The organism is Aequorivita iocasae (assembly GCF_016757735.1).
GTDB classification, from domain to species: Bacteria; Bacteroidota; Bacteroidia; order Flavobacteriales; family Flavobacteriaceae; genus Aequorivita; species Aequorivita iocasae.
Genome location: NZ_CP068439.1, coordinates 1,037,429 through 1,152,771 on the forward strand (window position 1 = coordinate 1,037,429; position 115,343 = coordinate 1,152,771).

General features: G+C 38.8%; 109 protein-coding genes and 2 tRNA genes (2 of these 111 running past the window's edge). 44 read left to right on the top strand and 67 right to left on the bottom strand.

From position 1 onward, the window contains the following. The 8 genes in view from JK629_RS04885 to JK629_RS04920 are tightly spaced (at most 17 nt apart) and all read right to left on the bottom strand, a layout consistent with a single transcriptional unit that may run on beyond the window. Positions 1 to 896, bottom strand: the 5' portion of a protein-coding gene (locus tag JK629_RS04885; RefSeq protein WP_202337496.1) for a hypothetical protein. It extends 70 nt beyond the left edge of the window; only the first 896 of its 966 coding nucleotides appear in the window; its start codon is at positions 894 to 896; the stop codon falls past the left edge of the window. Positions 897 to 906: 10 nt separating this feature from the next. Beyond that, positions 907 to 1,770: a dTDP-4-dehydrorhamnose reductase gene (gene rfbD, locus JK629_RS04890; RefSeq protein ID WP_202337497.1), complete on the bottom strand. Its 864-nt coding sequence runs from the start codon at positions 1,768 to 1,770 to the stop codon at positions 907 to 909. Continuing rightward, the gene (gene rfbC / locus JK629_RS04895; protein WP_202337498.1) at positions 1,767 to 2,312 is read right to left on the bottom strand and encodes a dTDP-4-dehydrorhamnose 3,5-epimerase; all 546 of its coding nucleotides are present in this window, start codon (positions 2,310 to 2,312) and stop codon (positions 1,767 to 1,769) included. The genes rfbD and rfbC overlap by 4 nt, the downstream gene beginning before the upstream one ends. Before the next feature lie 2 nt (positions 2,313 to 2,314). Then, entirely contained in the window at positions 2,315 to 3,172 is an 858-nt protein-coding gene (rfbA, locus tag JK629_RS04900) for a glucose-1-phosphate thymidylyltransferase RfbA (RefSeq protein WP_202337499.1), read from the bottom strand. Further along, positions 3,169 to 4,179 (bottom strand): dTDP-glucose 4,6-dehydratase, encoded by a 1,011-nt coding sequence (rfbB, locus tag JK629_RS04905; RefSeq protein ID WP_202337500.1) that lies wholly within the window; start codon positions 4,177 to 4,179, stop codon positions 3,169 to 3,171. Before rfbB ends, rfbA begins: the two co-directional genes overlap by 4 nt. Positions 4,180 to 4,181: 2 nt before the next feature. After that, on the bottom strand, positions 4,182 to 5,882 hold the full coding sequence (locus tag JK629_RS04910; RefSeq protein ID WP_202337501.1) for a DUF6909 family protein: 1,701 nt from the start codon (positions 5,880 to 5,882) through the stop codon (positions 4,182 to 4,184). A 17-nt stretch (positions 5,883 to 5,899) separates the two neighbouring features. Next, on the bottom strand, positions 5,900 to 7,402 hold the full coding sequence (locus JK629_RS04915) for a GH3 auxin-responsive promoter family protein (RefSeq protein ID WP_202337502.1): 1,503 nt from the start codon (positions 7,400 to 7,402) through the stop codon (positions 5,900 to 5,902). Positions 7,403 to 7,408: 6 nt separating this feature from the next. Beyond that, complete coding sequence (locus tag JK629_RS04920) at positions 7,409 to 8,272, bottom strand: M23 family metallopeptidase (RefSeq protein ID WP_202337503.1); 864 nt, start codon at positions 8,270 to 8,272, stop codon at positions 7,409 to 7,411. 119 nt (positions 8,273 to 8,391) lie between these two features. Between JK629_RS04920 and tatA the strand changes: the two genes are divergently transcribed. Continuing rightward, positions 8,392 to 8,583 carry a twin-arginine translocase TatA/TatE family subunit gene (tatA, locus tag JK629_RS04925; RefSeq protein WP_202337504.1) on the top strand — a complete coding sequence of 64 codons (192 nt, stop codon included), beginning with the start codon at positions 8,392 to 8,394 and terminating at the stop codon, positions 8,581 to 8,583. Positions 8,584 to 8,656: 73 nt separating this feature from the next. Here the strand turns inward: tatA and JK629_RS04930 are convergent, their stop codons facing one another. The 3 genes from JK629_RS04930 to JK629_RS04940 all read right to left on the bottom strand — a co-directional run bounded on the left by JK629_RS04930 (position 8,657) and on the right by JK629_RS04940 (position 12,588). Then, positions 8,657 to 9,637, bottom strand: coding sequence for a DUF4837 family protein (locus JK629_RS04930; protein WP_202337505.1), 981 nt, complete (start codon positions 9,635 to 9,637; stop codon positions 8,657 to 8,659). A gap of 21 nt (positions 9,638 to 9,658) precedes the next feature. Continuing rightward, positions 9,659 to 11,221: a LysM peptidoglycan-binding domain-containing protein gene (locus JK629_RS04935; RefSeq protein ID WP_202337506.1), complete on the bottom strand. Its 1,563-nt coding sequence runs from the start codon at positions 11,219 to 11,221 to the stop codon at positions 9,659 to 9,661. A gap of 173 nt (positions 11,222 to 11,394) precedes the next feature. Continuing rightward, a complete protein-coding gene (locus JK629_RS04940; RefSeq protein WP_202337507.1) occupies positions 11,395 to 12,588 on the bottom strand; it encodes a phosphoglycerate kinase in 1,194 nt (397 codons plus the stop codon). Between the two features lie 96 nt (positions 12,589 to 12,684). Between JK629_RS04940 and JK629_RS04945 the strand changes: the two genes are divergently transcribed. Further along, positions 12,685 to 13,839: a DNA polymerase III subunit gene (locus JK629_RS04945; RefSeq protein WP_202337508.1), complete on the top strand. Its 1,155-nt coding sequence runs from the start codon at positions 12,685 to 12,687 to the stop codon at positions 13,837 to 13,839. A gap of 146 nt (positions 13,840 to 13,985) precedes the next feature. Here the strand turns inward: JK629_RS04945 and JK629_RS04950 are convergent, their stop codons facing one another. The 4 genes from JK629_RS04950 to JK629_RS04965 form a co-directional block, all read right to left on the bottom strand. Beyond that, the gene (locus JK629_RS04950; RefSeq protein ID WP_202337509.1) at positions 13,986 to 14,828 is read right to left on the bottom strand and encodes a class I SAM-dependent methyltransferase; all 843 of its coding nucleotides are present in this window, start codon (positions 14,826 to 14,828) and stop codon (positions 13,986 to 13,988) included. Between the two features lie 29 nt (positions 14,829 to 14,857). Beyond that, positions 14,858 to 16,729: a tRNA uridine-5-carboxymethylaminomethyl(34) synthesis enzyme MnmG gene (mnmG, locus tag JK629_RS04955; RefSeq protein ID WP_202337510.1), complete on the bottom strand. Its 1,872-nt coding sequence runs from the start codon at positions 16,727 to 16,729 to the stop codon at positions 14,858 to 14,860. Positions 16,730 to 16,828: 99 nt separating this feature from the next. Further along, positions 16,829 to 17,254, bottom strand: a complete 426-nt coding sequence (gene ybeY, locus JK629_RS04960; protein WP_202337511.1) for an rRNA maturation RNase YbeY — start codon at positions 17,252 to 17,254, stop codon at positions 16,829 to 16,831. Then, the gene (locus tag JK629_RS04965) at positions 17,247 to 20,636 is read right to left on the bottom strand and encodes a DUF4175 family protein (protein WP_202337512.1); all 3,390 of its coding nucleotides are present in this window, start codon (positions 20,634 to 20,636) and stop codon (positions 17,247 to 17,249) included. The genes ybeY and JK629_RS04965 overlap by 8 nt, the downstream gene beginning before the upstream one ends. Positions 20,637 to 20,798: 162 nt before the next feature. Here JK629_RS04965 and gltX point away from each other — a divergent pair, with 162 nt between their 5' ends. Further along, positions 20,799 to 22,310 (top strand): glutamate--tRNA ligase, encoded by a 1,512-nt coding sequence (gene gltX, locus JK629_RS04970; RefSeq protein WP_202337513.1) that lies wholly within the window; start codon positions 20,799 to 20,801, stop codon positions 22,308 to 22,310. On the opposite strand, the gene JK629_RS04975 is transcribed toward gltX, so the two are convergent. Beyond that, complete coding sequence (locus JK629_RS04975; RefSeq protein ID WP_202337514.1) at positions 22,307 to 22,963, bottom strand: hypothetical protein; 657 nt, start codon at positions 22,961 to 22,963, stop codon at positions 22,307 to 22,309. The two genes, gltX and JK629_RS04975, sit on opposite strands and share 4 nt — an antisense overlap. Before the next feature lie 84 nt (positions 22,964 to 23,047). Between JK629_RS04975 and JK629_RS04980 the strand changes: the two genes are divergently transcribed. Beyond that, a complete protein-coding gene (locus JK629_RS04980) occupies positions 23,048 to 24,040 on the top strand; it encodes an SPFH domain-containing protein (protein ID WP_202337515.1) in 993 nt (330 codons plus the stop codon). Positions 24,041 to 24,109: 69 nt separating this feature from the next. Here JK629_RS04980 and JK629_RS04985 read toward each other — a convergent pair whose 3' ends face one another. The 4 genes from JK629_RS04985 to JK629_RS05000 all read right to left on the bottom strand — a co-directional run bounded on the left by JK629_RS04985 (position 24,110) and on the right by JK629_RS05000 (position 27,048). After that, a complete protein-coding gene (locus JK629_RS04985; RefSeq protein ID WP_202337516.1) occupies positions 24,110 to 24,370 on the bottom strand; it encodes a DUF6327 family protein in 261 nt (86 codons plus the stop codon). Positions 24,371 to 24,375: 5 nt separating this feature from the next. Beyond that, positions 24,376 to 24,822, bottom strand: coding sequence for a phage holin family protein (locus JK629_RS04990; RefSeq protein ID WP_202337517.1), 447 nt, complete (start codon positions 24,820 to 24,822; stop codon positions 24,376 to 24,378). 1 nt (position 24,823) lies between these two features. Further along, positions 24,824 to 25,201 (bottom strand): YtxH domain-containing protein, encoded by a 378-nt coding sequence (locus JK629_RS04995; protein WP_202337518.1) that lies wholly within the window; start codon positions 25,199 to 25,201, stop codon positions 24,824 to 24,826. Positions 25,202 to 25,368: 167 nt separating this feature from the next. After that, the gene (locus tag JK629_RS05000; RefSeq protein WP_202337519.1) at positions 25,369 to 27,048 is read right to left on the bottom strand and encodes a glutamine--tRNA ligase/YqeY domain fusion protein; all 1,680 of its coding nucleotides are present in this window, start codon (positions 27,046 to 27,048) and stop codon (positions 25,369 to 25,371) included. A gap of 118 nt (positions 27,049 to 27,166) precedes the next feature. Here JK629_RS05000 and folB point away from each other — a divergent pair, with 118 nt between their 5' ends. From folB to JK629_RS05015, 3 genes are all read left to right on the top strand, one after another. Next, a complete protein-coding gene (gene folB, locus JK629_RS05005; protein ID WP_202337520.1) occupies positions 27,167 to 27,523 on the top strand; it encodes a dihydroneopterin aldolase in 357 nt (118 codons plus the stop codon). 56 nt (positions 27,524 to 27,579) lie between these two features. Continuing rightward, positions 27,580 to 27,650: transfer RNA gene (locus JK629_RS05010), tRNA-Cys, on the top strand. A gap of 54 nt (positions 27,651 to 27,704) precedes the next feature. Further along, positions 27,705 to 28,133 carry a hypothetical protein gene (locus tag JK629_RS05015; protein WP_202337521.1) on the top strand — a complete coding sequence of 143 codons (429 nt, stop codon included), beginning with the start codon at positions 27,705 to 27,707 and terminating at the stop codon, positions 28,131 to 28,133. A gap of 2 nt (positions 28,134 to 28,135) precedes the next feature. Here JK629_RS05015 and JK629_RS05020 read toward each other — a convergent pair whose 3' ends face one another. From JK629_RS05020 to rnr, 3 genes are read right to left on the bottom strand one after another with little or no spacing between them, the layout of a single operon-like run. After that, positions 28,136 to 28,849, bottom strand: a complete 714-nt coding sequence (locus tag JK629_RS05020; protein ID WP_202337522.1) for a LysE family translocator — start codon at positions 28,847 to 28,849, stop codon at positions 28,136 to 28,138. Between the two features lie 45 nt (positions 28,850 to 28,894). After that, positions 28,895 to 29,572 (bottom strand): head GIN domain-containing protein, encoded by a 678-nt coding sequence (locus JK629_RS05025; protein ID WP_202337523.1) that lies wholly within the window; start codon positions 29,570 to 29,572, stop codon positions 28,895 to 28,897. 12 nt (positions 29,573 to 29,584) lie between these two features. After that, on the bottom strand, positions 29,585 to 31,792 hold the full coding sequence (rnr, locus tag JK629_RS05030; protein WP_202337524.1) for a ribonuclease R: 2,208 nt from the start codon (positions 31,790 to 31,792) through the stop codon (positions 29,585 to 29,587). A 111-nt stretch (positions 31,793 to 31,903) separates the two neighbouring features. On the opposite strand from rnr, the gene JK629_RS05035 reads away from it, so the two are divergent. The 4 genes from JK629_RS05035 to JK629_RS05050 all read left to right on the top strand — a co-directional run bounded on the left by JK629_RS05035 (position 31,904) and on the right by JK629_RS05050 (position 34,557). Then, on the top strand, positions 31,904 to 32,098 hold the full coding sequence (locus JK629_RS05035; protein ID WP_202337525.1) for a DUF2007 domain-containing protein: 195 nt from the start codon (positions 31,904 to 31,906) through the stop codon (positions 32,096 to 32,098). Positions 32,099 to 32,730: 632 nt separating this feature from the next. Beyond that, on the top strand, positions 32,731 to 33,162 hold the full coding sequence (gene rpiB, locus JK629_RS05040) for a ribose 5-phosphate isomerase B (protein ID WP_202337526.1): 432 nt from the start codon (positions 32,731 to 32,733) through the stop codon (positions 33,160 to 33,162). Between the two features lie 9 nt (positions 33,163 to 33,171). Beyond that, positions 33,172 to 34,101 carry a cation diffusion facilitator family transporter gene (locus tag JK629_RS05045; RefSeq protein ID WP_202337527.1) on the top strand — a complete coding sequence of 310 codons (930 nt, stop codon included), beginning with the start codon at positions 33,172 to 33,174 and terminating at the stop codon, positions 34,099 to 34,101. Between the two features lie 15 nt (positions 34,102 to 34,116). After that, positions 34,117 to 34,557: a GNAT family N-acetyltransferase gene (locus JK629_RS05050; protein ID WP_202337528.1), complete on the top strand. Its 441-nt coding sequence runs from the start codon at positions 34,117 to 34,119 to the stop codon at positions 34,555 to 34,557. Here JK629_RS05050 and JK629_RS05055 read toward each other — a convergent pair. From JK629_RS05055 to JK629_RS05095, 9 genes are all read right to left on the bottom strand, one after another. Next, positions 34,547 to 34,918, bottom strand: coding sequence for a hypothetical protein (locus JK629_RS05055; RefSeq protein ID WP_202337529.1), 372 nt, complete (start codon positions 34,916 to 34,918; stop codon positions 34,547 to 34,549). The two genes, JK629_RS05050 and JK629_RS05055, sit on opposite strands and share 11 nt — an antisense overlap. 72 nt (positions 34,919 to 34,990) lie before the next feature. After that, positions 34,991 to 35,809, bottom strand: a complete 819-nt coding sequence (locus JK629_RS05060; RefSeq protein WP_202337530.1) for a sterol desaturase family protein — start codon at positions 35,807 to 35,809, stop codon at positions 34,991 to 34,993. Beyond that, positions 35,806 to 36,222 carry an FEKKY domain-containing protein gene (locus tag JK629_RS05065; RefSeq protein ID WP_202337531.1) on the bottom strand — a complete coding sequence of 139 codons (417 nt, stop codon included), beginning with the start codon at positions 36,220 to 36,222 and terminating at the stop codon, positions 35,806 to 35,808. Before JK629_RS05065 ends, JK629_RS05060 begins: the two co-directional genes overlap by 4 nt. A 47-nt stretch (positions 36,223 to 36,269) precedes the next feature. Continuing rightward, the gene (locus JK629_RS05070) at positions 36,270 to 37,892 is read right to left on the bottom strand and encodes a S41 family peptidase (RefSeq protein ID WP_202337532.1); all 1,623 of its coding nucleotides are present in this window, start codon (positions 37,890 to 37,892) and stop codon (positions 36,270 to 36,272) included. 11 nt (positions 37,893 to 37,903) lie between these two features. Further along, positions 37,904 to 38,722: a DUF4349 domain-containing protein gene (locus JK629_RS05075; RefSeq protein WP_202337533.1), complete on the bottom strand. Its 819-nt coding sequence runs from the start codon at positions 38,720 to 38,722 to the stop codon at positions 37,904 to 37,906. Further along, positions 38,709 to 39,074: a ribonuclease P protein component gene (rnpA, locus tag JK629_RS05080; RefSeq protein ID WP_225626141.1), complete on the bottom strand. Its 366-nt coding sequence runs from the start codon at positions 39,072 to 39,074 to the stop codon at positions 38,709 to 38,711. Before rnpA ends, JK629_RS05075 begins: the two co-directional genes overlap by 14 nt. A 72-nt stretch (positions 39,075 to 39,146) precedes the next feature. Further along, complete coding sequence (locus JK629_RS05085) at positions 39,147 to 40,982, bottom strand: M1 family metallopeptidase (protein WP_202337534.1); 1,836 nt, start codon at positions 40,980 to 40,982, stop codon at positions 39,147 to 39,149. Beyond that, the gene (locus tag JK629_RS05090; RefSeq protein ID WP_202337535.1) at positions 40,982 to 42,649 is read right to left on the bottom strand and encodes a S8 family peptidase; all 1,668 of its coding nucleotides are present in this window, start codon (positions 42,647 to 42,649) and stop codon (positions 40,982 to 40,984) included. The genes JK629_RS05085 and JK629_RS05090 overlap by 1 nt, the downstream gene beginning before the upstream one ends. Positions 42,650 to 42,664: 15 nt before the next feature. Further along, positions 42,665 to 43,525: an MBL fold metallo-hydrolase gene (locus JK629_RS05095; RefSeq protein ID WP_202337536.1), complete on the bottom strand. Its 861-nt coding sequence runs from the start codon at positions 43,523 to 43,525 to the stop codon at positions 42,665 to 42,667. Positions 43,526 to 43,664: 139 nt separating this feature from the next. Here JK629_RS05095 and JK629_RS05100 point away from each other — a divergent pair, with 139 nt between their 5' ends. After that, positions 43,665 to 45,533 carry a cation:proton antiporter gene (locus tag JK629_RS05100; protein WP_202337537.1) on the top strand — a complete coding sequence of 623 codons (1,869 nt, stop codon included), beginning with the start codon at positions 43,665 to 43,667 and terminating at the stop codon, positions 45,531 to 45,533. A gap of 36 nt (positions 45,534 to 45,569) precedes the next feature. Continuing rightward, a complete protein-coding gene (locus tag JK629_RS05105; protein WP_202337538.1) occupies positions 45,570 to 45,797 on the top strand; it encodes a hypothetical protein in 228 nt (75 codons plus the stop codon). A gap of 5 nt (positions 45,798 to 45,802) precedes the next feature. Here the strand turns inward: JK629_RS05105 and lepA are convergent, their stop codons facing one another. Further along, the gene (lepA, locus tag JK629_RS05110) at positions 45,803 to 47,599 is read right to left on the bottom strand and encodes a translation elongation factor 4 (protein WP_202337539.1); all 1,797 of its coding nucleotides are present in this window, start codon (positions 47,597 to 47,599) and stop codon (positions 45,803 to 45,805) included. Between the two features lie 231 nt (positions 47,600 to 47,830). Here lepA and JK629_RS05115 point away from each other — a divergent pair, with 231 nt between their 5' ends. Then, positions 47,831 to 50,233 (top strand): TonB-dependent receptor domain-containing protein, encoded by a 2,403-nt coding sequence (locus tag JK629_RS05115; RefSeq protein WP_202337540.1) that lies wholly within the window; start codon positions 47,831 to 47,833, stop codon positions 50,231 to 50,233. Positions 50,234 to 50,311: 78 nt separating this feature from the next. Further along, positions 50,312 to 51,304, top strand: coding sequence for a tRNA dihydrouridine synthase DusB (dusB, locus tag JK629_RS05120; RefSeq protein WP_202337541.1), 993 nt, complete (start codon positions 50,312 to 50,314; stop codon positions 51,302 to 51,304). Here dusB and JK629_RS05125 read toward each other — a convergent pair. Next, positions 51,301 to 52,506, bottom strand: coding sequence for an ABC transporter permease (locus tag JK629_RS05125; RefSeq protein ID WP_202337542.1), 1,206 nt, complete (start codon positions 52,504 to 52,506; stop codon positions 51,301 to 51,303). The genes dusB and JK629_RS05125 overlap by 4 nt on opposite strands. Before the next feature lies 1 nt (position 52,507). Continuing rightward, positions 52,508 to 52,903 (bottom strand): 30S ribosome-binding factor RbfA, encoded by a 396-nt coding sequence (gene rbfA, locus JK629_RS05130; RefSeq protein ID WP_202337543.1) that lies wholly within the window; start codon positions 52,901 to 52,903, stop codon positions 52,508 to 52,510. A 105-nt stretch (positions 52,904 to 53,008) separates the two neighbouring features. On the opposite strand from rbfA, the gene mce reads away from it, so the two are divergent. From mce to JK629_RS05145, 3 genes are all read left to right on the top strand, one after another. Next, positions 53,009 to 53,416, top strand: coding sequence for a methylmalonyl-CoA epimerase (gene mce, locus JK629_RS05135; protein ID WP_202337544.1), 408 nt, complete (start codon positions 53,009 to 53,011; stop codon positions 53,414 to 53,416). A 51-nt stretch (positions 53,417 to 53,467) separates the two neighbouring features. Continuing rightward, positions 53,468 to 53,541: transfer RNA gene (locus JK629_RS05140), tRNA-Ile, on the top strand. A gap of 169 nt (positions 53,542 to 53,710) precedes the next feature. Further along, positions 53,711 to 53,908 (top strand): hypothetical protein, encoded by a 198-nt coding sequence (locus JK629_RS05145; RefSeq protein ID WP_202337545.1) that lies wholly within the window; start codon positions 53,711 to 53,713, stop codon positions 53,906 to 53,908. On the opposite strand, the gene JK629_RS05150 is transcribed toward JK629_RS05145, so the two are convergent. Next, on the bottom strand, positions 53,889 to 54,476 hold the full coding sequence (locus JK629_RS05150; RefSeq protein WP_202337546.1) for a riboflavin synthase: 588 nt from the start codon (positions 54,474 to 54,476) through the stop codon (positions 53,889 to 53,891). The two genes, JK629_RS05145 and JK629_RS05150, sit on opposite strands and share 20 nt — an antisense overlap. Positions 54,477 to 54,532: 56 nt before the next feature. Here JK629_RS05150 and pdxA point away from each other — a divergent pair, with 56 nt between their 5' ends. The 9 genes from pdxA to JK629_RS05195 all read left to right on the top strand — a co-directional run bounded on the left by pdxA (position 54,533) and on the right by JK629_RS05195 (position 61,941). Beyond that, complete coding sequence (pdxA, locus tag JK629_RS05155; protein ID WP_202337547.1) at positions 54,533 to 55,594, top strand: 4-hydroxythreonine-4-phosphate dehydrogenase PdxA; 1,062 nt, start codon at positions 54,533 to 54,535, stop codon at positions 55,592 to 55,594. Between the two features lie 81 nt (positions 55,595 to 55,675). Beyond that, positions 55,676 to 56,221 carry a YceD family protein gene (locus JK629_RS05160; protein ID WP_202337548.1) on the top strand — a complete coding sequence of 182 codons (546 nt, stop codon included), beginning with the start codon at positions 55,676 to 55,678 and terminating at the stop codon, positions 56,219 to 56,221. 9 nt (positions 56,222 to 56,230) lie between these two features. After that, on the top strand, positions 56,231 to 56,428 hold the full coding sequence (rpmF, locus tag JK629_RS05165; protein WP_062620449.1) for a 50S ribosomal protein L32: 198 nt from the start codon (positions 56,231 to 56,233) through the stop codon (positions 56,426 to 56,428). Positions 56,429 to 56,599: 171 nt separating this feature from the next. Continuing rightward, positions 56,600 to 57,598, top strand: a complete 999-nt coding sequence (locus tag JK629_RS05170) for a beta-ketoacyl-ACP synthase III (RefSeq protein ID WP_202337549.1) — start codon at positions 56,600 to 56,602, stop codon at positions 57,596 to 57,598. Between the two features lie 33 nt (positions 57,599 to 57,631). Continuing rightward, complete coding sequence (gene accB, locus JK629_RS05175; RefSeq protein ID WP_202337550.1) at positions 57,632 to 58,120, top strand: acetyl-CoA carboxylase biotin carboxyl carrier protein; 489 nt, start codon at positions 57,632 to 57,634, stop codon at positions 58,118 to 58,120. A 75-nt stretch (positions 58,121 to 58,195) separates the two neighbouring features. Continuing rightward, entirely contained in the window at positions 58,196 to 59,548 is a 1,353-nt protein-coding gene (gene accC / locus JK629_RS05180; protein WP_202337551.1) for an acetyl-CoA carboxylase biotin carboxylase subunit, read from the top strand. 108 nt (positions 59,549 to 59,656) lie between these two features. Further along, positions 59,657 to 60,775, top strand: a complete 1,119-nt coding sequence (locus tag JK629_RS05185; protein WP_202337552.1) for an NAD(P)/FAD-dependent oxidoreductase — start codon at positions 59,657 to 59,659, stop codon at positions 60,773 to 60,775. Continuing rightward, positions 60,768 to 61,502, top strand: coding sequence for a monofunctional biosynthetic peptidoglycan transglycosylase (gene mtgA / locus JK629_RS05190; protein ID WP_202337553.1), 735 nt, complete (start codon positions 60,768 to 60,770; stop codon positions 61,500 to 61,502). Before JK629_RS05185 ends, mtgA begins: the two co-directional genes overlap by 8 nt. After that, positions 61,483 to 61,941: a 3-oxoacyl-ACP synthase gene (locus JK629_RS05195; RefSeq protein WP_202337554.1), complete on the top strand. Its 459-nt coding sequence runs from the start codon at positions 61,483 to 61,485 to the stop codon at positions 61,939 to 61,941. The genes mtgA and JK629_RS05195 overlap by 20 nt, the downstream gene beginning before the upstream one ends. Here JK629_RS05195 and JK629_RS05200 read toward each other — a convergent pair. Both JK629_RS05200 and JK629_RS05205 read right to left on the bottom strand, forming a co-directional pair. Then, positions 61,925 to 62,422 carry a hypothetical protein gene (locus JK629_RS05200; protein WP_202337555.1) on the bottom strand — a complete coding sequence of 166 codons (498 nt, stop codon included), beginning with the start codon at positions 62,420 to 62,422 and terminating at the stop codon, positions 61,925 to 61,927. The two genes, JK629_RS05195 and JK629_RS05200, sit on opposite strands and share 17 nt — an antisense overlap. A gap of 32 nt (positions 62,423 to 62,454) precedes the next feature. Continuing rightward, the gene (locus tag JK629_RS05205) at positions 62,455 to 64,689 is read right to left on the bottom strand and encodes an FUSC family protein (RefSeq protein ID WP_202337556.1); all 2,235 of its coding nucleotides are present in this window, start codon (positions 64,687 to 64,689) and stop codon (positions 62,455 to 62,457) included. Between the two features lie 165 nt (positions 64,690 to 64,854). Between JK629_RS05205 and JK629_RS05210 the strand changes: the two genes are divergently transcribed. Continuing rightward, the gene (locus tag JK629_RS05210; protein WP_202337557.1) at positions 64,855 to 65,850 is read left to right on the top strand and encodes an NADP-dependent oxidoreductase; all 996 of its coding nucleotides are present in this window, start codon (positions 64,855 to 64,857) and stop codon (positions 65,848 to 65,850) included. On the opposite strand, the gene JK629_RS05215 is transcribed toward JK629_RS05210, so the two are convergent. The 5 genes from JK629_RS05215 to JK629_RS05235 are packed head-to-tail and all read right to left on the bottom strand — an operon-like array spanning position 65,847 to position 68,826. Next, positions 65,847 to 66,800, bottom strand: coding sequence for an ABC transporter ATP-binding protein (locus tag JK629_RS05215; RefSeq protein ID WP_202337558.1), 954 nt, complete (start codon positions 66,798 to 66,800; stop codon positions 65,847 to 65,849). The two genes, JK629_RS05210 and JK629_RS05215, sit on opposite strands and share 4 nt — an antisense overlap. 9 nt (positions 66,801 to 66,809) lie before the next feature. Beyond that, positions 66,810 to 67,205, bottom strand: coding sequence for a hypothetical protein (locus tag JK629_RS05220; protein ID WP_202337559.1), 396 nt, complete (start codon positions 67,203 to 67,205; stop codon positions 66,810 to 66,812). A 2-nt stretch (positions 67,206 to 67,207) separates the two neighbouring features. Then, positions 67,208 to 67,372, bottom strand: a complete 165-nt coding sequence (locus tag JK629_RS05225) for a hypothetical protein (RefSeq protein ID WP_202337560.1) — start codon at positions 67,370 to 67,372, stop codon at positions 67,208 to 67,210. A gap of 52 nt (positions 67,373 to 67,424) precedes the next feature. Beyond that, positions 67,425 to 68,444, bottom strand: a complete 1,020-nt coding sequence (gene pheS, locus JK629_RS05230; RefSeq protein ID WP_202337561.1) for a phenylalanine--tRNA ligase subunit alpha — start codon at positions 68,442 to 68,444, stop codon at positions 67,425 to 67,427. Positions 68,445 to 68,469: 25 nt separating this feature from the next. After that, a complete protein-coding gene (locus tag JK629_RS05235) occupies positions 68,470 to 68,826 on the bottom strand; it encodes a hypothetical protein (RefSeq protein WP_202337998.1) in 357 nt (118 codons plus the stop codon). A 104-nt stretch (positions 68,827 to 68,930) separates the two neighbouring features. On the opposite strand from JK629_RS05235, the gene JK629_RS05240 reads away from it, so the two are divergent. After that, a complete protein-coding gene (locus JK629_RS05240; protein ID WP_202337562.1) occupies positions 68,931 to 69,485 on the top strand; it encodes a CvpA family protein in 555 nt (184 codons plus the stop codon). Between the two features lie 12 nt (positions 69,486 to 69,497). On the opposite strand, the gene JK629_RS05245 is transcribed toward JK629_RS05240, so the two are convergent. From JK629_RS05245 to JK629_RS05305, 13 genes are all read right to left on the bottom strand, one after another. Further along, entirely contained in the window at positions 69,498 to 71,348 is a 1,851-nt protein-coding gene (locus JK629_RS05245) for a SulP family inorganic anion transporter (RefSeq protein WP_202337563.1), read from the bottom strand. A gap of 109 nt (positions 71,349 to 71,457) precedes the next feature. Further along, positions 71,458 to 72,087 (bottom strand): carbonic anhydrase family protein, encoded by a 630-nt coding sequence (locus JK629_RS05250; protein WP_202337564.1) that lies wholly within the window; start codon positions 72,085 to 72,087, stop codon positions 71,458 to 71,460. A 33-nt stretch (positions 72,088 to 72,120) separates the two neighbouring features. Beyond that, the gene (locus JK629_RS05255) at positions 72,121 to 73,701 is read right to left on the bottom strand and encodes a SulP family inorganic anion transporter (RefSeq protein ID WP_202337565.1); all 1,581 of its coding nucleotides are present in this window, start codon (positions 73,699 to 73,701) and stop codon (positions 72,121 to 72,123) included. Positions 73,702 to 73,844: 143 nt separating this feature from the next. Next, the gene (locus JK629_RS05260) at positions 73,845 to 74,162 is read right to left on the bottom strand and encodes a hypothetical protein (protein ID WP_202337566.1); all 318 of its coding nucleotides are present in this window, start codon (positions 74,160 to 74,162) and stop codon (positions 73,845 to 73,847) included. Between the two features lie 44 nt (positions 74,163 to 74,206). Further along, positions 74,207 to 74,956: a tetratricopeptide repeat protein gene (locus tag JK629_RS05265; protein ID WP_202337567.1), complete on the bottom strand. Its 750-nt coding sequence runs from the start codon at positions 74,954 to 74,956 to the stop codon at positions 74,207 to 74,209. A gap of 12 nt (positions 74,957 to 74,968) precedes the next feature. Next, positions 74,969 to 76,741, bottom strand: a complete 1,773-nt coding sequence (locus tag JK629_RS05270; RefSeq protein WP_202337568.1) for a BatD family protein — start codon at positions 76,739 to 76,741, stop codon at positions 74,969 to 74,971. A gap of 3 nt (positions 76,742 to 76,744) precedes the next feature. Next, a complete protein-coding gene (locus JK629_RS05275) occupies positions 76,745 to 77,626 on the bottom strand; it encodes a tetratricopeptide repeat protein (protein WP_225626143.1) in 882 nt (293 codons plus the stop codon). Position 77,627: 1 nt separating this feature from the next. After that, complete coding sequence (locus JK629_RS05280) at positions 77,628 to 78,671, bottom strand: VWA domain-containing protein (protein ID WP_202337569.1); 1,044 nt, start codon at positions 78,669 to 78,671, stop codon at positions 77,628 to 77,630. Between the two features lie 3 nt (positions 78,672 to 78,674). Next, complete coding sequence (locus tag JK629_RS05285) at positions 78,675 to 79,679, bottom strand: vWA domain-containing protein (protein WP_202337570.1); 1,005 nt, start codon at positions 79,677 to 79,679, stop codon at positions 78,675 to 78,677. After that, positions 79,669 to 81,336, bottom strand: a complete 1,668-nt coding sequence (locus tag JK629_RS05290) for a cytochrome c-type biogenesis protein (protein WP_202337571.1) — start codon at positions 81,334 to 81,336, stop codon at positions 79,669 to 79,671. Before JK629_RS05290 ends, JK629_RS05285 begins: the two co-directional genes overlap by 11 nt. Positions 81,337 to 81,357: 21 nt before the next feature. Then, positions 81,358 to 82,221, bottom strand: a complete 864-nt coding sequence (locus JK629_RS05295; RefSeq protein WP_202337572.1) for a DUF58 domain-containing protein — start codon at positions 82,219 to 82,221, stop codon at positions 81,358 to 81,360. Between the two features lie 80 nt (positions 82,222 to 82,301). Next, positions 82,302 to 83,306, bottom strand: coding sequence for an AAA family ATPase (locus JK629_RS05300; protein ID WP_202337573.1), 1,005 nt, complete (start codon positions 83,304 to 83,306; stop codon positions 82,302 to 82,304). Between the two features lie 150 nt (positions 83,307 to 83,456). Beyond that, positions 83,457 to 84,242, bottom strand: a complete 786-nt coding sequence (locus tag JK629_RS05305; RefSeq protein ID WP_202337574.1) for a DUF4382 domain-containing protein — start codon at positions 84,240 to 84,242, stop codon at positions 83,457 to 83,459. Positions 84,243 to 84,381: 139 nt separating this feature from the next. Here JK629_RS05305 and JK629_RS05310 point away from each other — a divergent pair, with 139 nt between their 5' ends. The 4 genes from JK629_RS05310 to JK629_RS05325 all read left to right on the top strand — a co-directional run bounded on the left by JK629_RS05310 (position 84,382) and on the right by JK629_RS05325 (position 88,053). After that, positions 84,382 to 85,137, top strand: coding sequence for an SDR family NAD(P)-dependent oxidoreductase (locus JK629_RS05310; RefSeq protein WP_202337575.1), 756 nt, complete (start codon positions 84,382 to 84,384; stop codon positions 85,135 to 85,137). Next, entirely contained in the window at positions 85,134 to 86,270 is a 1,137-nt protein-coding gene (locus JK629_RS05315) for an ATP-binding protein (protein ID WP_202337576.1), read from the top strand. The genes JK629_RS05310 and JK629_RS05315 overlap by 4 nt, the downstream gene beginning before the upstream one ends. Beyond that, positions 86,271 to 86,999, top strand: coding sequence for a metallophosphoesterase family protein (locus JK629_RS05320; RefSeq protein WP_202338000.1), 729 nt, complete (start codon positions 86,271 to 86,273; stop codon positions 86,997 to 86,999). A gap of 64 nt (positions 87,000 to 87,063) precedes the next feature. After that, positions 87,064 to 88,053 (top strand): acyl-ACP desaturase, encoded by a 990-nt coding sequence (locus tag JK629_RS05325; RefSeq protein WP_202337577.1) that lies wholly within the window; start codon positions 87,064 to 87,066, stop codon positions 88,051 to 88,053. A gap of 54 nt (positions 88,054 to 88,107) precedes the next feature. Here JK629_RS05325 and amaB read toward each other — a convergent pair whose 3' ends face one another. The 3 genes from amaB to JK629_RS05340 all read right to left on the bottom strand — a co-directional run bounded on the left by amaB (position 88,108) and on the right by JK629_RS05340 (position 90,871). Then, positions 88,108 to 89,661, bottom strand: a complete 1,554-nt coding sequence (gene amaB, locus JK629_RS05330; protein ID WP_202337578.1) for an L-piperidine-6-carboxylate dehydrogenase — start codon at positions 89,659 to 89,661, stop codon at positions 88,108 to 88,110. Between the two features lie 98 nt (positions 89,662 to 89,759). After that, complete coding sequence (locus JK629_RS05335) at positions 89,760 to 90,296, bottom strand: 3-hydroxyanthranilate 3,4-dioxygenase (protein ID WP_202337579.1); 537 nt, start codon at positions 90,294 to 90,296, stop codon at positions 89,760 to 89,762. Between the two features lie 65 nt (positions 90,297 to 90,361). Beyond that, positions 90,362 to 90,871 (bottom strand): CAP domain-containing protein, encoded by a 510-nt coding sequence (locus tag JK629_RS05340; RefSeq protein WP_202337580.1) that lies wholly within the window; start codon positions 90,869 to 90,871, stop codon positions 90,362 to 90,364. 203 nt (positions 90,872 to 91,074) lie between these two features. Here JK629_RS05340 and JK629_RS05345 point away from each other — a divergent pair, with 203 nt between their 5' ends. The 8 genes from JK629_RS05345 (at position 91,075) to JK629_RS05380 (ending at position 106,917) form a co-directional block, all read left to right on the top strand. Then, positions 91,075 to 92,139 (top strand): isoaspartyl peptidase/L-asparaginase family protein, encoded by a 1,065-nt coding sequence (locus JK629_RS05345; RefSeq protein WP_202337581.1) that lies wholly within the window; start codon positions 91,075 to 91,077, stop codon positions 92,137 to 92,139. Continuing rightward, complete coding sequence (locus tag JK629_RS05350; protein WP_202337582.1) at positions 92,140 to 92,439, top strand: antibiotic biosynthesis monooxygenase family protein; 300 nt, start codon at positions 92,140 to 92,142, stop codon at positions 92,437 to 92,439. A 202-nt stretch (positions 92,440 to 92,641) separates the two neighbouring features. Then, positions 92,642 to 98,230, top strand: coding sequence for an alpha-2-macroglobulin family protein (locus JK629_RS05355; protein WP_202337583.1), 5,589 nt, complete (start codon positions 92,642 to 92,644; stop codon positions 98,228 to 98,230). 6 nt (positions 98,231 to 98,236) lie between these two features. Further along, positions 98,237 to 100,624 (top strand): penicillin-binding protein 1C, encoded by a 2,388-nt coding sequence (gene pbpC / locus JK629_RS05360; protein ID WP_262896520.1) that lies wholly within the window; start codon positions 98,237 to 98,239, stop codon positions 100,622 to 100,624. Between the two features lie 123 nt (positions 100,625 to 100,747). Continuing rightward, positions 100,748 to 101,200: a GbsR/MarR family transcriptional regulator gene (locus JK629_RS05365; RefSeq protein WP_225626147.1), complete on the top strand. Its 453-nt coding sequence runs from the start codon at positions 100,748 to 100,750 to the stop codon at positions 101,198 to 101,200. An 11-nt stretch (positions 101,201 to 101,211) separates the two neighbouring features. Continuing rightward, positions 101,212 to 102,348 carry an efflux RND transporter periplasmic adaptor subunit gene (locus tag JK629_RS05370; RefSeq protein WP_202337585.1) on the top strand — a complete coding sequence of 379 codons (1,137 nt, stop codon included), beginning with the start codon at positions 101,212 to 101,214 and terminating at the stop codon, positions 102,346 to 102,348. A gap of 20 nt (positions 102,349 to 102,368) precedes the next feature. Further along, positions 102,369 to 105,533 carry an efflux RND transporter permease subunit gene (locus tag JK629_RS05375; RefSeq protein WP_202337586.1) on the top strand — a complete coding sequence of 1,055 codons (3,165 nt, stop codon included), beginning with the start codon at positions 102,369 to 102,371 and terminating at the stop codon, positions 105,531 to 105,533. Continuing rightward, complete coding sequence (locus JK629_RS05380; protein ID WP_202337587.1) at positions 105,520 to 106,917, top strand: efflux transporter outer membrane subunit; 1,398 nt, start codon at positions 105,520 to 105,522, stop codon at positions 106,915 to 106,917. Before JK629_RS05375 ends, JK629_RS05380 begins: the two co-directional genes overlap by 14 nt. A 67-nt stretch (positions 106,918 to 106,984) precedes the next feature. Here JK629_RS05380 and JK629_RS05385 read toward each other — a convergent pair whose 3' ends face one another. The 3 genes from JK629_RS05385 to JK629_RS05395 are packed head-to-tail and all read right to left on the bottom strand — an operon-like array spanning position 106,985 to position 108,594. Then, positions 106,985 to 107,479, bottom strand: coding sequence for a YciI family protein (locus tag JK629_RS05385; protein ID WP_225626148.1), 495 nt, complete (start codon positions 107,477 to 107,479; stop codon positions 106,985 to 106,987). Beyond that, the gene (locus JK629_RS05390; RefSeq protein ID WP_202337588.1) at positions 107,469 to 107,948 is read right to left on the bottom strand and encodes a CYTH domain-containing protein; all 480 of its coding nucleotides are present in this window, start codon (positions 107,946 to 107,948) and stop codon (positions 107,469 to 107,471) included. The genes JK629_RS05385 and JK629_RS05390 overlap by 11 nt, the downstream gene beginning before the upstream one ends. Then, complete coding sequence (locus JK629_RS05395; protein WP_202337589.1) at positions 107,929 to 108,594, bottom strand: NAD(P)H-binding protein; 666 nt, start codon at positions 108,592 to 108,594, stop codon at positions 107,929 to 107,931. The genes JK629_RS05390 and JK629_RS05395 overlap by 20 nt, the downstream gene beginning before the upstream one ends. A gap of 70 nt (positions 108,595 to 108,664) precedes the next feature. Between JK629_RS05395 and dinB the strand changes: the two genes are divergently transcribed. Together dinB and JK629_RS05405 are read left to right on the top strand one after the other, a co-directional pair. Then, complete coding sequence (gene dinB / locus JK629_RS05400; RefSeq protein ID WP_202337590.1) at positions 108,665 to 109,774, top strand: DNA polymerase IV; 1,110 nt, start codon at positions 108,665 to 108,667, stop codon at positions 109,772 to 109,774. Positions 109,775 to 109,823: 49 nt separating this feature from the next. Next, a complete protein-coding gene (locus JK629_RS05405; RefSeq protein ID WP_202337591.1) occupies positions 109,824 to 110,585 on the top strand; it encodes an SH3 domain-containing protein in 762 nt (253 codons plus the stop codon). Here JK629_RS05405 and pyk read toward each other — a convergent pair whose 3' ends face one another. From pyk to JK629_RS05430, 5 genes are all read right to left on the bottom strand, one after another. Further along, entirely contained in the window at positions 110,586 to 112,016 is a 1,431-nt protein-coding gene (gene pyk, locus JK629_RS05410; protein WP_202337592.1) for a pyruvate kinase, read from the bottom strand. It abuts the gene before it with no gap. Continuing rightward, complete coding sequence (locus JK629_RS05415) at positions 112,017 to 112,508, bottom strand: IPExxxVDY family protein (protein WP_202337593.1); 492 nt, start codon at positions 112,506 to 112,508, stop codon at positions 112,017 to 112,019. 105 nt (positions 112,509 to 112,613) lie between these two features. Then, positions 112,614 to 113,357, bottom strand: coding sequence for a ribonuclease III (gene rnc, locus JK629_RS05420; protein WP_202337594.1), 744 nt, complete (start codon positions 113,355 to 113,357; stop codon positions 112,614 to 112,616). An 8-nt stretch (positions 113,358 to 113,365) separates the two neighbouring features. Next, positions 113,366 to 114,619: a beta-ketoacyl-ACP synthase II gene (fabF, locus tag JK629_RS05425; protein ID WP_202337595.1), complete on the bottom strand. Its 1,254-nt coding sequence runs from the start codon at positions 114,617 to 114,619 to the stop codon at positions 113,366 to 113,368. A gap of 10 nt (positions 114,620 to 114,629) precedes the next feature. Continuing rightward, positions 114,630 to 114,863, bottom strand: a complete 234-nt coding sequence (locus tag JK629_RS05430; RefSeq protein ID WP_014781833.1) for an acyl carrier protein — start codon at positions 114,861 to 114,863, stop codon at positions 114,630 to 114,632. 223 nt (positions 114,864 to 115,086) lie between these two features. Between JK629_RS05430 and purN the strand changes: the two genes are divergently transcribed. After that, positions 115,087 to 115,343: the start of a phosphoribosylglycinamide formyltransferase gene (gene purN, locus JK629_RS05435; RefSeq protein ID WP_202337597.1), read on the top strand. The gene runs 316 nt beyond the window's last position; the window shows 257 of its 573 coding nt (coding positions 1–257); it begins with the start codon at positions 115,087 to 115,089; its stop codon lies beyond the right edge, outside the window.

Below are 115,343 nucleotides of genomic sequence, written 5' to 3' on the forward strand. Positions count from 1 at the left end.
AATAGAAGCATCGGTATCTTAATAGTGTTTTTTAATGTCGCAAATCCCCCTTCTAAAATATTATAGTTTATACTTACTGGTTTAATAATAGCCACCTCATCTTTGCTTTTTTTAAGCAATTCCAATTTATCCTTTAGCAAAACATCCTTATACCTATAAATACTATAAAAGTCATTGTTAAAACTTGCATAAACTGGAGGGTTTGTAATTGATCCTCCCGTTGCGTTAACTATTGAATTAATAACAGAATCTGATTGCTTTATCATCTTTTCTGTTTCTAACAATCTCTCTGTTGTGTTTTCAACATATGCTTCTTTATATTGAGTAAAGTGCATATTTTCATTGTAAAATTTTATTAAATCAGCCAATGGTTTTTCTGATTCTTTTCCAAGAATAAAGACCTTGAGCTTTTGATATTTGTATTGCTTACTTGTTGTCATATCGTCAACAAATTCTTTCATATCTTGATTTTCAAAAAGTATTCTGAATACATCAATATTTTCTCTAGACTTTGTAGTAAAATTATAAATATCAACAATAGGCTCAATTTCTATTTTTCTAACCACTTTATAATTTTCTCCAAATATCGTCTTCAAATAGAGTGAGTCACCAGATTGTATTTTAAAATTGAGTTCGTCAGTCTTGTCATACAGATATTCTACACTTTCAAAATTTGGAATTACAATCAATCTATTTTCATAAACTTTTACAGAATTTCTATCAAGAAAATATCCCAAAATAATTCCAACGATAATTACTCCAATAATCAATAAGAAATATTTTCTAAAAAAACCTAAAACTAGAAAAAGCAATTTTACTAAACTTATGAAAACACTTCCAATAGATTTAAACAAATACCCCAAATCAACCTCCTCAGATGAATTTTGCTGTGCCATAAAACTAATATTATAAATTAATGACTGTCTTTTTTATTACAGATTGTAAGCTTTCCTGCCAATCTATATATTTTAATTTCAATGTATTCTGCGCCTTTGTATTATCCAAAACACTATACTCCGGGCGTGCGGCAAAAGTACGGTAATGGTTTGTTTTTGCAAGGTCTGCTTCTTTTAATTTTTCGCTTTGCTTAAGTATCTCCTCGGCAAAGCCAAACCAAGTGGTTTCGCCGCTGTTGCTATAGTGGTAAACGCCATAACCTGTTGAATCTTGTGCAATTATCTGCAACAGGGCTTTCGCCAAATCATTTGCATTTGTAGGAGTTCCCGTTTGTTCGGTTGTAATGGTAAGGGTTTTTCCCGCTTCAGCGTATTTCAAAATGGTCTTCAAAAAATTATGCCCGTATTGCGAATACAACCACGAAGTCCTTAAAATAAAGTGTTTTTCAGTGATTTTCTGTATGTATTGCTCTCCCTCTAGCTTTGACGCCCCGTAAACATTGATGGGGTTTGTAGCGTCAGTTTCCAAATAAGGTGATTTCTTTTTTCCATCAAAAACGTAATCTGTGGAAACGTGTAACAAAACAACATCATTCTTATTACAAGTTGAAGCCAAGTTTTTCACGGCTTGCGCATTTATTGCAAATGCTTTTTCTTCTTCACTTTCTGCTTGCTCAACATTTGTGTAGGCAGCAGTATTTATACAATGTGTAAAATTATTTCTTCTGAAATAATCCGTTACTAAATCAGCCTTTTCAATATCAATATCTTCCTTTGAAACAAAGACAAATTCAACATCGGGATAACCGGCGGCCGCATCTTTTATGCATCTTCCCAATTGTCCGTTCGCACCTGTAACCAGTATTTTTTTCATGAAACCGCTTCCTCAAAAGTGGGAAGTTCCAAATCTTTTGCTGAAATAATAAATTCTTCCTTCGGAAGATACCAATCCAACGCTAAGGTTGCGTCATTGTAGATGATTCCGCTTTCGGAAGCTTTATCGTAATAATTATCACATTTATAGGAAAAAATGGATTGTTCCGAAAGTGTGATAAAGCCATGAGCAAAACCCCGCGGCACAAATAATTGTAAATTTTCAACATCGTCCAGCATAATGGAAAATGATTTTCCGAATGTTTCCGAGTCTTTCCGTATATCAACTACAATGTCCAAAACCTTGCCTTTTACTACTCGGACTAATTTGGCTTGTGACATTTTACCATTTTGAAAATGAAGCCCGCGCAACACGCCTTTGGAAGAAATGGATTGGTTATCCTGAACAAAATCTATCGAAAATCCTGCTACCTTCTCAAACATTTTTTGGTTGTAAGTTTCATAAAAAAGTCCGCGTTCGTCCTGAAACACTTTCGGCTTCAGAACAAAGCAATCTTTTAGTGATGTGTGTTGTAATTCCAAATCTAGTCTAGTTGAAGTAAGTGTTTACCGTAGCCGCTTTTCAAGAGCGGTTCTGCTAAAGCCACTAATTGTTCTTTTGAAATATAGCCCATTTCATAAGCTGCTTCTTCAATGGCGCCAATTTTTAAGCCTTGTCTTTCCTCAATAACTTCAACAAACTGGGCGGCCTGCATAAGTGATGCAAATGTTCCGGTATCCAACCAAGCGGTACCTTTATCGAGAATGCTGACGCTCAGTTTGCCCTGTTTTAAATATTCATTGTTTATGTCGGTTATTTCCAGTTCACCGCGGGCACTGGGTTTTATATTTGCTGCAATTCCCACAACGCTGTTGTCGTAAAAATAAATTCCCGGAACTGCATAATTTGACTTTGGAGATTTAGGCTTTTCTTCAATAGAAAGAGCTTTTCCACTTTTATCAAATTCCACAACGCCATATCTTTCGGGGTCTAAAACGTGGTATGCGTAAATTACACCGCCATCTGGATTGTTGTTTGATTGCAGCAATTCTTTCAAGCCCGAGCCGTAAAAAATATTATCGCCAAGTATCAATGCTACCTTATCATTTCCGATGAAATCCTTACCAATAATAAATGCTTCCGCAAGACCATTGGGGTTTGCTTGTTCGGCATATTGAAAATTGCATCCTAACTTTTTACCATCACCCAAAAGTTGTTTGAAAAGCGGGAGATCCTGCGGTGTAGAAATAATCAATATATCCTTAATCCCTGCGTACATAAGTGTTGACAGCGGATAGTAAATCATCGGTTTGTCATATACAGGCATCAATTGCTTGCTCACCGCCAGTGTGATGGGATGCAAACGGGTGCCCGAACCTCCTGCTAAAATTATTCCCTTCATAATCTATCTCTGTTTTCCAAGTACCACAAAATGGTTTTTTTGATACCTGTTTCAAAATTCTCTTTGGCCTTCCAGCCTAATTCGTTTTCTATTTTTGAAGCGTCAATTGCGTATCTAAAATCGTGGCCGGGACGGTCTTTTACAAAAGATATCTGTTCTTTATAGGAAGTTTTCTTCGGAAGCATTTCATCCAGCAATTCACAGATAACATTTGCAATATAGAGATTTTCGCGTTCATTGCGTCCGCCGATGTTATAGGTTTCGCCAAGCTTTCCTTTTTCTAAAGCTAGATAAATTCCGCTGCAATGGTCCATCACGTAAAGCCAATCGCGCACGTTTTTTCCATCGCCATAAATTGGAATAGGTTCGCCTGAAATTGCTTTACGGATTATAGTAGGAATTAACTTTTCCTTATGCTGATTTGGGCCATAGTTATTTGAACAATTTGTAGTTACAACTGGCAAACCATAGGTATGAAAATAACTGCGCACAATAAAATCTGATGACGCTTTTGAAGCACTGTACGGACTGTTCGGCGCATAAGGGGTTTCTTCCGTAAAAAGACCCGTTTCGCCCAAAGTGCCGTAAACTTCATCTGTGGAAATATGCAGAAAACGTGCATTTTTGAATTCATCTTTCAAATCATTCGGACCGCTCATCCAAGTTTTATAGGCGCATTGGAGCAAGTTGAATGTTCCGACAATGTTAGTTTGAATAAATTCCGAAGGTCCCGAAATGGAATTGTCCACATGGCTTTCCGCAGCAAAATGAACCACTTTTTTAAATTGGTGGTCTGTGAATAGTTTTTGAATAAATTCCAAATCACAAATATCACCTTTTATGAAGTTTATTTTATCTGAAACTGCTTCCAGATTCTGCAAATTTCCGGCATAAGTAAGTTTGTCCAGTATGAATATTTCATCTTCTGAATTTTTAAGCGCATATTCCACATAATTGGAACCTATAAATCCTGCACCTCCGGTAATCAGTACTTTATCGTTTTTCAAAATTAATTTTTAGAAGTGTCTAAAATCTGTTTTAACATCTTTTCGGTAATCAAATAGGTGGGTTTTACACCTGTAGTTCCCAAGCCGCCCGAAGCCAAAGTGCTGCCTGTTTCCAAAGGATTATCTGAGGCGTAATACGCATACCTTACTTTTACTTTTGGGCTAATGCTGCGCCTAATTTTGGAAGCCGCCTGAATCGCTTTTTGATAATGCGCGCCTTCCATTTCCAGCCCAATCACATTCCACGTGGAATTGTGAAAGAATTTCAGCACATCCCTATTTTGAAGTGAAGTGCCCAACACCGAAATCATTGTACCGGTACAAACTTTAACGTCATCATCCTTAAAAAGTGATTTGTCAAGTTTATTTTTGAAGGGATAGTTGTCTGCAGTACCTTCAAAAACGTGGGCAGACGGTATCATAATATCGCCCTTTCCACCTTCCAAAATACCTGCTTTTCCCATAATTGAAACAGAAACTACATTTAAGAAATGTCGTACTTTATTGGCATCCACAAAGGGTTTTAAAAGCTCGTCCATAGTTTCATAGGCCTGCTCACCAAAAGCATAATCCATCACAACAATAACGGGCTTTTTTGAGACTTCAAGCTCCTTTAATCTTTCAATATAGGGGCTTTGTTTTATTTTAGCGGTATCGATTATCTGTACGTCAATATTGGTCCCGCTCTGGTCTTCAATAAATATCATGCCTTCCGACAAAGCGGTTTTGGTCACTTTTTCACGAAGTTTCACATTAGAAGCAATGCTGAGCGCCTCAAAAACCTCCATGGGTTTTTTCTTTGAAAATTCTGCTGAAAGTGCCTTCGGGCCATATAGACTGTTCATTACACTGTGCATATTGGCGCTTATAATATGCAATGGACGTTCCAACAAACCATTATCTTGAAGCGTTTGCTTTATAGCATAAGCCCACAGTTCACCGTGAATGTGGTGCCCTAAACGCTCGCGTAATACGGGACTGAAAGTGATTATACGTTTATTGTCTGCAATAACCTCATCGATGGCAAGTTTTCCCAAAAAGTATATAATATTGAAAAAGCGGTTCTCGTTCTTTTCACTTGCGAAAAAAGGATATACGCTCTTTACTTCCTCAAAAGTTCTTCCCAGAAAATTTGCGGTGTGCGTAAGCGCCACTTCTTTTTCTTCTTGTGAAAGTTTTCCTTTTTTGAGCACAGCTTGTTCTAGCTTTTTCCAATCGCGGATCACTTCGCCGTTTTCGTTTATGAGCACTTGCTTCATAATTTTGTGCGATTCAATAAAAAGAAAGGTTAAGTGTGTGAGAATATCATAGATTTCCGAACGGCCACGGGTTATTTCGATATTCATTTGTTCCGAATCGATTCGGTAACAATTTCTTCGGCGTTTTAATGGAATTATGGGTTCAAAATGAGAGTTTTTGTAGCCTTCATCACTCGTTAAATTGATGAAACTGCATTCCTCAATTCCGTAAGGCAAACGGTCCATAACATACAATAAGCCCTGCAGCTCAATTTTGTCTTCTTTTATAGAGCCATAGATTTCTGGACGAAGCGTTAATAATGATTCTCGAAGGGTTTCACCAGAAACCCCCATAGGCTTATAGAACCCTCGGTTAAAAAGGTGGCGCATTGTGATATACAACCGCTCTATTGCCTGCGTGCTTTCCTGTGCACGGGTGCGTGTATGTGATCTTTGTTTAGTCATTGGGCGCAAAGATAATACTAATTTTGTGGCTGAATTTCAAGTAGGGTATCAGCAATTTTACGATCGTTTGAAAGGCGCGGCACCTTGTTTTGGCCGCCCAGTTTCCCCTGTGATTTCATATATTGTTGAAAGCTATCCCGTTTAAGTGATGAAATCTTTAAGGGCTGAAGTACTTTGCCTTCAATTAAATCAAAATAATATGAATTTTGCTTTTGCATTTCGGCATCTAAAAACTTGGCAACTTCTTTAAGGTCTGCTGGCGCCTTTTCAAATTCCACAAGCCATTCGTGATAGGGTAAGTTTTCCTCGCTAGGCGTTATCTGGGGCGCAACGGTGAATTCGGTAATTGAAAAATTAAACTTTGAAATGGCTTTGTTCATAGCCTCTTCCACCTCTTTTCCAATCACATGTTCGCCAAAGGCGGAAATGAAATGTTTTATTCTTCCCGAAACTATTACTCGATATGGTTTTGTGGAAGTAAATTGCACGGTATCGCCCAAATTATATGCCCAAAGGCCTGCATTTGTTGAAATTATCATTACATAATTAACGCATATTTCAACTTCGCCGATGGTCAATCTTTTTGGGTTTTCGTCAAAAAAAGTGTTTACTTCCACAAATTCATAAAAAATACCGGAGTTTAAAAGTAACAACATTCCTTTTTCCTTTTGGCTATCCTGAAAAGCGAAAAAGCCTTCGCTAGCTGGAAAAAGTTCAATACTGTCAACCTTTCTTCCTATTAAATTTTCAAATTTTGCGCGATAGGGCTCAAAGTTTACTCCACCGTAAATGAACAGGTTAAAATTTTTGAAAAGGTCACCGACGTTCTTCCCCGTTTTTTGCTGAAGTTTTTCAAAATACATCTGTACCCACGAGGGAATGCCGCTGATAACAGTCATATTTTCATCTTTGGTTTCCGCTACAATAGCGTCTACTTTGGTTTCCCAATCTTCGATGCAGTTAGTTTCCCAACTCGGTAAGCGGTTTTTTTGAAGATATGCAGGAACGTAATGTGCAACGATGCCAGAAAGCCGGCCTACTTTAATTCCGTTCTTCTCCTGCATTTCTGGACTTCCCTGTAGGAAAATCATTTTGCCATTTACAAATTTGGCGTTACCAGTTTCATTAATGTAACATAAGATTACGTTGCGGGCGGCTTCAATGTGATATGGCATAGATTCCTTGGTAAGTGGAATGTATTTCGCTCCTGACGTTGTACCCGAAGTCTTTGCAAAATAAAGCGGTTTTCCAGGCCAAAGAATATTTTCTTCACCAGAGACCACGCGCTCAACGTAAGGTTTCAATTCTTCATAATCGCGAATTGGAACCTTTGTGGCGAAATCCTCAAAAGAAGTTATATTTTCAAAATCGTGGTCTTTTCCGAAGGCAGTATTCTTGGCTTGAGATATAAGATTTTCAAAAACTTTTTGCTGAGTTGCAACAGGCTTAGTAGCCCATCTTTGGATTTTTTTTACTACAGTTTTGGCAAATATTTTTGCGCTGAGGGATTTTATGGACATAGGCTATCAATCAAAATCGATGAAACTTGTAGGATTAACTGGGAAGCCGTCACGCCAGAGTTCAAAATGCAAATGTGGGCCGGTTGTAAGTTCTCCAGTATTACCTACCGTGCCTATCACTTCACCAGCCTTAACAATTTCACCCTGTTCCTTGGTAAGCATGGCATTGTGCTTATAGGCTGAAATTAGGTTGTTATCGTGTTTCAAAATAATAACGTAACCGGTAGCGGCGGTCCATTCAGCAAATATAACAGTACCATCTGCTACAGCCTTTACGGGTGAATCTTTGGTTGTTACCACATCTACTGCATAGTGTTTTGTTTTTGAATCATAGGTTTCTGAAATAGCACCTTTTACTGGGGCAAAGAGCGCATATTGTTGAGCTTGGGGTGTAATTAAAGGATTGTATTTGTCCTCCTTTGCAACCGCTTCCCGGAGTAAAGAGTCTTTCCTGGAAGTGCGTATTAAAACCGAAGGGTCTGTTTTAGCTACCTCAATGAGTGAATCTTTGTTGAAATTTACCGTTTTAACATCGCCAGTAAGCACTTTTTTGATTGAAGCTAGGTATTGCTCATTTACATTTAAAATTTGCTGCAATGAATCCGTTTTGTAGGTTAACTGGGTAGCCTTCTTTTTTAATGTTGTAGAAGAATACCCTGGAATATATTCACGAAGCGGGGTAAATGCTATAATGTAGGTAGTCGCCAAAATTAGGAATAGTGCAAAAAGGGTGCTGAAAACAAACACATTCAACCTGTTTAACTTAAATGAAAATCGTTCTTCAAACGTTTCTTCATTAAGAATTACCATTCGGTATTTGTGTAAAAGCTTTTTTTTGAGCTTTTTGCCTCTTTTTTCTTTTTGGGTCATAATCTGCAATTGCTTTTTACAAATATAAAATAAACTGAAGCGCCATACGCTAAAGTTAACCTCAAAACGTTGTATCTAAACATTTCTTGTTACCTTTGCGTAATTAAATTTTCAAAATTATGAGTGCATTGTTTTTTCCTTTAGGTGTTATTGGCCCTTGGCAAATAGTATTGATTGTGGTGATTGTGTTATTGCTTTTCGGGGGAAAGAAAATTCCGGAGCTTATGCGCGGTTTAGGTAGTGGCCTTAAAGAATTCAAGGATGCTTCTAAAGAAGAACCAACAGATAAAAAGATAGACGACAACAAATAAACTTTTCTTTCATCTTAAAAAAGAGCCTTTCAGTTTAAACTGAAAGGCTCTTTTTTTTAATGTATTATGGGTTCTACTCGATTTTGGCAGAATTCAATATCGATTCCAACTCAAATTGCAAGTCTCTTTTTGACACTGCTGGTGCATATGTAAAGCCTTCGAGAATTAAATAACGATTGTTTTTCTCATCACGCACTGCGTAATTTACAAAAGGGCCGCCCATCCAATCGTCTTTTACTTCCCAGGTGCCCTTGGTTTCATAAGCAAATTTTCCGTCAATTTTAGTTGTGAAAAGATACGGGGCATACGCATCCTCGGTAATAAACTGTCCGTCATCCTCCACGGGCAACAGTCTGCTTCCTATGGAATCACGGATTTTAATGATGTCGCCAACCGCAGTGCTATCATTCGTGATCATATTTAAAGGAACTTCATAAACAAGAATGTTTGTTGTGCCATCCTTTAAGTCTTTTCGCATCCAAAAAAAACTGTCTGTCGCCTTGGCTATTCGGTAAGCGCTTGGAATTTGCATACTAACGCCCATTGCCTTTTTGAGTGAATCCGTTTTCATTAACGAAATAGCTGTTCTGCGTTGACGTTCCTTTATTTCAGAATTGTGAAATTTTTCAATTATTTGTGCCGCATTTTTATTGATAAGCTCAACCAGTTTTTCTTCAGAAGTTGCTTTTATTATGGCTCCCGCCTGAGGTTTGGCATATTCATCAGTGGCTATGGTAACTTTGTCTTCTTCACTCAAAACTACATATAAAAAAAGCCTGTTGCTACGGGCAAAACCCGTAAAAGCTTCAGGCGGCATTTGGTTCATTGAGAAAAGGGGTTCGTCTTGCGGAAGGCCATCGGTAGGTGCAGCAAAATTATTGCGGATGGCTTCACCCACAACACCGTTCCACAGGTCGTTGGGTGTAATAATTTGTAAGGCGTTTATATTTCCTACTGAATTGGGAACGAGTGATTTGTCTCTTTTACCCCCATCGTTACAAGAAGAAGTAAGTACGACAAAAAAAGAAACCAATAAAATATAGAGTACTTTCATTAAAAGGATGTTTTTTTGGAACTATCCTTTATAAATTTTTAGTTTAGTTCCGGGCTTTAGGTTATTGCCACTAATATCGTTCCAATTTTTGATATTTTGGACTGAAACTCCAGGAAATTTTTGCGAAATACTCCACAATGAGTCTCCATTACGGACAGTATAGGTTTTTTCTGAGGTGTTATTTTGAACAGGTGCATTGCTAGCTATGTCTTGTGAGCTCTTATTTGGGTATATAATTAAGTTTTGCCCAACCTTTACGGTATTACTTCGCATTCCGTTCCAACTTTTTATTTGGCTAACACCCACGCCATATCTTTCGGCAATTCTACCTAAATAATCGCCTCTTTTAACCCGGTAACGTATCTTTTCGGGTTGTTCATAGAGTTCAGGCATAGGTTTTTCTGCCTCTTCCACTTCTTCCTGTGCAAATGCATAAATAGCAGCTTCATTAGTAACAAATGTACCCACTGCAGTTAAAGGAAGCCGCAACATATAATTCTCATCTTTAATTACCGGGATAATTCCCAACTTATAAGAGGGATTTAAAAATTCAAGTTCTTCCCGGTCTAAGTTGGTAAGTTTGGCTATTTGATCTAATGTTAGTTGTTGCTTGATTTTTATAGTATCAGTTGCAATGTAAGGAATACGTGGGCCTTGTTTTTTAAAGCCATGTTCCTGTGCATATTCAAAAATATACATTGTTGCCAAGAATGCAGGTACATAACCCGCAGTTTCACGTGGAAGGTAATTGCGAAGACTCCAGTAGTTTGTCTTTCCGCCGGAACGACGTATTGCTTTTGAAACATTGCCAGGACCCGAATTGTATGCTGCAAGGGCCAAATCCCAATCGTTGAAACTGTTGTTCAAGCTCTTTAAATATTTGCAGGCAGCCTCTGTAGCCATAATAGGATCTGAGCGTTCATCTACATATGAACTTACGTCCAAGCCAAACATTTTGCCTGTTGGATACATAAATTGCCACAGCCCCGTTGCACCTACTCTGGATTGGGCGCGAGGATTCAGCGCTGATTCTATAACCGCTAAATATTTTAATTCTAAAGGTAAATTGTGCCTGTCAAGTTCTTCTTCAAACATTGGGAAGTAATATTCACTAAGCCCCATAAGTCGCTCCAAAGTTCCACGGCGGTTCTTTAGGTATTGTTTTATTACACTTTCTAAGGATGCATTGTACTCTACCTTAAAGGGCGTGCGGGCATCCAGATCTTTTAAGCGTTGTTTGAGTACTTCCGTGGGCAGTTCATCATAATCAACCACACCATAATCCTGATCGGTAATACTGTTATATATATCTTCAAAAAGATCAGATTTGTAGAGTTCCTTTAACCAAAGACTGTCTTTTTTGCGGGCAAGGGCCATATCTTTTAGATCAAATACAGTGCTGTCCTTTAGAGATGTAGCTAGAACGGTGGAAGGCAATTCTTCAGCAATTTTTGAAACCTTGATAGAATCAACAACCTGAACTTTTTTAGTGTTCAGCTTCTTGCTTTGCTTTTTACCTTGCTGGGCAAAACTCATGCTGAAGGCTAGCAACAACACAAGGGGGAGAATTTTGTTTAGTTTCATCAGCTTTTTATTGTGTTTTGGGGATTTTAACAAACTCGCTTGATTAATACCTTTTTAGGGTTACCTGTTTATATTGTAAAAAATAACGCCTTTTTAAATAAAAAATTTTATCAAAAATAATGATTTCGCGAAATTACACAAATTTTAAACGCAAACACCTAATATTGTGTTATTTAACTTTTGCTATATACAGCTTTAATGCCTGGTAATGTTTTGCCTTCGAGCATTTCTAACATTGCACCACCCCCCGTAGACACATAGCTCACCTTATCTGAAAGGTTAAATTTTTGTACCGCAGCAACAGAATCGCCCCCGCCTACAAGTGAGAAAGCGCCATTTTGTGTTGCCTTAGCTATATTTTGTCCTAATATCTTTGTTCCTTCGGCAAATTTTTCCAATTCAAAAACTCCTACGGGCCCATTCCATAAAATGGTGTTGGACTTGGCTAGAACTTCTGCAAAAATTTCGTTTGTATTTGGTCCTACGTCAAGCCCCATCCAACCATCAGGAATATTATCTACTGAAGAAATCTTCGTATTTGCAGCTTCTGAAAAAGCATCGGCAATTATTGCATCTACTGGCAAATGAACTGCTACGCCTTTATTTTTAGCGATTTTTAAAATTTCCAGAGCAAGGTCCTGTTTGTCTTCTTCAACCAAAGAGCTTCCTATTTTTCCGCCCTGTGCTTTAATAAATGTGAAAGCCATTCCTCCGCCAATGATAAGGTGGTCGATCTTATCGAGGATATTCTCAATAATTGTAATTTTTGAAGAAACTTTTGCGCCACCAATAATAGCAGTGACGGGCTTTTCATTGGATTCCAACACTTTTTTTACATTTTCAATTTCTGAAGCAAGCAAAAGACCGAAACATTTATTCTCGGGAAAAAAATCTGCAATAATTGCTGTTGAAGCATGGGCACGATGCGCCGTACCAAAGGCATCGTTTACATATACATCTCCAAATTTTGAAAGCTTTTCGGCAAAATCTCGGTCGCCTTTGGTTTCCTCTTCATAAAAACGTAAATTTTCCAATAAAAGAATCTCTCCAGATTCTAAATTGGCAACTGCTTCTTCAACTTTAGGGCCTATGGAGTCGGGAACAAAAATCACTTGTACACCAATAGCATCAGATAGTGTTTTCACGATATGCTGAAGCGAAAACTCTTGCTCCTTATTTTTTGGCCTTCCCAAGTGTGACATTAAAACACAACTACCGCCGTCCTCCAAAATTTTCAGAATAGTGGGCTTTGCGGCTTGGATACGGGTATCATCAGTAACGTTGTGATTATCGTCAAGAGGTACATTGAAATCTACGCGGATAAGTGCTTTTTTATCTTTAAAATCTATGTCATTTACAGTTTTCATCTTTCCAAATTTATCTTGCAAATATAGTTTTTTGGTATTTATCCACCTGCCTAAGTTTCGATCAAAAAGAAAGTTGAAAATTTCTTAGATTTGCGGATGGATTTTTCAGAAGTAATAGGCCACCAACACATAAAATCACACCTTTCAGCAACTATTGAAAACGGCCGAATTCCACACGCACAGCTATTTGCGGGGGTTAACGGGAGTGGTTTGTTGCCTATGGCCATTGCTTACGCTTCAGAGCTTCTTTGCAGCCAATTTGAAAAAGGAAGTCCCGAATCTATTTCTTGTAAAAACAAAGTTTCAAAATTGGCCCATCCAGATTTGCATTTTGTTTATCCCGTAAATACAAGTGATATTGCAAAAAAAAATGCCATATCAGATAATTACGCCGAAGGGTGGCGCAGTTTTGTATTGAACAATCCTTACGCCTCGCTTTTTGAATGGCTTCAAAGTATTGGAATTGAAAAAAAACAAGGAAATATTAGCAAATACGAAGCGGAGAATATTTCAAAAAAACTGTCATTAAAAGCTTTTGAAGGTGGCTACAAGGTTATGATTATCTGGATGGCCGATAATATGAACAGTGAATGTGCCAATAAAATTCTTAAATTAGTTGAAGAGCCTACGGAAAAAACAGTGCTATTGCTTTTGACCGAAAGAGAGGAGCAAATTATTACCACCATACGTTCACGTTGTCAAAAGTTAACTTTCCCGTTACTTTCTGAAGCCGATATTTCCGAAAATTTGGTTCAAAAATTACAGATCAACGAATCTCTTGCCCTTCAAACTGCGCGTAGATCGCGCGGTGATTTTAACAAGGCGTTACAATTATTGGAAGAAACGGGTGAAGACGAAATTTTTGAGAAATGGTTCATCAGTTGGGTGCGGACTGCTTTTAGAGCAAAAGGAAACAAAGGAGCTATCAATAATTTGCTTGATTGGAGTGATGAACTTGCCGGACAAGGCCGCGAAACGCAAAAAAAATTTCTTGCCTATTGTATTGAGGTTTTTAGACAGGCGCTTTTGAAAAATTATAATGCAGATTCCCTCTTGTTTTTTAAAGCAAATGATTCATCTTTTTCCCTTCCAAAATTTGCACCTTTTGTTCATCAAAATAATATTTTTGAAATCAATTCAGCGTTGGAAGATGCTTCTTATCACATTGAACGAAATGGTAATGCTAAAATTATTTTTACTGATCTCTCAATCAAATTAACCCGATTAATTCACCAAGCAGAGTTGTCATAATCACAATCTATGTTTATATTTTTAAAATAGATTTTGGTTATAAAAATTAAGCCCGTTATCTTCATTTTAAGCTCAAAAGCTTTTGGTGGCATACATAATCAATGTATTTTTCCAAATATCGTCTAAAAAAGGCTTAAAATCCAAAATTAAACTTTTTTGAAACAATATATATGCGAAGAATACTCCTTTGACTGTTTGGCTTTCAAATTAGATTTCAACCCGATATAAAAAGCTTTCAAAGAAATTTTATTGCCGGTTTTATATTTTTCAGAAAGAAGACTTACGTAAAAAGAATCAAAAATCATTGGTTCAATTTTTTTAAGTTTAAAATTTTTGGCAAAAAGATTTTCCATTGCTTCTTTGGAAAAATGCCATAGATGTCGAGGAACATCATAAGCGGCCCAATACTTTCCATAATATTTAGCGTCAAAACTTTTAAAATTTGGGACTGCAATTATGAGCACACCTTTCGGTTTCACTAAGCTTGATAATTCTGATATGGTTTTTTCCAAATTTGGTATATGCTCAAGAACATGCCAAAGTGTGATAACATCAAATTGCTTTCCGGCAAAATCTTTTAAAGAGGTACCTAATTTAATCCCCTTTTCACTTGCCAGTTTTGAAGCATTTGGATTCGGCTCCGTTCCATAAACTTCCCAGCCTTTCTTTTTAGCTACCTTTAAAAAATCTCCAGTTCCGGCACCGACATCCAATAAAGAGCCAATGCCATTATTTTGATTGTAAATTAATTTAGTTTTTTTCTGAAGTGACCATTTTTTAACCAATTGATATAAACGGGAGAGAAAACCGCGTTTTTCGTCAGTATGTGAAATGTAATCTTGGCTTTCGTAATATTTTGGAAGCTCTTCAATATTTGGAACAGGAAAAGTTTTAAGCAGATCCAAATCTTTTGAATAAATCAAATCAAAAGTTTCTCCGGAAACCAAAAAATCTTTAACCGATAAATATATATGTTCTGATTTCTTCAATTTATTAATGTTTCACGTGAAACAATCGTCTAACGCCCCATATATACTAACAGTACCGAAATATCGTTTGGGGAAACACCACTAATTCGGGAAGCTTGGGAAACGGTTGCGGGTTTAATTTTTGAAAGTTTTTCCCGTGCTTCATAAGAGAGTGATTTTAATTTTGAATAATCAAAAGAAATAGGAATCTTTAAACCTTCCAGCCTATTTAATTTATCTGCATTGTTTTTTTCTTTTTCAATGTACCCTGAATATTTTACTTGGATTTCTGCCTGTTCAATCATTTCTGAGTCCAAATAGTTTTCCGCAATATAATTTTTTACAGAAGTAATTGTTTTCATGTCTGCCATAGTCACTTCCGGACGGGAGAAGAATTTAAACATTTTGTCACTTTGGTTTACGAGGGCAGAATTGCGCGCTAAGAATATCTCATTTATTTCTTCCGGCGAGACGCTGGTGTCTTTAAAAAACTGCACAAAAGCTTCAGATTTAATTTTCTTTTCTTCCATTTTGCGCATACGTTTTTCACTGGCCAAACCAATTTCAAACGCTTTAGGAGTCAATCTGAAGTCTGCATTATCTTGACGCAAAAGTGTTCTGTATTCTGCGCGAGAAGTAAACATTCTGTAAGGTTCTTCTGTTCCTTTTGTTATAAGATCGTCTATTAAAACACCAATATAAGCTTCATTTCGTTGAAGCATAAAAGGCTCTTTTTCCTGAACTTTCAGATGGGCATTTATCCCTGCCATTAAACCTTGGGAGGCAGCCTCTTCATAACCGGTAGTTCCGTTGATTTGTCCTGCAAAATAAAGACCTGAAACCAATTTTGTTTCCAAAGTGTGTTTTAATTGGGTGGGCGGGAAATAATCATATTCTATTGCATAACCAGGGCGGAAGAATTTTACATTTTCAAAACCGGCAACCTGACGCAATGCCTTAAATTGAACATCCTCGGGCAACGAAGTAGAAAAACCATTGATGTAATATTCTACCGTATCCCATCCTTCTGGCTCAACAAAAAGCTGGTGTCTATCTTTATCAGCAAATCGATTGATTTTATCTTCTATTGAAGGGCAATATCGAGGGCCGATACTTTTGATTGCGCCATTAAACATTGGCGATCTGTCAAAACCTTCCCGAAGAATGTCATGAACATCTAAACTAGTATAGCTCATATGGCATGAGCGCTGTTGTTTTAAAGGTTTTGTTTCGTCCGAAAAAGAGAATTTTTCGGGAACATCATCTCCAGGCTGTTCAATCATTTTAGAAAAATCCAATGACCGTCCATCTACTCTCGGGGGTGTGCCAGTTTTCATTCTTCCAGCTTCAAAGCCTAAATTTATTAGATCCTGAGTTATTCCAGTAGATGCTTTTTCGCCTGCACGACCACCACCGAACTGCTTATCGCCAATATGAATCAAACCATTTAAAAAAGTGCCGTTTGTGAGCACAACACTTTTAGCTTTAATTTCTAAACCCAATGAAGTTCTCACCCCTATTATCTTTCCGTTTTGAACTATGATACCCGAAATCATTTCTTGATAAAAGTCCAGATTTGGGGTTTGCTCAAGCATATTTCTCCAAGTTTCGGCAAAACGCATGCGGTCGCTTTGTACCCGGGGACTCCACATAGCAGGTCCTTTAGATTTGTTGAGCATTTTGAATTGTATCGCAGTTTTATCAGACACAATCCCGCTATATCCGCCAAGAGCATCAATTTCTCGAACAATCTGACCTTTTGCTATACCTCCCATAGCTGGGTTGCAGCTCATTTGAGCAATTGTTTGCAAATTCATTGTCACCAATAGTGTTTTCGAGCCCATATTGGCTGCTGCGGCAGCGGCTTCAGAACCTGCGTGGCCAGCGCCTACAACAATTACATCATATTCTTCAGAAAACATATTTAAATAAAATTGTTCCACGTGGAACATTAATAATCTTAATTTTTTAGGGGGTGCAAAATTACAATAATTATTAGCTTTTAAACGAATTATACAGCATTATAATATAGACTGTTTTGATAGGGCAAGAAGCGCTTCATCTTCCTTTTTCCGCATCAGTAATTTTTCGTCCTTACTTTTGTCTTTATATCCGCAGAAGTGTAGAATTCCGTGAATTATTACTCTATTCAATTCGGTTTTAAAATCTGTATTAAAGTCTTTTGCGTTATCGGCGACCCGTTCAATTGAAATATATATCTCTCCATTAACTTGTTTGCCCAATCCATAATCAAAACTAATAATATCGGTAAGTGTATCGTGATTTAGATACACCTTATTTAAATTATATAGATAATCATCATCACAGAAAATATAAACTATTTCACCTACTTCAAAATCTTCACTTGTAATAACATTCAAAATCCAATCCTGTGTATTAGATTCATTCTCCAACCTGAAATCGGTTAAATAATTAAATTCAATCATTTTTTTCTTTAAAATATTCCTGAACTTTATTCTTATAATCTTGTTGCAAAGGTAGTGCCTCGCGATTCAAAATCTCAGTAGTATTGAAGTATTTTTTAATATCCTCTGGTGAAAGTTGGACGTTGTTCTGAAAATTTTTTTTATTGGTTTGTGATTCTCTTCTAGTTTCCTGACCTTGTTCAAGGTCAGCCTTATCGAGTTTCAATAACTCATACTTTAAATTGAGCATTTGCTGAAGCGTATTCTGGTTAAAACCTTTGTCCAATAATTGTTGCTCTATGCCCTCCATTTTCTTTAGTAAGTCGCCTCCATTTCCATTTAAGCTCTCCTTGCTTAATCTGTTCTGAAGTTGATTTCGAAGGTCTTGTTGTTGTTTAAAAATTTCAAAAAGTTCGCCATTCATGTCTTCACTGTTCCCTTTACCTTCTTTGTTGTTGCCTTTTTCATTTCCATTTTTTCCATCATTTCCGTCTTCCCCATTCTCACCATTGCCATCACCACTGCCATCACCATCTCCTTCGCCCTTACCATCGCCTTTTGATCCCTTTTTCCCTTTATTAATTCCTTCTTTCATTTTCTCACTTAAACTCTCTTGTTTCTTTATAATATCCGGAAGTTGGAATCCCCCACTACTTCCAGAACCAGGGCTGGGTGTACCCTTGCCTGAGCCTGAGCCCATAGACATAGACATCTGCATTTGCATATTTCCTAATATATCACTTAATAATACGGCTAAATCATTTGCGCCTGTGGTGGTATATTGTTGATTTCCAATACCTTGTCTGGTTTGATTTTCAGCTAATCTTTCTAATGATTTATCGATATTATACTGAATTTCTGTAAGAGTAGTATTTATTTGGGTTCCGATAAGTGGCTGACGTAGTGAAAGTTCAAATATACTATCGTCAATATGTTCAAAATTTGTTTTTAGATCATTTTGAATGTTGAGTTTTTTTCCGAAAATAGGGTTTCCATATTCAATTTTTTTGAACACCTCCATCAAATCTTCTTGTTGAAAAGAGAATACTACCAAATTATCCACAATCTGTCGAAGCATTTTTACATCCTCCTCAATAGACTCCCCTTGACCTGCATTCATTTGCATCTGCATGCCCTTACTCATCTGCTTCATTTTTTGGCCTGAATTTTTCTGATTTTTCCCAGCATCGCTAGGCTTTTGTTGTTCTAATTTATCAGTTGCCTTTTGCTGCTCTTCATCTATTTGTTGCTCTGTTGGTTTATCTTCGGGGATATCGAAAGGCTTTTTTAAAGCTTCATTTTCCTTCTGAAGCTTCTCCATCTCTTTCTTATAGTTATCAAATTTTTTATTGAGTTCTTCTTGGGCTTCCTTGGTGTTTTCATTAGCAGGTTTGTCTGCAAGTTTCTCCTGCTCTTCCCCTAGTTCAAAAAGCTCTTCTGCTAATTTCTCTGCTTTCTTTTCAACGTAGTATCGCTTGGTAAGTTCCAGTAATTGTTCAAGGTTTTTTTCTTGATTTTTATTTTGTTTTGAAAGTTTTTCAAGCTTCTCTGTCAATTCTTCCTTGGCTATCTTATCCTGCAATTTCTCAAGCTCCTCCAGTAGTTTTTCATTTTCTTTTATACGCTCCTCATTTTCATCTAAGCGTTTTTCGAGTTCTTCCTTAAAAGGATCTTTTTCTTGGTTTTCAGGCTGAAAATTCTGAAGTTCTTCTTTCATTTCTTTTGAAAAATTCTTCATCATTTCCTCTTGTTGCCTTTGGCGTTGTAGAAAGTTTTCTAATTTCTTTTTATCGTTGTAATTAAGCTCGTTCTTCTCTTTTTGGGTGCGTGAAAGTTCTTCTAGGGCTTGCTTTTGGTCTTTAAATTCCTCTAAAGATTTGTCTAGCCCCTTTATGGCGTTTTGCTGGTTTTGAAGCTGTTCATCCTCCAATTCATCTTTTGTAAGTTTTCTGTAGGAATATATTCCAGATTTCGAGGATTTGTAATTGTGAAGGGCGTCATTATCAAAAACCTCAAAATAATATTCATAGGAAATGCCCTCGGTCAAAGATAGGTTGCCGGGAAAAACATACGTGAATTGATCAAAATTGGTCTTATTAAGCGGTAAAGCCTGTATTTTTGCCTGATTTTCATCACCTTCGGGAAAATATACCAATCGAAGTTTTGTAAGCCCATAATCATCTGAAATTTGCCCCAAAAAGAAAATTCTTTGTGTGTTGGTGCTATCCTGTTTTGACTGTACCTCAATTTCGGGAAATTGATCCTTAACAACATTCAGCGTAAAAGCAAGGTTTTCGTAATCCTTCAGTTTATCATTTGATGTAGTGATAGCGTAATCCATTTTACTATAAATTCCTTTTTCAAAATTGAAGTTTTCCCCTTTTGAAGCAAACGAAAAAGAAGTATCCGCGATCTTCAAAGTAACCTTTTTTGTGTTTTTTGTTGCAACATTCCACTTAACTCTCGTTCCTTCGGGAATGGTAGCGTTTCCGGTACTTTTTATGGTTTCGTCCCTTTTCCCTGTATAAGAGGGATAGTCCAAAATCATTTCAAAATTGAGCAAAGTAGGAGTTTTTACAACCTCTAAGGTGTATTCACGGGAAGTCACTTTATTTGCCTTTAAGCTAAAATCGATAGATTCCACGGGTTGTTGAAACGTATATTCAAAAAATCCCGGCGCGGTTTGTTGCAAATAGTAGTTTTCTCCATTGTAATTAATACTTGCATTTTCAGGAATCGCGGTGCCTTCAGTTCTAATTTTTAAGTTGAAAGGTTTGTTTTCTACTGCATTCAAATCGTCGTTCATCACGATAAAAGAAAAAGGCGCGGGCGGCTCAAAGGCAGTGTCATAATGCACGACGCGCTTGTAACTACTTGAAAAAATATCCATTCCGCCCAAAGCGCTGAAAAGTAAAAACACTAACACTGGAATGGCAGCATATTTCAAATATTTGGCATTTTTTTTAAAATTTACCGCACTTTTGAAGGGAACGGGTTGCAGTTCGGTAGCCTTTTGATCGATACTCGCGGCGAGCAATTCACTTTCACGTTGTTTCTGGTTCAGCTGAATAACGTTCAGCAATTTATCATTTACCTGCGGAAAATGGTTGCCGATAATTTTGGAAGCCTGGGTATAATCTATCCCTTTTTGGAGTTTGAAAAGTTTCGCAAGCGGAAAGGCGATAAACCGAACAAATAAGCCCAATTCCACAATTACAAACGCCCAAAACAAAATGCGTCTTCCCAACGGATTGAGCCACAAAAAATATTCAACGAGCAGTGTAATCAATAAATACAAAAGTCCAATGGCGAAAAAAAGGATAGCTCCCTTTATAAGCTCATTGGTGTAGTATTTCTTGATAAATTCCTCCAGTTTTTGCTGGATGATGCTAAAAGTGCTCATAGTTTTGATTCCCTCTTTTGAAAACTTCTAAAATACAATAATATTTCGTGCTAACCACGCCACAAATATTGCTCCAAAAAAAGAAAAAACCGCGCGCCCCAATAACTTTAAAATGCGCGTTCAGAATTGTACCTTTGCCCCTTTATAAAAAAAATGCAGATTATGTCTCAAAAAGTTAGGGTTCGTTTTGCCCCCAGTCCCACAGGTCCTTTACACATAGGTGGTGTTCGCACGGCTTTGTTCAATTATTTATTCGCAAAAAAACATAAAGGCGATTTTCTATTACGAATTGAAGATACCGACCAGACCCGTTACGTGGAAGGTGCCGAGGCATACATTATTGAAGCCCTAAACTGGTTAAATATTCCGTACGACGAAGGCCCTGGAAAAGAAAAAGATTGCGGGCCGTACCGCCAAAGCGAACGCAAACATCTGTATAAGCAATATGCTGATGCATTGATTGAGTCGGGAAATGCCTACTACGCTTTCGACACTTCCAAAGAACTTGACGCCCACCGAAAAGATCACGATGAAAAAGGAAAAACCTTTATCTATAATTGGCACAATCGCTTAAAACTTAAAAATTCGTTGGTTATTTCTGCGGAAGAAACTCAACAGAAAATAGCAAATGGAGAAGAATACGTAATTCGTTTTAAATCCCCCGAAGATGAAACCCTTCAATTAAACGATATCATCCGCGGTGAAATGCAGGTGGAAACAAGTATTCTCGACGATAAGGTTCTCTTCAAAAGCGATGGAATGCCCACCTACCATTTGGCAAATATTGTGGACGACCATTTAATGAAAATAACGCACGTTATCCGTGGGGAGGAATGGTTGCCTTCGTTGGCATTGCACGTATTATTGTATCGCGCTTTTGGCTGGGAAGCGCCTAAATTTGCGCATTTGCCGTTGATTTTAAAACCAACCGGCAACGGAAAACTCAGCAAGCGCGATGGCGATAAAATGGGTTTTCCCGTATTTCCTTTGGAATGGAAAACTGTTGAAGGAGATCTTTTCTCAGGCTATCGCGAAGATGGTTATCTGCCCGAAGCTGTTGTAAATATGCTCGCCTTTTTAGGCTGGAACCCCGGAACGGAGCAGGAAATTTTCAGTTTGGAAGAATTGATTTCCGCTTTTGAATTGGAAAGAGTTCATAAAGCAGGAGCAAAATTCGATCCCGAAAAAACAAAATGGTTTCAGCATCAATATTTGCAAGAAGTTGATGATGCAAAACTTGCGGCAGATTTTTTACAATTATTGAAAGAAAAAGGAGTTTCAAGCAACCTTAATTTGACAAAAATTGTTTCGCTTTTAAAAGAGCGAGCAACCTTCGTAAGCGACCTTTGGGACCAGGGAAGTTTCTTTTTTGAAGCACCTGATAGTTACGATGCAAAAGCGTCTGATAAAGCTTTTAAGGCAGAAACCCCAGAATTGCTTCAAAAAGTGGTTTCAATTTTAAATGCTACGGAAGACTTTTCGGCAGAAAACCTTTCAGAAAAAGTAAAAGGATGGATTACTTCAGAAAATATCGGCTTTGGAAAAGTGATGATGCCTCTAAGATTGGCCCTCGTGGGAGAAATGAAAGGTCCGGATGTTTTTGATATTTTTTCAATTTTAGGAAAAGAAGAAAGCATTTCCCGTATTGAAAAGGCGATAAGTTATATAGGTTAAAAATAGATTACTGCCGCCAAAACAATTGTGGAACTGTTTCCCTTAAAATCTTCGTTTTCCAAACCTTTATCGTTCAAACTGCCCAGCATATTGGTTACTCCGTACTGATATTGCGCGCTTACACGAAAGTGTTCCAAACCAGCTGTAAGCCCCCCGGCAAGACGGACATTGAATTTTGAAATATCCTGAATATCTGCTGCGGTAAGTGTATTATAGCCAGTTAATATATAATCTTCATACTTATCATCTTCCAGTTTCATCTTTCCATTTATGTCGAAAATAGGACCAAATTCTAGACTTAAATGCTTAACGATAATGTTATAACTTCCCAAAAAATTAAGCTGTACACCTTGAATGGTGTAGCCTATGTTTTCGGTATTGCCCAACAGTCCTCGCCCTTCCACGCCCACGGAAGCGCTTTGAAAACTAAGCCCATAAATTAAGTCGAAATCATTTCTGAAAGCACCCCGTGTTGTAAAACCAGCTGTAAATCCTTCTTTTTGCTGAGTTACCAAATCGTCTGTTATAATATCAAAAAAAGTAATTCCGCCCTGTATTCCAAGAAAATTGTAACCATCATAATTGCGTTGGGCAAATGATTGTTGGATTGAAAAAAGAAAAAGTGTAGCAAAAATTAATTTTTTTAGACTCATAGCTGGGGATATGTTTTAGGGGCGTGAAAATAGCTTTAATTTTGTATCTTCCACAAGATATAATCATTAAATATTTTAAAAATTATGGGCGGATTTATTTTAGTGCCAGTGCTGATTGTTGGTTTATTCATATTATTGGCAAGTTTTTTTACCGTAAAGCAGCAGACTGCGGCAATAGTAGAACGTTTTGGAAAGTTTCAAAGTATACGAAATTCGGGTTTACAGTTGAAAATACCCCTGATTGACCGTATTGCAGGGCGAATTAACTTAAAAATCCAGCAACTGGATGTAATTGTTGAAACTAAAACCAAAGACGATGTTTTTGTGCGCTTAAAAATTTCGGTACAATTCCAGGTTTTAAAATTGAAGGTTTACGATGCTTTTTACAAATTGGAAAATCCGCACGACCAGATAACCTCCTATGTTTTTGATGTGGTAAGGGCCGAAGTTCCAAAGATGAAACTGGACGATGTGTTTGAAAGAAAAGACGATATTGCCATAGCCGTCAAAGCTGAATTGAATGAAGCGATGAGCGAATATGGTTATGATATTATCAAAACACTTGTAACGGATATTGATCCCGATATTCAAGTGAAAGCAGCAATGAACCGAATAAACGCTGCAGAAAGAGAAAAAGTAGCTGCTGAATACGAAGCAGAAGCTGAACGAATTAAAATTGTAGCAAAAGCCCGTGCAGAAGCTGAAAGCAAACGTTTACAGGGGCAGGGTATTGCAGACCAGCGTCGTGAAATTGCCCGCGGTCTCGAAGAAAGTGTTGATGTATTGAACAATGTGGGTATCAACTCACAGGAAGCCTCGGCTTTGATTGTAGTTACGCAACATTATGATACGCTGCAATCCATCGGCGAAGAAACAAATACTAATCTTATTCTTTTACCAAATTCCCCACAGGCAGGCAGTGATATGCTGAACAATATGATAGCTTCCTTTGTGGCCAGTAACCAAATTGGCGAACAAATGAAAAAGCAAAACGAAGAGAAAGGAATCGTCCCAAAAAAGAGGCCGAAACGACAAGCACCGCCACGCCCAGAAGAAGGTGATGATTTGAATTATTAATACCTAAGAGCATAAAAAAAGCCACCTCCCAAATTGGGAGGTGGCTTTTTTTATTTTGAAATTTACAATCTAAATGTTCTCGTCATCCTCATAATTCTTTTCCTTCACAGGCTTAATTCCAATAAGTTTATCAACGACTTTTAACACAAATGCTTTTTTTAATATTGAGCCTACAGTGCTAGCAATCAAATTTATAGGAGAAAAGGTTTCACTGAGATTTTCCTTACTTTGGTTTAAGCCGAGTTTTACTTCTTCAAGATCTATCTGCGACTTAAGCCGAAGATATTTTAAATCTCTATCAATTTCTTCAAAAGTAGTATATCGCTTCATAAACCTTAATTTGAAATTTTTTCGTCTGGAAGCTTTTCCTCAAACAGTGTTTCTTGATACTCGTTTAATTCTTTTTCAGCTGCAATTTTAGGATCCAAATCATTTTCGTCATACAACAGTCCTGAAAATTTATGCAACATATTGCGCTCAATAATTTTTCTACCGAATATAAACATGAATATAAGTATGATTCCATAAAACGCACCTATCAATAGGAATCCAACATATATATGTTCAAAAAAAGTTCCAAGCCAATAGGCTGCACCTACTGAAAGAAAAAGCATTACAAATAATGAAAGACTACCATAAACCAAAAGGTTTACCAGAGATATAGCGCCTTTCATTGTAGATTTAAACAGGCGGAGTTTATAATACTCCGCCATGCTTACACTATAATCTTCTATTCTATCAGTTACTCGATGGAGACTCTCTTTTAGGCTACTAAATGCCATATTACGAAGTTACTTTTTTTGCTGTGGCTTGCGCTTTATTGGTTTGGGCGTCTATTTGTAATTTAGCATTTTGTTTTCTCAAAGCTTCCAGTTTATCTTCCATTGCCAAAAGAATATCATCGGCTTTGTAACTTGCAGAAGATAGGGTTTCATTTAGTTTTTGTTCAAAACTAATTTTTGCCCGCTGTGCTCTGTCGCTAAGCGTACTGCTTGTTTCTTGAATTTGTTTGTTCAGTTTCTTTTGGGCCTTTTTTGCTTCTTTGCTAAGTTTATCTCTAGTTTTTGAACCTTTGTCCGGCGCATAGAGAATTCCTATTCCAGCTCCAATAGCTGCTCCAGTTAATAATGCTAGTAACGTTTGACCTGTATTTGATGCCATTATTCTATGTTTTATTGGTTAATAATATCAAAGGTACGTATACAGGTTCCGCATTGCTGTTAACAACCGGTTAATAGTTATTTTTCAATCTATAAAATTGTCTTAAAAAGATGAAATTATAGCCAATTTCTCTTAAAAAAAGAAATATCTTTTAAAGTAAATGTTAATTATTCGGCTAATTTAGCCCAAGAGTCGCGTAATGGAACCGTACGGTTAAACACAATTTTATCTGAAGTAGAATCCCTATCCACTACGAAATATCCCAAACGCTGAAACTGAAACTTATCTTCGGGGTTTGCTTCTTTAATACTCGGTTCAGCATATCCTGTTATTATCTCCAAAGAATTGGGGTTAATGAATTCCATAAAATCCTTTTCTTTGTTGGTATCTGGTGAAGCTTCTGTAAAAAGACGGTCGTAAAGACGAACTTCCACAGGCAATGCGTGCGCTGCAGATACCCAATGAAGTGTTCCCTTTACTTTTCGTAATGATGCTTCTGAGCCACTACCGCTTTTACTATCGGGATCGTAGGTACAGTGAATTTCAGTAATATTTCCTTCGGAATCTTTTACCACGCTTTCGCCTTTAATAATATAGGCATTCTTTAAACGAACCTCTTTTCCAAGTGTTAAACGGAAAAACTTACGATTTGCTTCCTCAAGAAAATCATCCCTTTCAATTAAAAGTTCTTTTGAAAAAGGAACTTCGCGACTTCCGGCAGTTTCATCTTCAGGATTGTTTTCTGCTTCCAGCCATTCGGTATTACCTTCAGGATAATTATCAATAATCAATTTTACAGGATCCAAAACCACCATGATTCGTGGAGCTTTTTTGTTGAGATCTTCACGGACGTTGAATTCCAAATGAGAAACGTCAATTAAATTTTCACGTTTTCCAACGCCAATACTTTCAGCAAAATTTTTAATGGAATCTGGCGTATAACCTCTTCGGCGCAATCCGGAAATGGTAGGCATACGCGGATCGTCCCAACCTGTAACAACGCCGCTACTTACCAATTGTGCAAGTTTTCGTTTGCTGACTACGGTATGGCTTAGGTTTCTACGGGCAAATTCGCGCTGTTTGGGGCGTAATTTTTCAGAATCATACACTTGGTCCAAAAACCAATCGTAAAGCTCTCTGTGTGGCAGGAATTCAAGCGTGCAGAAAGAATGTGATACTTGCTCAATATAATCACTCTCCCCGTGGGTCCAATCGTACATTGGGAATATTTTCCAATCAGTTCCCGTACGGTGGTGATGTTTGTTGATGGTTCTGTACATTACTGGATCGCGCATCAACATGTTCGGCGATTCCATATTAATTTTTGCACGAAGCACGTGTTCGCCTTCTTTGGTCTCGCCGTTTTTCATTTTTTCAAGTAAATCCAAATTCTCCTCAACCGAACGGTTTCTAAAAGGGCTTGGCTTTCCGGGCGTGTTCGGCGTTCCTTTTTGTTCTGCAATGGCTTCCGAAGTTTGGGAATCAACATACGCTTTTCCATCCTTCACCATTTCCACGGCCCAATCGTACAACTGCTGAAAATAATCAGAGGCATAGCATTCCGTAGCCCATTCATAGCCCAGCCAGGAAATATCGCGCTTTATGGCGTCCACAAATTCCTGTTCTTCCTTTGCAGGATTCGTATCATCAAAACGAAGGTTTACCGGGGCATTGTAACGCTCGCCCAAACCAAAATTCAAACAAATTGAAGAGGCGTGGCCAATGTGAAGATAGCCGTTCGGCTCTGGTGGAAAACGGAAACACAACTGTTCCTTTGTATAGCCTTTTGATAAGTCTTCTTCAATGATGTGTTCTATAAAATTCAGCGGCGTGGCTTCGTTACTCATATAAATATTTTTTATGAAGTGCAAAGGTAACCAATTAACTGAAAAAGCTATCTTCCAAAAAAAGGTTTCGACTGCGCTCAACCGGACATTCTAACATATATTTGCTTAAATTATTTTTATGGGCACCATTCGTTTAAAAAATATAAAGATTTACGCCTTTCACGGCTGTTTGATCGAGGAAGGACAGATAGGCTCTGATTATTTGGTAAACCTTTCGGTGAAGGCAGATTTAAAGAATCCTTCCGAAACCGATGAACTTGCCGATACCGTAGATTATGTGATTCTTCAAAAAATTGTGAGGGAAGAAATGGCGGTGCGCGCCAAGCTTTTGGAACACGTTGCAAAACGGATTATCGATTCAATTTTATTAAAGGTTGAAATGGTGAACGAAGTGAAAGTTACCGTAGCCAAACGGAATCCACCCATTGGGGGCGATGTGGCAGAAGTGAGTGTAACGATGAAAAGGAAACGGTAATTTGTTTTTTAATAGGATTTTTAAGTTTAATTTTTTTACATTTGCAAGCCTAACAGGGTATCGTGGCCGAGTGGCTAGGCTCAGCTCTGCAAAAGCTGCTACAGCGGTTCGAATCCGCTCGATACCTCTAAAAACCTTCAACGTTTTGTTGAAGGTTTTTTTAATATTCAAAATTCTAAGAATGCGTAAATTAGCTATACTCTCAATAATTTGTTCTTTATTTATTGCCTGCACAACATATACAATTCCGGTAGAAAGTTTTCGGGAGCAAATGATGAAGGAAACTTCAGAAACCATGAAACAGGTGAAGATTGATAATCCTCTGTTTTATAGAAATATAAAATACAACTCCAACAACATTAAACGCATCATTGTTACCGAAAAAGATGGTAAACGTACTTATTTAGACAATTCCCCCTCAATAGAAATGCGGGTTACACACGTTAATGGTAAAAAATATCATTTTTATTTTGACACCGTTATTCTGGAAAATGATACTTTAAAAGGCAGCCGTGCGCGGTTGGCAAAAGGTTTGGACCGTGAAATTCCGTTGGACAGTATTGTAACTATTGAAGTTCAGGATGGTGGAAAAAATTATAAATACAAATAGTTTTATAAAGGTTCCTCTACGGGCGGAATAGGTTTTTCCGTATGTTCTTGCTGTCCCGGTATTCTTTCAAGGCCTGCCTCTACTCCTTTAGGGAAAATCCCTTGGATAAGTAGTAAAATTCCAAAACATAAAATTAAAATGCTTACCCATTTTTTTGTTTTGAAAATGAAACGAGGGGTCATTTTGTTTTTAAGTTTTTTGGCCAATACCATTTTCAAAAGATCCGTGAGGAAAAAAGTGGCCAATACTGTTGAAATAAAAAGAAAAACGCCGTTATCTGAAGTTGTAAGCGCATTTGCCATAATTAAAGTTCCGATCCAACCCGCCAAAACGCCGAAGTTTACAAAATTTAAAAGAAAGCCTTTCAGGAATAATCCGCCTAGGTTTTTTTTCACTTTTACGGCGTAGTGCTCCCTTACAATCTTAAAAACCGATCTGTTGGTGCGGATGTACGAAATGATTCCGTAAGCAATAAGAATTGCACCGCCAAAAATAAGAAGTCCCGGATCGTGTTTTACTTTTTCAAGTATTCTGCTAGTACTGAAAAAAGCTATTACAATGAAAATTATATCGGCAAAAATAGCCCCGAGATCAAAAAAAATTGCTGCTTTAATACCTTTGGTAATTGCAGTTTCAATCAATGTGAAAAAGACAGGACCGACGGCAAATGCCAATAGAAATCCGTAAAATGCAGCGTAGGGTAATCCGTCAAACATAGTGAGGTAAAAATACAAATTACTTTTACCTATTACTGTAAAAAATTAAATTTTGCCTTTTACAATTTCAATTTTTCCCCCGGCAAATTTCTTTTTCTTCACGTCTTTCGGATTTCCGAAAACTTTTATATTTCCACCGGCCGTAACTTTGGCTTCAATTTTTTCGGAACAGTAGATTGTTACTGCACCGCCGGCTGTTACGGTAACGTAAGCTTCTTTTGAAAGAAGCTCTTCAGCATCATAAACTCCTCCAGAATTGATGTTAATATCTTGATTTTCTGAAGTTCCCTTCGCCTTAACCACCGCTCCCGAAACTGATTTAATTTCGAGATTTTCGGTAGCAATTATCACATTTATTTTTCCCCCTTCCTGGGCTCTAAGTTCTAGTGAAGATTCTTTTATTTCGGTTTCAGAATAAATTTCAGAACCTTCGTTTGCGTCAATAATAGAAATATTTTTAAAGTAAAGCGTTACGGTTGTAGCATCTCCATCAAAACGTTCCTCAAGCTCCATTCTAACCTTTAAAACTCCATTATCATTGATGGTTTTTACAAATTCTGTATTCTCACCTTCTACAACTACTTTATTTTCGTCGGAAGGAACAAGTTTCACGGTAATAAGATCGTAAACTTTTAATTCATTGAAATCTCCCACGTCCGTTGTTTGTTGCGAAAATGCAATAGCAGAAACACAAAGTATCGCAATAAAAAATAGATTTTTCATCTTCAGAAATTTTTAGTTTTTATATTCTTTCCGATGCCCAAGCATTGTAAAATCGAGATGTTTCTTCACTAAATCTGCATTCTTCACTTTTACATAAACTTCATCGCCAAGCTGATACACATTCTTGGTACGTTGGCCAATGACGGCAAATTCCTCCCTGTCAAATTCATAACGATCATCATTCAAATCCTGCAAACGAACCATGCCCTCGCATTTGTTAGAAATAATTTCTACATAAATTCCCCATTCGGTAACTCCTGAAATTACTCCTAAAAATTCTTGATCCTGATGATCCTGCATATATTTTACCTGCATATATTTTATGCTATCGCGTTCTGCATTTGTGGCAAGATTTTCCATGTCGCTGCTGTGGCCGCATTTTTCTTCGTATTCTTCTTCTTTTGCAGATTTTCCGCCATCCAAATAATGCTGAAGAAGTCTGTGAACCATCACATCGGGATAACGACGAATGGGTGAAGTGAAATGTGTGTAATAATCAAACGCTAAACCGTAATGGCCAATGTTATGGGTTGTGTACATTGCTTTACTCATACTTCTAATAGCAAGCGTATCAATCAAATTCTGCTCTTTTTTGCCCTGAACATCTTTTAAAAGTTTATTCATGGATTGGGCTGTGGAATGACGGTCTTTGGTGTTCAGTTTGTAACCGAAGCGTTTAATTATATTTTCCAAAGCCGCTATTTTTTCATCATCCGGTTCGTCGTGCACGCGATAAACAAAAGTCTTTTTAGGCTCCTTTTTTCCTATGAATTCAGCCACACTTCTGTTTGCCAAAAGCATAAATTCCTCAATCAGTTTGTTCGCATCTTTGCTTTCCTTGAAATAAACTCCTTCGGGATTGTTATTTTCATCGAGTATGAATTTTACTTCTACTTTATCGAAAGAAATAGCACCGGCACGCATACGTTTTGTTCGCAATGTTTTTGCGAGACGGTCCATTTCCAAAATTGCATCAGCAATTTCTGGTTTTACTGTATATTCTTTATCAGTAATTGAAATTTTTGAGGGAATGGTATGTGTTTCATCCTTCGGATTTTCAATAATGTGCTGCGCTTCTTCATAAGCAAACCGGGCATCACTATAAGTAACTGTTCTTCCAAACCACTGTTTTACAACTTCAGCTTTTTGGTTCATTTCAAACACTGCGGAAAAAGTATATTTTTCCTCATTCGGCCGAAGGGAACACGCGTTGTTTGAAAGAATTTCAGGAAGCATCGGTACTACCCTATCAACCAAATAGACCGAAGTTGCACGCTCGTAAGCTTCATCGTCCAATTCAGTTCCAGCTTTAAGATAATGTGAAACATCTGCAATATGGATTCCTATTTCATAATTTCCATTCTCGAGTTTTTCAAAAGAAAGCGCATCATCAAAATCCTTTGCATCTTTTGGATCTATCGTAAAAGTCAAAACATCGCGCATATCGCGGCGGTTTTTAATTTCCGAAGCTTTTATTGAAGTATCAATTTTATTGGCATAGTCTTCCACTTCCTGCGGAAATTCATAGGGAAGTCCGTATTGGGCCAGAATGGAATGGATTTCAGTATTATGTTCGCCGGGCATTCCCAGAACTTTAATAATCCTTCCGAAAGGAGAATCGGCTTTTTCGGGCCAATCTTCCATGGCTACCAATACTTTTTCACCGTTCTTTGCACCATTAATTTTATTCTTTGGCACAAAAATATCTGTGTACATTTTATAATCGGTAACGTCAACAAAGGCAAAATTTTCCTGCACTTGAATGGTACCAACGAATTCCGTCCGTTTTCTTTCTAAAATTTTTGTTACCTCTCCTTCTGTCTTGCCGCCTTTTTTTCGCTTAAAAACATACACTTCAACAATATCACCATTTAAGGCTTTGTTTAGGTTTTTGCTTTTTACGTAAATATCGTCCTCTAAATCCTCAACGATAATATAACCTTGGCCACGGCCTGCTATATCTACTTTTCCTGTGTAATAATTCTGGGAAGGGGTAAGTATGTATTTGCCGCGTTCTATTTCCTGAATGCTCCCCTTGCCCTGCAGATCCTTTAGTTTTTTTACTATTTGGTTTCTGCTGCTGGGGTCGTCAAGTTGCAGTTTTGCAGCAATTTGTTTGTAGTTGAAAGCTTGTGAATGATCTTTCCGAAGTATGTTCAGTATGGTTTGGGAAAGATTTTCAATTTTATTGTTTTTCTTTTTTTGTTTATGTCTAGGCATAGTTGTTTTTGTAATTAGCGTAAAAGTACTACTTCTCAAAGAATGACGTGTTTACATTAGGAAAGATTTAGTACCTTAGGAAGGCTGACTTAATTTTTATAAAAGTCTAAAATGAAGCACTTTAAAACAATTGCTATTTTTCAATATCCTGCAGAATATGCGGTGCTTCAACTTTTGTTTGATCAGGCAGCGATTCGGTATATTTTTCAAAATGAAACCATGATCAGCGTTTTTCCGTTCTATTCCAACGCTATTGGTGGCATTCGTCTTCAAGTCCATATAGAGGATATGGCGCAGGCTGAGTAAATTATCAAAAACTTGGACACTCCTTCCAATCTGAAGATAGTTTAAGAAAACTCCAAAAATTTATTTCAGTGAAATTTATTGTTATCAACATATAATTATACATCATTTCTTTTTTTGAAATTTTTAAAATAAAAAATGGTGATGATGATAGGGTGTTAATATGTACAATAACTTTTTAATATTTTGTTTTGAAATCAATTTATTCCCTTTTAATAAAAGGTTGTTAACATAAATTTAAGATTTAAAGGCCTTGGAAATAATGGAATAGCAGAAATAGTTAACAACGGTGAATAACCTATTTTGACAACTAAAATCTTATAAGTTTTTATTGAAATCTTGTTTGAAACGAAAGAAATGCTGCTAATAAATTACACGTAAAAAATGAATTAAATTTTTGGTGTTCTGCAAATTTTAAACCTATTGTAAATAATCCGCGAACGTGCAATTTTAATTGTCGTAATTCCGCAAACAAATATCAACAATGTTGTTAACCAAATAATGACGTTAGCGTTAAGAAATCGTTATCAATTGAAAATCAATAGGTAATGAACACGATTGTTGGGATAATTAATTATAAATGTATTTCTACTTAAATAAATACACGATGTTTTATCTTTGAAAAAAATATAGTTATGAAAATTTCCATCGGCAACGACCACGCAGGCACAGAGTATAAATTTGAAATCGTTTCCTTTCTTGAAAAAGAAGGCCATACAGTTATTAACCACGGAACCGACAGCGAAGCAAGTGTGGATTATCCAGATTTTGTACATCCAGTTGCAAACGATGTTGAAAACGGAAATGTAGATTTTGGAATTATAATCTGCGGCAGCGGAAACGGGGCAAATATGACCGCCAACAAACACCAAAAAGTGCGTTCCGCACTTTGCTGGACCAAGGAAATTACCGAGCTGGCGCGTCAACACAACGATGCCAATATTTTAAGCATTCCCGCACGTTTCACCAGCAAACCTCAAGCTGTTGAAATGGTAAAAACCTTTCTAAAAACCGAATTTGAGGGTGGCCGCCATCAAAACCGGGTTGAAAAAATAGCCTGCTCATAACTTAATAAAATGGCGCATAACCACGCACATTCCCATAACGATTCGCATGGGCATTCGCATCCTGATTTAAAGGGAAGGAAGCTTTTGCTTTCCATTCTTTTGAATATTGCTATTACCGTTGCACAAGTTATCGGGGGTTTGATTTCCGGTAGCTTATCGCTGCTATCTGATGCGCTTCACAATTTCAGCGATGTACTTTCTTTAATTGTAAGTTACATTGCCGACAGATATTCAAAAAAAGATGCTTCAGTAACCAAAACTTTCGGTTACAAACGTGCTGAAATAATAGCAGCATTCGTGAATTCGGCTACTTTAATCGTGGTTGCAATCTATCTTATTTACGAAGCAATCCTTCGCTTTATGGATCCGCATACCATTGAAAGTGGATTGGTAATTTGGTTAGCGATTTTAGGAATTGTTTTCAACGGTTTCAGTGTTTTGCTTCTTTTTAAAGATTCAAAAAGCAATATGAATATGCGCTCTGCCTATTTACATTTGCTGACGGATATGGCAGCTTCCGTCGCTGTTTTGATTGGCGGGTTGTTGATGAAATATTTTGAATGGTTTTGGGTGGACAGCCTACTCACATTACTTATTGCCCTATATTTAATAGTTATGGGTTATGGTTTATTGAAAAGCTCATTCAAGGTTTTGATGCTTTTTACTCCGGATGACTTAAATTTGGAAGTGATTCATGATGCGGTTTGTACCATTCCAGGAATAAAAAACATACACCATATTCATATTTGGCAACTAAACGAACAGGAAACCCATTTGGAAGCTCATGTAGATTTTTATGAAGATGTCACGCTTTCAGAATTTGATGCTGTGTTAACAAAAATGGAAGAATTACTGTATCACGATTTCGGAATAAACCACGTAACCATCCAACCCGAACATCAAAAAGATGATCCAAAGGATATTATTGTTCAGGATTGATTTATTTAAAATGCTATGGAAATTGAAGTAAAGAATTTTGGAGAATTGACCACAAAACAATTGTATGGTATTTTACAATTGCGAAGCGAGGTGTTTGTGGTGGAACAGGATTGCGTTTATCAAGATATTGATGGAAAGGATGAACGCGCCTTGCACATTATGGGTTGGGAAGACGGTAATTTAGTTGCCTACGCGCGCTGCTTCCAGGCAGGCGATTATTTTGATGAAGCGTCCATAGGAAGGGTTTTGGTACGCGAAAACTACCGAAAAATGGGTTATGGCCACGCAATCACCAAAGCGGCTATAGAAGCCATTAAAACAAACTATAAAGCCGATAAAATAAAGATATCGGCTCAAGTGTATTTAGTTATTTTTTACGAAAGCCACGGGTTTAAAACCTATGGAGATCGTTACATGGAAGATGGCATTCCGCACATTGCGATGATTAGAGCTTAATAAGGTTTTTCTCTAAATTAAGGTCTTTTAGCATTTCATCAGTAAACTTATAATGCCCACGACGGGTAATGATTTTAAAGCGCTGGTTCCGCATACGCGTGAGTGTGTCCAAAAACTGCCATTTAGATTTTAACAATCTTGGTTTCTCAGATTTTAAACTGATTTCAAAATAATGCTTAATTCCCGCGCGATCTGCTACTATGTCTGGCGTGATTACCACATCACTATCCTTTTTGTAATAGGATTTTGGAGTTTCATAACCTTCCACATCGGCCTGGATGTGTTCAAAACCCCGGTTCTCTAAATAGGCCACAGATTCCTTTAGAATCTCCTTGTTTTCATTTCTTTCTGATTGTACCATAACTGCTAAGATACAATATCATTGATAAACAGTCAGTTAAGGTTATGTTAAGCGAAAAAATTAGCTGTTAAATTAATTTTTATAGCGAATTGATTTGTCAAATGGAAGTTTCAATTGTTGTAAAATATTTTCATCATCGCGATGATCGGCAATGTCCAATCCGTATTTAATTTCCGAAGTATTCGAATACACAAAAGTGCCAAACAATCGATCCCAAATGGAAAGTATATTTCCAAAATTACTGTCCGTCCACGGCATTTGGTAATGATGGTGGAATTTGTGCATATTCGGAGTTACGATTACGTAACTCAACACTTTGTCCAATTGCTTTGGAAGCGATATATTGGCGTGTGTGAAATAGGTAAAAAGCACGCTTAATATTCTATAAAAAAGATAGAAAGCAATCGGCATTCCCATCATTACAACGGCAATCAAAGCGAAAGTTTCCCGGATAATAAAGTCGAAAGGATGATGGCGTGTGCCCGTGGTAACATCTACATTCTTATCGGAATGGTGTACTGTGTGCAGCCGCCACATCCACTTTACTTTGTGAAGCAGATAATGCACAAAATACTGCGCAAACAAATCTAAAACCATAATTGAAAGCAGTAATTTAACCCAAACCGGAGCATCAAATAGTGGAAGCAATCCAAAATTCGAATTGTTTAACCACAGAAAAATCCCAACGGTTGCAATCCCGAAAACTACGTTTATCAACATCACAAAAGCCAGTAGAATAAAATTAGTTTTTGCGTGCCGCCATTTGTTGTATTTGGTAAAAACGAGTTTGTAATACCCTTCGAAAATCCAGAAAATAGTAAGCACAAAAAACACCCAACCGGCTTTCATCCAAACAGGCATGGTTTCGAAGAAGGTTAGGAAGGAGTTCACTCTATTTTCGTTTTATATTCTGCCAAACCAATTACGTCATCTCTAATTTCTTTTAGCCATTCTTTTCCGTAATTTTCTGTTAGAAAATCTAAAACTTTCATATTATAACTTATCGAAATTTCTTTATTTAATGGCTCACAACCAAAATTTATCATTGAAACACCATACTTAGATTTAAAATCAAAGTCAGATGCATAAATCACTGGAACAATTCCTCCAGGAACAATTAGAAATAGAGAATTATTTTTAATGTCTTCCTTAGCAAATACTTCTGCATCAGAAATATTGTCTGCGCTTATAACTTTTGAAACATAACTATTTTCAAAGTTGCTAGAATCAACAGATTCAATTTCTTCTTGACCAAAAGCTGAAATAGATAGAATTATTGAAATTGTAAATAGAGTTTTTTTCATAGTTTCTTTCATCTATAACAAATTTGAATAGTCAATTTTTTTAAAATTTACTTCAAAATCTTCCCATACCGCCCAGCATCATTCAAAACAGCAACTGCCTCTAAAATCTCGGGATTGTGCTCAATTTGGTAATTATATAAACCTTCGCGGTAAAAATAACGCTTCAAAATTTCATCGGTCAACAACGATTCTATTTCCACTTTTTTGTCCACAATCGCTTTGTCTTTAGCTTTGTCAATTGCAACCATAAGTTGGTTATAACTTGCTGAAATATCCTTGCTCATATCGTCATCTTCAGAGATTTTTAAACCTTCGGCAAATTTCTTTTCGGTCTCGGTTTCGTATTCAAAATTGTTGTCTTTTAAAAACTTCAGAAAATCCTGAAAATCGGCTTCAGTAAATTTGAAGTTTTTCCAGTCGGTCATTTGATGACTGTAATAATATTTAGTTGCATAATCAAAAATGGCGTTGTCCTTCAGCAAAGCCGTGGTTATAGGGCTAAAAACCGCAGATTTCAATTCCACATCGGGCAAGATTCCGCCGCCATCGTAAACCGTTCTGCCACCTTTGGTTTTAAAAGCATTGTATTCTTTGACATCTTTTCTGATTGGATCTCCGTTTTCATCACGATGCCAGTAATCAAGTGCTTGAATACAGCGACCGCTGGGTGTATAGTAGCGCGAAATAGTTACTTTTAATTGTGTGCCATACGTCAACTTTTTTGGCCTTTGAACCAATCCTTTTCCGAAACTTCGGGCGCCAACCACCACGGCACGATCCAAATCCTGCAAGCCGCCCGAAACAATTTCACTGGCGGAAGCGCTTCTACCATTCACCAAAACAACCAATGGAATTTCTTTATCTATAGGTTCAAATTGGGTTTTATATACTTGGTTGTATTTCTCAATAACCGATTTTGTGGTTGTTATAACTTCACCTTTATCCACAAAAAGGTTTACAACGTTTATGGCTTCATTTAGCAAGCCGCCCGGGTTTCCGCGTAAATCCAAAATAATTTTTTTAGCTCCCTGTGACTTCAAATCAACTAGTGCAGCTTTGGTTTCAGCAGTGGTTTTTCGGTTGAACTGTGAAAGCACGATGTAACCAATGTCGTTATTTATTAATTTATAAAAAGGAACGGCTTTAAGGTCTACCGCACCGCGGGTTATGGTTGCAGTGGCTGTTTTTCCTTGTCTTTTGTAAGTTACATCAACGGTTGAACCTGGTGCTCCTTTTAACAATTCTCCAGCATCATCTTCCAAATCGGCAATATTTATATTACCAATTTTTACGATTTCGTCCCCAGCTTTCAACCCTGCTTTATCGGCCGGATAACCTTGGTATGGTTCCACAATTATGATTTTATCTTTTCTGCTTTGTGCGGTTGCACCAATACCCGTATAAATACCGGAATTGTTGATTTTGGCGTCCTCTACTTGCTGTTCGTTCCAATAAACGGTGTACGGATCCAAATCTTCCAACATGCCTTTAATGGCTTTGTCCATAAGCGTTGCGGGCGTTACTTCGTCCACGTAGTTCATGTTCAATTCCTTGAAAAGTGTGGTGAAGATTTCAATCTGTTTGGCTATTTCAAAAAAGTCACTTTTGAAACTTACGGTAGTAAAAAATATACCGACAGCGATGATGGGAACTATTATTCTTTTTTTCATTTTATGAAATTTTAATGTGTTTTCTTTCTCTTCTTCAGAAATATACGAAGAATGATAACAACTATTATTGCAACGAGGAATAAAGGCCAAAGGTATAAAATGCCCAAGAAAAATACCGAAATGCCGTTCCAACCGCCTTGCAGCGCGTTTTTCATTTTCTGGCCGTAAGATTGTGTAATACCAGTTTCCGCAGTGGTTTTGTAAAATTCAATGTTTACGGTGCTCATTGAAACTTGACTTTGCAGATACTGCAATCGACCTTGTTTGGCTTCAATTTCCTCACGAATGTTGGAAAGTTCGCGCTCTATTTGCAACATTTCCTCAACTTTATTCGCTTTTTTAAGCAGTTCAAGATAGCGTTCCTCAAGCACACGCTTTGCTTTTAAACGCGCTTCCAAATCCACAAACTCTTCCGAAACATCCTGTCGGGAAATATCACGTTGATCAAAATAATCAACACCTTCGGAAATACCATCAATAAACTTTTGAAAATTTTCGGTAGGAATGCGAACGGTTAAGCTTTTATAAATTCGATTGTAGTCTTTTCCGCTGTTGTCGTTTTGGACCAATCCTTTGTTTTGCGAGGCAAGCTGAAGTATTTTTTTGTGCGTTGCTTCTACATCTTTTGTTTCAAAAGCGAGACGGGCAGTTTTAATTATTTTTTGCTCAATTTCATTAGATAAAGGTTGTGGAACAAGTTGATGTCTAACTAGGGCTTCTTCAGCCATATCCATCTCAGCCATCGCAGAACCTGCTTCATAATTTTTGTTGGAATTTCCGTTTGAACACCCCAAAACAAACAATAAAAGTAAAGTGCTAATTGTTTTCATCGCGTAATTTTTTAAGTAGCCTTACCATTGCTTTGTCAAGTTCGGCGTACTGCGGTTTAACTTTTCCTAAAAAAAGAAAGAGCATCACAAATTTCTTGCCGTGAATTTCATCAAATAAGTGTTTGTTAAGCCGATAGGCTTCGCGAAGCTGTCTTTTCACTCGGTTTCGCTCCACTGCCAATTTAAAATTCCGTTTCGGAACGGCGAAAGCAGCGAGATGGTTTTCCAAGTTTTCCTTCGGAAGAAAAAATACTTTTATTGGAAATTTGGAATGTGTTTTCCTTTCCAAAAACAAATTTTCAATTGTCTTGGTGCTTTTTAATTTTTCGTTTTTGGGAAATTTTTGACTCACTCTGTAAATATATAAAAAGACCCCGCAGTATTTAGCACTTGCGAGGTCTGTTTGAAAAAAGGAAAGTAAAGATTATTGTTTTTCGTAAAGATTGTTTTCTTGATTGATATCTGCCATTCTTCGGGTGGCGTCAATCATCATATTTTTTACTTTTTTTCCGTTTTTAATTTCAAAGATATATGTAGGATATGCCCAAGCCCAATCTTCTAAAACAGTACGATTTAAATCGGTAAAAGGGTTTGGTTTTTCGCCCCACATCATTCGCAATGGAATGTAAAATAATTCTTGTGTGCCGTCTTCATAAGTTACGTAAAGATCTATTGGCATTGGCATCAACCCAATTCTCTCCAAAGTTACCTTTGTGTTTTCTCCTTGGCTTTCTACAGATTTTATTCCGTAATCGATAGTATTGGTAGTTTGTGCCCAATCCGTAAGGTACCAATCCAATTCAAACCCAGAAACTTTTTCCGCAGTGCGTATAAAATCATTTGGCGTTGGGTGCTTAAACTTAAAATCTGAGTAATAACGCTTTAAGGTTTTTGAAAGATTTTCTGGCCCGATAATATATCCAAGCTGCGTTAAAAAAACCGAGCCCTTACTGTACGCATTTATACCATAGGAGCGGTTGCTGGCGTACCTATCTGCGTGGGTAGTGAGGGGTTGCTCTGCACCACTTGTAGCCATATACAAATAACTTCTGTAAGAACCGGCGTGCGGATTTGGCTTATTTTCCTTCATTACATAATTCATGGCCTCATCTGAAATATACGAAGTAAAACCTTCATCCATCCACTCGTGCTTACTTTCGTTTGTGGCCAAAACAAACTGAAACCACGAATGCGCAAGCTCGTGTGCTGTTACGCCCACAAGGCTTCCAAACTCACGTTTTCCAGTAATCATCGTGCTCATAGCATATTCCATACCGCCATCACCACCTTGAATTACAGAATATTGCTCATAAGGATATTGCCCAATTTGCTCATTGAAAAACTCCATTAATTCAGCAGTTTTGGGTTGAAGATTTTTCCAATTTTCTGCAATTTCAGGATCATTTTTGTAGAAAAAATGTAGCGTTACTCCGTTTGGACCTGGATAAGTATCGTGAATATATTCATTATCTGCAGCCCAAGCAAAATCGTGGACATCTGGCGCTAAAAAGTGCCAAGTGTATTTTCCCTTTTTGGGCTTCATCCACTTTTGTCCCGGTAGTGTATAGCCGTGACCCACTTCTGCGGGATTTTGAAGATAACCTGTTCCGCCAATTGTATAATCGGCATCAATAGTTATGGTTACGTCAAAATCGCCCCAAACGCCATGAAATTCACGTGCAATGTACGGATCTGCGTGCCATCCCTCAAAATCGTATTCTGCTAATTTTGGATACCATTGCGTCATGGTTAGGGCAACGTTTTCAGAGCTATCGCGGCCCGAACGGCGAATCTGTAAAGGAACCTGTGCGTCCCATTCCATATTGAAAACAGTACTTTCACCCGGCAAAATAGGGTTGTTCAACATAACCTGCATCACCGTACCTTTTATGGTATAATTTGCAGCAACGCCATCTTGTGTGAAGAGCGTGGGCTTTATATATCCAATTTCCGAAGGGGATAATTTTGAAATCCGATCCATCACGCGACTATCAGGATCTTCAATGGTACGTGAACGCACATCCATTTCACTACCCGGCTGAAAAGCATTAAAGTAAAGATGATAGAAAACTTTGTTCAGAGTATCGGGAGAATTGTTTGTATACTTCAACTCTTGCGTGCCTTTGTACTGAAAGGTTTTAACGTCCATTTGAACGTTCATTTTATAATCTACTTCCTGCTGCCAATAGCCGTTATTGTTTTGCGCAAATGATGAAAAGAATATACCCGTTAGGAATAATACGTTAAAAAAATACTTCATTATTGTGACATTTTATCGGCCATAATCAGGGCATTATACATATTCACTATTTTCCCAGATTTTGAAATATTGGAGAAAGGCTCAGTGTTCGAAGCCTCTCCGCCCAAAACAACCTGTGTATTAATTGAAAGGCCGCTATCCATCAAAATTTGTTTTACTTGTGCTGCGGAAAGCTTTGGATAATAGGAGCGAATCATTGCGGCAACGCCTGCAACTTCGGGTGCGGCCATTGAAGTTCCCTGAAGAAATTCATAGGTGTTTAAAGGTGTGGTTGCCCAAATTTTGACTCCTGGCGCAAAAACATCTACGTTGGTTTTACCGTAGTTTGAAAAGTTTGCAACCATTTCGCTTCCATATTCGTAATTAAGAGCCCCAACAGTCAAAAACGAATTTGCCATCTCGGAACCGTTGTCAAATTGATCGTTTGGATAAACGTTTACGGTATCTAAATCGAAACCGTCATTTCCGGCTGCATTTACAATTAAAACATCTTTTGAAGCTGCGTATTTAATGGCGTCATAAACCCAATCTGCTTGTGGCGAATAATATTTTCCGAAACTGGTGTTAAGTACTTTTGCACCATTATCAACGGCATAACGAATAGCCAGTGCAATATCTTTATCATATTCATCGCCATCGGGTACTGCGCGAATCGCCATAATTTTCACATTGTTTGCGACACCGTCCATTCCGATACCGTTATTGCGCTCTGCTGCAATAATTCCTGCCACGTGGGTTCCGTGTTTTACGTTTTCTTTTGTGGGATCTGGCCCGGCCACGTTATTGTCGCCGTAAATATTATCTGCAAAATCTTCAGGATTATCGCCTAAAACACCACGGAAATCTTTCGTCATATTGAAATTGTTATCCAATCTACCGCTAAAATATTCAATGCCTCCCTCCAGTTCTTCCAAAACTTCCGGAACCGAATCTGCAAAATTCAGCATTTGGGTTAGCATTGCAATTTGCTGTTGTTCTTGGGGCGATGGATTATTTATTGCTGCAAGATCTTCTTTGGTGTAATCTGCTTTTCCAAGTTTTTTTGCCATGGCCTCGTGTGTAGGCTTTAATTGTGAAAGGATCTGCTCGTAACGTAATTTGTTTGCGGTAACTTCTGAAGATTCCTTCTCATATTCTGCTTTTGCTTTTTGGTAAATAGCAAAGTCTTTTCTGTCAGCAGCACTTATTGATGCTTCACTTTTTCCCTCAAATTTTGGTTTGAACTTTCTGATAATACGTACATATTCCATGTTTTCATCAGTAATATTACCGAGAAAATTCCAGCCGTGAATATCATCAATAAAACCATTTTTATCGTCGTCTATACCATTTCCGGCTATTTCATCGGGGTTGGTCCACACTACACTTTTAAGATCTTCGTGGTCAATATCCACGCCACTGTCTATTACCCCCACAATTACTGTTTCGCCTTTGCGCTTTTTTATAATTTCGCTGTAGGCTTTGTCCACACTCATTCCAGGAACGGTATCTTTTACTAAATCCATGGCTGGCCAGTGTTTTAACTGTTCGTCAGTAAGAGGTGTAATTTTTAATGGGTTTGAATCTATATTTTGGATAGGAGTAGCAACTATGGGAGCTCCGCTTCCGCAGCTTGCTAGAGCTGTTGACAATGCAACCGCAAATAGGGTAATCTTAAATAGTTTCATTTTAGAAATTATATGTTAATTAAAAAATTCGTTGAGAGTTAATGTTTCGTTTAGACGGACGCCCTTATCAGTATTTTGAACTGTTATTATTGGGTTGTGGGCATCATGTTCTAAGAAAAGATAGTAGTTATTTTCTGCTGCATTATTTAGAAATTTCTCCTTTTCGGGAAGTGTCAACAACGGGCGAGTATCGTAGCCCATCACAAAAGGAAGCGGCAAATGACCTGCTGTAGGAAGCAAATCTGCCATAAAAACCAAGGTTTTTTCTTTATAATTTATATGCGGGATCATTTGTTTGTCTGTATGCCCGTCAACAAAAAGAATTCCAAAATCAAGCTCGTTGGCGTCAGCAAAATCTGCTTTTGGCTGCGCAACAAATTTCAACTGTCCGCTTTCCTGCATCGGCAAAATGTTTTCCTTTAAAAAAGAAGCTTGCTCCCTTCGGTTTGGCTCGGTTGCCCATTGCCAATGGTCTTTATTGCTCCAGAAAGTAGCATTTTTAAAAGCTGGCTCATAGCCTGTGCGATCTTTGTTCCACTGAACACTTCCACCGCAATGGTCAAAGTGTAGGTGTGTCATAAAAACATCTGTAATATCATTGCGATGGAAACCATGTTTTTTAAGAGAGTCATCTATATTAAAATCGCCCCATCGGTAATAATATCCAAAGAATTTTTCACTTTGTTTATCGCCCATACCGGTGTCTATTAGCGTTAACCGATTTCCATTTTCAATAAGCAGACAGCGCGCGGCAATGTCTATCATATTATTTTGGTCTGCTGGGTTGGTTCTATTCCACAGGGTTTTTGGAACAACGCCAAACATGGCGCCACCATCAAGTTTAAAATTGCCAGCTTCAATAGGGAATAATTGCATAATATGAAGAAATGAGTCGCAAATTAATAAAAGCGTTACAGACCAAACCCCGAAGAATTAATTAATTATGCTATTTTTAACAAATCATTATTAATCCGGCGGAATTAAATATGCTTAAATTCGCCCAAAACCCAACCATATGGTAGAACTTGCCGGAATAATTATTTTAGGAATATTGGCCCAGTGGGTTGCCTGGAAATTCAAGATACCCGCTATTTTACCATTAATTTTGATTGGTCTTTTTGTAGGACCAATTTCTACACTTATTTCGGAGGATGGCACCCAATGGATCCAACCCATTTTTGAAAATGGTAAAGGACTTTTTCCGGGTGAAAACCTTTTTTATTTTGTTTCATTAGCCATTGGAATCATTTTATTTGAAGGTGGTTTAACGCTTAGGCGAGGCGAAATTTCAAAAGTTGGGCCAGTAATTGTCAAGCTTATTAGCCTGGGTTCAATTATCACCTTTTTTGGAGCGGGCGTTGCCGCCTATTATGTTTTCGGCTTGAGCTGGAAAATTTCGTTTCTTTTTGCGGCATTGATAATTGTAACAGGCCCTACGGTAATTACTCCTATTTTGAGAAATATTCCATTAAAGAAAGATGTGTCGGCAGTGTTAAAATGGGAAGGAATATTGATAGACCCAATTGGTGCATTGGTAGCTGTATTGGTGTTTGAATTTATTAGCGTAGAACACGACAGCGGCTATACCAAACAAGCTATTATTGAATTTGGCAAAATCTTATTAATAGGTTTTGCCTTTGGGATCTCGGGGGGATATGCCCTTTATTTTGCAATTAAAAAGAAATTGATTCCCCATTACTTATTAAATGTAGTTTCCCTATCAGTAGTGTTATTAATATTTGTGGAGAGCGATCTTTTTGCGCACGAATCCGGCCTGCTGTCGGTCGTAGTAATGGGAATGTTTTTGGGCAATAGTGATCTGCCCAGTTTAAAAGAGTTGCTATATTTTAAAGAATCACTTAGTGTATTGTTGATCTCAATTTTATTCATTCTTTTGGCTGCAAACATAAGCTTGGATGACCTACTGCTGGTTTACAACTGGAAAACGGCCATTTTAATGGCAATCGTAATATTTGTTTTAAGGCCCTTGGGGGTATTTCTCAGCACCGTCAATTCCTCACTTAAAACCAATGAAAAAATATTTATAAGCTGGGTGGGCCCAAGGGGTATTGTAGCTGCCGGTATTGCCTCTCTTTTTGGAACTAAGCTTGTATTAAAGGGCGAGCCGGGTGCAGAATATATTACTCCGTTAGTGTTTGCCGTAGTTTTGGTAACGGTATTGCTCAACGCCACAACCGCAAGACCTTTTGCGTCCATGGTTGGCGTATTTCTTAAAAAATCTGATGGAATTTTGATTGTGGGTGCTTCAAAGGTTTCAAGACTCATTGCCTCCTATCTTCAGAAAAGTGGCAGGCATGTAGTTTTGCTGGATTCAAACAGATTAAATGTGAATAAGGCCAAAGAGCTTGGGCTTGATGCAATTACTGCCAATATTTACTCAGATGAACTTACAGACAATATAGAACTAAACGATATGGGCTATTTGCTGGCCATGACGGGCAATGATGAAATTAATAAACATGCCATCAACCGATTTGGAAAATATTTTGGCGAAAATGGAACCTTTCGTTTGATGACTTCTGAAGAAATGCGGGAGCGTCACCATCTTTCCGCACGGGAATTGTTTTCATATACGCACGACTATACACGTTTTACTGAAGTGGCCCACGATTTTCCTTCTATTCAAGAAATTCCTGTGGGAAGCGAAAGCCAATTTTTACGGGTACTAAATATTATTGGTGAAAACGAAAATGCCATTCCGCTGTTTCTTAAACGCCCCAATGGATTTTTGGACTTGATAACCGCACCCGATGAACTGGAAATTGAAGAAGGAAGTGCATTAGTCTATCTGGGCAAGCCTATGGATTTTGAAGATGTGGCAAATGCCACCAAAACCAAAAAAGAGGTTACAACCCAAAAATAATTACTGTTTCAGACCGTTTTCAACAAAACCTTTCCAATGAAAAAACTTTTGTTTATTATCGCTATAATCTCAGGATTCACTGTGTTTTCCTGTAAAAAAGATGACGGTGGTGGCTGTACTACATGTTCTTCTCCCGAAACCACAAGTTTTCAAGTATGTGAGGAAAGTGATGGCAATGCTTCAGTTAATGGCCAAAACACGGGAACGCCTTATGATGTCTATGTTTCTGGTTTAGTGGAAGCTGGGGCAAGCTGTAATAATTGAGCTTATTAATCATTAAGCTTTAATACAGCCATAAAGGCTTCCTGCGGAATTTCTACATTACCCACTTGACGCATACGTTTTTTCCCTTTTTTCTGCTTTTCCAAAAGTTTTCGCTTACGCGAAATATCGCCACCGTAACATTTTGCGGTAACGTCTTTTCTGAGAGCTTTCACGGTTTCTCGTGCAATGATTTTTGCACCGATGGCAGCTTGAATTGGAATGTCAAACTGTTGCCTTGGAATTAATTGCCGCAATTTTTCGCACATCTTCTTTCCAATGTCATAGGCATTGTCGCGGTGTAGCAGTGCTGAAAGTGCATCTACGGTATTTCCGTTGAGCAGCACATCTACTTTTACCAGATGGGAAGCGCGCATTCCAATTGGGGAATAATCAAAAGACGCATACCCTTTGGAAACCGTTTTCAACCTATCATAAAAGTCGAAAACAATTTCTGCCAAAGGCATGTCAAAAGTAAGTTCAACTCTTTCTGTCGTTAAATAGGTTTGGTTAGTGATTTCACCTCTTTTTTCAATACAAAGTGACATTACCGAACCCACAAAGTCTGATTTTGTAATGATTGTGGCCTTAATATAAGGTTCCTCAACACGGTTTAACTTTGAAGGATCGGGAAGGTCTGAAGGATTATTAACCAAGATTGGTGTTTCAGGTTCTTTGTTTGTGTATGCGTGATAAGATACGTTTGGAACGGTGGTAATAACCGTCATGTCAAACTCTCTTTCCAGTCTTTCCTGAATAATTTCAAGGTGAAGCATTCCCAAAAACCCACAACGGAAACCGAACCCAAGTGCAGCCGAACTTTCCGGAATAAAAACCAATGAAGCATCGTTCAATTGCAATTTTTCCATGGAATTTCGCAATTCTTCGTAATCTTCAGTATCTACGGGATATATTCCCGCAAAAACCATGGGTTTTACATCCTCAAAACCTTCAATCATATTGACGGTTGGATTTTTGGAATCGGTAATGGTATCTCCTACTTTTACTTCTTTCGCTTCTTTTATTCCTGTAATAAGATAGCCAACATCGCCTGTTTTTACTACATCTTTTGGCTGTTGTTTCAGTTTTAGCGTACCCACTTCATCGGCAAAATAACTTTTCCCGGTAGCCATAAATTTGATGTGCTGTCCTTTTTTTATTTCACCATTGAGAACCCTGAAGTAGGTTTCAACACCTCGAAAAGGATTGTAAACAGAATCAAAAATCAATGCTTGTAAAGACTCCTGGGGATTACCCTTTGGTGGAGGAATACGCTCAATAATAGCGCTTAAAATTTCATCAATGCCCAATCCAGTTTTGGCGCTTGCAGGGATTACTTCTTCCGGTTTGCAACCCAAAAGATCCACGATATCATCTGTTACCTCTTCAATGTTTGCAGAAGGAAGATCTACTTTGTTCAACACTGGAATTATTTCCAAATCATTCTCCAAAGCCAAATACAGGTTGGAAATAGTCTGTGCCTGTATACTTTGTGCAGCATCTACAATAAGTAAAGCGCCTTCACAAGCTGCGATGGAACGCGAAACTTCATATGAAAAATCTACGTGCCCGGGAGTATCAATTAAATTTAGGGTATATTTTTCGCCTTTATAAACATAATCCATTTGTATGGCGTGACTTTTAATGGTAATGCCGCGTTCGCGCTCCAAGTCCATATTATCAAGCAACTGTGCTTGTTTTTCACGGTCGGTCACGGTACCGGTGGCGTCCAAAAGCCGGTCTGCCAAGGTGCTTTTTCCGTGGTCAATGTGGGCGATGATGCAAAAATTGCGAATGTTCTTCATAAAAATTCCTTCTCGTACTACAAGTTGCAAATATAGATTAAAAGAGTGATTATATGTGCTATGATTAAAACACTTAAAATAATTGTGTGGAGATTGTTTTTATTTAATAAATTTTTAACATATTTGTATTGTAAAGCTGTATTTCAGCGATATATTTTTTTCTCCCCAGATAAGGAATCATAGTAACGGGTGTCGCCCCAGATATCTACTTATGTTATGACAAGATTTATTATGTTTTTTTTCTGCCTTCAAGCAGGAGTTTTGATGGCACAGGACTTTTCTGTCTCTGGGAGTGTATTGGATACAAAGAATGCCCCACTATCATTTGTGAATGTTTTGGTTTATGAAAATGAGGGAGAAAATCCATTAATTGGAACTACCACTGATGAAGACGGTTCTTTTGTTCTGAAAAATTTAGAAGCAGGAACCTATATTATAAACTTCAGTTATATTGGTTTTGAAGATAAACAACAAACCATTCAACTTTCTTCAAATAAAAATTTAGGCAACTTAGTATTACAGGAAAACCAACAAATGCTAGACGAAACGGTAGTTGTTGCAAAACTGCCAACCATACGTAAGACCCCTGGCAAACTTGTTTTTGAAGTGGAGAACACTTCACTTTCCACGGGCAGTGCCGTAGATCTTTTAAAGAAAACACCGGGCGTTATCGTTGCAAACGAAAATATCCAAATAAAACTATCTACTCCGGTTATTTATATCAATGGCAAGCGGGTGTATCTTTCAGCAGAAGAAGTATATTCACTATTGCAGAATACCGATGCGGCGGCCATTAAATCTGTGGAGGTAATTACAAATCCATCCTCAAAATACGATGCTGACGCAGGAACGGTACTGAATATTATTACTTCCAAAGCGATTTCCATTGGTTATAAAGGCTCTGTATATGCGAACTACGAGCAAGGAATTTACCCAAAATATAATTTTGGGACTTCGCATTTTTATAAAAATAATTGGGTAAACATGTATGCGAGCTATTCTTATGCAGATAAAAAAGAATATAAAGAAGATGAAAACTATATTCGTTATTTTCAACCCGACGAGGCTTCCACTAAATCTATTTGGGAAACCGACTTTAACCGAACTACGGAGCGCAGCAATCACAACGGAAATGTTGTTTTGGACTTTACGCTAAACGATAAAAACACAATCAGCCTTACTTCAAACGTTTCACTTACGCCTGAAGTTAAATACCATAACAATGGCCACTCTTTAATTTTTAGCCCACAGCGTCAGTTAGATTCCACAATCACTACCTTAAGTTATGTGGATTACGAAAAGCAAAATTTGACATTTGCCTTGGACTATAACCGTGCTTTAAATGAAAATGGCGCAACATTGGCAATATCAGCTAATTATATTTATTACGACAACATCCAAAACCAAAGCGTGAGTTCCGATTATTTATTGCCGAATGGCAATCTTTTGAGAAACAACAGTTTTTACACAGATTCTGAACAAACAAGCGACATTTTTACGGGGCAGGCCGATGTTTCTTCGGAATTGTGGGGTGGAACCTTTGAAGCAGGGTTCAAATTCAGCAGTATTGACACTGAAAGCAAATTAGACTTCTTTGATGTATTGAGCAACACAACCACTTTCAACAATTCACTTTCAGATAATTTCAACTATAGAGAGAATATTTTTGCGGAATATATAAATTTTGAAAAAGATTGGGAAAAATGGAGCGTTGCTGCTGGTCTTCGTGGGGAATATACAGACATTGATGCCATTTCCCATTCTTTAGGGCAGGTGAACAACAAGCAGTATTTCGATCTTTTTCCCTCAGCATCTTTTCATTATATTATAAATGATAACAACGGGATTGGACTAAGTTACAGCCGCAGTGTAGAAAGACCCCGCTATCAAAGTTTAAACCCTTTTAAATATTTTATTACAGAACGAAACTTCAATGGGGGTAACCCCAAACTGGTTCCTGCAATTGAAGATAAAATCACACTTACTTTTGGTCACAAAGGCAAACTATTTTTTGAGCTCTATTATCAAAATGTTGAGAATAGTCTAGACATATTGGTACTTCAAAACAACACAAACAGCACGCTTAGCAGTATAGATGCCAATATGATCAAAAGCTATCAATACGCTTTTGATATAACGTATTTTAGTTCGCTCAACCCTTGGTGGTGGCTTCATTTAAATACCTCTTCCTTTTATTTGGCCAATGAATTTTACGCGCTGCAAAGCTCACCAGAAACCTACACTAATGATACTTTTGGACAATATATTTTTCTCACCAATCACTTTACTCTTTCCAAGGATCGTTCCTTTACGGCTGATTTAACTGGAGTTTACATTTCAAACTTCGTGTTTGGTAACCGTTTTTTTGAAAACCAAAGCTACGTAAACGTATTAATTAGAAAAGATATTTGGGATAAGAATGCAAGTTTGACCGTGGGGGTTGATGATCTTTTTAACACCCTCAATAATACCGCTTCAGTTTCAAATTATTACAACCAAGACAACTATTATTATGCAAATATTGAAAGCAGATTGCTACGTCTAGGTTTTAAATACAACTTCGGAAATTCCCGACTTCGTGATAATAGCAAAAAAATAGAGACTGACGAAGGTGATAGGCTGGAAGGAGAGTAAACAATTTTCTTCAACAACAATCTTTTAAAATTTCATATTCTTGATATTTACTACTTTTGCAGTTCCAAAACGAAATAATTGCCAAAAATAGGAAACATACAATTGCCAGATTTTCCATTGCTGCTTGCGCCAATGGAAGATGTTAGCGACCCGCCTTTTCGCGCACTTTGCAAAGAGCAGGGCGCCGATGTGGTTTTTACTGAATTTATCTCCTCTGAAGGGCTAATTCGCGACGCCGCCAAAAGCGTGATGAAGCTGGATATTTATGAAAAGGAACGACCCGTGGGCATCCAAATCTTTGGTGCCGTTTTGGATTCCATGCTTCAAAGTGTTGAAATAGTTGAAGCCAGCGGACCAGATATGATTGACATCAACTTTGGCTGTCCTGTAAAAAAAGTTGTTTCAAAAGGTGCCGGCGCGGGAATTTTGAAAGATATAGACCTTATGGTAAGTCTTACTGAAGCCATGGTAAAGCACACAAAACTTCCAATTACCGTAAAAACACGCTTGGGCTGGGACCATGATTCAATAAAAATTGTTGAAGTTGCCGAGCGTTTGCAGGATGTGGGCTGCCAGGCACTTTCCATCCATGGCCGAACGCGGGCGCAAATGTATAAAGGCGATGCCGATTGGAAACCCATTGCGGAAGTAAAAAACAACCCGCGAATGCATATTCCCATCTTCGGAAACGGCGATGTTGACACGCCCGAAAAAGCGATGGAAATGCGCGACAAATACGGGCTCGATGGCGCAATGATTGGCCGTGCCAGTATTGGTTATCCGTGGTTTTTTAAAGAAGTGAAACACTATTTTAAAACTGGCGAACATTTGCCCCCACCTACGATGCAAGAACGCGTGGAAGCAGCCAAACGCCACCTACAAATGGCCATAGACTGGAAAGGCGAAACTTTGGGCGTTTTTGAAACCCGCCGTCATTATACCAACTATTTTAAGGGAATTCCAAACTTTAAGGAATACCGAATGAAAATGGTAACGAGCGATGATTCCGCATCAGTCTTTGAAGCTTTTGAAGAAGTTTTGGAAGCGTTTGGGGATTATGAATTTGCTTAAACCAAAAGTTTTTCCCGAACCCTGCTCGAAGCAATTTTTGAAGCGATAATTCCCAAAATACTTATTGTTACAAAAACAATTATAATATTGAGTAGCTCCAATTTTACGGGATAGGGCAGGGTACTTGTTATTGCTACAAATTCAAATTTCAGTTGTGCAAGTACTGCTAAAATTCCCAGAAAAATTCCCAGTAAACCGCCAAGCACGGTCATTAGCGTGCCCTGCAGGAAAAAGATGCGGCGTATTTCGGGCAGCGAAGCACCCAAATTGTAAAGCGTTTTAATATTTTTCCGCTTGTCCAAAACCATCATTATTATTGAGCCAATAACGTTGAAAAGGGCAATTATCATTACCAAAGTAAAGATTAAATAAACCGCAATATTTTCAGTATTCAGCATTTTGTAAAGCGCATCGTTTTGCTGAATTCTATTTTTAATTAATATTTTTTTAGCAAAGATATTTTCAATTTCTTCGCGCACATTTTCTTCGGAAGCTGTGGACGCCAATTTAATTTCAAGGGAAGAGATTTTTGTACTGTCTAGTGATAGCATATTTCTGGCGAATTCTAAATCTGTAAAAACATATTTTGCATCAAGATCTTCATTCACTTGATACACGCCAGAAACAACCACATTTTCCTTACTAAACGCATCTGATGGATCAAGCGCGTTTATTTGACCGGTTCCAGGCTTGGGAACATAAATTTCCAAAGGTGCACCATAATCACGAACACCCATAGATAGTTTCGCAATTGTTGAAAGGCCTACTACCACTTCGTTTTGGTTTTCAACAAACCAATCTCCGTAATACATTATGCTGTCCAGTTGGGTAACTTTGCCATAAAGGGAATCCACACCTTTTATATAGGCAATGTGGTTTTTGCCTTTGTAATGAAGAAAAACGCGCTCCTCAATTATTTTTGATACGGTTTCAACTTCGGCTATAGCATTTAATTGCTCTTTTTGTGCTTCGGAAAATGATATGGTTTTTCCGCTTGCAGGCAGAATTTTGAGATCGCTGTCAAAAATATTGGTGAACTGAAGGCTAAAATCCTTCAAACCAGAAAATCCCGAAAGCACGATGAATAATGACATTGCGCCCACCACAACACCCACTGCCGCAATGCCTGTTATAATATTGATGGCATTGTTGCTGCTTTTTGAAAACAAATAGCGCTTGGCGATGTAGAGCGAAAAATTCAAGCTATGATTTTTTTCGTTTCGGAAGTAAATCTGGATTTTTCAAAGGATTTTCTTCGCCTTTTACGGCTTTGTCAATCTTTTCAATGTACTCTAAGGAATCATCGTTATAAAATGAAAGATCGGGCATTTTGCGAAGTTGGTGCTTGGTCAATTGGGCAATTTGATGTTTTATGCCCGGCTTCAGTTTATTGAGTTCTTTTACAATATTTTCTGCCTTGTCCGCCGGAAAAACACTAACGTAGACCTTCGCAATGGAAAGATCTGTCGTCACACTTACTTTGCTTACTGAAATAATTATGCCCATTTGTCCGGCTTCGCGAAGCATATTCTGAAGCACATTTGCAAGGTCGCTCTGTAGTACGCCTGCTATTTTCTTTTGTCTGTTACTTTCTTCCATACTGCAAAAATAGAACATAAAACCGTACCGAATGTTAATGAAGCCACAAGCTTCATGAAATTCAATGCTATTAAGTTTGTATTTTTGAGCAATCAACTTATTAATATGGAAAAAATAGAACACATAGGCATTGCGGTAAAAAGTATTGTTGAAGCCAATAAAATTTATGAAGCTTTATTGGGAAGCGCACCCTACAAAAGTGAAAAGGTGGAAAGCGAAGGGGTTGAAACTTCTTTTTTTCGCTGTGGTGAAAGTAAAATTGAACTATTGGAAGCTTCAAACCCTGAAAGTCCGATTGCAAAATTTATTGAGAAAAATGGGGAGGGAATTCATCATTTTGCATTTGCGGTTTCAGATATTTTATCCGAAATGGAACGTCTTAAAAATGAAGGTTTTATACTGCTGAATGAAGAACCAAAAAAAGGTGCCGACAATAAGCTGGTGGCGTTTCTTCACCCTAAATCTGCAAATGGTGTATTGGTAGAGCTTTGTCAAGAAATTGAGAATAACTAAAAATAGTTTTGCTGTATTTATAAAGTGTTTTACATTTGCAAACTATTATCGGGTCCCATAGCTCAGCTGGTTAGAGCACCTGACTCATAATCAGGGGGTCCATGGTTCGAGCCCATGTGGGACCACTTTTTTTCAAAAGGCTTATAATGAGCCACATTAAAACCTAAATAGAAGGCAATTTTCACACTAAAAATGAGTTATTAATCATTCGATAACTCATTTTTTTATTTAGGATAAAAAAAAATTATTACTTTAGGCACATAAATACGATCCCCAAATCGTTAATGAACAACCATGGTATCACTTATTTATAGTTTTATAATGCTTGCTATTCAGTCGGCTTCAGCTGGCCAGGGACCGCCGCCGCCTTCCCAAAATCGAGGCGGACAGTTGCCCATAGATGATCATTTATGGATTTTGATTGTTTTGGGTATTCTATTTGGAGCTTACATACTTTTTAAAAGAAACCGATCTACAAATAAGGCTTCATAATATTTTTAACATACTTCCCAATAATGTCAAATTCAAGATTTACTTCGGTACCTACTTCTATTCTATTAAAATTTGTGTTCTCAAAAGTGTAGGGGATAATTGCAACACTAAATGCCCCGTTTTTAGAATCAACTACTGTAAGACTTACACCATTTACCGTAATAGATCCTTTTTCCACAGTGCTGAATTCTGAATTATCATATTCAAATGTAAAAACCCAGCTGCCATTTAAATCTTCCACCTTTTTACAAATAGCAGTCCCGTCCACATGCCCCTGGACTAAATGGCCGTCCAGCCTATCCCCCAATTTCATGGCCCTTTCCAAATTCACCAAAGAACCTTTTTTTATTGTTTTTAGATTTGTTTTATCTAAAGTTTCTTGAATAGCAGTAACCACATAAGACGCATCTTTTGCTTCCACCACAGTTAAACAAACCCCATTGTGGGAAACGCTTTGGTCTATTTTCAATTCCTTTGCCAACGGGTTCTTAATTTCTATATGAAGATTTTCACCTTCTTGGGTGAGTTGCTTTATTTCGCCAACGGTTTCAATAATTCCTGTAAACATTGTAGTATTTGGTTACATTTGTACTGCAAAAGTAACAATTAAAAAAGCCAAACATAATGAGCAGAGAGGATAAAATAGTAGTCGGTATTTCCATCGGCGATATTAATGGGATTGGAAGCGAAATTATACTGAAAACGTTTGAGGATTCGCGTATGCTAGAGTTTTGTACGCCCGTTATTTTTGCGTCAGTAAAATTGATGTCTTTTTTCAAAAAACACTTTGAAGTGGACATCAATTTCCACGGAATTGATAAAATAGAAGATATTGTTCCGAAGAAAATAAACGTGCTGAATGTGTGGAAAGAACATGTTGATGTTTCGTTTGGTGAAGAAAATCCAACAGGAGGCGAGTATGCTATAAAATCCTTGAAAGCTGCGGTATCGGCATTAAAAAATAAAAGGATTGATGCTCTTGTTACGGCACCAATTAACAAATCAAACATTCAATCTGAAAGTTTTAATTTTCCCGGGCATACCGATTATTTGGCACAGGAACTTGAGGGCGAAAGCTTAATGCTTTTAATTTCTGAAAATTTGCGTGTTGGACTTTTAACGGACCACGTAGCCGTAAAAGACGTAGTGAAAAACATTACAAGGGAACGCATCGATAAAAAAATCAATACAATTTACCATACCTTAATTGAGGACTTCGGAATTGAAAAACCAAAAATTGCCGTCTTGGGAATCAATCCACATACGGGCGATAATGGTGTAATTGGTGATGAAGATGACACACTTTTACGTCCCGCGTTAGATAACATTCGTAAAAACGGCAAATTGGTCTTCGGGCCATATGCCGCAGATAGTTTTTTTGGCTCGGGTAATTATAAAAACTTTGACGCGATAATAGCCTCCTATCACGATCAAGGATTGATTCCTTTTAAAACATTGGCTTTTGGGAAAGGTGTAAATTTCACGGCAGGACTTAACCGCATTCGCACCTCGCCGGATCACGGAACCGCTTTCGATTTGGCCGGAAAAAATGAGGCGAATTTTGAATCCTTTCGTGAAGCAGTATTCAGTGCGGTTTCTATTTTTGAAACGCGTGAAGAGTACACGGAAATTTCTAAAAATCCACTACAAACAAGCAGAAAAAGAGGCTTCTCAAAAAAGAAATAGAAAAATTAATTGCTATTCAAATAATTTTTTATCTTTGCACCCGCCTTATCCGTAAGGTTAAGGTCTTAAATAGGTGTGAAAATGAAGGATTTGAAAGAGTTTACCATCCCTTTCGTAGGGCTGAAATTAGGAAAGCACCAGTTTAACTTTGAATTAAAAAAAGCGTTCTTTGAGCATTTTGAGTATGACGAATTTAATGACGCTGCCATTAATCTCGACGTACAGCTGGAAAAAATGAGCACGTTATTAGAGTTCACATTAACATTTAATGGAACCGTAAACGTTGCTTGCGATATTACAAATGAGCCTTTTGATCAAGAGATCTCGGGGACATATCATTTTGTGGTGAAATTCGGTGAGGAGTATAATGATGAAAATGAAGATTTGCTCATTTTGCCCCACGGAAGTTATGAAGTAAACATTCAGCAATACGTTTATGAATCTATAGTGCTGGCCATGCCATCGCGAAGAATTCATCCCGGAGTAAAAGACGGCACATTAAAAAGTGATATACTCGACAAACTTGAAGAACTAAGTCCGAAAGCGATAGATGAAGAAGCTGCGCCCGAAGATGAAAATACGGATCCCCGATGGGATTCATTAAAAAAACTATTAACGGATAAATAATAAATAGCAATGGCACATCCTAAGAGAAAAATCTCGAAAACAAGAAGAGATAAGAGAAGAACGCATTACAAAGCTACTGCCCCTACACTTGCAACAGACCCAACAACTGGTGAGTCGCACCTTTTCCACAGAGCACACTGGCACGAAGGAAAAATGTACTACCGTGGACAAGTTGTAATTGATGCAACTGAGCAAGTAGAGGCTTAATTCTATATACTTTATTAAAAAACTCTCACAGTAACGTGAGGGTTTTTTTGTTTTTTAACTTTGCAAAAAGTCAAAAACAACTTAATTAGTGCCGAATTTCAAGTAAAATTTAGTAATTTTCACTCTTTTTAAAAGATTTTTGGTCTTTTTTGTGAATTTTAATTCAGCTTTATGAATACTATCACGGCAGCTATTACCGCTGTAGGAAGTTACGTGCCAGATTACGTTTTATCAAACAAAGTGCTGGAAACAATGGTAGATACCAACGACGATTGGATTACCAGCAGAACCGGAATTAAGGAGCGAAGAATATTAAAGGATAAAGACAAAGGCACCTCTTATTTGGCCATACAGGCTGCAAAAGATCTTCTCCAAAAAAGCAATACCGATCCCGCTGAAATAGACATGGTTATCATGGCTACAGCAACACCAGATATGCCAGTGGCAGCCACGGGTGTTTACGTAGCTACGCAAATAGGTGCTGTAAATGCATTTTCTTATGATTTGGTCGCAGCCTGTTCCAGTTTTCTATTCGGAATGTCAACCGCAGCTCGATATATAGAATCTGGCAAATACAAAAAAGTTTTACTTATTGGCGCAGATAAAATGTCGTCAATTATTGATTATACCGATCGAACCACCTGTATCATTTTTGGTGATGGGGGCGGCGCGGTGTTGTTCGAACCAAATACTGAAGGTCTGGGAGTGAAAGATGAATATTTGCGGACAGACGGCGTAGGCAGGCCATTTTTAAAAATAGACGCGGGAGGTTCTTTACTACCGGCTTCCATTGAAACCGTTACCAAGAAGCAACATTATGTTTTTCAGGAAGGAAAGACTGTTTTCAAATTTGCCGTTTCAAACATGGCCGATGTTTGCGAGAAAGTCATGAAGAACAGCAATCTTTCAGGTGAAGAGGTAGATTGGTTGGTGCCACATCAAGCCAATAAACGAATTATAGATGCAGCTGCATCCAGAATGAAACTGCCAGATGAAAAAGTAATGATAAACATCCACAAATACGGCAACACAACTTCTGCAACCTTGCCGCTTTGCTTGGCCGATTATGAAAAACAACTCAAAAAAGGAGATAATTTGATCTTTGCTTCCTTCGGTGGAGGTTTTACTTGGGGTGCCGTTTATTTAAAATGGGCCTATGATTCAAAATAATTTTAACAACCCAAAAGACTAAAATTTCTAAATATGGATTTAAAAGACATTCAAAACTTGATCAAGTTTGTGGCAAAAAGTGGAGCCAGCGAAGTAAAACTTGAAATGGAAGACATTAAGATTACTATAAAAACTGGGGGTGATGAAGGTAAAGGGGAAACCACTTACATTCAGCAATTACCAGCCATGTCTCAACCGCAAATGCAAATGCAGCCACAGACTGCAGCACCCCAACAGGCCGCACCTACAACTGACGCGCCTGCTGAAACTGCTGATTCTAAACTGATAACCATAAAATCTCCAATTATTGGAACTTTCTACAGAAAACCATCACCAGACAAACCAGTTTTTGTTGAGGTAGGAAGTACAATCAACACAGGCGATGTGCTTTGCGTAATTGAAGCAATGAAACTTTTTAACGAAATTGAAAGTGAAGTTTCAGGTAAAATCGTAAAAGTATTAGTGGATGATTCGTCTCCTGTAGAGTTTGACCAGCCACTATTTTTGGTAGACCCATCATAAGTATAAATCTCAAATATTAAAGTCCAAGTCCCAACTTTGGAATTTGAGACTTGTAATTTGTAATTTCAAAACATTATGTTTAAAAAAATATTGATTGCAAATAGGGGCGAAATAGCACTGCGAATTATCCGCACCTGCCGTGAGATGGGTATTAAAACCGTAGCGGTTTATTCAAAGGCTGATGAAGAAAGCCTTCACGTTCGCTTTGCAGATGAAGCCGTATGTATTGGCCCACCGCCCAGCAACTTGAGCTACCTGAAAATGTCCAGTATTATTGCTGCCGCTGAAATAACCAATGCAGACGCAATTCATCCTGGGTACGGCTTTCTCTCTGAAAACGCAAAGTTTTCAAAAATCTGCCAAGAACATGGTATAAAATTTATTGGCGCCTCTCCAGAAATGATTGAACGGATGGGCGATAAAGCTTCTGCAAAGGCCACAATGAAGGCAGCAGGAGTTCCCACAGTTCCCGGAAGTGACGGCATTATAGAATCATACGAAAAATGTGAAAAACTGGCTGAAGAAGTAGGCTATCCCGTGATGTTGAAAGCCACTGCAGGTGGTGGAGGAAAAGGAATGCGCGCCGTTTGGAAAAAAGAAGACCTTAAAAAAGCGTGGGAAAGTGCCCGTCAGGAAGCTTCCGCTGCCTTTGGTAATGATGGAATGTATATGGAAAAGCTTATTGAAGAGCCACGCCATATTGAAATACAAATTGTGGGCGATAGCACCGGAAGAGCGTGCCATTTAAGTGAGCGCGACTGTTCCATTCAGCGTCGCCACCAAAAGCTTACCGAAGAGACCCCAAGTCCGTTTATGACTAAGAAGCTGCGTACAGATATGGGGAACGCTGCCGTAAAGGCCTCAGAATATATTAAATACGAAGGAGCAGGAACCATAGAATTTTTGGTAGATAAACACCGAAATTTCTACTTTATGGAAATGAACACCCGTATTCAAGTGGAACACCCCATTACCGAGCAGGTAATTGATTATGATCTTATCCGTGAACAAATCTTGGTAGCAGCTGGAGTACCAATTTCAGGCAAAAATTATACTCCGCAATTACATTCCATAGAATGTAGAATCAATGCTGAAGATCCGTACAACGATTTCCGTCCTTCACCAGGTAAAATAACTGTTTTGCACGCACCGGGAGGGCACGGCGTGCGCTTGGACACTCACGTATACGCAGGCTATACCATTCCACCGAACTATGATTCAATGATTGCGAAGCTTATTACCACCGCGCAAACTCGTGAGGAAGCTATCAATAAAATGAAACGAGCGTTAGATGAATTCGTGATAGAAGGTATAAAAACAACAATCCCGTTTCACCGTCAATTGATGGACGAACCGGATTATGTGGCCGGAAATTACACTACAGCGTTTATGAATACGTTTAAAATGAACGAACCAGAGGAAGAATAGTCCTTTTAAAACTATAAAAGAAGAGCATCGAAGGCCAAGAATATTTCTTTGGAATTTGGTGCTTTTTTGGTTTAGTAATATTTATATTGATTTATAATTTCTTTTTAAATGAATTTGAGTTTTTGGGAACATAAAACTTGGCTCTCAAATATCGATTTCGCAATAATAGGCAGTGGAATCGTAGGTTTGAACTGTGCTATGGAACTTCGCAGGAAGCATCCGAAAAGTAAAATCGTAGTTTTTGAACGCGGAATGCTACCCAGTGGCGCAAGCACGAAAAATGCAGGTTTTGCCTGCTTTGGAAGTATTTCTGAAATATTGGAAGATCTAAAAAACCATTCCGAGGAAGATGTTGTTCAGCTTGTAAAAAATAGAAACGAAGGTTTAAATTTATTACGAAGCACACTCGGCGATAAACAATTGGATTATCAGGAATACGGTGGCTACGAACTATTTATTAACGAAGATGCGGAGCTTTTTGAAATTTGTAAATCGAAAATTGGATATGTGAATGAATTGCTGAAACCTGTTTTCAATGCTCCGGTTTTTTCAGAAAAAGAAAACCATTTTGGTTTTAAAAACATTCAAACAAAGCTTATTTACAGTGCATTTGAAGGACAGATTGACACCGGAAAAATGATGCTCGGGCTCATCAAAAAAGCATCGGAAGAAAACATTTTAATACTGAATTCTTCAGAAATTACAAGTATTGCAGACAAGGGCGAAAGTGTTTTACTTCAACTAAATTCTTCCGAGGAAATTTCAGCAAAAAAAGTTTTTATTGCTACCAACGGTTTCGCGAAACAATTTTTGGATGAAGATGTAAAGCCAGCGAGAGCACAAGTTTTGGTTACTAAACCCATTGAAAATCTTCAAATTAAAGGCACATTCCATTTGGATAAAGGTTATTATTATTTTAGAAATATTGAAAATAGAATCCTTTTTGGAGGAGGCCGAAATCTCGATTTTAAAACCGAGGAAACTACCGAAATACAATTGACGGAATTAGTCCAAAACAAGTTGGAGCAATTGCTTAAAACCGTAATTTTACCTAACCAATCTTTCGAAATTGAACATCGCTGGAGTGGAATTATGGGAATGGGAAATCAAAAAAAACCTATTGTCAAATCTGTTTCAAAGAATATTTTTTGTGGTGTGCGATTGGGGGGAATGGGCGTAGCAATTGGCAGTACTATCGGGAAACAATTAGCAAATCTGTATGATTAAAAAACTATTCAAATTTATATTTAAATTTTTCCTTTGGTTTATTGGGCTCACCGTCCTGTGGGTGCTTATCTACAAATTTGTTCCCGTGCCTTACACCCCGTTGATGGCAATTCGTTCTATTGAAGGCGATGAGAAATACCAAACCCGCCACGACTGGGTTCCTATAGAAGAGATTTCACCTTATCTGCAGCTTGCGGTTATCTGCGCCGAGGATCAAACCTTTTTAAGCCATAACGGGTTCGACAGAAAAGCAATTGAAAAAGCTTTGGAAAACAACGAAAAGGGTAAGAAACTGCGCGGCGGAAGTACCATTTCGCAACAAACGGCAAAAAATGCTTTTCTCTGGCCTGGACGCACTTGGTTTCGCAAAGGGTTGGAGGCTTATTTTACATTATTAATTGAAACACTCTGGAGCAAAGAGCGTATTTTGGAAGTATATCTCAACAGTATTGAAATGGGCGATGGCGTATTTGGGGCTGAAGCTGCTTCGCAATATTGGTTCAAAAAATCCGCAAAAAACCTACGGACTGAAAATGCCGCAGCTATTGCCGCAATCTTACCGAGTCCACAGCGTTATAGGGCAAACCCACCGGGACCCTACGTAGCGCGTAGAACACAGTGGATTGTAAGGCAGATGCGATATTATGGCCCTTTTACCTTAAAAAAGCAGGAACCGAAAGAAGAAAAAAGAAAACGAAAAAGTAATAATGAACGCAGTAGAACTTAAAACTGAATTGCTGCAACACTGTCAAAAACAGGTTGACAACCGTTATTCAAAAATTAAACAAACCATTGTCGATATTGAGGAGTCTTTATTGGAAGAATCCAAGAGCAGTAGTGGTGACAAACACGAAACCGGCAGGGCAATGCTTCAAATTGACCGTGAAAATGCCGGAAGACAAATGCAGGAAATTGAGAAAATTCTTCAACTTCTCAAAAAGATTGATGTGAACGCAACTTCAGATTATGCGCGTTTGGGGAGCTTGGTTTATACTGATAAGTTCACCTATTTTATTAGTATTTCAATAGGCAATGTTACTATTGGCAAATCAGCTTATCTTTGTGTGTCCTTAAACTCTCCTGTGGGTTTGCTGCTTTCAGGAAAGAAAAAAGGCGATGAATTCAGTTTTAACGGAAACATATATAAAATCACGAGTGTGAAGTAACTGAAATCCATTCTTTTTCTGGTTTTGTGGCGTCCAGAATATCCAGATCCAGTACAGTTGCTATATGTTTGGCTACAGAAAATGCGTCCTTCATTTCGTCGCTAACATAAGCTTCAATATGTTGATTTCTGTTGTAAAACATATTTACTTTAAAAACTTCAAAACCCAATGTAGCTTCTGCAGCGATTACGCGACTTCTACTATTTTTAATGGTTTTGAAAATGGAAAGATATTCAATCTCCGGCAATTTTTTCCAAAATCCAAAATTGATCGCAAAAATTGAATATACGTTTCGATATTTTTTTTCCTCTAAATTTAATTCAAAACCCTCTCTTAGTGAGAGTTTTAATGCGGCCCCAAGTAAAACAATACCGAACAATGTTCCTGCAAAAAGCAGATAAACAGAAAACAAAGAAAGAATTATGGCAAAAATTATTTTTATGTTAGCAACAGGTTGAAGATGGCGGATATTTTTGTGCATAGACTTATGAAATAGTTTCAAATATAAAATTATTAAAACTTTGTCTCCCTTAAAAGTTTCGGCATTTTTTCACTCATCGCCAAAAGCCATTTCAACTGCTCCCGCACTAAATGTGCCTCTTCAATTTTTGAATGAAAACCTTCAGATTTTGAACTTTTTTCTTCTTCGGAAAAACTAATATTTTTCCCAAAAGTTGCATCAAAAACATCTTCAGACTCATATATTTCACCATCGTTTTCTGAAATAATTTCTTCCTTTAGGACAGCTTCGGCATCTGAAAGATTTCTGACTATTTTTTCGGAAACCTTATTGAAATTTTTGGAAGCGGGTGTAGTAGGATTTGATAAAATATAGGTGCTTAATGATGCTAATGATGAGAGAAATGTATGGTTAAGCACGGTTATTTCATAAACCTTGTCGAGGTTTTTCTGTTTCGATTTGGGTTCCTGCGTCATCCGTTGAAAAGCTGCACTGAGGTTGGACATCTCCAAAAATGCCTTTTTACGCGCTACTTTATATTTGGATGGAATTATGCCTTTTTGATTGTAATAACCGATGATTTCTTCCAGATAAAGTCTGTTGGCTTTCAAAGTTTCCAATAGGGTTTTTTGCATTCCCTGGATTTCCCAAGCGGGCCAAAGCAATAAATTTCCAAGGGTAGCAAGTCCAGCACCAATCAAAGTATCCATTACCCGATACTGAATTACATTAAAAATATCAGGCCGCAAAAGTGCATAGATAAAAACCACGCTTAGGGTAATAAAAGTAGCGGCTGCCTTGTAATTTCGCTGTACCATGGAAAATGCTATTACGAGCGAAACGATAGCTAAGATGCCATATACTGTTGTGTTTTGCGTAATTAAAACAATGCCCACAGCCAGTGCACCACCAATCAAGGTGCCGATGGTTCGTTCTTTGGAACGTGTTTTAGTAAGGCCAAACGTAGGTCGCATAATTACAATTAGCGTAAGCAATATCCAATACGGATTTTGCACTGAAAACATCATTCCCACTCCATAACCAATCATTGTCATTACGGCAAGCCGCAACGAATGTTTAAAAATAGGGGAGCGCATATTGAAATTTTCCACCAACACTTCAAAATCATAATTCTGTTTGGTAAGAAACCTTCGGGAATCTTCTTTATTTAACAAGGAAAGGTCGCGCTGCGCAGGGTTTTTGAGCAACCATTCTATTTTTTGAATTTTTCTAATTTGTTCTTTTTGATATTTAAAAAGATTTTTGAGAAGCAATAAACTTTCATCAAAAGTTTCATTGGAGGCCGAAGAATATTCAGCAATATCGCGCTTGATCTTTTTTTGAAATTCTTCTATATTATTATTTTTCTGAAGCTTTTTGGGATTGGAAATATTTGCGGCTATAGCATTCATTCTATTGCTCATCGCAAATAACAGCCCTTGAAAATCTGCCAATTGCTCAGGTTTCCTTTTAAAAAAATCGTCGGTTTTTGAATAATTCACTGGATTTGCCATTGCCAGTTCAAGCATATCTACAAGCTGTACAAATATAAGTAGGCGTTTTCCTTCATAATCACTTTTCCCCGAACCTGTTCTACTTTCAATTAAAATATCACGCAAGGTTTCGTGAATGGCCGTAAGCTCTGTTTGTATGCTTAATAATTTCTTTAAAAGAGTGGTTCTATCTGTGGTTTCTGCTACCAATTCGCCCCGTGATTTTAAATAGTCTGCGGTTAGTTTTATCGTTTTTGAAAGATAATATTCCGTTGGTGCTTTTGGAAAAATATAGTGCCACAATAAAACCAGTAAAACATACCAAAGCCCGCCGAGACCAATAAGCAGTACTCTATTATAAGGCTCCATTCCTCCGGAAACATTAGAGAAACTTAGCACCAGTGCAAAAAGCCCCGAAAAACTGATAAGCGAGGCCCGAAAACCATAAATTGAGATATAGGAAATACCAAACATTAATACCCCTAGAACGGGAAAAAGCAACCAAAGGGAAAGGTGAAGATAACCTCCTATTAAACTAACAACCATCGCCAAAAGCGTAGCGAATAAAGTAGCTGTTATTTTATGGCGAATACTACCGCTTACATCACTGGGAGAGGCGAGCAGCGCTCCCACAGTAATGGTAATGCCAATTTGAAGTGCTTCTAACTTTACGCCTGCAATAATGGGAAGCGTGAGCGCAATTCCCAAAAGGATAGCCTTCGAAAAATCGGTGCTTTTAAAATATTCCGATAGATCTTTAAAAATTTCTGTGATACTGTTTTTTGAAAACTTCAAGAGCAATTGGTTTCAGGTACTGCAAAGATATTGTGCTGAAAAGCTAAGGTCGTTAATCTTATCAGAAATGTAAGTCTGTTATACTTTTATTAAATTAAGAAAGGTATAGTGGGTATTGCATTTTTATGTTTTAATTTTATAAGACTGACATAAAAAAGAGCTCCCATGAACAAAGTAATTCTCTTAAAAAACCGCCCTAAAGGAAGACCTTCACTTGAAGATTTTGAATTTACAGAAGAAGAAAAACCAAAGCCAAACGAGGGCGAGATACTGTTGAAAACTAAATATGTTTCAGTAGATCCATATTTGCGCGGACGGATGCGCGATGAAAAATCATATATAGCGCCTTTTGAAGTTGGGAAGCCATTGGAATCAGGCATTATTGCTGAAGTTTTGGAAAGTAACAATAAAAATTTCCACAAGGGTGATTTTGTAAATGGAATGCTACAATGGAAAGAATTTCAAACTTCAAACGGAAATGGATTGAATAAAGTAGATGGCGAAAAAGCGCCTCTTAAGGTTTATTTGGGTGTTTTGGGACTAACCGGAATTACCGCATATTTAGGATTGGAGAAAATAGGGAAACCGAAAAAAGGTGAAACGCTTTTAGTTTCTGGCGCTGCCGGGGCTGTGGGAAGCGTGGTAGGGCAAATAGGCAAAATAAAAGGCTGCCGTGTGGTGGGCATTGCAGGAAGTGATGAAAAAATTGACCGCATTCAAGAGAAGTTTGGCTTTGATGCAGGAATCAATTACAGAACCACTGATAATATGAAAAAAGCTATCGCAGCAGCCTGTCCCGACGGGGTTGATGTGTATTTTGACAATGTGGGCGGCGAAATACTGGATGCCGCTTTGGCAAATATGAATAAATACGGACGGGTGGTAAACTGCGGTGCTATTTCGCTTTATAATAAAAAAGAAACCCCTACAGGCCCGCGAGTAGAAACCACACTCATTAAAAAGAGTATTTTGATGCAAGGCTTTACCGTGCGCGATTTTGTTAAAGATTTTGGCCCTGCCCAAAACCAATTGGCCAAGTGGATGGAGCAGGATAAACTGAGCTATTTGGAAACGGTGGTTGAAGGTTTTGAAAATATTCCGCAGGCGTTCATTGACTTGTTTGACGGAAAAAATAAAGGGAAAATGATAGTTATGGCTTAATCTCTTTCCAGAATTTTCAAATAGTATAGTTCATCTTTTTTTAAAGGAAAAGAGCTGTTGAAAAAAATGGTTTTTCCTTTATAATCCGCTTCCATTAAATAATGGCTTCCTTTAAAATAGCTTTTATTTACGGTTACCTCAAGGCTTGTTTTTTCTTCCGAAATTTTTAGTTGGTGTGGGAAAACGATAATTTCTTCCGAAGAATTGGTAGAAGAAAAAAAACTTTTCGGAAGCAGGTTTGCTTCGCCAAAAAATCCTGCCTGATATTCGGTTGCAACAATTTTATAAATAAATTCCGGCGTACCGAATAATTCTTCGGCGCCATTTTTCAACATTAAAATTTGGTCAGAATATGCCAATGCCTCCTCGCTGTCGTGGGTTGCGGTAATGCAGCTTATATTGTTTTTTTTGAGATAATTGAAAATTTTACGCTGTAGTTTATTTTTTCTGAAAACATCAATACTGCTGAAAGGCTCGTCGAGCAAAAGGATTTCGGGTTCGTTTGCCAATGCCTTTGCCAAAGCTACGCGCTGCTTTTGCCCGCCGCTGAGGTTTTTTACCAATGTGTTTTTAAAAGCTTCCATTTCAACTACTTCCAATAGTTCGTCGATACGTTTTTTATCTTTTTCTTCCTCCAATCCAGAGAGGTGGGAACCCAAATTTTCTGCAACGGTGGTGAATGGCATAATATTGAATTCCTGCGCCACGAGTTTCATAAAAGGTTCTCCGGGGATAAGGGTTTTGGTTGGGCCGAGCAGTTTTTTTTCTTTGTAGAAAATTGAACCGTTTTCCAAATGGAGCAAACCGTAAACTAGATGTAAAAGTGTAGATTTTCCACAACCACTTTCGCCTAGAATACTGAGGTGTTCTCCGGGTTTCAGCGTAAAGGAAACGTTTTTTAAAATGGTTTTTTCGGAATAGGCAAAGGAATTGATTTCAACTTTTAGCATCACAGATGGTTATTTCGCTAAAATCCCTTCACTTCCCAAAACGGGAATTGGAGTTACATTTTCCTCTGAAATGCTATTGGGTTCAAAAGTGAATTTTCGCTCAAAGAGTTTGTTTTCGGCAAAAAATGTAACCAAATATTCATTGGTAAAACCCAAAACCTCTGTCGGAATAAATTCAACTTTAGCCGAAGTTTTTGGCTTCATATTTCCCAAACCGTGACGCAGGGTTGAGGTTTTCCTATCTTCACTTTTTCCGCGGGACATTACCAAAACGGTTTCAATTACATCCTCTCGGTTATTGACCAAATAAATATACCACTGTTGCTCGGTAAAATCTTTGTCCCATTCCTTTACGGCAACAATATGCACGTTTTCAGCTTTTGGTATTTCAATATCCTTTCGCATAATCAATCGTCAAGTTTCCACATAATCCAAACCGCCAAAAGGGCAATGGCAGATACGCCAAGTAATATGGCACCAATTACAATTTTAATGGCCGCAATTACAAAAGTAAGGTAGGCTATTGCAATGGCAACGATTACCAAAAGGGCAATAACAAGATATTTTTTCATAGCATTTTTGTCTTAAATCTTATGTCTTTTAGCACAGCGGTCTTTTGTCTTTTTACAGCACACTTTTAAACTGTTCCAGAAAGCGAACGTCATTCTCGCTGAACATTCTGATGTCTGGAATTTGGTGCAAAAGCATCGCAATTCTATCAATACCTACGCCAAAGGCAAAACCGGAATATTCCTCGGGATCAATGCCGCAGTTTTTAAGCACGTTCGGGTCCACCATTCCGCAGCCGCCAATTTCCAGCCAGCCGGTTCCTTTGGTGATTCGGTGGTCTGCTTCGGTTTCCAGCCCCCAATACACATCAACTTCGGCGCTTGGTTCCGTAAACGGGAAATAGGAGGGACGCAAACGGATTTTAGACTTTCCGAACATTTCCGTAGTGAAATATTGCAGCGTTTGCTTTAAATCTGCAAAGCTTACATCTTTGTCCACATACAAACCTTCCACTTGGTGGAAAAAGCAGTGTGAGCGCGCTGAAATAGCTTCGTTTCTATACACTCGTCCCGGCGAAATGGTACGGATGGGCGGTTTGTTATTTTCCATATAGCGTACCTGTACGGACGAGGTGTGCGTACGCAACAAAACATCGGGGTTGGTTTGAATGAAAAACGTATCCTGCATATCGCGCGCCGGGTGATACTCGGGAAGGTTCAATGCGGTAAAGTTGTGCCAGTCGTCCTCAATTTCAGGCCCTTCGGAAACGTTGAAGCCAATACGCAAAAAGATGTCGATAATTTTATTTTTTACGATGGAAATAGGATGGCGCGAGCCCAACGGAATCACTTCGCCGGGACGGGAAAGGTCGCCGTAAACGCCTTTGGATTCTGAGTTGTTTTCAATAGCATCCTTAAGCGAATCTACTTTTTCCTGCGCTGCGTTTTTAAGTTTGTTTATAACCTGTCCAAACTCTTTTTTCTGTTCGTTAGGCACGTTTTTGAATTCTGCGAAAAAGTCGTTCAGCAATCCTTTTTTACCCAGATATTTTATGCGGAAGTTTTCAATTTCTTCTTTATTGGTGGAAGAAAAAGCCTGTACTTCGGCTATGTGTTTTTTTATGGTTTCTATCATTACTAAATTTTCTCTAAAAATTTTTTTAGTTTATCAATTCCCGCTCCCAAAAATACTGCACGATAGCCTCTTTCATCAAAACGCTCTGCTCGCCTGCTTTTAAGGGTGGCAATTGTTCTAAAACAGTATAATGCGGCCAGCCTTCCTCGTCGTAATAATCAAACTGATAATACCCATAAGGTTCCAAAAGGCGACAGATGGCAATATGCATCAAGTTCAGCTTTTCGTCTTTTTTAAACTTGCGGTGCAGTTGGCCTAGCTCTTGGATTCCTATTAAATAAATAATGGCATCCAAATCTAAAACCTGCCCATCGGCAAAACGGTCGCCCAGCATTTTTACTACTGCTTCCCATCGTTCCTTTAATTGTTCATCGCGCGCCATTCTTTCAAGAATTAATTGTCTGCAAAGATACATTTTACAATTCTGAAATCTTAAGACAGAATATAGAAATTAGAAAGTGCTATATTTAGGAAAATTTTCAGTGTATGAATACTATAGACATTGTTCTCGGGATTATTTTTATCATCGCATTTTTTCTGGGGTTTAAAAAGGGATTACTGAGATCCTTAGCTTCTTTAATCGGTCTTGTGGTTGGAGTGTATTGCGCTATGTTTTTTTCAGATTACGTTCGCGTTTATCTTGAAAAATGGTTTGATTGGAGTGATGATCTGGTTTCCATTGCATCGTTTTTGATTACTTTTTTCATCATAATGTTTCTCTTTGGTCTGTTGGGAAGACTTTTAACCAAAGTCGCCGATTTTGCAATGTTGGGTATTTTCAACAAGATTTTCGGCGGAATTTTTAATGTACTAAAATACGCTTTCTTGTTGAGCGTGGTGTTTATGTTTGTAAACGCATCAGAAAATTATAGAATTCTTACGCAAGAAAAACGTGAAGCATCCACCTTATATACACCAGTGGCGGCAATTGCACCTGCAGTTTTGCCCACAATAATGAAAGAAGTGGATAATTTAAATATGGAAGACTCTGAAATTACTCCAGAAGAAAGCCCCGATGAAACGAGGCCTCCAACTGAATAAAGAAAAATTAAGTTACACTACATCTTTTATATTATCGCGTGCGTATTTCACCGCTTCTTTAAAGTCGCTGAAAATAAGCTCCTGAGGAACCAAATCTGGAATAATATCAATTTTTTCCATCATAACGCGGGGCTGTGCCTGAAGATCTTCAAATATAGGAGTAATGCCCTTTTTTGTGATGTTCATTAAAACCTCTTCCATGGCATAAAGACCAGATTGATCTATGTACGGAGTTTTTCCCATTCGGATAATTACATGTGTGGCGGTATCTGGAATTTGATTTGCCAATTGTTGAAAATCAGAAGTATATCCAAAAAACAAGGGTCCTTCCAAACGTTTTATAAATACTTCTTCTTTCAGTCTTTCTGGGAAATTAACTTCGTCACTCCACGCCAGCGCTAACTCGTCGGCATTTTTAAGCGGAACTACTTTTGATTGGTCGGCAGTAAGGTCTCCAATTTTCTTCATAAAAATGATGGAAGCCAATACCAGACCGATTCCCACTGCGTAAACAAGGTTCCAAAAAACTGAAAGTAATAATACAACAATCATAATGGTAACTTCGGCCTTTTGCATTTTTGGGATTGCCTTCAAACCTTTGTAATCCATTACTCCAATACCAACGGTTATCAAAATTCCTGCAAGAACGGCTGCGGGAATTTGTGATGCAACAGGCCCTAACGCCAATAATATTACTAGCAATAAAACTGCGGCAATCATACCCGAAAGTCTCGTTGTTCCCCCTGATTTTATGTTTACCACCGTACGGATAGTTGCACCAGCTCCGGGAATACCGCCAAAAATTGCTGCAATACTGTTACCAATACCTTGGCCCATAAGCTCTTTGTTAGGGTTGTGTTTGGTTTTTGTCATATTATCTGCCACCACCGATGTAAGCAAGGAGTCAATCGCTCCCAAAAACGCTAACGTTAGAGCCGTAAAAATGTAGGGTGAAATCTGCCCAAATTGGAACTCGGTAAAAATATTCAAATTCGGAATCGGGAAACCACCCGGTATTTGATCGATTGGTTGATAATCCAACTTTAGAAAATAAGCACCTACCGATACAACCAACAACGCTACCAATGTACTGGGAACTACAGTAGTAATTCGCTTGAAACCGTAAATTATAAAAATGGTAAGCGATGCTAAAATAAATTCCAACCAATTAATACTTGCGATTGCGCGTGGAAGCGCTTTTATAGCACCGGCGACACCAGAATTTTCTGCTTTCGCCAGCACCCTTGCTTCCTGAAGAATATCTTCTTCTGAAATTTGTTCAGACCGGCTTATGGTTTCCTTAAAATCCTCGAGTACCAAAATTCCCTCATCAGCTTCGTCGTGCAGGATATTTGTCATGATTGCTTCTTCGGCCCGGGGTTTAAATGTTTCTATAAAAGCTGTATCATCTTCTGTATAATAACCCAAAACGGGCAAAAGCTGTGTGATTAAAATGATAACCCCGATTGCTGTCATAAAACCTGAAACTACTGGGTAAGGAATATATTTTATATATTTTCCGACACCGGTAACTCCTAATAAAATCTGCATAAGTCCGGCCAGTAGAAAAACCAATAAAATATATGGCAAAGCCTCTTCAACGCTACCATTGTGGGTTGCAATAATGCCCGCAATAACAACCATGGAAACTGCCGTCATAGGTGCAGTTGGGCCAGAAATTTGGGTATTTGTTCCGCCAAAAAGCGAAGCAAAGAAACCAATGAAAATTGCGCCGTAAAGACCAGCATCGGGTCCAAGTCCAGACTGAACTCCAAAGGCTAATGCTAGTGGTAGGGCTACAATTCCGGCAGTAATACCACCAAATAGATTTCCTCTAAAATTTGAGAATATACTTTTGCTCATAATTATATTTTTTAAGGTTAGACTTCTACACATAACCGATAACGTCAACAGCAATGCTAACGCTATCGGTATTAATTTTTAGGCTTTAACTTATACAGCAAATACCTTTTTATTCAAAAAAAGTAACCGCTCCCGAGTTGATATCATACATTGCGCCTACAATGTCAATTTCATTTTTATCTTCCATTTCTTTTAAGATTGGACTTAAGCTTCTAATTTTATCAATGGCGAGCTTCACATTTTTTTCTGAAACAGCATCTACAAATTCTAGGTTTTTAGAGTTTCTTAAGCTTTGGTCCTCTGGAGTTTTCACCGCGTCAACTGCGGGTTTAATTTTTGCAAGCATGCCTGTTAAATTACCCATTTTGGCATCATCGCAAGCTCCTTTTACTGCGCCACAACTGGTATGGCCCAACACGACCAATAATTTTGTTCCAGCTAATTTGCAGGCAAATTCCATGCTTCCCAGAATATCTTCGTTAATAAAATTGCCGGCAATTCTTACACTGAATATGTCGCCCAATCCTTGGTCGAATACCAATTCGGCAGACACCCTTGAATCTATACAACTTAAAATTGTTGCAAAAGGAAATTGCCCATCGCTTGTGTCATTAACCTGTTCCAATAAGTTTCTATTGGCTTTTAGGTTGTTTTGAAATCTTTGGTTTCCTTCTTTTAAATATTGTAATGACTTTTCAGGTGTCATTGTTGCCTGTGTTTCTCTAGTATGTGCTTTCATAATAAATTTAGTTTTTAATAATATTTGTGTTTTTTATGCCGTTTTAGGTCTTAATTTGAAAAATTCTATAAAGCTTTCAGGGTTTTCAAAGACTCCCCGTTCAGAAATTAATTTAATATCAATGTCTCGCTCTTTGGCTTTAAATGCGAAATCGTCCAATATTTCAATAATATCATAATCCAAAAATCTTGTTTTGGTAACATCTAATTCTAAATAGGTATTTCTTGGCAATCTATCCAATTCCTTCAAAATAGCACCTTTATTAATAAATGTAACTTCTTCTGCAAGGGTCATTTTAATTTTATGTTTTCCATTGCTTTTATCTTCAATATGAAGAAAGTGTGAGTTTTGATAACTTTTGATTACAATAACAACAATGCCGACTCCTAATCCTAAGCCAATGCCTACCAACAAATCGGTAAAAACAATTCCAAGTACCGTTACTATAAACGGGACCCACTGTTTCCAACCAAGATTGTACATTATTTTGAATAAGGACGGTTTTGCCAACTTGTATCCCACTATTAATAATATTGCCGCCAATACAGACAGCGGAATCATATTGAGCAAACGCGGAATGAGAATTACCGATATTAATAGAAAAAATCCATGCAAAATAGTGGATAACTTAGTCTTTCCGCCAGATTGTACGTTTGCGGAACTTCTAACAATAACTTGTGTAATGGGCAAGCCACCTATTAATCCAGAAATTATGTTTCCGGTTCCTTGAGCCAATAACTCCCTATTGGTGGGTGTTACATTTTTATCGGGGTCAATTTTATCGGAAGCTTCCACGCACAAAAGTGTTTCCAAACTGGCCACCAGCGCAAGGGTAAAAGCCACGACCCAAACCTCTAGATTGGTTATAGCTGCAAAATTTGGAAAGCTGAATTGCCCCAAAAATGAAGTGATATCTTGTGGAACTGGAACTTCAACCAAATGTTTGCCCCCAAGGGAAAGATAATTATTTCCTAGCGTAAGTAAGTAAAAGACGATGCCTAAAACTACAACCACAAAAGGACCTTGAATAATCTTAAAGATCTTACTTTTTTTACTTAATACCTTTTCCCAAAATATCAATAGCATCAAGCTAATAATACCGATTAAAGCCGCACCTGGCGTAACATTTCCGATGATAGAAAATATTTCTGAAAATGTATTGCCGCCATTGATCTCAAAAAATTCAAGATCCCACGCTGATTCTTCATCATAGCCAAAAAAGTTGGGGATTTGCTTTAAAATAATAATAATCCCAATACCAGTAAGCATTCCTTTTATAACAGATGAAGGAAAATAATAGCCAATGATACCGGCTTTTAAAATGCCGAAAACTAATTGAATAATACCCCCTAGCACAACGGCAACAAGAAAATTTTCATAGCCGCCCAAGGTTCCAATGGCCGTTAAAACAATTGCGGCCAATCCTGCAGCTGGTCCACTTACACCAACTTTAGAGCCACTCAAAGAGCCCACAACGATACCCCCAATTATTCCGGCAATAAGTCCTGAAAATAGTGGAGCGCCACTTGCTAATGCAATTCCCAAACATAGCGGGAGTGCAACAAAAAAGACCACCAGACTGGCCGGTAAATCTTTATTCAAATATTTAAACATATGAATTTATACAAATGTGTTAGAGTTACAGAAATCTGCAACTTGAATTTTTAAATCATTTTTTGGAATATTTCCGAGGTCTTTTCGGAAAGGAATCAAAACAATTTATCCTTTCAGTGAAGAATGTTAATTGTTATAAATACTTATGCAATTTTGGGAGGGGGAGATACTACTTCCAAAAAAACCATCTTGTAGTTGTTTAGATAGTGTTGGAATAAATTCTTTTGTTTCTTAAGAAATTGAATTGCGGATAAACTAGATTTGGAATCATTTATTTGATATTCCACCATCAGTTTGGGAAGTTTAATAGAGTTTTCTTCTTCATTCATTGAAAAAAAAGTAGAAACATCTGCTTGATTTCCAGAAAGGCTTATAATAGCAGGCGTTACAAGAAAACTTGTAAAGATGAGCAACAATAATACACTGGTTATCCGCAAGCGCTTTTTTTTAAAGAATTTCAAAAATAATGGATTGAACTTAAAATCCTGTTAACTAAATATTAAAACTACAGTTGTTTTAAATCTGAAGCAGGAATCCACCCGTCTTTTCCATCGGCCAACGTGATACGAAACCAATTTCCGTCCTGTGCAGAAATTTGAACTTTCGTTCCTTCGTGGAGCGTGAAGGCTACATTGCTGCCCATGGTGGGTTCCGTTTTAACTTCTATTTCGCTGGCAAAAATAATAGCAGGTTGGTTTTTTGAATAATCACCGTAAGTGAAAAAAGCCATAGTCAACGAAGCGATTAATAAAAAACCTGCGAACATGGAGCCCACAAAAAGCAAGCGTTTTCTTCTTTCAGAAAAAGCAAAGTAATAAAAGAGGAACAGCCCAACAAAGAAAATTGAAAAAATAATTGCTGCTATTGCCCAGCCATCAAATGTAAAAACCTCAGCAATGCTCTTATACCATTTTGAAAAAACCGCCTGCGGTAATGGTTCAATGGAATCGATCTTCGCATTTTCAGCAAATGCAAGGTTGTTTTTTATGTCTTCGTCATTGGGTGAAAGTTGCAGCGCCTTTTCATAATAATAAATACTAGGGCCAATATGGTTTAGTTTATACTGCGCATTACCCAGATTGAAATACAGCTCGGCAGAATGTTCGCCATTGTCCAAAATTTTCATCCAAGAAGTGATGGCCTGTTGGTATTTTCCGTTTTTGTAGTGTTCCTTTCCTTGCTCAAAAAGCGTTTCATTTTGTGCAATTCCGGAGAAAGAAATCAATAAAATAAGTATGTACAGTAGCTTTTTCATCGTCATCAATTTTTACTGTATTTGTTTATCAATGTTTGAAATCACTTCCACCGCCTTGCTGTAATCCTGTTGTACGGATGCCGTGGAAGACGAAGCATATCGGGCAAATTCGCAGCTTTTCAACAAACTAATAAACCTTTCCACCGTAGGTGCTTCCACATTTCTTTCAAGCAGCATTTTGGAAATAAGACCCTTTTCCATTTCCGAAGTTTCTATATTCAACTTCGCTTTTAGATAATTGTGAAGCGCCCGCTCCAATGCTTCATAAAAAGCAGCTGGGTTTTGAATGTTCCGTTTTGCTTCCGAAAGGTATTTTTTGGCAAGTTTGTTCGCGCGGCGCAATTTGTTTCCTTCCACATCATTTAAGCGCTCTTTACGTTTTTTACCTGCAAGGATGAATAGGGGAATCAGCAAGAACGGCCCGCCCAAAAGCGACCAAAACAGTGGTGATTTAAAAAAACTTTTCTGTGCAATCGGCTCTAGGTTGGCATCTAATTTTATGTATTTGAAATTGTCCTTTGAAAGTACAACTTGCTTTTTCGCATCGTTGGAATTGGTATTGGCAGTAGCCGAACTTATTGGCCCATTTTCCACTTCAATGGTAAATTCTTTTGAAGTAATGGTTCTATATTTTTCGGTCTTCGGATCAAAAAAAGAAAAGGTAATGGGGTTCACAGGATAGGTTCCCTTGAATTGAGGAACCACAGTATAAGAATCCATAACGGAGCCAGACATTCCGCCGATGCTTGTGTTTACGCTTTCGCTGTGTTCGGGCTCATAAACTTCTAAGGTATTGGGAAGTTTTACCGTGGGAAGGGTGAACAATTTTAAATTGCCTTTACCCGAAACTTTCACGTCCAATTGAAGTGATTCGTTAGCGTTTAGTTGGGTTTTATTGGTGTTTACATCAAAAGTGAAATCGCCCACGGCACCGTTGAAACCATCCGGCTTGCCTTCTAGGGGAAGCGGTTTCACATTAATGGTACGTTTTCCTGCCGAAATGGTTTTATTTACACGTTCCATCAGCCTGCGGCCAAAGATGTCGCGGCGGTTCCCCTGTACGTCAATGGGAATATCCAGCGTAAGTGGTTCTATTTCCAACTCGCCTGTTTTCTGTGGATAAAGTACCGTAGTTCTTAACACAACGTATCGATAATTCTCGCCATTGTACTTGCCTTCATAAACCTTAAAATTGTTTTGATTGTCAATATTCTGGCTCCAGAAATCGGCGTATTTTGGGGTGTCAATCTCACGCCATTGACTGGTAATACTTACATCGTGCGAAACATAAAGTTTGTAGGTAACAGTAAGTGCTTCATTTAAGTATGGATTGGAATTTGAAACTTCCGCAACCAAATGTACATTCTCACTGGCTACATAATCGGCATTGTTACCGTCTTTTGGCACTTCCACAGCGGCAGTCACTTCCACTTCAACAGGAAGGGTTTTATAGGTTTCGCCTTCTATTTCAATGGTTGCTTGTGCAATGGTAATTTTTCCGCGGGTTTGCGGAGACAAAAAATAAGAATATGTTTTTGAAAAACTTCGCTTGCCATTTATCCAAGAATTGCTAATGGATTGGTTGGGCCCACCAACTACGCGGAAACCATCAAAACTTGGCGGTCTAAAATTATCGCCATCTTGGTTCATTTCAAAATCTATTCGTAAACGCTCGTTTATTCCAAGTTTTTTTTTGCTAACCTTGGCATCAAACTGAACCTGTGCCGTAACCGTGATACTGCACAGTACAAATCCTAAAAGGAATAAAATACTCTTCATCTTCATAGTCTACCAATCTTTATCCGTTCTCACTTTTGCGCCTTTTTGTTTTTCGGCATTTATCTTATCCTGTGTTTTTTTCTCTTCGTTGTTCATTGCTTCCAAAAGACTTTTAACTTGCTGGGGGGAAAGTTGTCCGGGCACTGGTTGCTGTTGTTGAGGCTTGTCGCCCTCCTCATCTTTTGGCTTGTCGGGCTTGCCTTGGTCCTTGTCTTCATCGCCTTCTTTCTTATCTTCGTTTTGGTCACCCTTGTCCTTTTCGTCTTTCTCGTCGCCTTTGTCGCCCTCGTTATTTTTATTGTCTTGGTTTTGTTGGTCTTTTTTATCCTGGTCTTGGTTATCCTTGTTTTGCTCTTTATCGTCCTTATTATCGTCTTGGGGTGGTGGCGGATTTTTTTCTAACATATCCTTCGCCAATGCTAAATTATACCGCGTTTCGTCATCGTTGGGGTTGTTGCGAAGCGCATTTTTATAAGCTTCCACAGCTTCGGTATATTTTTTCTCATTCATATACGTATTTCCTAAATTGTGGAAAGCTTTGTGCTTTTCAGGCTTTGTAGTTGCAGTGGTGGCGGCTTGTTTAAAACGAAGCATAGCCTCGGCATTTTTTTCTTTTCCGTAATAAGCAGTTCCCAGATTGTATTTTGCGGTTTCGCTTTGTGGGTTGAGCGAAATGGCTTTTCTGTAATCTGCCTCGGCAACAGGAAATTTATCCTTTTGAAGCGCTTGCTGGGCTTCACTTAAATAATTCTGGGCAGCCTTCAGTTCTTTTTCTTGTTCCTTATTTTGAGGCTGTGCAAATAAATTCAATGAGAAAATGGCAGCACAAAGGACCATTGCAATTCTTCGCGCACTTTTATTCTGAAAAAACATTCTATCTACAAACATCATTTTATTGCTTTTCCCTTTCGTTAAACAAATTCAACTTTTTGAGCCACGCTGTTTGGCGTTCCAAAAGGAATACATCCAGAACCAACAAAAATAATGCCCCAGCCAAAAACCACTGAAACTGGTCCTTAAAATCAGTAAATTGCTTAGCTTCAAACTCCTTTTTATCCATTCCATTTAGAATGGCTTTTACTTGGTCAACAACCACTTTTGTGTTTGTGCCGTCAATATAATCACCATTAGCGGTATTAGCAATCTCTTTAAGAGTTTCTTCACTTAAACGGGTGATTACCTGCTCGTTATTTTGGTCGCGTTTGTAATATTGAAGCACGCCATTTTCTTTGATAGGAATGGGTCCACCTTCCAAAGTTCCCACGCCAATGGTAAAAATACGGATGCCTTTTTCGGCAGCCTCTTCGGCATATTCTGAAACATTGCCTTCGTGGTCCTCTCCGTCTGAAATGATGAAAAGCACGCGATTGGTCTGCTCTTCATCGTCATAAAAAGTTTGTGCCATTTCGATGGCTTGGGTAATGGCGGTTCCTTGAGAAGAAACCATATCAGTATTCATACCGTTCAAAAATAGTTTTGCAGATGAAAAATCTGATGTAATTGGAACCTGTGGGAAAGCACTTCCAGCGTAACCAATTATACCAATTCTATCTCCGGCAAGCCCGTTGATTACTTGAATGATAAGCTGTTTTGCTTTTTCCAAACGGTTGGGCGCAATGTCTTCCGCCAACATACTTTTTGAAACGTCTAAAGCAAAAACAATATCCACCCCTTCGCGTTTTACGGTTTCCAGCTTGGTCCCTATTTTAGGATTTACCAATGCAAAGCTCAAACAGGCAACGGCCAAACAGAGCAGCAAAACTTTTAAAACAGATTTGAAAAGTGAACGGTTAGGGCTTAATTTTTTCAAAAGTTCTTTGTCAACAAAACGCTTTTGAACTTTCCTTTTCCAAACCAAAAGCAATAGAAAAACAACCACAATCACCGGTATGGCGAAGAGAATGTAGAAGTATATGGGTTGCTCTAATTGATACATTTCTTATAAAAATCCTTTAAATAGTGTTGTTCGCAACAAAAACTCAAACGCAATTAATATCAATGCGAAAATGGCCCAGGAACGGAACATTTCGTTATAATTTGTGTATTTGAATTCTTCAATATCTGTTTTTTCAAGTTTGTTGATTTCTTCGTAAATCTGCTCCAGTTTGGTATTGCTAGTTGCCCGAAAATACTGGCCGCCAGTTTTTTCAGCAATTTCTTTCAGCAGGGCTTCGTCAATTTCAACTTGTACATTTCCATATTGAAATCCACCGTCTGGACGAATGCCTATGGGTGACATTGCCATACCATTGCTTCCCAAACCAATGGTATATACCTTTATCCCAAATTCCACCGCAAGTTCACTCGCTATTTTGGGGTCGATGAATCCTGAATTGTTTACGCCGTCCGTCAATAAAATAATCACTTTGCTTTTTGCACGGCTTTCCTTTAAACGGTTTACCGCTGTTGCCAAACCAGAACCAATTGCAGTTCCGCCTTCAATGGTGGTATTGTAGATTATATTCTTCAAGGAAGAAAGCACGATGCTTTTATCGCTGGTTAACGGCGTGCGGGTGTAACTCTCACCAGCATATTCTACCAATCCAATTCTGTCATTTGGGCGACCATTGATAAAACGCGCAGCTACTGTTTTCAAAGCTTCCAAACGGTTTGGTTTTAAATCGCGTGCCAGCATACTTGCCGAAACGTCTATTGCCATCACGATATCAATCCCGCGGGTAGTTTTTGTTTTTGTAGATTCGTCAACGGTGCGAGGGCGTGCCAAGGCCACAATCAATGCAGAAAGGGCTAAAAGGCGAAGTGCAAAAAGTAAAGGTTTTAAACGCGCCAACCAATTTTTTCCAGATTTGAAACCGCTGATGCTGGAGATTTTTAGTGAAGCGGTTTGCTGTTTCCGTTTCCATAAATACCATAACACGAGCACTGGAAGTATGAGGAACAACCAGAAAAACTGCGGATTTACAAATTCGAAATTACTGCCCATCTTTCTCTGAAATTTCAAGCTCTATGGAAGCTTCAATTCGTTTTAATATTTCTTCGGCGTATTTTCCATCGTCCTGATACACAATCAACACTTCCTGCAAGCCATTTTGCTGTGCGAAAAGTAACAATTCGTAGGTGCTTTTCTGCTTCAATACTTTGTTTTCTGAAACCTGCACATTGAATTCGCCGTAGGCTTTTAAACCTTTTATGCCTTTTTCGGTTTCAAAATCATCGCGTTTTACGATCATATTTTTGGCGCCACTCTGTTCCAGGTCGTCCAAAACTGCATCTAGTGCCGTTTCCAAGGCAATGTCCTGTTTTTGGCTGAATTGCGTCGTAGAAACCATAATGTAAAGCGGGGAATTCATTTCGCCATAGGTGAAAAAGTCTTTGCCAATCACCGCACTTTTATCGGCATTGGTTATCGGTGCTTCTGCGCGAACAAGTACTTCTGGCGTTTCCAAAATTACTGCCGGATTGCCGTATTCGCTCTTTATCCATCTGCCTTCGGTGAGCTCGCGGAGGTCATTGCCCAAAACCTTATCTTTTAAATTATCGAAACCCGAAACGGCTCCGTAAATAACCCCTGCCAAAACCACTGCTGCGAGAACGCCCGATATTCCCAAAATCCACTTTCTGCGCTGGCGTTTTTTCTGAAGTTTTTCAAGGTATTCCTGATTGGCCAAAAGCTCTTCTTCAGTAGGCTCGGGAACGGCTTCGTGGGTTTCGTTGATGATTTCCTCAATTGTTTTTCTATCCACTTCGGCTTGCCCGGACTCTTGGTTCATTTTGGCAAATTTCACCAAATCGGCACGTTTAAAAATTGCCTCCAGCTTGCGGATGGTTTCTAAATCAAAGTCGAAATTCCCCGCGTCTTTGTGCATCATCAGGCGTGTGATAAGCTCATCGCTGGTGCTTTCCAAAGCGGCTTCATCAACTTCGCGGTCTAAATATCGTTTTACGATTTCGGTGAGGCTGCTGTAATATTCCTTGCTTTTGTTTTCTTTTAGAAGTTGGCTGTTGTCCAAAGATTTTAATGCGACGATTGCTTCTTCATAGGGCGGCAATTGCTTTTCGGCGGCTTCTTTTCGTTTTTTTCTTCGGAAGAGATAAATGGCAATCCCAACAATCAGTAAAATAGGAACCAACCAATACAAAAGCGACAACCAATCAAACGGCGGGCTTTTCACTTCCACCGCTGGTTTTATGTCGAACATTTTTTGTTTGGTCGTATCAACGGGAACATCAGCCACTTCCACCTTTATGGAATCGGTCAAAAATGGTTTGTTGTTGATGAAAATGCGCTGCGGGGGAATGGTGTAATGGCCGCTGTCAAATTGCGTTAACCCATATTTTTTGATTAGGCGTAGTTTTGAAGCTTCAAAAGTAGTGTCCGTTTTATAGGATTCAATCATTTCCAAAGGTGCAAACGTTTGCTCTTCTGGAAAGACCACAACATCGGTTGAGTCTGCCTGTACGTTTATGGTGTAAAGTATTTCCTCGCCAATCTTAATTTTTGTGGAATCGATGGATGAGGTTACTTGAGCATGGGATAAGAAGGAAAAGAGAAAAAAGAATGTAGAAAAAAGAAAATAGCTGTTTCCTTGAAATTTAAAATTTCGGTTTTTGTAATTACTATTTTGTCTAAAGTCTATCATCTCAAATCTCACGTCTAAAATCTAACGTCTCTTAAAATACCCCAACAATTTTTTTACATAACTTTCGTCAACCCTTGTACTCAAAGCGCCTGCGCCACTTTTTGTAAACGATTCGGTGAAATAATCCACCCTTTCGCGATGGTAACTGTAATATTGGTTGCGCACACTTTTTGACCCTGTGTTTACCAGTAAAAGTTCTCCGGTCTCTTGGTCTTGCATTTGCACCATTCCCAGATTTGGTATGTTTTCCTCGGCTTTGTCGTAAATTCTGATTCCCGTAACATCGTGCTTTTTGGCGGCGATTTTTAAAGTGTCGCGGTAATTATCTGCAATAAAATCTGAAAGCACAAAAACAATGGCTTTCTTCTTCATTACACTGCTTAAAAATTTTAAGGCGTTGGCGATATCGGTTTTGTTGCTTTTGGGTTTAAACTCAATTAATTCGCGAATAATCCTAAGCACGTGCGACTTGCCTTTTTTCGGGGGAATGTAAAGTTCTATTTCATCTGAAAAAAGAATCAGTCCCGTTTTGTCGTTGTTCTGCATTGCTGAAAAAGCTAGTGTGGCGGCAATTTCAGTAATAATTTCATTTTTGAACTGTTCCTGCGTTCCAAAGAACTCGGAACCGCTGATATCTACCATCAACATCAACGTAAGCTCGCGCTCTTCCTCAAAAACTTTTACAAAGGGTTCGTTGTAGCGTGCGGTAACGTTCCAGTCAATATTACGCACATCGTCGCCAAATTGATATTGGCGTACTTCGCTGAACGTCATCCCGCGTCCCTTAAAAGTACTGTGATATTCGCCACCAAACACGTGATCGCTCAACCGACGTGTTTTGATCTCGATTTTACGTACTTTTTTAAGAAGTTCCTTTGTATCCATTGTTCCAGTAGTCAGTGTTCAGTGATTAGCATTCAGCAAAAGTTTAAAATTTTATACCGGATACTACGACTGCATACTTTTTACGGTACTTCAATTACATTAACAATCTTGTTAATGATTTCCTCGGAAGTAATATTTTCGGCTTCGGCTTCGTAAGTGATGCCAATTCTGTGGCGAAGTACATCGTGTACTACAGCGCGAACATCCTCTGGCACTACATAACCGCGACGGCGGATAAATGCGTAACATTTTGCGGCAATGGCGAGGTTGATACTTCCGCGTGGGGAAGCCCCAAAATTGATAAGTGGTTTTAAATCTGCTAAGCCAAACTTCTCAGGGCTTCTTGTAGCGAATATGATATCGAGGATATATTTTTCAATCTTTTCATCCATATATACCTCACGAACAGCAGCTTGAGCCCTCAGTATTTGGTCTATGGTGGCAACCGGATTAATCTGTTCGTAAGCGCCTTTTAAATTTTGACGGATAATGAGTTGCTCTTCAGCTAGTTGTGGGTATTTTATAACCGTCTTTAGCATAAAACGGTCAACCTGTGCTTCTGGCAATGGGTAGGTTCCCTCTTGCTCAATTGGGTTTTGGGTTGCCATTACCAAAAATGGTTTGTCGAGGGTAAAAGTGGTTTCGCCAATGGTAACCTGTTTTTCCTGCATTGCCTCTAAAAGTGCGGATTGTACTTTTGCGGGAGCACGGTTAATCTCGTCAGCAAGGACGAAATTGGCGAAAATAGGTCCTTTTTTTATACTGAAATCGTTTACTTTCATATTGTAAATAAGCGTTCCCACAACATCGGCAGGAAGCAAATCTGGCGTAAACTGAATTCGGCTAAAGGTGCCGTGAACTGCTTTTGCAAGTGTGTTGATTGCGAGGGTTTTTGCAAGTCCTGGTACACCTTCAAGCAGAATGTGCCCTTGGCCCAAAAGCCCTATCATAAGCCGTTCCACCATGTGTTTCTGGCCTACAATTACTTTGTTCATTTCCATAGAAAGCACGTCCACAAAAGCACTTTCCCGTTCAATTTTTTCGTTTAATGCCCCAATGTCAAAGGTCGAATTTGTATTTTCCATACCGTATTTAGATTCAATGTAGAATGCTTTTATTAAAAGACGGTGCAAATTGAAAATTTATTGCAGAAAACCCTGTTAATGATTGGTTAAAATAAAGAAAGAGGAAAAGTTTATTTTTCCTCTTTTTTTTAATAGGTATGTTTTCGAATTTTATGGCTCCAAATTAATTTCGCCTATCGCGGTAACCTCGCCTTGAACAACGGTTACATTTTCAATTACTACCGGTGGAATTCCCAAATTTACATCTGCTTGGGCAGTAACTGTATAAGTTCCATCTGGAACGCCACTTAACAAAAATTCACCTAAAGGGTTTGCGTAAGTTGAAATTTCTGTAGTTCCACTAACCGCAGTGATCATTGTTACAATTCCGGGAGGAACAATAGTGCCTGAAATTGCGCCGCTTTCAGCAACCGTTGTTGCTCTAATAACCGGTTTTAGACTGTAATCTCCGTTACCTTGTGATACGATTGATTTATCTACATCAAAATCGAGCATAAACTCATATAAAATTCCTGCCTCAAGTGTTTCATTTACCTGAATTTTTAATCCGGATTGTTGTGCACTTGGAGTTGCTAGCGGCAATGTTTGCCCATCTACGACAATGTTATTTTGTTCTCCCAGAACTAGACGTATTTGGCTGATACTACCTGCGGGAACTTCATCATTAAATAGTAATACATTAACACCGGCGGTTAATTCCAAAAGATCATAAATGCCTGCGTTTATTCCTAAATTCAGGTCTTCTTGGCCATTGTTGTATTTAATAACAACCTCTTGAACATCTACAAATACGTTCTCATAATCACCAGGAGCATCTGTCAACCTTATTGACAATTTGGCTTTACCTTCATTCGTATTGGAATCATCATCGCTACTGCAGGATGCAAAACCAATAAATAAAAATGCAATTAAACTTAATTTTAATAGGGATTTCATATTGATTGTTTTAGAATTAGATTTACAAACGTATTGTATGACAAATAGGTTTTTAAATCTATTAGGAATTTTTAACTATTGATTTAACCTATTTTAACCTAAAAAATTTATCAGCAATGTAATTTTAAAAATGTGTAATATGAAAAACCAAACAGCATTAATAACCGGAGCAACTTCCGGAATAGGGATGGCAACAGCAATGCTTTTCGCCCAAAATGGGGTGAGATTAATTCTTTGCGGAAGAAGAGAAAACCGGTTGAAAAAACTTTTGGAAGATCTTTTTACATTAACAGAAGTATATACTTTGTGTTTTGACGTTCGAAATAAAGAAGAAGTTTTTAAAGCCATAGGATCACTTCCCAACAGCTTTTCTGAAATAAATATTTTAATAAATAACGCCGGCAACGCCCACGGCATGGATACCATTGACGAAGGGAATACGGATGACTGGGACGCAATGTTGGATATAAATGTGAAAGGGTTACTGTATGTTAGCAAAGCAATTATTCCAAAAATGATTGAAAAGAAAAGCGGCCACATTATAAATATTGGCAGCACTGCGGGCAAAGAAGTTTATCCAAAAGGCAACGTTTATTGCGCGAGTAAACATGCCGTGGACGCGATAAACCAAGGCATGCGATTAGATTTGAACGGCAAAGGAATAAAAGTGGGCGCAATAAACCCCGGATTGGTTGAAACGGAATTTAGTAAGGTACGATTTAAAGGTGATTCTGAAAGAGCTGAAAAAGTCTATAAAGGTTATAAACCATTAAAACCTGAGGATATTGCAGACATTATTTGGTTTGCCATAACCCGTCCCCCACACGTAAATATTGCAGATTTGACGGTTATGTGTCTCGATCAGGCATCTTCTACAATTGTGAATAAGTCATGATCAACAAACGTCTTTTAATCAAAAACCTGCTCGCCCATAATGACGAGAGCAGTTTCTATGATAAAAAGCGAAAAATTGACCTCGGCACGAAAGAAGGAAAAGCAAAATTCCTGAAACACATTTGCGCGCTCAGCAATAGCAATCCGGCAAATAATTCCTTTATCGTTATTGGCGTTGAGGATGAAACCAACGAGATTCGGGGTGTGGATTTTTTTGACGACAGCAAAATCCAAAACCTCGTAAATGCGTATCTTACCAATGCGCCACTGATTATTTATGAAAACGTCGCATTTCCAAATCTGCCTTCAGATAAAGTGGTGGGCTTGGTAACCATTCGGCCCAACGGGAAAATAACTTCGCTTCGCAAAAACATTTGGAAATATTGGGGTGGCTCCATTTTTCTTCGCGATGGCAGTATTTCGATGCCGAAGGATTTCGACATCGAGATAAAAGATGTGAATTCAGAAATCGTAAGATCCATTGAAAATGCCGCCAAGAATAATATTGAACTCACTCTGGACGGGGTGATGGATTTCATTAACCATCGCCACAAAGATTTGGAAAGCCACTACAAGGTTTTTAAGGAACAATTTGTGGTCTGTTGGGCTGGAACTCCAAAAAAGCTGAAAGACAAAACCTATTATTCACGGGTGGACATCGAATTGATAAACGAACAGGTTCGACTTTTTTATTCGGCTTTGGATGAAATAAGCATTACATATAATGATGATTATTTTAAAACCGTAGAGTATGTTCATTTGGGATTGAATGAACAATTTAAATATTATCCTTTGGAAGAAGTGACCATTCATTTCAAAGAAAACGGTTCGTATAATATGGATTCCAAACTCATTTTTGAGCCTCCGCAATTCAATAAAAAGACACTTTTTCACATTTATAATGCGAACAATGCAATTTTGGAAAAGCTGAAAAAGAATATTCCGCTGAACGCTTCCGAAGAAAAAGATTTGCGAAATCTACCCTCAACCTACCTAATCTGTTATTTAAACGATTTTGATGATGCGAAGGAAAAATTGCAGGATGCTAAAGAGTTTTTAAGAGATTATGATATGGAAGCGTACCAACTTTTAAAAGAATCGTTGCGCATTTTGAGAAAAGTTAGTTATAATTAAATTATGAAAACAGTTGTAATTGGTGATATTCATGGAGGTTTTAGAGCTCTAAAACAAGTATTGGAAACAACAAATCTTCCGAAGAATACAAGGTATATTTTCGTGGGCGATTATGTGGACGGCTGGAGCGAATCTGCCGAAGTGGTTTCTTATTTAATTGATTTTTCGAAAAAAAATGATTGCATTTTCATTCGCGGAAATCACGACGAATTGCTTTATAAATTTTTAAAATTCGGTGAAAGAAACCCGATGTGGCTCAGTCAGGGAGGGGAGAGTAGCGTGGAAAGCTATTCGAAAATTTCCGAAAAGGAAAAGAAAAAGCATCTCAAATTTTTTGAAAATTTGGTGAACTATCACGTAGATTCCGAAAACAGACTTTTCGTCCATGCAGGTTTTACCAATCAGCATGGGCCACAAAGTGAGTATTACCCAAACATGGTCTATTGGGACCGAACCCTTTGGGAAATGGTCTGCTCGATGGACCCCTCCATTTCCGGAGAAGACGATAAATACCCAAAACGGCTAAAACTTTTTAAAGAAATTTATATTGGGCACACACCAGTAACCCGTATAGGGTTTGAGAAACCCGCTAATTTCGCCAATGTTTGGAATGTGGATACGGGCGCTGCTTTCAAAGGGAAAATTTCGATGCTTGATGTGGATTCAAATGAAATTTGGCAGAGCGAACCTGTTTTTAAGCTGTATCCAAATGAAAATGGCAGGAATTAATACTTCTTTATAATAAATTCCGCTGTACAGTCCCTATCTTTGTGGTTACCTGTAAAAAAATACCATGGCACTCAAAAATATCCGTTTGGAAGTAATGCAAACTGTTGAAAAGAAAATTGACAGTTATATTGACCAATATTTAATTCCCGTTGATGAAATATGGCAACCCACCGATCTATTACCTAATTTCCAAAAGGAAAATTATATGGATGAGGTTATCCAAATCCGCGAAGAGGCCAAAGAATTGGGCTACGATTTCTGGATCGTTTTGGTGGGCGATATGGTTACGGAAGAAGCACTGCCAACTTACGAAAGTTGGTTGATGGATATGGAAGGTGTGGACCAGCACGGCCGAAACGGCTGGAGCAAATGGATACGCCATTGGACCGGCGAGGAAAACCGGCACGGAGACGCACTCAATAAATATCTTTATTTATCCGGAAGGGTAAATATGAAGGAAGTTGAAAAAACCACCCAACATTTAATTAACGACGGTTTTGAAGTGGGGACGGGTCGCGATCCCTACCGAAATTTTATTTATACCAGTTTTCAAGAATTGGCGACGAATATTTCGCACAATCGCGTTGGAAAAATTGCAAAAAAGAAAGGCAATAAAATGCTTGCGAAAATGTGCAATATTATTGCCGGTGATGAAATGCGACACCATTTGGCCTATCGTGAATTCGTAAAAACCATTTTTGAATATGACGCTAGCGAAATGATGATTGCGTTTCAGGATATGATGCAGAAAAAAATAATTATGCCTGCCCAAAATCTTCGCCAAAGCGGTGGGAAAATGGCTTCAGCATTTGATGATTTCAGTAACGCAGCACAGCGTTTGGGCGTTTACACCACTTTTGATTATATCGATATTCTTGAAAAATTGAATGCGCATTGGGAAATTTCAAAAATAAATGGCTTGACCGATGAAGCTGAAAAGGCACGTGATTATCTTCTAAAATTGCCCTCGCGAATGATGCGTATTGCCGAACGAATAAAAATTCCTCAGGATGCCAACCGCTTTAAATGGGTTGAACCGAATGGGATTGTATAAAACTAAAAAAGCCGCTTCAATTGAAGCGGCTTTTTCTTTCATTTAAATTTATGGCTACAAATCAAACTTAATTCCCTGAGCCAATGGAAGCTCAGTGGTATAGTTTATTGTATTTGTCTGTCTGCGCATATATACTTTCCAGGCATCGCTTCCGCTTTCGCGGCCGCCACCTGTTTCCTTTTCACCGCCAAAAGCACCGCCAATTTCAGCACCGCTGGTTCCGATGTTTACGTTTGCAATTCCACAATCGCTACCAGCGTGCGAAAGAAAACGTTCTGCTTCGCGAAGGTTGTTGGTCATAATTGCAGAGGATAATCCTTGAACCACTCCATTTTGAAGTTCGATTGCATTTTCAACCTCGCCGCTGTATTTCATTAAATATAAAACAGGAGCGAAAGTTTCGTGCTGTACAATTTCAAAACTGTTTTCTGCTTCGGCAATTGCTGGTTTTACATAGCAACCACTTTCATAACCTTCACCTTCCAGTACGCCGCCTTCAACAATAATATTTCCGCCTTCGGCAACGACTTTTTCAAGCGCTTGATTGTACATTTTTACCGCATCTTTGTCAATAAGTGGACCAACATGATTCTTTTCGTCCAATGGATTTCCGATGCGAAGTTGCTTATAGGCATCAACCACGGCATCTTTCACTTTGTCATAAATACTATCGTGAATTATCAATCTTCGGGTTGAGGTACAACGTTGTCCTGCAGTTCCCACAGCACCAAAAACAGCGCCGATAACGGTCATTTTTATATCTGCATCCGGAGTTACGATAATGGCATTGTTTCCTCCAAGTTCTAGCAATGATTTTCCTAAACGTCCCGCAACGGCTTGGGCAACAATTTTCCCCATTCTGATGGAACCCGTTGCTGATACCAAAGGTACACGCTTATCATTCGTCATCATTTCACCAACTTTATAATCGCCATTGATTAGACATGAAATACCTTCAGGCAAATTGTTATCAGCAAATACTTTTGCAGCTATTTTTTGGCAAGCTATTCCACAAAGTGGAGTTTTTTCCGAAGGCTTCCAAACACACACATCACCGCAAATCCACGCCAGGGCAGTGTTCCAAGCCCAAACGGCTACCGGAAAGTTAAAGGCTGAAATAATTCCAACCACGCCAAGCGGATGATATTGCTCATACATTCTGTGGCCGGGGCGTTCGCTGTGCATCGTCAAGCCGTGAAGTTGGCGGGAGAGACCTACTGCAAAGTCGCATATATCAATCATTTCCTGCACTTCACCGAGACCTTCTTGATAGCTTTTCCCCATTTCATAAGAAACTAATTTTCCAAGTGGTTCTTTTAGTCTTCGCAACTCCTCCCCGAATTGGCGTACAATTTCACCACGCTGAGGAGCTGGTTTGAGTCTCCAGTCTTTAAATGCTGAAGTTGCACTTTGCATTACTTTTTCGTAATCTTCTTTGGAAGTGGTACTCACTTTTGCAATGAGTTGGCCATCAACGGGTGAAAAAGATGAAATTTCCTCACCGTTTGAAAACCATTCGTTTCCAGTGGAAGTTCCCTGGTTTACATCCTTAATTCCTAATTGTTCCAATGCTTCTTCGATACCGAAGGAAGTGGTTGTTGCTTGCATATAATTATGATTTTTTATTCTGAAATTTATGAAGCGCAAAGGTACACAATGCGCTGAAGAAAGTAAAATGAAACAGTATCTGTTTGGGAAATACGGTGTTAATCTTGTGTGAAACGAGGGTCGGCTTCCATCACCGTTCCGCATTTGTCACAAGTTCGCAACTCTTTGCTTCCGTAGAAATGCTTGAAGTGTTTTAGAAAATCAGTTTCAATATTGCTTAGCGGGAAGTAAACTTCATATAATTTATTGTTGCAATTGTCGCAAAACCAGAGCAAGCCGTCTTTTCCTTCAAGGTCTGTGCGTTTCCTTTCAATGACCAAACCGATTGAGCCAGCACTTCTGCCGGGCGAATGCGGAACTTTTGCGGGATGGAGATACATATCGCCAGGACCAAGTTCCATCACTTTTTTCTCGCCATTTTCCTGTATTGCAACCTGAATATTTCCTTCAAGTTGATAAAAAAGCTCCTCGGTTTCGTTGTAGTGATAATCCTTTCGGGCATTGGGACCTGCGACTATCATTACGATATAATCGTCAGATTCAACGTATAAATTCTTATTGCCCACTGGTGGTTTCAGCAGGTCGCGGTTTTCCTCAATCCATTTATTGAGGTTGAAAGGTTTCTTAATAGCCATTGCCGTATCTTTAACTGTTACGTAAAAATACGGCAAAATGCGCTAATAGAAAAAGGGATGTGAGGTTACTTTCTATAAAATAGCTGAGTGAAGTAGCTTCGGCCTTTGGCACATTTCATTACTCCAAATCCGGTATGTGTATAATTACCTTCTATGATTGCTTTGTGCCCTGGGCTGTTTAGCCAGGCATTTACAACGGCTTCAGCAGTATCGTAGCCATAAGCTACGTTTTCCCCTACCACTTCGGCATTGTCATGATATTTAATTCCTTCTGAACGGTACCCGAAATTGTCGTGATTTATCTGTTCTTTTTCAATCATATATTCAGTATGATCTACAGCGAATGCAGAAGCGTATTGGGAGTCCATTTTGAGCACAGAAAGGCCTAAGGACGCACGATGATCATTTACTAAACTTAAGATTTCAGCTGACATTTGGCTGTCATTTCTTTGAGCCAAAGTTAAATCAATGTCGTATTTAGTGGCTTCAACTTCAACAGAATCCTCTTTTGAACAAGAGGTAATCACTAGGCATAACAATGCCATTGCAAGTAGGTTGCTTTTTAGTAGGTTCATAATTTGGGGGACACCAGATTTGGGGCTTGATGTCGATTCAAATATATAAAAAAAATGATACGAAAATGCTTTTAATCGAAAAAATGTTGCACTTTATCGGATAAAAGATATTTTTTTTAAAACAAGAGATACTTTAAAATTTTGTTGAAGTACTATAAACATTGTATTTTTACTTTATCTTCGTAATAAATCAAAAAGTAAATATGGTAAAAAATTTAACATTTTTAATCGCTATTTTTTTGTGTTTTGGATGCAAAAACGAAGAAAAACATAGTTCAGCTGCCATACATACTTCTAAAAATACAATAATAAATGAAGAAAACTTCGGAATCGTCATTCATGGGGGAGCCGGAACCATTCTTAAAGAAAATATGAGCGATTCCTTGGAAACAGCATATAAAGCGAAACTTAAGGAAGCTATTTCCACTGGTTATGACATCTTGAAAAACGGCGGAACTTCTTTAGAGGCCGTTACCCATACTATTAATATAATGGAAAACTCACCTTTATTCAACGCGGGAAAGGGCGCGGTCTTTACACATGATGAGTCGAATGAGCTGGATGCCTCAATAATGGATGGCGCTACCTTGAATGCTGGAGCTGTCGCAGGAGTAAAACACATTAAAAACCCAATAGATTTAGCCCGGGATGTAATGCAAAAAAGCGAACATGTAATGCTGTATGGTGCCGGTGCGGAAGCATTTGCTCAAAGTTTGAATTATAAAATGATGGATACCTCCTATTTCTACACCCAGAACAGATATGAGTCGCTACAAAGAGTTTTGGAAAGGGAAATAGCCCAAAATGAAAACAAGATTTCTTTTGAAGATTCTTATTTAAAAAACTCAAAATTCGGGACCGTGGGTTGTGCAGCCTTGGACAAACATGGAAATCTGGCAGCAGGAACCTCAACTGGAGGAATGACAAACAAACGCTGGAACCGCATTGGCGATGCACCAATTATTGGTGCTGGAACCTATGCTAATAACGCAACATGTGCAGTTTCTTCAACGGGTTGGGGAGAATATTTTATCAGATCTGTTGTGGCCTATGATATTTCAGCTTTGATGGAATATAAAGGAATGAGTTTGCAAGATGCTGCAAGAGAAGTCATTCAGAAAAAAGTACCTGAACTTGGCGGCGATGGCGGTATTGTTGCCATAGACAAGGACGGAAATGTGGCAATGGAATTCAACACTGCGGGAATGTATCGCGCCACTATGAATTCAAAAGGTGAGTTGATTATTAAAATCTACAAAGAAGAATAAATGGAACCTTATTACGCCGTAATCTTTACTTCACGTCAAACCAAAAATATTGAAGGTTATTCTGAAATGTCAGATTTAATGGAAACTTTGGCAAAACAACAACCCGGATTTTTAGGTATGGAAAGTGCGCGAAACGAAGTTGGCATTACCGTAAGCTATTGGCAAAACCTTGAAAACATTAAAAACTGGAAAGCGAATCTTGATCATTTAACTGCGCAGCAAAAAGGTCGGAAACAATGGTATTCTTATTATAAAGTGCGGATTTGTAAAGTAGAAAGGGAGTATGAGTTTGAACGTTGACAGCCAATAAATTGCTGCCATTCTGTTAATTCTCTCCCAAATGTTAAATCCTAAAATACGATTTGAAAACAACCCCACGTTACCAATTTAATCTCCCACCCAAAAAAGTATTTAAGTAATTATTTCCAAAACAAAACGAATCGGTTTTTGCTTTGCAGCACAATCATTTTGCCTTATTTTTAAATGCTTTTAACCATCGCTTATGAAAACTCATCTCAAGTTTCTGCCTGTTCTTTTATTGCTATTCGTTTTTTCCTGCAAAGACAAGGACAAACATTCCGAAACCGACAACCTTTTTAAATTCAAAGAATATATTTCCTATAATACTTACGGAAACCAATCCATCACTACAGATATTCGGGTGGAACTTGTAAAACCGTTGGAACAATTTGACCTAACACAGGAACTTGCTGCCGATGAATATTTAAAAATTTCATCTGCTACAAAAGGTAAACTGATTGTTGAAAATGGCAAAACGTTAATTTTTCAACCTTTCGAATATTTAAATCCTGATACTGAATACACCGTTACCGTAAAACTGGATAAATTTTACGAAGACATTTCAAAAGAATTCAAATCTTATACCTTCAGTTTTCATACCATTACCCCAAATTTTAAAGTTGATTTGGGAAAACTTCAAAGCTACAGCAAACAATGGCAGTATGTAGAAGCATCCGTTGAAGCCTCGGATGTTATTTCTTTGGAAAAAGCGAAGCAATTGGTTTCTGCCTCCCAAGATGGAAAAAAATTGAAACTGAAATGGCCGTCGGAGGAAAAAGAAGCGCGCTATTTTAACTTTACAATTGATAGCATCAGCCGAAAAATAGACGATTCCGAAATACTAATAAAATGGGACGGCAAACCAATCGGCGCTGAAAACAAAGGTGAAAATACCTTTGCAATTCCAGGCCAAAACAATTTTACAATCGTTGACATCAGCAGCACCTTGGCGCCAGCAGCATTGCTGAGTATCAACTTTTCAGATCCTTTGCTGGAAAATCAGGATTTTGCAGGTTTGGTTACCATTGAAAATATACAGGATCTGCGCTATGAAGTCAACGGAAATGTTCTAAACGTTTACCCGTCCAACCGCGTTGTGGGCAATGTAAAAGTCACCGTTTTTACGGGAATCAAAAATACCGAAGGTTTCGGTTTAAAAAAGGAATTTTCAGAATTGATTTCCTTTGAACAGTTGAAACCCGCCGTAAGGATGATTTCAAAAGGCGTAATTCTTCCGAATTCCGCTTCAACGCCCGTTTATTTTGAGGCAGTAAATCTTTCAAAAGTTGACGTTCGAGTGATTAAAATTTACGAGAACAACGTCCTTCAATTTCTTCAAAGTTATAATTTGAACGATAACAACACCTACGACATCAAACGAGTTGGAAGAAGAATTGCCAAAAAAACCATCGAACTTAAAAATACCGATTTGGGCGATAATGGTAGCTGGAAAGCGTATGCCATAAACCTTTCGGAATATTTTAAGGCAGATCCCGGCGCCATTTATCAATTGGAACTCAGCTTCAAAAAAGATTATATCACTTATGATTGTAGCGAAACCACTTCCGAAGAAATTTCAGATGAAAATGCTGAGGAAGGCGATGAATATTACGATGATTACTACGAAGAAGATTCATATTACACGCACGATTCCTCCGAAGATGAAGAACTTCGCGAAGAGCGCTATTGGGATAACGAAATTTACCGCTGGCGGAATTATACCTACAATTGGGAACAGCAAGACAATCCCTGCCATCCCGCATATTATAACGAAGAGCGAGTAGTTACCGCAAATATTCTAGGCTCAGATTTGGGCTTGATTGTGAAAAAAGGAAACAATCGTTCGTATCATTTCATTGCCACAAATTTGATAACCGCAAAGCCGGAAGGTGGCGTAAAAGTGAAGCTTTTCAATTATCAGCAGCAACTTATTGAGACCGTAACTACGGAAGGCGATGGAATGACGCTTTATGACGGTTCAAAAAATGCAGCTTTCGCCGTGGCCCAAAAAGGAAACAATTTCGCTTACGTAAAATTGGAGGATGGCAATGCACTTTCCATGAGTAATTTCGATATTTCTGGGAAGGAACTGCAAAAGGGTTTGAAAGGATATACGTATACCGAACGCGGTGTTTACCGCCCCGGCGATAGTATTCACCTTACGTTTGTGTTGAACGATAACGCAAACCCACTGCCTAAAAATCATCCCGTAGCGCTTTCAGTTACCGATGCTCGTGGAAAACTTGTCTATCGCACTGTTCAGCAGACCAATTCTTCAAAAGGCGGATTTTATTATTTCCCAATAGCAACCGATGCTTCGACACCCACCGGAAATTGGAACGCAACCGTGACAGTTGGTGGGGCGCAATTTTCGCACACGTTAAAAGTGGCGACTATTAAACCAAACCGTTTAAAAATCAAACTTGATTTTGAAGATGAAATCCTAGATGCAACAAAACCAGTAAAAGGGACAGCGAGCGTAATGTGGCTTCATGGCTCGCCTGCGCGGAATTTAAAAATTGATATGACCGCCACCCTTCGCGCGAGCAACTCTTCTTTCCCGAAATTTCCAAAATACAATTTCATCGACCCAATCCGAAAATTTGATGAGGTGGAAATCCCCGTTTTGGACACGCAACTTTCTTCGGAAGGAAGCAATTCTTTCAGCCAAAATTTGGAGATTGGAAAGAACGCGCCCGGCATGTTGAAAGCTACTTTTTTAACGAAAGTGTACGAAGGCGGTGGCGATTTCTCCATAGATATTTTTTCAAAAGATTTGGCGCCGTTTTCACATTTCGTCGGGTTAAAATCACCCGAAGCAGGCCGCTACGGTTCCTATTTTACGGATGAAAATACAACTTTTGACGTAGCTTCAGTAGACGCTCAAGGCAAAACTGCAGGCAATCGGGAGCTGGAAGTGAAAGTTTTTAAAATTGAATGGCGTTGGTGGTGGAACCGCGGAAGAGACAATCTTTCAACTTATGAAAATTCAACCGTGCATCGTCCCGTAAAGGAATTCACCATAAAAACTGATGGAAGTGGAAAAGGAAAATTCACCGTAAATATTCCTGAGGAGGAAGGCGGACGCTATTTAATTCGCGTCATCGATAAACAATCCGGCCACGCAACGGGACGAATCACTTATTTCTACAGAAATTGGTGGCAACGCCCAAGTGACGGCGATGCGGAAAGTGCGCGGATGTTGCTTTTTTCTTCAGATAAAGAAAAGTATAATGTTGGCGAAGAAGCGTTTATAACTTTTCCTTCGGGAAGTGATGGGCATGCTTTAATTAGTGTTGAAAACGGCACCGAAGTTTTGGCTACGCATTGGATTGAAACCAGAAAAGGCGAAACCAAAGCCGCAATAAAAATCACGAAGGAAATGGCTCCGAATATTTATGTGAATATTTCGCTGCTTCAGCCGCACAGCCAGACCAAAAACGATTTGCCGATACGACTTTACGGTGTAATTCCGCTTTCGGTGGAAGACCCATCAACGGTGCTTCATCCAAAAATCACGATGCCGGAAGTTTTAAAACCCGAAAAGCAATTCACCGTAAAAGTTTCCGAAGAAAACAACAAACCGATGACTTACACCATTGCTGTTGTTGACGAAGGTTTACTGGATTTAACACGTTTTGCAACGCCCGATATTCACGAAGCCTTTTACAACCGAGAAGCACTTGGAGTGAAAACTTTTGATATGTTCGATTACGTGATTGGCGCGTATTCCGGCAGTGTCGATAATATTTACGCAATCGGTGGTGGCGATGCGGCTTTGGGTGCAAAAAACCGAAAAGCCGACAGATTTAAACCTGTTGTGAAATATCTTGGACCGTTTGAACTCGCCGCCGGAAAAACCGCAAGTCATAATATTATAATGCCAAATTACATCGGCTCCGTTCGCACCATGGTTATTGCGGGCGATAATACCAAAAGTGCCTACGGCAGTGTCGAACAAACAACGCCCGTCCGTACGCCTTTGATGGTGCTGGCTTCGCTTCCGCGGAAATTATCTCCGGGTGAAACTGTGGTGCTTCCCGTTACGGTTTTCGCGATGGAAAATAAAGTGAAAACCGCCACCATTTCTGTGAAAACTGGCGATGCGCTTAAACCGAAAAACGGTTCTTCAAAAACGGTTTCTTTCAGCGGACCGGGCGAACAGATTGTGAATTTTGAATTTGAAGTTTTGCCAACCACGGAATTCCAAACCATTGAAGTTACCGCTTCCGGAAACGGAGAAAAGGCAAGTTATAAAGTGGAAATCGACGTGGAAAATCCGAATCCGATTTCTCAGAAATCCACAAATTACACTGTGGACGGAAACGCTTCCCAAACAATCAATTTTGAAACTTTCGGTGTACCCGGAAGCAACGCTGCGATGCTTGAATTTTCGACTTTGCCTCCGATGGATTTCGGAAAACGTATGGAATATTTAATCCATTATCCATACGGATGCATTGAACAGACTACTTCTTCAGCGTTTCCGCAGTTGTATTTGGCAGATGTTTTCGACATAACTTTTGATAAAAAGAAGAAAATTGAGAAAAATGTAAAAGCGGCAATTGAGCGTTTGGGCAGATTCCAAATTGCAAATGGCGGACTTGCATATTGGCCCGGAGAGCGTGAAGCCGATGAATGGGCGACTAATTATGCCGGACATTTTATGCTTGAAGCGAAGCAAAAAGGATACGCTTTGCCAATCAGTTTTATGAGCAATTGGTTGCTGTATCAGCAAAACACCGCACGGCAATGGCGAAATAGCTATACGCGTTACAACTCAAGTTTGACGCAGGCATACAGACTTTACACTTTGGCGTTGGCGGGAAAACCAGAGCTCGCCGCGATGAACCGCCTTCGCGAAAGTAAAGAGCTTAGTAACGATGCCAAATGGCGATTGGTCGCTGCTTATGCTTTGGCCGGAAAAAAAGAAGTTGCTCAGCAAATCGCACAAACAGCGAATATCAATTTTGTTTCTCAGAGATATGATTATTACACCTACGGATCACCTTTCAGAAATAGAGCGATGGCTTTGGAAACCTTGGTATTATTGGGAGATTCGAAACAACGTGATTTAGCCATTTCCGTAGCGAAAGATTTGTCATCAGGAAATTGGTACAGCACACAGGAAACATCGTATGCATTGATGGCGATGGCGAAAATGGTTGCTAAAAACGGCGGAAAAGCAATGGAGCTTACGTTTACAAATGGTGGAAAAACCGTTGAAGTGAAAACGGATCGAGCTATTGCGCAACGCGACCTTTCTTTTTTAATGGGAAGCAACTCAGTTTCGGTGACCAATAAAAAAGGAAATGTGGTTTACGTTACGCTTTCGCAACGCGGAAAATTACCTTTAGGGAAAGAGCTTGCCGAAAAGCGTAACTTATCAATAAAATCTGAATATTTGGGAGGAGATGGAAAAGTCATAGATGTTACTAAATTGCGACAAGGAACGGAAATCCTTGCGAAAGTAAGTGTTACAAACACGTCAAATGATTGGATAAACAATGTGGCACTTTCAAAAATCTTCCCTAGCGGTTGGGAAATCGTGAACACCAGCTTTTCTGAATTGGGAGGAGGCGCAAGTGGAAATGCACGTTATACTGACATTCGCGACGACCGTGTGAATTTCTTTTTTGATTTAACTGCTGGACAAACGAAGACCTTCAGCGTGAAATTAAATGCTTCCTATCTTGGAACGTATTATTTGCCGGGAACGCAAGTAGAAGCTATGTATGATAATTCATATTATGCGCGGAACAAAGGAATGTGGGTAACGGTTGAGTTGTAATGTCTTTTGAAATTTGACAAATCTGAAATAAAGAAAAGAATCAGCAGGCACAAAATAAAACTCAGTGTCCTGCTGATTTTATTTGTGGTTTGGCTTTTCTGTCTTCCATCGCTACTTTTTAATTTTCCAACCGCAACCGTTGCGGAAAGCAACAGCGGACAAATGCTCGGCGCTCGGATTGCGGACGACGGCCAGTGGCGATTTCCACAGATGGATTCTGTACCAGAGCGGTTTGAAAAATGCATCCTTTATTTTGAGGACGAGCATTTTTATTGGCATCCTGGTTTCAATCCTGTTTCCATCTCAAAAGCACTTTGGAACAATCTTACCACCGATTCCCGTCGCGGCGGAAGTACGATCACCCAACAAGTTATTCGCCTTTCCCGACAAAATAAAAGCCGAACTTATTTCGAGAAAATTATAGAGATTTTTCAAGCAACACGTTTGGAGGCGGGTTACAAAAAGAAATCAATTCTGAATTTATACGCTTCTTTTGCACCTTTCGGGGGAAATGTGGTTGGTTTGGAAACCGCTTCGTGGCGCTATTTCGGAATTCCCGCCAGCGAATTGAGTTGGGGGCAATCGGCTGCTTTGGCGGTGCTTCCCAACGCGCCCGCGCTGATTTTTCCCGGAAAAAATGAGGAAATTCTGAAACAAAAAAGAGATGCGCTGTTGCTAAAACTTTTTCAAAATGAAGTGATTGATGAAACCACATATCAATTGGCTTTGGAAGAAAGTCTCCCCGGAAAACCCTTGCAATTGCCAGAATATGCCCCTCATTTAACCGAAAAAATACGAAAAGAACACCCTGGCAAACGGATTGAAACCACGATCGATTTTTCGCTTCAGCAAAAGGTGAATAATATTGTGAAGGAGCAACATTACAAGCTTTCGCAAAACCAAATCCACAATCTCGCGGTTTTGGTTATGGATGTGAATACACGTGAAGTTTTGGCGTATGTTGGCAATTCCCCAACAACGCGCGAGCATAACAATTTTGTGGACGTAATTGAAAAACCACGAAGCACAGGCAGTATTTTGAAGCCCTTTCTTTTTGCATCGATGTTGGATGCTGGTGAAATTCTTCCAAATATGTTAGTTGCAGATATTCCAACGACAGTAAATGGTTATACGCCCGAAAATTTTGATAAAAAATTTAACGGCGCAGTACCAGCAAGTGTTGCGCTTTCACGTTCGTTAAACATTCCTGCAGTAAGGATGTTACGGGATTTTGGATTTCAAAGGTTTTATAATATTCTGCAAAAAACGAATCAAAAAGCAATCGAGAAACCTGCGGATTATTATGGACTTTCATTGATTCTGGGCGGGGCGGAAAGCAGTCTGTGGGATATTACGAAAGGGTATGCGGGTATGGCTTCAACCTTAAATTTCTTCAACAATTCTTCTAGTGAGTACCGAAAAAATGAATTTGTGGAACCTGTTTATGTGAAAAATCACGAGAAAATCGATTTAGGGAAAATTCAGCAAAAACCTTCTGTTTGGAATGCTGGAGCAATTTATGAAACTTTCGAAGCGATGGAAAAAGTAAACCGTCCCAGCGGCGAGGAAAACTGGGAGTTTTTCACAAGCAGTCAGCCGCTTGCATGGAAAACAGGAACCAGTTATGGCTTTAAGGACGCATGGGCAGTTGGTGTTACACCAAAATACGCCATTGGGGTTTGGGTGGGAAATGCCGATGGCGAAGGGCGTCCAGGATTGACGGGAATTCAAGCCGCAGCGCCTGTTTTGTTCGATGTTTTGAATATGTTGCCCCAAAGCGGTTGGTTTAAAATGCCGTACGATGAATTGGTTGAGGTTGAAATTTGTTCTAAAAGTGGGCATCTCGCTGGGCTTTTCTGTGAGGAAACAAAAACTGAGTGGATTCCAAAAAACGGAACGCGAACCGAAGCTTGCCCCTATCATCAAACAGTTTTTCTATCCCGAAGCGTCGGGACGGAAAAATTTCGCGTGAATTCTTCCTGCTATCCACTTTCGGAGATGGTTCAAAAAAACTGGTTTGTTCTGCCGCCGGTGATGGAATATTATTATGCACAACTTCATCCTGAATATAAAATTTTGCCGCCCTTTGCGCCCAATTGTTTGCAGGAAGGCGAAAAGTTGATGGCGTTTATTTATCCGAAGAAAAATGAAGCTGTGTTACTTCCGAAGAATTTCGACGAAAATGTGAACGAAGTGATTTTTAAGCTTGCGCATCGTTCGCCAGAAACTACCGTTTTTTGGTATTTGGATTCAAAATATATCGGCAAGACCGAGACCTTTCACGAATTGGCCGTTTCACCTAAACCCGGAAAATATATTTTGACTGCAACCGACGAAGATGGAAATGAACTTCGTGAGCAAATCGAGATAAAATCGGCATCCCAAATTCCTTAAAAATTTATTTAACAAAAAATTAATACACTTTGGTTCGTAATGTTCCGAACCAAACGTACTTTTGTGCCCTATTTTTAATCTGAAGGAGATATTTTGACAAAAAGAGAACGAATAATAGAAAAATTGGGAGTACACATTGAGAGTCGCGAACAGTTGGCCCCACTGGCCGCACGCATACTTTCCACCTTAATTTTAACTGGAAAAAGAGGAATTACTTTTGAATCGCTAGTCTGTGAACTTGGGGCAAGCAAAAGTACAATTTTTACGCATTTAACTACACTTCAGGCCGCAAACCGCATTACGTATTACACAAAATCTGGCGATAGAAAAAAGTATTTTATCCTCATTCCGGATGTGATGATTCAATCAATGACCGAAATGATTAAAAAATGGAATTGCGAAAAGGAAATCCATATGGAAATTATGGATTACAAAAAAGAATTGAACGAAACCTTGGAAGATTCAGAAAAATTTGATTTAGAATTTCACAGAGATTATTTGGACTTTCTAACCCAAGCCAGTGCTTCCGTTGAAAAATTGCAGAAAAAACTTATTGAAAAAAACAAAAACGACTAATAAAATCAACAATGAAAAAGAAAAATTTTATTCATTCACTTCCCATAGCTTTAGGCATTCTGCTATTGTTTTCTTCATGTGGGGATGACAAAAGTGCACAACAGGCCCAAATGGCACAACAAGCCCCAACTTTACCGGTTGTATCAATTCCAACGAAAACTGTTACAGCGTTTACTACCTATCCCGCAAGTATTGAAGGGATTGTAAACAGTCAGGTAAATGCAAAAATTTCAGGATATATTACTGATGTTTTGGTTGATGAGGGTCAAAAAGTAAGAAAGGGACAAACGCTATTTAGACTCGAAACTCAAACCTTAAGTCAAGATGCTGCCGCTGCCCGTGCAAATGTAAATGCGGCTCAAGTGGAAGTTGATAAACTGAAACCGTTGGTTGAAAAAAACATTATTAGCAATGTGCAACTTGAAACTGCCAAAGCAAAACTTCAGCAAGCAAAAAGTGGTTATAACAGCATTGCGGCAAACATAGATTACGGAAACATTAAAAGTCCGGTTGATGGGTATGTGGGCTCCATAAATCTTCGGAAAGGTGCTTTGGTAAGCCCATCGTCACAAATTCCAATGACTACTGTTTCAGACATTAGTAAAGTGTATGCTTATTTCTCAATGAACGAAAAGGAATATTTGGATTTTATTCAAAATGCGGAAGGAAAAAATATTGAAGAAAAAATAAAAAAACTTCCGAAAGTGCAATTGTTATTGGCAAACGGAAGCCTTTACGAAGAAGAAGGAACCATTGAAACCATTAATTCCCAGGTAAATGCAAATACAGGATCTATTTCTTTCAGAGCTGTTTTTGATAATCCTTCAAGAATTTTAACAAACGGTAACAGCGGAAAAATAAAAGTTCCAAAAGTTTATAACGATGCTGTAGTCGTTCCGCAGGAAGCTACTTATGAGCAACAAGGCAGTATTTATGTTTATAAAGTTGGTGAAGATGGTATGGCTACTTCAACCAAAATTGAGACAACGGCAGAAGTTGGAAACCTTTACGTGGTAGCTTCCGGCTTGCAGAAAGGCGATAAAATTGTTGCAAAAGGCGCAAACAAACTACGTGGAAATTCCAAAATAAATCCACAGGAAATGCCTTTTGACAGCATTGCCAAACCTATTGAAAAAGTTTTCAGATAACCGTTTAAGAAAAACCAATCATGTTAAAAACATTTATAGACAGACCCGTACTCTCTACGGTTATCTCGATAATTATTGTGATTTTGGGAATTTTGGGGCTTACCAATCTGCCCATTACTCAATATCCCGATATTGCCCCACCGACCATTCAGGTGAATGCAACGTATCCAGGAGCGAATGCCGAAACCATTCTTGAAAGTGTAGTAATACCGCTGGAAGAGCAGATAAACGGTGTGGAAGGAATGACCTATTTAACTTCCACTGCCACCAACAACGGAACGGCTTCCATCAGCGTGTTTTTTGATCAGGATGTAGATCCCGATATTGCCGCTGTAAACGTTCAAAACCGTGTGGCACGGGCAAATTCACTGTTGCCGCAAGCTGTAATTCAAACTGGGGTTACAACTTCAAAACAACAAACCAGTGCGTTGATGTTTCTTTCCTTTTACAGCACGAACCCAGATTATGACGATACATTTCTTCAGAATTATTTAAAAATCAACGTCATTCCCGAATTACAAAGGGTAAACGGTGTGGGTGACGTAAGTGTTTTTGGCGGAAAGGATTATTCTATGAGAATCTGGCTAAATCCTCAAAAACTTGCAGCCTATAGCTTGATGCCTTCAGACGTTGTGGCAGCTTTAAAAGAACAGAGTTTGGAAGCCGCGGCGGGTGCTTTGGGTGAAAATAATGGCGAAGCCTTTTCATATACCATTAAATATCCGGGACGTTACAAAACTGAGCAGCAATACAGCGACATTGTGATTAAAGCTTTGGGCAATGGCGAATTTTTGAGATTGAGCGATGTTGCACAAATAGAACTTGGCGCACAATCTTATGCAGGTGGATCTGTTACCAATGGAAATCCTGCGGTAAATATGGGTATTTTTCAAACGAAAGGTTCAAATGCACAGGAAATTATTGATGCTATAAAAGTAGAATTGGCTCAAGTGGAAGCCAATCTTCCCGAAGGCATCACGTATTATATTCCGTATGATACTAACAACTTTTTGAATGCCTCAATTGAAAAGGTGGTAATGACTTTGGTAGAAGCGTTCCTGCTAGTTTTTCTTGTGGTATTTATATTCTTGCAGGATTTTCGTTCCACTTTAATACCGGCAATTGCGGTACCAGTTTCGATTATTGGAACATTTTTCTTCCTAAATTTATTTGGATATTCCATCAACCTTCTGACACTTTTCGCTTTGGTATTGGCAATTGGTATTGTGGTAGATGACGCTATTGTAGTCGTCGAGGCAGTCCATTCAAAGATTGACGAAGGAGAGAAAAGCCCGAAAAAGGCATCGCTTAAAGCCATGCACGAAATTTCCGGAGCTATTGTTTCCATTACCTTGGTGATGTCTGCAGTGTTTATCCCCGTAACTTTTATAAAAGGCCCTACGGGAGTATTTTATGAGCAGTTTGGAGTAACGCTTATTGTTGCAATTATTATTTCTGCAATAAACGCTTTGACTTTAACACCCGCGCTGAGTGCACTTTTCTTAAAAGGTCACGATGAAAAACAAAACAGCAATAAACCAGGTTTTATTCAGAAATTCTTTAACGGTTTCAACAGAGGTTTTAAAGCTACTGTAAACCGTTATGGAAGATCTGTCCATTTCCTATACAGGCATAAATGGATTACTGGAGTTATTTTGCTTTTGGCAGTTTTGGGAATTTGGTGGTCATCTGCAACTTTGAAAACAGGCTTTGTGCCCGATGAAGACCGTGGAATTATCTTTATGAACGTAGAACTTCCCGCGGGTTCTTCAATTGATCGTACGCGTGAGGTAAACCTAAAACTATACAATAAAATAAAAGACCTTCCTGGCGTACAAGGTGCGTCGGTTATTGACGGTCGAAGTTTGATCAGCGGTGCGGGAAGCAATTACGGACTTGGCTTTATTAGGCTTGACGATTGGAAAGACAGAGAAGACGAATCGCTTTCGGTGCAGGCAATAACTGGCCAACTTTTCGGAATTGCTGCGCAAATTCCAGAGGCGCAAATTATATTTTTCTCGCCACCAAGTATTCCCGGTTTTGGAAACTCCGCTGGAGCCGAAGTGAACCTTTTGGATCGTTCCGGCGGAAGCTTTACAGATTTGGACCAAACCAATCAGGAGTTTATTGCAAAATTGAGCCAACGGCCTGAAATTCAATATGCACAATCCTCTTTCAACACGCGTTATCCGCAATATGAAATGATACTGAACGTGCCATTGGCAAAAGAAGTTGGGGTTTCGGTGCAAACCATTTTCAACACTTTACAAGGTTATATAGGAAGTATTTTCGCAGCAGATTTTTCCCGCTTCGGAAAACAATATCGCGTGTATGTTCAAGCATTGCCGGAAGACAGGGCAAGTGAAAGCGATTTGAACAATATTTATGTACGTACTGCCAGTGGTGAAATGACGCCAATTACCCAATTCGTTACGCTGAAACGGGTTTATGGGCCACAATCGGTTACACGTTTCAATTTGTTCAATTCCACAAAAGTTACTGCTGCGCCGGCGCCGGGCTATAGCTCGGGTGATGTTATTGCCGCTGTTGAAGACGTTAGCCAAACTTTGCCCAGCAATTTTGATATCGCTTACTCAGGTTTAACCTTGGAAGAAAAAAGCGCAGGCAACCAAACAACGATGATTTTCATTTTGTCATTGGTATTCGTTTACTTTTTGCTCGCAGCTCAATATGAAAGCTATTTATTGCCGTTTTCGGTTCTATTTTCATTGCCGGTTGGGGTTTTTGGAGCCTATATTTCAACACAGTTTATGGGATTGCAAAACAATATCTACTTTCAGATTGCGCTCATAATGCTTATAGGGTTGCTCGCGAAAAACGCAATTCTTATAGTTGAATTTGCCTTACAGCGAAGAAAGCACGGCGAATCTATTTTAGATGCCGCAATTGATGGTGCCGAAGCCCGATTACGACCTATTTTAATGACTTCCTTCGCCTTCATCTTAGGATTGATGCCGTTGGTACTTTCCAGTGGCGTGGGTGCAGCCGGGAACCGTTCAATCGGTACGGGAGCAGTTGGCGGATTGTTGATTGGAACTATTATAGGCGTTTTCGTAATTCCAATTTTGTTCATCCTTTTCCAATGGTTACAGGAAAAAATTACCGGTGCACCGACTGAAAAATTAGAAACTATTGAAGAAAACATTTCAGATGAAAAAGAATAGTATATATAGAATATTGATATTGGCAAGCTTGCCATTGCTATTGGTTTCATGCTTTGCCGCAAAAGATTATGAACGGCCCCAAGTGGTAAATGAAGCAAATTACCGAACTGAAAATCTTCCACAGGATACGTTGAGCATCGCGACCCTTTCGTGGAAGGAATTGTTCACGGATCCGTTGTTGCAAGGTTACATTGAAGAAGGCTTGAAAAACAATATGGACATTCGGGTGGCGCTTCAGCAAATACGTATTGCCGAAGCTTATGTAAAACAAGGCAAGGCGGGATATTTTCCTTCTTTGAATGGAAATGCAAAATATACTCATCAGGAATTTTCTGCCGGAGGTCAGTTTGGCGGTCAGTTTTCATCATTGGATCAATATGAATTGAGCGCTGGTCTTTCTTGGGAAGCAGATATCTGGGGAAAAATACGTAGCAATGAAAGGGCTTTTCAAGCTTCATACCTTCAAAGCATCGCAGCACACCAAGCCGTAAAAAGTAGGTTGATTGCCAATATTGCTTCGGTTTATTACCAATTGTTGGCGGTGGATGAACAAATACGTGTTACAGAAGAGACAATTGAAACGCGTTCCAAGGGGCTGGAAACTACCCAAGCTTTAAAAGAAGCCGGAAACGTTACCGAAGTAGGCGTAAAGCAAACGGAAGCACAGCTTTATACCGCTCAGGGAATTTTAATCGATTTAAAAAACCAAGCCCGCTTGTTGGAAAACACCATGTCCATTTTATTGGGAAGTGCTCCGCACGAAATAAGCCGTGGAAACTTGGAAAATCAAGATATCGAAATACCTTTAAACACGGGGATTCCCTCACAATTGCTCAGAAATAGACCCGATGTTATGGCGGCAGAATATAGTTTGATGAATGCTTTCGAACTTACAAATGCAGCACGCGCAAATTTCTATCCTTCATTGACGCTTTCGGCAACGGGAGGTTTTCAAAATATTGAGATTGATAAACTTTTCAACGCCAATTCGTTATTCGCAACCATCATTGGCGGGTTGACGCAGCCTATTTTTAACAAACGACAAATCCGCACGCAGTATGAAGTTTCGCAGGCACAGCAGGAACAGGCTTATTTAGATTTTAGATTGGCCATTATTACTGCCAGTAAAGAAGTCTCTGACGCACTTTATAACTATGAGTCCGCAACCGAAAAAATTGAGGTAAACCAAAAGGAATTTGAAGCTTATAATTTGGCAACAGGCTATTCCGAAGAACTTTTGAATAACGGTTTTGCAAACTATTTGGAAGTCTTAAATGCGCAGGAAAATGCGCTTAATTCAAGCTTAAACCTTATAAACACAAAGAATAACCAGCTTCAGGCCATCGTAGATTTATACGAAGCCTTGGGCGGCGGTTGGCGATAGTTTTTTTCATAATTTTTATTGTTGATTGTAAATCTGTCTTGAAACTTTTTTTCAAGGCAGATTTTTTTTATCGCAACGGAAACCCCTTAGCAGCCCACCACGGGTGGATTTCAATTGGCAGTCTGCCCGCTTTTACCATCGGGTCCATATTTGCCAAACTATCCGCCATTTTTTGGGTGGGCACGTTGTAAATGGTGATGCCGCGAATATCGCCATCATCGCCAAACGGTCCTGAAATATCTGCAAAACCTTCTTTATACATCCTGCCCAAGTGTGCCAAATGCAGTTTTTGAAGACTGTCTGCCTCCTCTTTAGTTTGGGAGCGGGTTGGACCTTTTTTTAAGAATGCAATAAAATATTGCTGCATCAAAATGGTGTCGCCCGATTTTTCATCAACATAATCGAAGGTTTGAAAGCCTTTTTGAGTAAGTTCTTCTTTTAGCTGCGCCATTGGAATTTTCTCTTCCTCTGGGCAAGGCTCGGTGATGTATTCTTTCTCAACTTTTGTTTCACAACTAAAAAGTGTGATTCCTAAAATTATCAATAGTAGTCTAGCTTTCACTTTTCCAAGTTTTAAAAGGATTTTTACTCAAATTTGAATTGTAATATTTCACATCGCCCGTAACTTCCTTTCCCAGCCATTCAGGTTTTGAAAAGGGCTCGGTTTCTGAATTAAGTTCTATTTCTGCAATGATTAAACCTTCGTTTTCGCCCGTAAAATCATCCACTTCAAAAGTATGGTCGTCAAAGAAAATTTCATAGCGTGTTTTTTCAATAATTCCCGGTTCGCAGAGATGAAGCAATTCCTCAGCTTCGGCCTGTGAAATTTGTTTTTCCCATTCAAATCTCGTAAGGCCAGATTTGTTGGATTTTCCTTTAATGGTTAAAAATCCATCGTTTCCCTGAATGCGGATGCGCACGGTGCGTTCGGGATGGGTGTTCAAAAACCCTTGAACGATTCGCGTGCGTTTGTGCGCCTCATTTTTAAAAGCTTCGGAAGTGACTAAAAATTTACGTTCTATTTCCTGCATTTTGGGCTATTTGTTTGATTTCATCGGAAGTGATTTGTTGTTTTGGAAATTCTTTTTTCACCAAAACCAGCATCGCTTCAGCAATAGTTTCAGCTTTTATCATTTTGTATTTCTTCGGAACCAAAAATCCGAAACTCTTCATAAAAAAAGTAGCAACTTTTTCACCAAAACGGTTTTCTTCACGATCGCCAACAATTAGTGAAGGTTGCAGGATGTATGTATTTTCAATATGCTGATTTAAAACATCATGTTGCATTTCACCTTTTGTTTTGTTGTAAAAAATGCTGCTATTGGCATCTGCGCCCATTGCCGAAATTACGATAAACGTTTCAATTCCGTTCTGTTTTGCAAGCTTGGCGGCAGTCACGGGAATGCCGTAATCAATTTTTTTATAGGTTTCCTTATTAGGCGTTTTGGCTTTTGTGGTGCCAATGCAGCAGAAAACCACATCGGCTTTAAAGGCTTCGGAATGGTTTTCCAGTTGGAACATATCTATCAAATGCTCCTCAATTTTCGGGGAATTCATATCAGCAGTGCTGCGCGAAAAGAGTTTTATCTTTTCATAAGCAGGGTCTTTCAAAAGTTTTTTGAGCAGGATACTTCCCGTTAAGCCCGTGGCGCCTAAAATGATTGCTGTTTTTTTCATTGAATATGTTTCCATTAAAAATAGGTTTCGACTGCGCTCAACCAGACATTAAAGATATTAAATTTGTAAGATGCAGGACGAACTACCCATCCGCAAAATAATTCACGTAGATATGGACGCTTTTTATGCGTCCGTGGAGCAGTTGGACAATCCCGAGCTTCGCGGAAAGGCGATTGCCGTGGGCGGTGGCTCAGCCCGTGGCGTTGTAAGCGCTGCAAGTTATGAAGCCCGAAAATTTGGTGTGCGCAGTGCGATGAGCGGGACGGTAGCACGAAAGCTTTGTCCAGACTTGATTTTTGTGCGAACCAATTTTGACCGCTACAAAGAAGTTTCGAAACAAATTAGGAAAATATTTTTTGAATATACCGATTTGGTGGAACCGCTGTCTTTGGACGAAGCTTATTTGGACGTTACCGAAAACAAAAAGGGCAATCCCAGCGCCACAATGATTGCAACCGAGATTCGGAAAAAGATAAAAGAAAAGACAGGGTTGAACGCTTCCGCAGGGATTTCGGTTAATAAATTTGTGGCAAAAATTGCCAGCGATATTAACAAGCCCAACGGACAGAAAACAATTGGCCCCGAAGAGGTAATTTCTTTTTTGGAAACTTTGGATGTAAAGAAATTTTACGGTGTGGGGAAAGTAACCAAAGAGAAAATGTACCGTTTGGGCATTTTTACGGGAAAGGATTTAAAAAGTAAATCGATTGAATTTTTAGAGGAACACTTCGGGAAAAGTGGCGGGTATTATTACAATGTTGTCCGTGGAATTCACAATAGCAAAGTAAAACCTACACGGACACAGAAATCTTTGGCGGCCGAACATACTTTTTCTGAAAATATTTCCTCTGAAATTTTTATGCTTGAAAGATTAGAGGAAATAGCCGCTGAAGTAGAAAGCAGATTAAAGAAGAAAAAACTGGCGGGAAAGACCGTGACGCTGAAAATTAAATACCGTGACTTTACGCTTCAAACCCGCAGCAAAACCTTGCCGTTATATATATCCTCCAAAGAACTTATTATGGACGTGGTTAAAGAATTGTTATTTCAGGAAAAAATGTATGAGTCGGTACGATTGTTGGGCATTTCAATTTCACACCTAAACAATAACAATGAAACCCCGAAGAAAAAAGAGGTTCCGAAGGAATCGATTGATGTACAACTTAAACTTGAATTTTAAATATGATAGAAAGCTACGTATCTTTAAACTAATTTAAAACTCCAGATTTATGAAAACCGTAGCTTTTTCCCTTCTTGCCCTTGCAGGTTTCACCTTTCTATTTTCCTGTAAAAACAACGCCAAAACCAACGAAGAAACCCAGACTGTTGTAACTGATTCCATTCCTGCGGAAACTGCGCCCAATGCTATGTACGTTACCGCTGTAAGTGGATTAACTTTACGTGAATTTCCCAATCTGCAAAGTGCGAAACTTGCCGTGATGCCCTTGGGCACGAAAGTGAAAATCGTGAAGGCCGAAGGAAAAACCACGATGAACGTGGGTGGAATTGATGGCGCGATGGACGAGGTGGAGTTTAATAATCAAAAAGGGTTTGCTTTTAACGGTTTTCTTTCAAAGTTTTTCCCTCCCGGGGAAAATGCTTCCGCAAAAAACTATGCTGAGGAACTAAAGAAAGATTTTCCAAAAGTGAGTTATTCCGAAGCTACGGGCGGTACGGCGAGCAAGCCTACAAAAACCGAAACCTTGATTTTGCCAACCGATACATGGCACGAGGCATTTTTTACGGCGCAACAACTATTTGCAATTCCGAAATCGTTTGCGTTTCCAAATCCTAAGGGTTCCAATAGCGAAACGCAACAAAACAATGAGAAAAAGAAAACCGATTTTATAAGTGAACTCCAAATTTCACGAAATGAAAACCAGCTTCAGAAAATAGTGTATAATTATAAAACCACTGGTTTTGGCTATACGGTTACTATTACCAAAGAAGCGGAGGGGATGAAACTTGAGAAGACGGAAGTAGCAGACTAATTATTTCACCTGCGTAACGCGCAACGTATTCACCATTCCCTTATCCACAATAGGCATAGCTGCAAGGTTTATTAAATAGTCGCCTTTGTGCACGTAGCCTTTTTCAAAAGCAATCCGGTTTACATCGTCCACGGTTTCATCAGTACTTACGTATTTGTCGTAATAAAAGGCTTTTACGCCCCAAAGTAAATTCAAACGGGCAAGAATACGTTTGTTAGAAGTAAATGCCAAAATAAAAGCTGAAGGGCGCCATGCTGAAATTTGGAAAGCAGTATAACCACTATTTGTCAAAGTGCAAATAGCTTGCGCCTCAATTTCATTGGCCATATGTGCTGCGTGGTAGCAGATGGATTTGGTAACGTAACGGTTGGTTTTTATTTGCGGAGGCTCCTGTGGCACGCGTATCAATTCAGAGTTTTCTACACTTTTTAGGATTTTTGCCATTGTTTTTATAACAGCTACTGGATAATTGCCCACGGAAGTTTCGCCCGAAAGCATCACGGCATCGGCACCATCCATAACAGAGTTTGCCACGTCGTTCACTTCGGCGCGGGTTGGGGTTAATGAGGTTATCATCGTTTCCATCATTTGGGTAGCTATGATTACGGGAATGCGGGCACGCTTTGCGGTAAGCACCAATTCTTTTTGAATTAGGGGCACTTCCTCTGCGGGCACTTCTACGCCCAAATCGCCGCGGGCTACCATAAGGCCGTCGCAATATGCGATGATCCTGTCAATATTTTCGACCGCCTCGGGCTTTTCAATTTTTGCAATTATGGGAATTTTATATTCCGAATGCGCTTCAATCAACGCTTGAAGTTCCTTTAAATCCTCGGCGTGGCGTACAAAGGAAAGGGCTATCCAATCTACCTTTTGTTCAATGGCAAAAATGGCGTCCTCTTTGTCTTTCGCAGTAAGGGCAGGGAGCGAAATTTTGGTGTTTGGCAAATTCACACCTTTTTTTGAACGCAACGGTCCGCCCTGAATTACCATTACTTTTACTTCGTTTACATTATTGGTTTCGAGCACTTCAAAAATAAGTTTGCCATCGTCTAAGAGTACCCGCTCGCCAGCGTTTACATCTCGCGGAAAATTGTCATAGTTCATATAAACGCGTTCGCGGTTGCCCTCAAACTCATCGCCAGTGCAGAATAAAAGCTCATCGCCGGGTTGCACGATCACTTCTTCTTTCATCATCCCCACACGAAGTTTTGGCCCTTGCAGATCGCCCAAAATGCCTACGTGTGTATCCAATTCCTCGGAAAGTTTCCTGATGGTGGCGATTGTTTTTTTGACAGTAGTATAGTCAGCATGCGAAAAATTCACCCTAAATACGTCCACACCCTCCAAAATCATATATCTGAGGGTTTCTTCACTGGAAGTTGCAGGGCCAAGGGTTGCAACTATTTTGGTTCTTTTTTGATTTGACATTTAGTCGAAAATTAAATTGTTTTTTGATTTTATATTTTCCATTTCAACTGTGTAAGCTGAAATAACTTGTTTTATTCCGGTTATTTCTGAAAGTATTTTTCGCAGTGGATCTGTTTCAAAATCTGAGTAAATTTTCAGAAAATAATCCACTTTTTTAAATTCAGGAAGCAAATAATGTGCTGTCGATTTCTCTGAAACCAAATCTGCAAATAGACCACCAGAGGACTGTAACCCTGCTTCAACCGATTTGCATTTGTTGGCTATTAGGTAAAAATGGGTGTATTTGTGCACATCTTCAAAAGCATATAGCGGAAACGTTATCAGCAAACCTTCTGTTGAAAAATCGAGGTCGGTTTGTTTTCTTTTCAGCTTCAAATTTAAGTGGCGATTCATGAGATAGGCCATTTTATAGGCTTCTTCGCTACAATGGATGGCGATGAGCGTGTAGGGCTCTTCAAAATCTTCATCAAAAATCAATTTGTGATTTGCCATTGCTATTTTCAAGATATCTACTTACAAAAATAGGCAACTTTAAAGGGATTAACGAAAGAACTTGGTTGCTATCGCTAAATTTGATGGTAAAATAACTTTTGGCAGCTAAGGTTTTTCTGAATCAACCTTAATTTGAAGTTTGTAAAAGGCTCTTTTGGCTGCGCGTTCCTCGGCTTTCTTCTTTGAGGTGGCCCTTGCTTTTGCCACTATTTCATCTTCAAGTTTTAATCTAACGGCGAAATGTTTCAGTTCGTCTTTGCCGTTGTCTTCATAAACTTCAAAAGTGAACTGTTTTTTATGTTTTTGGCACCATTCAATGAAAAGACTTTTATAGCTGATTACCTTTCCCTCCAGTTTTTTGATGTCCACATAAGGTTTGATGACCCTTTTTTGGATAAATTTTTCGCAGTATTTAAATCCGCGATCCAAATAAATGGCGCCCACTAAGGCTTCAAAAACGTTTCCATAGATATTTCCACTGAATTGCTGAGTGGGAATGGTGGTTTTTAAAAATTTTACCAATTGTAGGTCGCGGCCTAATTCATTCAAATGCTCACGGCTCACAACCTTACTGCGCATTTTGGTAAGATAGCCTTCGTTGCCTCCAGGTACTTTTTTGAACAAATGTGCAGCAATTACGGCACCTAGCATGGCATCTCCCAAAAATTCGAGACGTTCATAATTTTGTGGTTGGCCGCTGGTATTTTTTTCGTTGGTAGAACGGTGGGTGAAAGCGGTTTCGTATATGGAAAGGTCTTTAGGGTTAAACCCCAATATTTTTTTTAGGGAATTGGAAAATTCCCCGTTTTTGTCTGAACGGGAAGAAAATATGTTTTTAATGGAGGCCATTAATTGTTTTAGGCATCAAGTTTTTTAAAGAGCACACAAGCATTGTGCCCGCCAAACCCAAATGTATTGCTCATTGCCACTTTTATATCGCGTTTTTGAGCTTTATTGAGGGTAAGGTTTAAGGAAGGGTCTATGTTTTCATCTACCGTAGTATGGTTAATGGTAGGTGGAACAATCCCGTATTTCATTGCCAAAATAGAGGCAATAGCTTCAATAGCGCCGGCAGCTCCCAAAAGGTGCCCGGTCATGGATTTTGTTGAATTAATATTGATGTCTTTTGCGTGCTCGCCAAAAACATTTACAATAGCTTTCAATTCGGCAACGTCGCCCAGAGGGGTTGAGGTTCCGTGGGTGTTTATGGCATCCACTTCATTCGGGCTCATATTGGCATCGCGCAGGGTGTTCAGCATAACGCGTTCCACACCAATACCGTCAGGATGGGGTGCGGTCATATGGTAAGCATCACTGCTCATCCCACCGCCAACCACTTCGGCATAAATTTTTGCGCCACGCTTTTTTGCGTGTTCGTATTCCTCAAGGATCAACGCGCCAGCGCCTTCACCCAAAACAAAACCATCACGGGTGGCATCAAATGGACGTGAAGCCGTTTCAGGACTATCATTACGGGTAGAAAGGGCGTGCATTGCGTTAAAACCGCCCATCCCGGCTATGGTTACAGCTGCTTCGCTACCGCCGGTTACAATAATATCGCAATGCCCCAAACGTATGTAGTTTAGTGCATCTATCATCGCATTGGCAGAGGAGGCGCAGGCAGAGACCGTTGTATAATTTGGCCCCATGAAACCGTGCTTTATGGAAATATTTCCAGGCGCAATGTCCGCAATCATTTTTGGAATAAAGAAGGGGTTGAAACGTGGTGTTCCATCCCCTTCTGCATAGTTTATTACTTCATCTTGAAAAGTTTCCAGCCCACCTATTCCGGCTCCCCAAATTACACCAACACGAAATTTATCAACCTCGTCGAGGTTTATTCCGGCGTCTTGTATGGCTTCATCTGAAGATACAAGGGCATATTGGGCAAAACGGTCAAGTTTTCGGGCTTCTTTCCTGTCAAAATGATCTTCTGCGTTGAAATTCTTCAATTCGCAAGCGAATTTTGTTTTGAACTTTTCAGTATCAAAATAAGTTATGGGCGCACAGCCACTTTTCCCACTAACAAGAGCATCCCAATATTCTTGAATATTGTTACCGATAGGGGTAAGTGCACCAAGGCCTGTAACTACAACTCGCTTTAATTCCATAGAAGAATTCTTATTTTGCTGCTTCTATATAGGAAATTGCTTGACCAACAGTGGCAATGTTTTCAGCTTGGTCGTCTGGAATCTGGATATCAAATTCTTTTTCAAATTCCATGATAAGCTCTACCGTATCTAGGGAGTCTGCTCCTAAGTCGTTAGTGAAGCTTGCTTCGTTTACAACTTCGTTTTCGTCTACACCTAATTTGTCTACGATAATCGCTTTTACTCGTGATGCAATGTCTGACATAATTCTTGATTTTTAAATTTAATTATAAGTGGCAAAAATAAAATATTTTAATTGAAATCACCATTTAATGTTAAAAATGTGCCTTTGATAATTTTGAATTTTCACATTTCAACAAAATTGGAAAAACCAATTTAAACAATTTTGGGCGAAGTAAAACCCTATTGCCTTACTTTTGTGTTTTATTTGTTAATATTTACTTCGAGAAAAACTTTTGGAAACGGGAATGAAGAAGCGGATTGTAATTTTTGCGTCGGGTAGTGGTACCAATGCCGAGAACATTATTAAATACTTTCAACGAACCCAGTTTGCCGAGGTCGTTCGCGTGCTTTCAAACAAGAAGGATGCCAAAGTTTTGGATCGTGCCGAAAAGCTTGGCGTAAATACGGTTTTCTTTACAAAGGATGAATTGTTTTCTGAAAACGGCGTTTTAAAAATTTTGCAAGAAGTGAGTCCAGACGTAATAGTATTAGCTGGTTTTCT

Excerpts from the sequence above, each read along its gene's own strand:
- JK629_RS04995 (WP_202337518.1), bottom strand. The coding sequence starts at position 25,201 with ATGGCATCAAATACAGGTCAAACGTTACTAGCATTATTAACTGGAGCA.
- JK629_RS05255 (WP_202337565.1), bottom strand. The coding sequence starts at position 73,701 with ATGTTTAAATATTTGAATAAAGATTTACCGGCCAGTCTGGTGGTCTTT.
- JK629_RS05240 (WP_202337562.1), top strand. The coding sequence starts at position 68,931 with ATGAATACTATAGACATTGTTCTCGGGATTATTTTTATCATCGCATTT.
- rnr (WP_202337524.1), bottom strand. The coding sequence starts at position 31,792 with ATGCCTAGACATAAACAAAAAAAGAAAAACAATAAAATTGAAAATCTT.
- JK629_RS05160 (WP_202337548.1), top strand. The coding sequence starts at position 55,676 with ATGAAGGATTTGAAAGAGTTTACCATCCCTTTCGTAGGGCTGAAATTA.
- JK629_RS04990 (WP_202337517.1), bottom strand. The coding sequence starts at position 24,822 with ATGGCATTTAGTAGCCTAAAAGAGAGTCTCCATCGAGTAACTGATAGA.
- rpiB (WP_202337526.1), top strand. The coding sequence starts at position 32,731 with ATGAAAATTTCCATCGGCAACGACCACGCAGGCACAGAGTATAAATTT.
- JK629_RS05150 (WP_202337546.1), bottom strand. The coding sequence starts at position 54,476 with ATGTTTACAGGAATTATTGAAACCGTTGGCGAAATAAAGCAACTCACC.
- JK629_RS04940 (WP_202337507.1), bottom strand. The coding sequence starts at position 12,588 with ATGAAAACTGTAAATGACATAGATTTTAAAGATAAAAAAGCACTTATC.
- JK629_RS05055 (WP_202337529.1), bottom strand. The coding sequence starts at position 34,918 with ATGGTACAATCAGAAAGAAATGAAAACAAGGAGATTCTAAAGGAATCT.
- lepA (WP_202337539.1), bottom strand. The coding sequence starts at position 47,599 with ATGAAGAACATTCGCAATTTTTGCATCATCGCCCACATTGACCACGGA.
- JK629_RS05370 (WP_202337585.1), top strand. The coding sequence starts at position 101,212 with ATGAAAAAGAAAAATTTTATTCATTCACTTCCCATAGCTTTAGGCATT.
- JK629_RS05020 (WP_202337522.1), bottom strand. The coding sequence starts at position 28,849 with ATGTTTGACGGATTACCCTACGCTGCATTTTACGGATTTCTATTGGCA.
- JK629_RS05070 (WP_202337532.1), bottom strand. The coding sequence starts at position 37,892 with ATGAAAAAAAGAATAATAGTTCCCATCATCGCTGTCGGTATATTTTTT.
- pyk (WP_202337592.1), bottom strand. The coding sequence starts at position 112,016 with ATGTCAAATCAAAAAAGAACCAAAATAGTTGCAACCCTTGGCCCTGCA.
- JK629_RS05195 (WP_202337554.1), top strand. The coding sequence starts at position 61,483 with ATGAACGCAGTAGAACTTAAAACTGAATTGCTGCAACACTGTCAAAAA.
- JK629_RS04945 (WP_202337508.1), top strand. The coding sequence starts at position 12,685 with ATGGATTTTTCAGAAGTAATAGGCCACCAACACATAAAATCACACCTT.
- JK629_RS05185 (WP_202337552.1), top strand. The coding sequence starts at position 59,657 with ATGAATTTGAGTTTTTGGGAACATAAAACTTGGCTCTCAAATATCGAT.
- folB (WP_202337520.1), top strand. The coding sequence starts at position 27,167 with ATGGGCACCATTCGTTTAAAAAATATAAAGATTTACGCCTTTCACGGC.
- fabF (WP_202337595.1), bottom strand. The coding sequence starts at position 114,619 with ATGGAATTAAAGCGAGTTGTAGTTACAGGCCTTGGTGCACTTACCCCT.
- JK629_RS05215 (WP_202337558.1), bottom strand. The coding sequence starts at position 66,800 with ATGCTAAAAGTTGAAATCAATTCCTTTGCCTATTCCGAAAAAACCATT.
- JK629_RS05265 (WP_202337567.1), bottom strand. The coding sequence starts at position 74,956 with ATGAAAAAGCTACTGTACATACTTATTTTATTGATTTCTTTCTCCGGA.
- JK629_RS05275 (WP_225626143.1), bottom strand. The coding sequence starts at position 77,626 with ATGATGTTTGTAGATAGAATGTTTTTTCAGAATAAAAGTGCGCGAAGA.
- rbfA (WP_202337543.1), bottom strand. The coding sequence starts at position 52,903 with ATGGAAGAAAGTAACAGACAAAAGAAAATAGCAGGCGTACTACAGAGC.
- JK629_RS05210 (WP_202337557.1), top strand. The coding sequence starts at position 64,855 with ATGAACAAAGTAATTCTCTTAAAAAACCGCCCTAAAGGAAGACCTTCA.
- JK629_RS05045 (WP_202337527.1), top strand. The coding sequence starts at position 33,172 with ATGGCGCATAACCACGCACATTCCCATAACGATTCGCATGGGCATTCG.
- mtgA (WP_202337553.1), top strand. The coding sequence starts at position 60,768 with ATGATTAAAAAACTATTCAAATTTATATTTAAATTTTTCCTTTGGTTT.
- JK629_RS05085 (WP_202337534.1), bottom strand. The coding sequence starts at position 40,982 with ATGAAGTATTTTTTTAACGTATTATTCCTAACGGGTATATTCTTTTCA.
- JK629_RS05000 (WP_202337519.1), bottom strand. The coding sequence starts at position 27,048 with ATGAGTAACGAAGCCACGCCGCTGAATTTTATAGAACACATCATTGAA.
- JK629_RS04935 (WP_202337506.1), bottom strand. The coding sequence starts at position 11,221 with ATGAAACTAAACAAAATTCTCCCCCTTGTGTTGTTGCTAGCCTTCAGC.
- JK629_RS04930 (WP_202337505.1), bottom strand. The coding sequence starts at position 9,637 with ATGAAAGTACTCTATATTTTATTGGTTTCTTTTTTTGTCGTACTTACT.
- JK629_RS05015 (WP_202337521.1), top strand. The coding sequence starts at position 27,705 with ATGCGTAAATTAGCTATACTCTCAATAATTTGTTCTTTATTTATTGCC.
- JK629_RS05220 (WP_202337559.1), bottom strand. The coding sequence starts at position 67,205 with ATGCGAAAGGATATTGAAATACCAAAAGCTGAAAACGTGCATATTGTT.
- JK629_RS05430 (WP_014781833.1), bottom strand. The coding sequence starts at position 114,863 with ATGTCAGACATTGCATCACGAGTAAAAGCGATTATCGTAGACAAATTA.
- JK629_RS05350 (WP_202337582.1), top strand. The coding sequence starts at position 92,140 with ATGGAACCTTATTACGCCGTAATCTTTACTTCACGTCAAACCAAAAAT.
- JK629_RS05280 (WP_202337569.1), bottom strand. The coding sequence starts at position 78,671 with ATGTATCAATTAGAGCAACCCATATACTTCTACATTCTCTTCGCCATA.
- accB (WP_202337550.1), top strand. The coding sequence starts at position 57,632 with ATGGATTTAAAAGACATTCAAAACTTGATCAAGTTTGTGGCAAAAAGT.
- JK629_RS05335 (WP_202337579.1), bottom strand. The coding sequence starts at position 90,296 with ATGGCTATTAAGAAACCTTTCAACCTCAATAAATGGATTGAGGAAAAC.
- JK629_RS05300 (WP_202337573.1), bottom strand. The coding sequence starts at position 83,306 with ATGGAAAATACAAATTCGACCTTTGACATTGGGGCATTAAACGAAAAA.
- JK629_RS05290 (WP_202337571.1), bottom strand. The coding sequence starts at position 81,336 with ATGATAGACTTTAGACAAAATAGTAATTACAAAAACCGAAATTTTAAA.
- JK629_RS05375 (WP_202337586.1), top strand. The coding sequence starts at position 102,369 with ATGTTAAAAACATTTATAGACAGACCCGTACTCTCTACGGTTATCTCG.
- JK629_RS05415 (WP_202337593.1), bottom strand. The coding sequence starts at position 112,508 with ATGGCAAATCACAAATTGATTTTTGATGAAGATTTTGAAGAGCCCTAC.
- accC (WP_202337551.1), top strand. The coding sequence starts at position 58,196 with ATGTTTAAAAAAATATTGATTGCAAATAGGGGCGAAATAGCACTGCGA.
- rpmF (WP_062620449.1), top strand. The coding sequence starts at position 56,231 with ATGGCACATCCTAAGAGAAAAATCTCGAAAACAAGAAGAGATAAGAGA.
- mnmG (WP_202337510.1), bottom strand. The coding sequence starts at position 16,729 with ATGTTTTCTGAAGAATATGATGTAATTGTTGTAGGCGCTGGCCACGCA.
- ybeY (WP_202337511.1), bottom strand. The coding sequence starts at position 17,254 with ATGATTGAATTTAATTATTTAACCGATTTCAGGTTGGAGAATGAATCT.
- JK629_RS05050 (WP_202337528.1), top strand. The coding sequence starts at position 34,117 with ATGGAAATTGAAGTAAAGAATTTTGGAGAATTGACCACAAAACAATTG.
- JK629_RS05245 (WP_202337563.1), bottom strand. The coding sequence starts at position 71,348 with ATGAGCAAAAGTATATTCTCAAATTTTAGAGGAAATCTATTTGGTGGT.
- JK629_RS04910 (WP_202337501.1), bottom strand. The coding sequence starts at position 5,882 with ATGACTAAACAAAGATCACATACACGCACCCGTGCACAGGAAAGCACG.
- JK629_RS05090 (WP_202337535.1), bottom strand. The coding sequence starts at position 42,649 with ATGAAACTATTTAAGATTACCCTATTTGCGGTTGCATTGTCAACAGCT.
- JK629_RS05345 (WP_202337581.1), top strand. The coding sequence starts at position 91,075 with ATGGTAAAAAATTTAACATTTTTAATCGCTATTTTTTTGTGTTTTGGA.
- JK629_RS05035 (WP_202337525.1), top strand. The coding sequence starts at position 31,904 with ATGAAGCACTTTAAAACAATTGCTATTTTTCAATATCCTGCAGAATAT.
- tatA (WP_202337504.1), top strand. The coding sequence starts at position 8,392 with ATGAGTGCATTGTTTTTTCCTTTAGGTGTTATTGGCCCTTGGCAAATA.
- JK629_RS05310 (WP_202337575.1), top strand. The coding sequence starts at position 84,382 with ATGAAAAACCAAACAGCATTAATAACCGGAGCAACTTCCGGAATAGGG.
- JK629_RS05395 (WP_202337589.1), bottom strand. The coding sequence starts at position 108,594 with ATGAAAAAAACAGCAATCATTTTAGGCGCCACGGGCTTAACGGGAAGT.
- pdxA (WP_202337547.1), top strand. The coding sequence starts at position 54,533 with ATGAGCAGAGAGGATAAAATAGTAGTCGGTATTTCCATCGGCGATATT.
- JK629_RS05075 (WP_202337533.1), bottom strand. The coding sequence starts at position 38,722 with ATGAAAACAATTAGCACTTTACTTTTATTGTTTGTTTTGGGGTGTTCA.
- JK629_RS04915 (WP_202337502.1), bottom strand. The coding sequence starts at position 7,402 with ATGTCCATAAAATCCCTCAGCGCAAAAATATTTGCCAAAACTGTAGTA.
- JK629_RS05115 (WP_202337540.1), top strand. The coding sequence starts at position 47,831 with ATGTTTTTTTTCTGCCTTCAAGCAGGAGTTTTGATGGCACAGGACTTT.
- JK629_RS05340 (WP_202337580.1), bottom strand. The coding sequence starts at position 90,871 with ATGAACCTACTAAAAAGCAACCTACTTGCAATGGCATTGTTATGCCTA.
- JK629_RS05295 (WP_202337572.1), bottom strand. The coding sequence starts at position 82,221 with ATGGATACAAAGGAACTTCTTAAAAAAGTACGTAAAATCGAGATCAAA.
- mce (WP_202337544.1), top strand. The coding sequence starts at position 53,009 with ATGGAAAAAATAGAACACATAGGCATTGCGGTAAAAAGTATTGTTGAA.
- JK629_RS05305 (WP_202337574.1), bottom strand. The coding sequence starts at position 84,242 with ATGAAATCCCTATTAAAATTAAGTTTAATTGCATTTTTATTTATTGGT.
- JK629_RS04965 (WP_202337512.1), bottom strand. The coding sequence starts at position 20,636 with ATGAGCACTTTTAGCATCATCCAGCAAAAACTGGAGGAATTTATCAAG.
- rfbD (WP_202337497.1), bottom strand. The coding sequence starts at position 1,770 with ATGAAAAAAATACTGGTTACAGGTGCGAACGGACAATTGGGAAGATGC.
- JK629_RS04985 (WP_202337516.1), bottom strand. The coding sequence starts at position 24,370 with ATGAAGCGATATACTACTTTTGAAGAAATTGATAGAGATTTAAAATAT.
- JK629_RS05250 (WP_202337564.1), bottom strand. The coding sequence starts at position 72,087 with ATGAAAGCACATACTAGAGAAACACAGGCAACAATGACACCTGAAAAG.
- JK629_RS05315 (WP_202337576.1), top strand. The coding sequence starts at position 85,134 with ATGATCAACAAACGTCTTTTAATCAAAAACCTGCTCGCCCATAATGAC.
- JK629_RS05390 (WP_202337588.1), bottom strand. The coding sequence starts at position 107,948 with ATGCAGGAAATAGAACGTAAATTTTTAGTCACTTCCGAAGCTTTTAAA.
- JK629_RS05065 (WP_202337531.1), bottom strand. The coding sequence starts at position 36,222 with ATGAAAAAAACTCTATTTACAATTTCAATAATTCTATCTATTTCAGCT.
- gltX (WP_202337513.1), top strand. The coding sequence starts at position 20,799 with ATGTCTCAAAAAGTTAGGGTTCGTTTTGCCCCCAGTCCCACAGGTCCT.
- rfbA (WP_202337499.1), bottom strand. The coding sequence starts at position 3,172 with ATGAAGGGAATAATTTTAGCAGGAGGTTCGGGCACCCGTTTGCATCCC.
- JK629_RS05025 (WP_202337523.1), bottom strand. The coding sequence starts at position 29,572 with ATGAAAAATCTATTTTTTATTGCGATACTTTGTGTTTCTGCTATTGCA.
- JK629_RS05285 (WP_202337570.1), bottom strand. The coding sequence starts at position 79,679 with ATGGGCAGTAATTTCGAATTTGTAAATCCGCAGTTTTTCTGGTTGTTC.
- JK629_RS04975 (WP_202337514.1), bottom strand. The coding sequence starts at position 22,963 with ATGAGTCTAAAAAAATTAATTTTTGCTACACTTTTTCTTTTTTCAATC.
- JK629_RS05380 (WP_202337587.1), top strand. The coding sequence starts at position 105,520 with ATGAAAAAGAATAGTATATATAGAATATTGATATTGGCAAGCTTGCCA.
- dinB (WP_202337590.1), top strand. The coding sequence starts at position 108,665 with ATGCAGGACGAACTACCCATCCGCAAAATAATTCACGTAGATATGGAC.
- JK629_RS05100 (WP_202337537.1), top strand. The coding sequence starts at position 43,665 with ATGGTAGAACTTGCCGGAATAATTATTTTAGGAATATTGGCCCAGTGG.
- JK629_RS05270 (WP_202337568.1), bottom strand. The coding sequence starts at position 76,741 with ATGAAGATGAAGAGTATTTTATTCCTTTTAGGATTTGTACTGTGCAGT.
- JK629_RS05325 (WP_202337577.1), top strand. The coding sequence starts at position 87,064 with ATGGCACTCAAAAATATCCGTTTGGAAGTAATGCAAACTGTTGAAAAG.
- rnc (WP_202337594.1), bottom strand. The coding sequence starts at position 113,357 with ATGGCCTCCATTAAAAACATATTTTCTTCCCGTTCAGACAAAAACGGG.
- JK629_RS05095 (WP_202337536.1), bottom strand. The coding sequence starts at position 43,525 with ATGCAATTATTCCCTATTGAAGCTGGCAATTTTAAACTTGATGGTGGC.
- JK629_RS04980 (WP_202337515.1), top strand. The coding sequence starts at position 23,048 with ATGGGCGGATTTATTTTAGTGCCAGTGCTGATTGTTGGTTTATTCATA.
- JK629_RS05225 (WP_202337560.1), bottom strand. The coding sequence starts at position 67,372 with ATGAAAAAATATCTTGTTATTGCCCTTTTGGTAATCGTTGCCATTGCA.
- JK629_RS05200 (WP_202337555.1), bottom strand. The coding sequence starts at position 62,422 with ATGCACAAAAATATCCGCCATCTTCAACCTGTTGCTAACATAAAAATA.
- JK629_RS05170 (WP_202337549.1), top strand. The coding sequence starts at position 56,600 with ATGAATACTATCACGGCAGCTATTACCGCTGTAGGAAGTTACGTGCCA.
- JK629_RS05105 (WP_202337538.1), top strand. The coding sequence starts at position 45,570 with ATGAAAAAACTTTTGTTTATTATCGCTATAATCTCAGGATTCACTGTG.
- JK629_RS04920 (WP_202337503.1), bottom strand. The coding sequence starts at position 8,272 with ATGACCCAAAAAGAAAAAAGAGGCAAAAAGCTCAAAAAAAAGCTTTTA.
- JK629_RS05355 (WP_202337583.1), top strand. The coding sequence starts at position 92,642 with ATGAAAACTCATCTCAAGTTTCTGCCTGTTCTTTTATTGCTATTCGTT.
- pheS (WP_202337561.1), bottom strand. The coding sequence starts at position 68,444 with ATGATAGAAACCATAAAAAAACACATAGCCGAAGTACAGGCTTTTTCT.
- JK629_RS05405 (WP_202337591.1), top strand. The coding sequence starts at position 109,824 with ATGAAAACCGTAGCTTTTTCCCTTCTTGCCCTTGCAGGTTTCACCTTT.
- JK629_RS05145 (WP_202337545.1), top strand. The coding sequence starts at position 53,711 with ATGGTATCACTTATTTATAGTTTTATAATGCTTGCTATTCAGTCGGCT.
- amaB (WP_202337578.1), bottom strand. The coding sequence starts at position 89,661 with ATGCAAGCAACAACCACTTCCTTCGGTATCGAAGAAGCATTGGAACAA.
- JK629_RS05235 (WP_202337998.1), bottom strand. The coding sequence starts at position 68,826 with ATGGCGCGCGATGAACAATTAAAGGAACGATGGGAAGCAGTAGTAAAA.